The sequence below is a fragment of the Acinetobacter pittii ANC 4050 genome (genome assembly GCF_000399685.1).
Classification (GTDB): domain Bacteria; phylum Pseudomonadota; class Gammaproteobacteria; order Pseudomonadales; family Moraxellaceae; genus Acinetobacter; species Acinetobacter pittii_E.
On record NZ_KB976987.1, the window covers coordinates 2,247,954 to 2,363,296 of the forward strand.

Sequence of the window (115,343 nt, forward strand, 5' to 3'; positions counted from 1 at the left end):
TTAGGGGCGTCGCCAAGTGGTAAGGCACCGGGTTTTGATCTCGGCATCCGTTGGTTCGAATCCAGCCGCCCCTGCCATTCTCTTATTTTAAAGACAGACTTAATTGCTATGCTTTTTGTTGATTAATCTTGACATTGCATTGCAAAAATATTAAAGTTCTGCCGCATTAGGGGCGTCGCCAAGTGGTAAGGCACCGGGTTTTGATCTCGGCATCCGTTGGTTCGAATCCAGCCGCCCCTGCCATCTATTTCATTACATACCAACCGCCAAGGGTGCTTCATGCCCAATCTTGTCGTTTTTAGTGGAAATGCTCATCCACAGTTCGCTCAAAAAGTCGTAAGTCACTTACATATCCCTCTAGGTGCTGCATCAGTCGGTCACTTTTCTGATGGAGAAATTTCAGTAGAAATTACTGAAAATGTTCGTGGTAAAGACGTATTTATCGTTCAGCCTACTTGTGCCCCTACCAATGATAACCTTATGGAAATCTTGGTTATGGCAGATGCTTTGCGTCGTGCAAGTGCTGGTCGTATTACCGCTGTCATCCCTTATTTTGGTTATGCTCGCCAAGACCGTCGTCCACGTTCTGCACGTGTGCCGATTACAGCTAAAGTTGTCGCAGACATGCTTACCACTGTTGGTATTGACCGTGTCGTGATGATCGACTTACATGCTGACCAAATTCAAGGTTTCTTCGATATTCCAGTCGATAACATCTACGGTACTCCTGCTTTGCTTGCTGACTTACGTCAACAACAACATGACAACCTTATGGTGGTTTCTCCTGACGTTGGTGGTGTAGTACGTGCGCGTGCTGTTGCCAAACAGATGGGTGACATCGATTTAGCAATTATTGATAAACGTCGTCAGAAAGCCAATGAGTCGCAAGTTATGCACTTAATTGGTGACGTAAAAGATCGTGATTGCGTTATCGTAGACGATATGGTTGATACTGCTGGTACATTGTGTAAAGCAGCTGATGCGCTTAAGCAATTTGGTGCACGTCGTGTAGTTGCGTATGCAACTCACCCTGTACTATCAGGTAAGGCTATTGAAAACTTACGTAATTCAGTTATTGATGAACTGGTTGTGACTGATACCATTCCTCTTTCTGAAGAAGCATTGACCTTAGGCAAGATCCGTCAGGTTTCTGTTGCTAGCATGGTTGCTGAAACGATTCGTCGTATTAATAACGAAGAGTCTATCAGTGCAATGTTCGATAGTTTATAATATTGCAGCTTTTTCTAAACCCTAGCCTTGGCTGGGGTTTTCTATCACTAAACTGGTCGCAAGTTTAGTCTATTTAAACTTTAATGAGGATTTACTCATGGCAAACTTCGTATTAAACGCTCAAGCGCGTGCTGAAGACAAACAAGGGAAAGGTGCGAGCCGCCGCCTTCGTCGCGAAGCTTTAATTCCAGCTATCATTTATGGTGGCAATGCTGAGCCTGTAACTGTTACTTTAGAACTTCGTGAGCTTGTAAAAGCTTTAGAAAACAATGCTTTCTTTGAAGAAGTTGTAGAAATCAAAGTGGGCGACAAAGTTGAAAACGTTAAAATCCAAGCGTTACAACGTCACCCATCTAAAAACACTCCTATGCACGCTGACTTCAAACGCGCATAAGTGTTTAAAGGCGTAGATTAGTGTCAAATATTTCGCTAATTGTTGGTTTGGGCAATCCTGGTTCAGAATATGCCCAAACCCGCCATAATGCAGGCTTTTGGTTCATTGAACAGCTTGCTGATAAATATGGCATTACATTAAAAAATGATCCGAAATTTCACGGAATCAGTGGACGTGGTAACATAGAAGGACACGATGTCCGTCTACTTCTACCCACTACATTTATGAACCGTTCTGGCCAAAGTGTAGTTCCATTTGCAAAATTTTATCAAATTGCTCCCGAAGCAATTTTGATTGCTCATGATGAACTTGATATGAACCCTGGTGTGATTCGCCTTAAAACAGGCGGTGGTCATGGTGGTCATAATGGTTTACGTGACATTGTCCCTCATATTGGTCCAAATTTTCACCGTTTACGAATTGGGATCGGACATCCTGGCTCCAAAGAGAGAGTTTCAGGCCACGTACTTGGAAAAGCACCAAGTAGTGAACAAAGTCTGATGGATGCAGCAATTGATCATGCCCTTTCTAAAGTGAAGTTACTTGTTCAAGGACAAGTTCCTCAGGCCATGAATCAAATTAATGCATATAAACCCACTTAAATTGTTGAACAATCATGCTTGCTATCTTGCTTTTTTAGGAGCAAAATGCGCATCAGCCACTTTGCCAACCGCAAAAGCTAAAGATTTCACCATAAGATCTACATCTTAGGTCTACTCAGGAGACGCTAGCCATGCTATCTCGTTTATTAAAATGCAAAATTCACCGTGCAGTTGTAACCCATGCTGAGCTTCACTATGAAGGTTCTTGTGCAATTGATGGCGTATTGATGGATTTAGCTGGTATTCGTGAATATGAAGAAATTCATGTTTGGAATGTAACCAATGGCAAACGCTTCACGACTTATGCGATTCGTGGTGAAGATAACTCTGGCATTATTTCAGTAAACGGCGGTGCTGCACATCAAGCAGATGTTGGCGATTTAGTTATTATTGCTACGTTTGGTGATTTCACCGAAGTTGAAGCAAATGCTCACAAACCACGTTTGGTATATGCAAACCCAGATAATACAGTCAACCACACAGCGAATTGCATTCCTGTACAAGTTGCCTAATTAAAAATTTAAAAATAAAAAAGCCCGCATCGACGGGCTTTTTTATTTTTATAAATCCTAAATAGTTCCTTCCCACCAATTCTTTTGTTTTTCACAATTTAAAGGTTGAAGCCCTTCCCCTCGCAAATCAGATAGAATCGCTTCGCCTTTAGGATTTACCTTAAATTCAGCATATTTGGCTTTTTCATAACATTGAGCCAAGCCTTCTGCAAATAAGAAACTCCGCGAGGATGGATATAAAGCCTGTAAACGATTTTCAGGATTTTTTAAAATTAATCTTTGCCCAGTAAATGAATTGTTAGTATCTAGAACTGTACCAACTACACGATTTTGTGAATCCAATATAACTTTCGCTGGAATGGAAGAATGATTAAAAATCACCTGATCTATAGCCTCACTCTCACTTCCTGAAAGAGCTTTAAGAGATTGTAAATGTAATTCATAAGCGAGTGCCATATAGTCACCTTGTAAGATTGAACGAGGATCAACTGGTTTAAGCTCAATGAAAATACTTCTACTATGGTGCAGATGCCATTCATTTTTGACTACTAACGTTGCGAAAAATAACATCGTGGCTAATGCAAGAATTAGAGAAAAATACTTCTTCATTCTTTCTCTCCTCCAATAAGACCATTTTTATTTTCACGGTGAAGCAACCACGACAGTGCCAATAGAAAAACACCAGAAATAAAAATAGATAAACTCTTAGCTAGAAAAGTTATTTGTAGGTTGTAATAGAGCTGCCAGAACACTAAAACGAATACAGCTAAGCTAACTCCATAAACAATCCGATCTTTACTTTTTAATGCCCACGTTAAAATAGTAAACAATATGAAAATTTCGAAATATCCCAATGCAATAAGTAACACACCAAAAATTAAAAAAGCGAAAAAAGTGATTCCCTGAAGTTGTCTATATAAATGAAAAACACTAAAGCAAAGTAACCAAACACTAGGCAGAAAATATAGAACCCACCTATGTTGATCTATCGAATTTTCTGGAACGAGCCCCATAAAAGTATCGAAAAAAGAAGCGACTAGAATGACGACTAGCACACATAAAAAAATACTACGCTCATATAGAGCTAGTGACTTTCTCTTAGGTAAGAGCACCAAACTAAAAACAAAATAATTGAGCAAAGTTAAATTTAAATAGGTTTGAGTAGAATGTATTGACCATAATGAATGGTCCAGTTGTAGCAAATAGATAAAAGCTATGCCATACGTAGCAAGCATTTGAATTAAAATGAAGAACCAATGCGGTTTAAGGAAATAACTAATACATAGAATAAAAATCTGTGCAATTAAAACCCATAGCATCTGATCTGTTTCTGAACCAAGGTGAAATAAGAAAGCAGTCTGTCCACTGATAAATAAACAATAAGCAAATTGTCGAAAGAAATAACGTTGCGATTTTTTTAAAAGCACGATAGCGAATGCTACAAAAATAATTCCAATGACTAAAGAAATAGCCTTCCAAAACACGAGCGTAAAAGCTGCAAGCGCTAAACCCGCAAGCCAAGCACCAATTGCCATTGGAATGATATAAAAGCGGCTTTGACGAAAAATTTTTATTAAAAGATAGCTAATCAGCGCAAACCAAATAAAAATAATGCCCGCAATCAATAAAAAGATGAACTCATTAGAATCTTTAAACAGATGATTAATCCCATCTACAAGCCATATGGTGGCTGTTACACCAAGAACAGCAGCCATTAAACTGGCACATAATTGATCGTCTTTTTTGAAGAAATAGTAAAAAGCCATTATTCCTGAACAGAAAGCAGAGATCAGATAAGGAATATTCTCATTCGATAAATATTGAATCATTCCAATGATTGAAATAACTGCAAACCAAGCGATAAAGACAAATCTTAAAGCACGATATTTCTTTATACATATCCAAAATTCTATAAGGCTTAATAAATTTAAAATGAATAGGTATAAATACGGAAATTTTTCTAACCAAAAAGTCTGCTTAAAAAATAAAAAAAGTGTAAGTTGGCTGGTAATACAAATTAAAGCGAAGATGCCAATATTCGGGCGGTATAACCACGGTAATAAAAGCAATGTCCAAATTAAAAAAAGCAAATAACTGTCTGCCCCAGTTTGATAAACTTGTCCAATTACAGCCAGACTTAAGCCTATCATCAAACCACAAACGCTATGTAAGGTCTGTCTAACCCCATCACTTAAAGTATCTTTTACACTGAACCAAGCTGTGACAACTAATATAGCGGGCGGGATAGCGAGTTGAATACTGCCTGGAAGCATTAACCAGTTAGCAGCAATTAAATACAGAATACTTACCGCCATAAATACATAACTGAAAATATGGAGATGCTGAATAAATGAGCTACTGGTAAGAGGGTAATCGTCTCTTATCTGCATGAAACACCTATTTTATTTATAATTTTCTATAAAAAACATAGCATTCCATTTTCATATCAACAAGTAAGCTCTTGTTAAAAAGCCTAATTCTATTTATGCAAATACTTATTCATAAAGAAACTTAGCATTCTATAAAAGCATCTAGCCAATTTTATCAAGCGCGCTATAATAAAACCCATCGCTTCAGGGCGGGGTGTAATTCCCCACCGGTGGTAAAGTTAATTTTTATAATTAGATTAACAAGCCCACGAGCTTAAATTGTGTAATTTGAGCAGATTTGGTGAAATTCCAAAGCCGACGGTATAGTCCGGATGAAAGAAGACGACGAACTGGGATAAATCCGTTTTATTTCAGTGCCAGCCTGTTTTTACATCAGTCCTGAAATGTTCCACCGTATTTTTACGAGAGCGTTTCATTATGTCTAGCTTAATTCAACCAGAACTTTTTTTCTCAGCCCTCTCTCCTGCTGAACAACGTATTCAACAAGCATTAGAAGATATCCGTCAAGGCAAACCTGTCTTGGTTATGGATGACTTTGACCGCGAAAATGAAGCAGATTTAATTGTGGCAGCCGAAACTTTAACAGTAGAAACAATGGCACGTATGATCCGTGATGGCTCAGGGATTGTATGTTTATGCCTTACAGAAGAGCTAGCAGATCATCTAGAACTCCCTCCAATGGTTTCTCAAAACTCAAGTCAGTTTCATACTGCTTTTACAGTGACCATTGAAGCAGCTCAAGGTGTGACTACCGGTGTGTCAGCTAAAGACCGTGTTACTACCATTCAAACTGCAATTAAAGATGGTGCTGTCGCAAGTGATCTTAATCGTCCAGGCCACGTTTTTCCTTTACGTGCACGTAATGGTGGTGTGCTTACTCGTCGAGGTCACACTGAAGGAACAATTGATCTAGCAAGATTAGCAGGCCTAAAACCTGCTGGTGTGTTATGTGAATTAACTAACCCAGACGGTACTATGGCATCAGGCATTCAAGTTTTAGCATACGCTCAAACTCATCACTTAACTGTGATTACGATTGAAGAACTTGTTCAATACCGTCAACAACACGATATTTAAATAAAAAAGGTTTGGCTTTAGATCAAAGCCAAACCTTCAAATTAAAATTTAATAATATTTAAGATACTTTCTTTTGGGTTGCCTGCCCTTCAACATAGTCCAAAAGTTCAGAAAATTGCGTAATCATTGCTTTTGGTTGTGCTTGAGCGAGCTCTTCAGGTGTTCCATAACCATAAGTTACTGCTACCGCCTCAATACTATTATAGCGTGCACCTAAAACGTCATATTGACGGTCACCCACCATTAAGCATTCTTCAGGGTTTAGTTGCTCATGCTCAAGAATATAATGGATAAGCTCAGCTTTATTGGTCCGTTCACCTGTTAACTCACTACCGTAAATATGTACAAAGTATTGGCTTAATTCAAAATGATCCAAGATACGTTTTGCATAAATCGTTGGTTTAGCGGTTGCGACAAATAAGCGATATCCCTCTTCTTTTAATGTATTAAGTGTTTGCGCAACAGATGGATATACTTCATTTTCAAATAAACCCGTAACCGAAAAACGCTCACGATAAGCAAGTAAAGCTTGTTCAGCTAAAGCATCATCTTGTGTGTCTAGAAGTTTCGCTAATGAAGCTTTTAACGGGGGACCAATTGTCCAGTCAATATTTAAATCGGCAGCCAAGGGATAACCTAACTTATCCATTGCATAGCGAATTGAAGTATGGATTCCAACTTTTGGGTCTGTTAAGGTTCCATCTAAATCAATCAAAATATGTTTTATAGCCATTCAATCACTAACCCAGTAAAGTATTTAATTCAATTGGTCGAGAGTTTAATCAAACTCTCTTATACTAACGTAAATTTAAATTGAAAAGGAAATAACCGTGCGTCCAACCGTACTTTGTTTCTCGGGTTTAGACCCTTCAGGTGGTGCAGGTTTACAAGCCGATATCGAAGCAATTGGACAAAGTGGTGCCCATGCAGCAATTGCATGTACTGCCCTCACCATTCAAAACTCACAACAAGTATTTGGCTTCGAAGCAACCTCAAAAGAACTTTTATTAGCACAAGCAAATGCAGTGGTAGGTGACTTACCCATTAAATGCGTTAAATCTGGCATGCTTGGCACTACAGATAATATTGCTGCTCTAGCTGAATTTCTTCGTGCACATCCTGACTACCAATATGTACTTGATCCTGTTTTAGTCGCAAACAGTGGTGGTTCTTTAGGTGATCAGGCAACTCTGGTTAAAGCTTTCGTTGAGCTTATTCCTCTAGCAACGATTATTACTCCAAATACCGTTGAATTACGCGCTTTAACAGGTATTACTGATTTAGATCAAGCCACTCAAAAGTTATTTGAAATGGGTGCTAAAGCTGTTTTAGTCAAAGGTGGACACGAAGATACACCAGATCATATTAAAAATAGTTTATACATTAACGGTGAACTGGCAGCGACTAGTAGCTGTCCTCGCCTTGAAGGTGAATATCACGGATCAGGTTGTTCATTAGCTAGCTTTATCGCAGGGCGTTTAGCTTTAGGTGATTCGTTAAAAATTGCGGTACAACATGCTGAAACATGGTTATTCGGTGTTTTAAAAAATGCTGATACCCCTGTACCAAACGGACAAAAGATTCCAAAACGTTTTTAAAAAGCACAAAAAAGGCGCTTTAAGCGCCTTTTTATTAACCTCAATTATTGAGGAATACGTAAAACTTGTCCTGGGAAAATCTCATCAGGATCTTTTAACATTGGTTTATTTGCTTCAAAGATTTTTGGATACTGATTTGCATCACCGTAAACTTCTTTCGCAATTTTTGAAAGGTTGTCACCAGATTTTACTGTATAAAATTTACTTTCTGGTTCAGGCGTTGCAACAGTCATCTGGTCATCTACTTGTGCCACATGATCAATGTTCCCAACAATAAGAATAATTTTTTCTTTATCTGCTTGGCTTTTTACCTGTCCTTTAATAGTCGCGGTATCGGTAGTACCGTTATAGGTTACAGATAAGCCCTCTACCCCTAAGCCTAAACTTTTAATTAAACCTAATAATTTATTTGCAACTTCTTGTGCAGAAGGTTCTGCTGGTGTTGCCGGAGCTGGTTGTGGTTCTGCTGGAGCGGTATTTTTCTTACCAATACCTTTTACAAAATCAAAAAGACCCATCTTTTAGTCCTCATATTATTGTTTATAGTAAAGTCATTAAACTGACCTCTATTGTTATACTTCAAAAAAGTCATGCCTCTGCTATCAATTGAGGTTGATCTTGTAAAAATATGTATCTCTTAATTTTTTCTCTCATAAAAAAAGCCACCTTACGGTGGCCTTCTTTTTATTCAGCAATATGCGAATTAACCAAGTTTTTTAGTTACATAGTCAATTGCAGATTGAACTGTAGTGATTTCGTTAGAATCTTCATCAGGGATAGTGATGTCGAAGTCATTTTCGAAAGACATAACAAGTTCAACTAAATCTAAAGAGTCAGCACCTAAGTCATCCATAAAAGATGCTTCGTTTTTAATCTCTTCAGCTTTAAGACCAAGTTGTTCTGCAACCGCTTGTTTAACGCGTTGTTCGATATCGCTCACAGGAATTCTCCTCATTGCTTGTGGCGTTTAATTTGCCACTAGTTTAATTGAATATAAAAATTTTTAAAAGTTTATACATCGGCGTTAGGCCATGTATAAACCACCATTTACATGTAATACCGTACCGGTAATGTAACCTGCTTTATCACTTGCAAGGAAACTCACCGCATTTGCGATATCTTGTGGCTCACCTAAGCGATTTAAAGCCACTTGATCACTCATTTTTTTGCGAATGTCTTCACTAAGTGCATCTGTCATTTCTGTTGCAATAAAACCGGGTGCCACACTGTTTACAGTAATTTGGCGGCTGCCCATCTCTTTTGCAAGGCTACGGCTGAATGCTTCAATACCTGCTTTAGCAGCAGAATAGTTCGCTTGGCCTGGGTTTGCAAAGTGAGCTACAACAGAACTGATATTAATAATTCGACCAAAACGTGCCTTAGTCATCCCCTTAAGCACACGTTTAGATAAACGATAAACTGCTTTCAGGTGAATATTGAGAATGTCATCCCAATCATCTTCAGACATACGAAGCAACAAATTGTCTTTCGTAATACCTGCATTGTTAACTAGAACAAGTACAGGACCATAGTTCTGTTCAATATGAGAAACGACTGCTTCAATCTCATCGAGATTGCGCACATCGAGCGCCAAACCTGCACCTTGCTCACCAAAGCTATCACTTAACTTTTGTGCACCAGATTCAGAAGTCGCAGTACCTACAACAAAATAACCGTCTTGAATAAGTTGCTGGGCAATGGCAGCGCCAATACCCCGACTCGCGCCCGTTACTAATGCAACTTTGCGTTCTTGTGTCATGCAATTTTTCCTTCTGCCACTAAAACAGCATTTAGGGCATCTTCCATTTTGCTCTTACTATCAATAGAAAAAGCTTTTTCGATATTTGGTAAACGCTTTGCGAGATTACTCAATACTGTACCAGGACCACATTCAACAATGTAATGTATGCCTTGGTTTTGTAAAAACTGCATCGTATCTGTCCATTGTACAGACTGGTACAATTGAGCAGTTAACGCCTGACGCAATTGAGCAACATCGGTAGCTATTCCCGCGTTGACATTTTGTATTACAGGAATGGTAGGTAGCTCAATGGCAGTTTGTTCCAAAGCTTCTGCAAATTTCTCTGCAGCAGGTTTCATTAAAGAACAATGCGAAGGAACCGATACAGGTAAAGCAATTGCTTTAGCAGATTGTTCTTTTGCTAATGCCATAACTTGTTGTACAGATGCAGTACTACCCGCAATTACAACTTGGCCTTGTGAATTATAGTTTGCAGCTTCGACAGAACCCTCACCTGACGCACTCACAGTTTGACAAAGCTCAACCACTTTTTCATCAGCCAAACCAAGAATTGCAGCCATAGCCCCTTCCCCTTGAGGAACGGCACTTTGCATCAGTTTGCCACGCAAGTTAACTAATTTAACTGCATCTGCCAAGCTCATAGAGCCTGCAGCAACCAATGCACTGTATTCACCTAATGAATGTCCTGCAAGATACTTAGGGGCCAGACCACCTAAATCAAGCCATACACGCCATAAAGCGATACTGGCAGTTAATAACACAGGTTGGGTATTTTCTGTTTGGTCGAGACCTTCACCACTTTGCGCAATATGCCACAGATCAAATCCAAGAGCATCTGAAGCTTCCGCAAAGGTTTGCCCGACCCCACTAAACTGTTCAGCTAGTTCAGCAAGCATACCGACTTTTTGTGAACCTTGACCAGGAAACACAAACGCAGTTTTTGTGGCTAAAGCTACTTGTTCAAGACGTTTAGCAGACATAAGAAATCCTTTTTTGGGTTTTCACTCATTTCTGGAGCGGAAATTTAACATGTTATTTATATATTTATAATTGCGAAAAACAACAAAAAAAGGGAGCTTTCGCTCCCATTTTTTCTATACTTAAGCATCACGCTTAATGCATATCATGCAATTATTCAGCATCAGCTGCTTTAGCGAATAATTGACGACCACGGTAGAAACCGTCTTTAGTCACGTGGTGACGACGATGAGTTTCACCAGTTGCTTGGTCTACTGTTAATGCATTCTCGGTTAAAGCGTCATGTGAACGGCGCATGTCACGGCGAGAGCGACTTTTACGGTTTTGCTGAACGGCCATGATGGCTCCTTACAAAGATCGAAAAAATGGATCAGAACAAATTCAGTTGTCTTATCTCACAATTATAACATAAATTATGAGTTAAGTTTACCCTTCAAACCTGCCAAAACATCAAACGGGTTATCCCGTTTTTCTTCGACAACATTTTGAATGGTAGGCTGATGTTTATGTTCACAAGCATCATGCTTGGGAGATAAAGGCATCAACAATAACAGTTCATCTTCTAGTAATGCGAGTAAGTTAATCGAGGCAGGCGTATCATAATCACCTTTCGTCGAAGACTCACTTTCACCTAAAACGATGAAATCAGCATCCTCATCCAAGCGCTCTATCAGTGACTCATCATCCACTAATGCAATATGGAAGTCTAAGACAAGAGGCATTTCAACAGGTTCCAAACAACGTTGGCACTCCATTGGAACTTTCGTGTCCATATGACCGTCCATCCACACAATGCGATGATATGCATCTATTGATAGCTTACAGTCTATGTTGATCAATTGGTTATCAATTGATCCAACAGCTTCACGAGCGATACGAGCAAAGCGAGACAAGGGCAGTTGACCTGACCATGTAAAGCCTTGTTCAGCCCATTTAAACGGCTCAATCTGTGCCGGAAAGGTATTTGCTGACATAATTAAGGCGGCAATTCTACAAATTCATCGGTACTCTGTCAAAGATTAAGATACAATTTTGCACTTCTTTAGACAGAACTCGGGGTAAATTAAGCAATGCACCTGTTGCAGCCGCAACCTGAAGTTAACACTTCATTACTCGTTTGCACCCATTCAACCCATCAGAACACGCTTGTACCTGACCCAGTGCAACTCTCACCATGGTCAAGCTCAAAATCGGAGTCTGAGCAAGTTGATTGGCTTATTTTACACTTTAATCACTGGTTTTCCCACCATAATGTGACATTAGTTCGTGGAGATTTTGAACCAGAATATTTCCCTGCAACAAATAAAGACCCTGCCAAGATTCAATTTGCTCATGGTTTCTTTAATAGTGCCTTACATGAAATTAGTCATTGGTCTATTGCGGGTGAAAAGAGACGTCTATTACCAGATTTAGGATATTGGTATGCACCTGATGGTCGTACCCAAGAACAGCAAAGTTTATTTGAACAAGTAGAAATTAAGCCTCAAGCAATTGAATGGTTATTTGCACAATCTTTTGGCAGAAAATTTAGAGTATCTCTCGATAACCTGACAGGTGATAGCGGAGATGGCAAACTATTTAAAGATAATGTCTATGCTCAAGTGCAACGTTACTTTTCGGGTGAAGCCAAGCTACCCCGTGATGCAGCAGCATTTATTAGTTTTATTTGCCAATGTACACGTTCAGGTACACCTTTACAATTAAATGAATTTAAACGTGAACTCCTTGATTAATTGACAAAAAAACTACGTTAATTGCTTGCCTAGGATATTTAAAAAGCCTAATAATTATTTTTAACACTGGCGTGATGGAGTCTCTAAAATATGATGCATTTACATGTACATCCTGAAAATCCACAGCAACGCCTCATTTCCCAAGCGGTTGAACGTATCCGAGCAGGAGATGTTGTGGTCTACCCTACCGATGCAGCCTATGCAATTGGGTGTCAAATCGGTAATAAAAGTGCCATGGAACGTATTGCACAGATACGTGGTTTAGGACCTAAGCATCAATATGCCATTATGTGCTGCGACTTATCAGATATTGCAACTTATGCAAAAGTTGATAATGCGACATACCGTTTATTGAAAGCGAATACACCAGCGATTACTACGTTCATTTTACCTGCAACAAGTGAAGTTCCTCGTAGATTGATGCATCCTAAAAAGAAAACGATTGGTTTACGTATTCCAAGTAATCCGATTTGTCAGGCATTATTGCAAGAACTTGGTGAACCGCTACTTACCAGTACATTAATTTTACCGGGCCAAGAAGACCCTCTAGATGACCCTTACGATATTGAAAATCAGCTAGATAAACGAATTGATGTATTTATTGACGGTGGTTTTGGTACCTTAACAAGTACAAGTATTGTCGATTTATCGGGTGAACATCCTGAGATTATCCGTCGTGGTGTTGGCGATGTAAGTGCTTTTGAATAAGCACTTACATTTTTTACCAATAGTTTAAAAAAATATATTATCACTCAAAAAAATACTCTTTATTTATTTTGGATTTTTTTTACACTTTAGTCGTTAAGTAATTTATTAAAAGACATAATTCATTTAGAATGATTTTCACTATCTGCTGTTCTTCTACTTACAGCTGTCTTTGACTTGAATAACAAGTCTCATGCTTTTGAAAATTCGCGTGGCTTATAATCGTAATGAATCAATCACTTCATCAATCCATGGAAGACGCTCCACACATCCGTGTTTTAGATGAGTGGCATGACAAGATTCCTGAAGATCTCTATATACCTCCAGCTGCATTTGAGATTTTGCTCGAGCACTTTGAAGGTCCACTAGATTTTTTAATCTATCTGATTCAAAAAAACGGTTTCGATTTAATCCAACTCGATATTGCACCTATTGCGACTCAATATTTAGCCTATATGGATAGTATGAAGTCTTTAAATATCGAATTAACCGCAGATTATATGGTGATGGCTGCTCTATTAGCTGACCTAAAATCTCGCCTGCTTTTACCGAAACCTACAATTATAAGCATTGAAAAAGACCCTAAGCAGGAACTTATTGATCGTCTTGAAACTTATCTGCGTATTAAGCAAGCAGCTGAGCGTTTGGGACAAATGCCAATTCTCGAGCGTGACACGTTTAATGCCAATGTAAGTTTAGGTCATATCGCTCCTATTTATGAAGGCTACGATATTTCAGCGCTACATGATGCTCTGTTCTGTGTCTTTAATCGCCCAGAACCTGTTACACATGTCATTGCTCAAGAACCTGTTTTACTAGAAGAACGTATTGCATATATTGAAGAGAAATTAGAGTCTGGTGACGTGTTAAGTTTTAAAGAATTACTCAATCCCCAGCAAGGTCGTATGGGAATGGTTGTTACATTTATGGCGGTTTTAGAATTAACCCGCCAACAGAAAATTAAAATTATTGCCACTGGTATTGAAGCTCCCCTAGCAATTCAAGGGTCTTCACTATGAGTAGTTTTGAACAAAATAATAATGATTTGTCATTAGCTGACATTCATCACGAAGTTTTATTACAACTTGAAGCAATTATTTTTGCCAGTGACGCGCCGGTTTCAATTGCCCGCTTAAAAGAAGCATTTAATAATCAGTATAATAAACAACAGCTTCGTCAGCTTTTACAACAGCTCGCGTTATTACAGCATGGCCGCTCTATTGAGCTGATTGAAACAGCGCAAGGGTTTCGCTTTCAGGTAAGATCTAAATATCGTAGTATTATTGCGCAAATTTGGCCAGAGCGACCAACAAAACTGTCGCCTTCATTACTAGAAACCCTGGCTGTCATTGCTTATCATCAACCGGTTACCCGAGCTGATATTGAACAAATTCGTGGTGTATCTAATAATAGTCAGATTCTTAGAACACTATTTGACTGGAACTGGATTAAAGAAGCCGGTTTTAGAGATTTACCCGGAAGACCTGCGTTGCTAATTACAACGCCTCAGTTTCTGAATGCTTTTGGTCTAGCTTCTCTAGGCCAATTGCCTCCCCTACAGAACGCCAAGGAAGCCTTTATGGCTCTCGATGCAAATGCACCGAAATCATAAAGAGGTGGACTGTTGATCATTATGTCTAAGGTTGTGCTGTCATGAGTGAAAAATTGCAAAAAGTATTAGCGCGAATCGGATTAGGTTCCCGCCGATATATGGAAGAGGTTATTGCCGCAGGACGCGTGAGTGTAAACGGTCGTGTTGCCCAAGTGGGTGAGCGCATTGAACCAGGCGATGAATTACGCATTGATGGCCGTAAAGTTCAGTTTCAGATTGAAGACGAAATTCGTCGTCGTGTACTGATTTATTATAAGCCTGAGGGTGAAATCTGTTCACGTAATGACCCTGAAAAACGTCCAACCGTATTTGATCATTTACCGCAAATTGCGAATGACCGTTGGGTAATGGTAGGCCGCCTAGATATTAACAGTACTGGTTTATTACTTTTCACGAATGATGGTGAACTTGCTAACCGCTTAATGCACCCATCTAATGAAATTGAACGTGAATACGCAGTGCGAGTAATGGGTGAAGTAACACCAAAACTACGCCAAAACATGGTTAACGGAGTAGAGCTTGAAGATGGTCCAGCCAAATTCGAATCATTCTCTGAAATTGGTGGTGAAGGTATTAACCGCTGGTATCAAGTGGTAGTGAAAGAAGGCCGTAACCGCGAAGTACGTCGTATTTTCGAATCGCAAGATCTTAAAGTAAGCCGTTTATTACGTACACGCTACGGTACCGTTATTTTACCACGCGAATTACGTACTGGCCGTTGGATGGAACTCGACAAAACTGACATCGACAACTTAGCAAAATCAGTTGAGTTAAAACCACGTCAAGGTACAGGTTTATTTGGTATGGCAAAACGCCGTACTGATCGTATGACTGAAAAACCAATGGCAGCACGTCGTGGCGGTTACTTACGCCAACAACGTCGCGATGATGAAAAAGAAGCTCCTGTTAACACGGGCAACCAACGTAAAGCGACTGGTTTTAACCGTGGTTCAAAGAAATTCTAAACATTCATAAGATGCAAAAAAACCGCTCAAATTTGAGCGGTTTTTTATAGCCTGTTGAACTTAATTCATTTTTGCCAGTTCGATCCATTCAGCTTCAGGAAAATGAACAGCTAAATAATCTTTCAAATAATTTGAAGTATCTTGAGAAATTAATGGATCTTTTGATTCATCTTTTAGGTTATAAACCAAAGCCTTTAATTTCAGTCCACGAGTTTTAAGTGCTTCAAGACTAAGTAAAGTATGGTTAATACTTCCCAAACGCCCTGAGGTTACTAAAATAACCGGAAACTGGTGCTGAGCGACATAATCAATGGTCAGCAGACTGGTGGTTAATGGCACCATTAAGCCTCCTGCACCTTCTAACAATACGATTTCAAAACGCTCTGCTAATGTTTGGGTCGCATTTTCAATTTTTTGAAAATCAATTTCTCTGTTATCAAGACGTGTTGCTAAATGAGGTGAAGCTGGGTAACTAAAGATTTCAGGCATAGTGAGCTTGTCATGATCTTCTTGAAACCAGCCTTGTCCCATAATTTCACGGTGCTTTTCGATATCTTCAGAAATATCAGCATTACCTGTCTGAATGAGTTTTTGGGTAATCACTTTTTTACCCTGCTCAGTCCATAATTTTGCTAAAAATCCTGTTGCGTAAGTTTTACCAATTTCGGTATCAATCCCGCTCACAAAATAGATCTGGCCACTCATTTACTTCACTCTCCGGGCAATACAATAAATCGGATGATATGTTAGGGAATATCCTTCGGCATGCTTAAACCGATCATAATCTTGATAAAACTGTTGTAACGTTTGCTTAGTCCAACGATGTTGAGCAGTTGCCGTTACCCCAGTTGCCTTTAAATGCTGCAACACAGCCTTAGGCGAATCAAAATACAGTTGAGTTTCCGACTCTGACAAATGCAAAATCTCAAAACCAGCCTGAGTTAAGGCTCTATTCCAATTTTCAACTGACCAATAACTTAAGCCTTGTCCTGTTAGCTCTTTAATCTCTAATAAGTTTTTAGAGCCAAATGTTGAAAAGCATAACCAACCTTGATCGACTAAAGCCTCATCACAACGTTCGAGCAAGCGCGGTAAATCTTGCATCCACTGTAAAGCTGAACCTGAAACAATCATATCGAGCTGCTGAGGAAAATCTAACGCCTCAACATCTCCAATCAACCATTTCAAACTTTCGTGAGAATTAAAGTGCTGCTGCACATCTGCATACAGATCATTCAAAATTAATTCTTCGATTTGAAAAGATGCAGTAATAAGACGAGTTAAATTGCCAGAACCACAACCAATTTCAAAAACACGTGGTATTGTCCTTGGGCAAAACTGCTGAAGTAACCGTGTTAAATTTTGGCAAATTTGTTTTTGAACAATTGCTTGTTCTGAATAGCTTTGCCCTGCTTTAGCAAAACGCTGGGCAACCAAGTCTTTATTCAAACTCACAGAAAACTCACCAATTCTTCAAGTTCATGTTGCTGCACCATTGACGTTAAAGAAATACGCAAACGCGAACTGTTTTTAGGTACTGTGGGTGGACGTACAGGCATAGCATAAAAACCACTTTCCTGAACTTGCTTCGCTTTATCGATAGCAGCCTGACTTTCTCCAACAATGACAGGAATAATATGGCTGATCGATGGGCTTACATAACCCTTTTGCACGACAGCTTGTTGAAGATATTGGCTAATGCTTTTTAAATGTTCACGCTGAGATTGAGCGACTAATACTTTTTGAAAAATAAAGTTTGCCCATGCCATCACAATCGGGGACTGTGCAGTACTAAAAATAAGTGGGCGCATTTTATTAATGAGATAATCTTTAATAATTGGATCGCAAATAATGTAACCACCAACTGCTGCCAATGCTTTACCTAATGTACCAACTAAAAAATCAATTTCTTGAATGACATTGTATTGTTCAGCACACCCTAATCCTTGCTGACCACGCACACCGATTGAATGTGCTTCATCGACATACAACATGGTTTTAGCAAAACGTTTTTTGAGCTGGACTAAAGCGGCTAAATCCGTTTCATCCCCATCCATACTAAAAATACTTTCTGTGACCACAATGATACGTTCAATCTTTTCATCATCATGATATTTTTGGAGAAGTTGTTCCAAATGCTGTAAATCATTATGTCGATAACGTACATATTGGGCACCAGACAAACGTATACCGTCAATCATGCTTGCATGGACTAACTTATCTGCCAAGATTAAAGTTTTGCTATCAGCAACTGCAGGCAAAATACCAAGATTCATATGATAGCCACTATTAAATAATAGGGCCGCCCGATCACCAAATGCTTTACTTAGGCTATTTTCTAACTGTTCATATTCTTCAAAATTACCCGTTAATAAGCGTGAAGATGAAGAACTAAAATAGCTTCGTTCTAATGGATAGCTATCTAGAAACTCTTGACGAAGATTAATATCAGCTGCCAACCCAAGATAGTCATTTGAAGCCAAGTTAAGCATCGTTTTATTTTGAATCGTAATAAAACGGTCATGCTGCACATTTTGAGTAAAATGTCTAAAGTTACCTTGTTGTTTTAACTCCTCTAACTCGGCAGCAAAATGATTGAGCAATGACATCTTAATACGCTCCCTGCATCGTTTGAACAACCTCAACTAATTGTTCAAGCAAATCATTTAACTCTTGATGAGTGATGACATACGGTGGCATCACATAAACCAATTTTCCAAAAGGACGAATCCAGATTCCGCGGTCTACAAATTGTTGCTGCAAAGTCTTCATATCAACATTAAAGGTGAGTTCTACTACACCAATTGCACCGAGCACCCGTACATCGGCAACATAATCAAGCTGACTTAAAGGGGTTAAATATTGGCTAAGCTGTTGCTCAATTCGCTCAATATTGGCCTGCCAATCTTGTTCAATTAACAATTGCGTACTTTTTAAAGCGACCGCGCAAGCAAGTGGATTGGCCATAAAAGTTGGGCCGTGCATAAATACCCCAGCCTCACCGCGACTAATAGTTTCTGCAACATGCTTTGTGGTTAAGGTAGCAGATAAGGTCATATAGCCGCCTGTTAGGCCTTTACCTATACACATAATGTCTGGCTCAACTTGGGCATGCTCCCACGCAAAGAGCTTACCAGTACGGCCAAAACCAGTGGCAATTTCATCGAAAATTAAAAGCAGGTTATATTTTTCACAAAACACTTTAGCCTGACGTAAATATTCAGGATGATAAAAACGCATGCCCCCTGCACCCTGTACAATTGGCTCAATAATCAGTGCAGCAAGATTTTCATGATTTTGCTGAATAGCTTGTTCTAGCTCAGCAATATCTTCTTGGTTCCATTCTTCATGAAATTTGGTTTGCGGTGCTGCTACAAAAAGGCGATTTGGTAAACTTGTACCAAAAATCTGATGCATGCCTGTTACTGGATCACAAACAGACATCGCATTCCATGTATCACCGTGATAACCAGAACGTGTGGTAATAAAATTTGTTTTTTGTGGTTGGCCTTGTGCTGTCCAGAATTGCACAGCCATTTTCAAAGCAACTTCAACGGCAACCGACCCCGAATCTGCATAAAAAATTTTGTCGAGGCTTGGTGGCGTAATTTTTAAAAGAATTTTACCAAGTTCAATGGCAGGGTCATGGGTTAACCCACCGAACATAATATGTGACATGTTTTGTAATTGATCTGTCACTGCCTGATTGAGTTCAGGGTGGTTATAGCCGTGAATTGCACACCACCAAGATGACATACCATCAATTAAAGTCTTACCATCGTCGAGTTCAATCGTTGCCCCATAGGCACGTTTAACTTTAAAGGTCGGTAAAGGTTGGGTCATTGAAGTATAAGGATGCCAAATATGTTCCAAATCAAAATTATCGGTCATCCTATTTACCCTTTTACAGCAATTAAATCTCTCATTTAGCACATGTTAAACCTGTTAAGAATGAAAGAAAATTGCGAGATCAATCAAAGCTTATTAACTTTGCTGATGAATTGTTAAAAATTGGCAGATTTCTTCAATTGTTCGGTCTACTTCGAGGTATGGAAAAGCATGAGTAGCGCCTTTTAGCACTTTATAACTCATGTTTTCTGTCACGATCTCCTCAAATTTTTCGATAATTTTGCAAGGAATGACATTATCTTGCTCAGCAAAAAGGTGAAGTTGTCGGCCAGAATAGTTTTTTAAGTTATCTACCAAGTTTAATTGTTCAAGCATTTGCAAACCTTCTATTAAAAGTTCATTTGATGGCGGATTTGCTATATTTTGAATATTTATCCAATCTTGTTTAGCTTGGGTTGAGCCAAGTGTAATCAAATAATAAAAACGCTTTAACGTGGCTTGCGGGTTCTGTAAAAAAGAAGATTTAAATTGAGTGAATACATCTGTAGGCATTGCAGGTTGCCAATTATCGTTGGCAACGAAACAAGGATTTGAAGCAAGTGTAATTAATGTCTTAGTCTGCCCTGTTTGCTTATAAAAAATATCGACCAGTTGAGTTGCTAACTGTCCACCTAAAGACCAGCCTACGACTACATCAGCCCTAGCCACTAAGTCTAGCTGTGCTTGAAAGTTACTATCTAAAATATTAAAAATATTAATAAGTTGTGTCTCAAATCCTACTTTTTCCAAATGCAATTTAAGAGATTGCAAAGGTTCCACTCCTACTCCCCAACCTGTAATTAATAAAATTTTATTTTGTAACTTCATATGCCTATCCAAAACCGATTTTATAAAGATTATATAATAATATTGATTTAAAATAGCCTTTAAAATCAATATTAAAACAATTTCGAAATCATAAAATCAAGTATTTATAATACGATAATATTCTGAAATATATTGATAAATAAGACCTGCATTATTCATATTAAATATACAAAACTTTAATTATCTAAACATTGAAGCCAATCAAAAAACAACATACTCCACACTTCGCCTATAAATCCATTATGCAATGTAATTAATGTTAATACTTATGTTTTTTTATTAAAAGAAATGACTCATCAATTCATTTTAATGTTAGAAGAGTAATTATTGATCAAAAAATATTGGGAAGGCTAATATGAACAGTCAAAATACAATATCTGATGGGAGAGAAAAATATACATATTTTGTTACACCCAATCATATTATAAGTAATATATCTTTAGATAAAAATTATTGTTTATTTTTGGATATTGATGGGACATTAGCACCCTTTCAAATTAATCCTGAGCATAGTTTTATTCCAAACACCACATTAGAAATTATAAAAAAAATTATTCAATTAAATATACCTGTTATTGCCGTAACAGGTCGTGATGTCAATACAGCTAGTAAACTCTTATATCCTATTGAAGTTCCAATTGCGGGCTTGCATGGTTTAGATATTTGTCTTAATTCAGATTATTATATTCGGCCAGATTTAAGTCAGATTAATTTTAAACAATTAAAACAAGATATTCAAAAATCTTGCGAAAAATATCCCGAGTTATTAATTGAGGACAAAGGTTATTCTGTTGCTTTACATTATCGCAAGAACCCAGATTTAGAAAATCACGCTATTAATATTATGCAACAGATTAGCTCTGATTATCCTCAATTAAAATTAAATAAGGGAAAATTTGTTATTGAATTAATTCCTCATCAAGCTGATAAAGGTAAAGCAATTAAAACTATATTAAATCATCTTAATTTATCTTCTGTTTTACCTATTTTTATAGGCGATGATTTAACAGATGAATCTGGTTTTATATTTATTAATCAACAATCTGGTCTCACAATTAAAGTGGGTTCCGGTGAAACACAAGCTGAATATAGATTAAAAGATATTGATAGTGTCGCTAATTTTCTTTTTTTATTTCAAAACAGAATAAAAAGCTTATATGTCAAAAATAGCCAAAATCAGAATGGAGAAAAAATATGTCTAAATTAATCGTATTATCGAACCGGATAAGTATGCCCTCAGGTAAAGCTTCAGCTGGTGGCCTCGCCGTGGCTGTACAAGACGCTTTGAATGATAGTAATGGCATTTGGTTAGGCTGGAATGGCCAGCAAATTACCGATAGCGAAGCGCCAGAATTTGAACAAGCCTCTTCTCAAGGGATTGATTACATTACCTGCCCTCTTACCCATCAACAATATGCGCAATATTACTGTGGTTTTGCAAATAAGGTTCTCTGGCCAGCAATGCATAGTCGCGAAGATCTAATTGAATATGATGCGCAAGAATATAGCACCTACCAAAAGGTCAACCGTTTGTTTGCTGAAAAGTTAAAACAGCTTGCTCAACCTGAAGATCTTATTTGGATACACGATTATCACTTTTTTAGTGTAGCGCGTTACTGCCGTGAATTAGGCATGCAAAATAAAATTGGTTTCTTTTTACATATACCATTTGCTAGTCTCAATATCTGGCGCAAAATTCCAGTAGGCCGAGAATTAATTCAAGACTTGAGTCAATATGATGTTATTGGTTTACAAACCCAAATCGATCAAAATGCATGTATGCAGACTTGTCTAAACTTACTCGAAGCTCAGAAAATACAAAGTAACAGTATTAGCTACAAGAAACGTCAAATATTAATTAAGTCATACCCAATTGGTGTTCAGCCCGAAATTATACAAAAGCAAGCCCAACAAGAGCTGGCGACCTCTGCTGTGTTTAATTTTGAGGAAATACCACGTCAAAAAACAATTATTGGGGTTGATCGTATTGACTATTCGAAAGGTTTGCTCGAAAGATTTAATGCATTTGCAACCTTTTTGGAAACCAGTCCTGAATATCATGGTCTAGTTCGTCATCTTCAAGTTGCAATACCTTCTCGTACCGATATTCCAGCTTATCAGCGTTTATTCCAACGTTTTAAAACTAAGCTCGAGTTAATTAACGAAGAGTTTGCCCATGAAGACTGGCGACCTGTAGATTGCTGCTATGACACTGTTCAACACCATAATCTTATGCACATTTATCGCCATTCAGATATTTGCTGGATCAGTTCACTACGCGATGGTATGAACTTGGTCGCTAAAGAATATATTGCAGCTCAAGACCCAGAAAATCCGGGCGTACTCATTTTATCTAAATATGCTGGTGCTGCTGAGCAGATGTCTCAAGCCTTGATTGTTGATCCGCAAGATAGAGCAGCGATGATGGATGCTTTAAAAATGGCTTTAGAAATGTCTAAAACTGAGCGTGTTAATCGTTACCAGCAATTGATAGAAGGTTTAACATCATCTGATCTTACCCATTGGCGAAATAATTTCTTGGATGATTTAGAAAAGACACCAACTTTACTGATGAAGCCTCAGCGATTATTACAAGATAGTTATCAATCGATCTATCAGGTTTTATAAATCTAAATAAAAGAACATCGAGGAATTAAATTTCTCGATGTTCTTTGAGGATCTCTATTATTTATAAATTAATTTGTCTTTATTAATGTAAAACGGTTAAGTAAAGCAATGACAAATAGCAATACAGCTACGCCTGTTAAAACAGTACTTAAACCGGTCCATTCACCAATTAAACCAATTAAAGCCGGGCCGCTTAAAGAACCCGTATAAGCAATCGTTGATACTAAAGAAAGTGCAGCTGCTTTTGGCATATTGTTTTGTCGACCCACCCGAGAAAACATCACTGGTACAATATTAGAACAGCCTAGTCCTAACAGTGCATAACCTAATATAACTACTTGCCAGACTGGCGCAGTCACAATAATAGCCATACCAATCGCAGCCACAATTGCACTATAAGTTACAATATTCTTTTCGCCCCATTGCTTAAGCAAGACATGACCTGCAAAACGTCCAGTGGTCATGCTAAGCGCAAAGAAAGTATAAGCTAAGCCAGCAAAAGCAGGGTTAAGCTGATATTTACTTGTTAAATAAATACCACCCCAGTCCATTGCCGCACCTTCTGATAAGAAGGCGATAAAACACATCATACCAATAAGCAAAATAATGCCATCGGGACGATAAAATTTTTTCGGTGCTTGAGTTGTATCTTCATGTGGCTTTTCATCCTGTTCAAAAGACGTTAAACAAGATGGAATCGCAACACCACCAATAACAAGTAAAATCATAACAACTGATAACGTACTCATTAATGGAGAAAGACCCACTGCCAATAATGCAGTCACAAGCATAGCGCCTGTTAAACCACCCAAACTACACATTCCATGGAAGCTAGACATAAGAGCTCGCAAGCTATGCTTTTCTACAACCACTGCTTGTAAATTGATAGCTACTCCAAGACATCCTGCTGCCGATCCAAAAATAAACAATGCTACAGCCATGGTCACAATGCTGCTCCACATCGTAAGGCTAGGCAATAAAACCATTAACAGCATCAATGCCAAAGCAATTAATGGACGACATCCCCAGCGCTTGACTAAAGCTCCGGTCGCAGGCATAGCAATCATTGAACCAATCCCCATACAAAGCAAAAGTAAACCAAAATTGGCATGATTTAGGTTTAAACGTTGCTGTGCAAAAGGAATAAGAGGTGCCCAAGCTGCAGTCGCAAAACCTAAGCTAAAAAAGCTTAGTCGTGTTGCAAGACGTTGTGTGCTTAAGAGTGTAGCTGTATCTAAAACAGCAGGTTTGGTAAATAACATATTTCGCGAACTCACCATAAAATCATGGGCGATCCATACCAACCGATTTTCCATAGAAAAACCCTTGCCTCATTAAATTTCTAGGCAAGGGTTTTGTTGGCGAAATTATATCCAATTTCATAAAAAAAACAGGGGGTGTGATACAATTTTTCTGACTTTTTTGTAACTGCCAAAGCCTTATATAGTAAGGCTTTGAATATGTTCAATTTGACAAAACTAGCATTTAAGCGATGAGTTAATTTTATTTAAATAAGCCAATAAAAAACCCAGCCTGAGCTGGGTTCTTTTATTAAATTTGAGATTGAATATAATTTTGTAAGCCAATCAACTCAATTAAACGTAATTGCTTTTCTAACCAGTATGTATGATCTTCTTCAGTATCTGATAATTGTTGACGCAACATATCACGGCTAATGTAATCGCCCTTCTCTTCACAAAGTTTGATACCTGTCGCCAACTTTTCACGAACGTGATATTCAAGCGCCAAATCAGCTTTTAAACAAGATACAACGTCTGTACCAACGTTGATATCTTCACGGTGCATGTTTGGTTTAGCACCTAAAAATAATACACGGCGAATGATCGCATCAGCATGAGAAGCTTCTTCTTGCATCTCATGATCAATACGTTCATAAATTTTATTTAAGCCCCAATCTTCATACATGCGAGAATGGATTAGATATTGATCACGGGCAGCCAATTCTCCGCCAATGAGCATATTTAAATAGTCTATGACTTCTGGATTGCCACGCATAATAAATCTCCTATCGTATGAGAACTATTATGGGCAATCTTAAAAGTGATTGCAAAACAAAAAATAGTTAAGTTTATGATTTTTATCAAATTAAAATGAGAAACATACGCATTTGCAGTTTAAGTTATTTAAATTTTCTCTGCAAAAAGAAACGCTTGTCCGATTTATTAGCTCAGACAAGCGTTAAAATAAGGCACAAACCATCAATTTATAAATTTGTAACTAAAATCAATGGTTCTTATTTCGGTAGATCTATTCGCTTAAAGTCTGCCCATAGCTCGCCATAAGTGATAAGAAATCAGTCTCATTCATAACTGCAATACCAAGTTTTGCTGCTTTTTCTAATTTCGAACCAGCCTTCTCACCAGCAACAACACATTTGGTTTTACTCGATACACTACCGCTTACACGTGCACCTAACGCTTGAAGCATTTGAGTTGCCTGATCACGGGTCATTTGCTCTAATGTGCCTGTTAATACCCAGCTTTCGCCATTTAAAGGTTGACGTGTTGGTGCTGTTGGTGCATCCCAATGTATCCCTGCTGCTATTAGGCGATCCAGCACTTCAATGTTGTGTGGTGCCAAGAAAAAGTCAGCAATCCATTCTGCGGTAATATCACCGACATCTGGAGTTTTCTTTAATGCTTCAACATCGGCAGCTTTAAGCGCTTCCAAAGTTTGGAAAGTATTGGCTAGCATTCTAGCTGTTGTTTCACCTACCCCACGAATTCCTAAAGCATAAATAAAACGCGCAAGAGTTGTTTTCTTACTCGCTTCAATGGCATCAATCAGATTTTGTACCGATTTCTCGCCCATTTTTTCAATACCAAGTAAAGTTTCTCGGTGCTCATGCAAATGGTAAATATCGGCAACATCTTTGAGTAAATCGAGGTGTAATAAAGACTCTACCCAACGATCACCTAGACCTTCAATATCCAGAGCTTTACGTGATACGAAATGGCGAATCGCTTCAATTCGTTGGGCAGCGCAATAAAGCCCACCAGAACAACGTGCTAAAGCTTCTCCTTCAGGCATCACAACTGGTGAAGCACAAACAGGACAGCTTTCTGGTAAATGTACAATTTCAGCGTCAGGTGAACGAAATTCTGGCCAAACTTTTTCTACTTTAGGAATAACATCGCCTGTACGGTAAACACTGACAGTATCGCCAACACGTACATCAAGACGATGGATTTCACCAATGTTGTGTAAGGTTACATTAGAAACCGTAACACCACCCACAAATACAGGGTTTAAACGCGCTACAGGAGTCAAAGTACCTGTCCGCCCGACTTGCCAATCAATCTGATCAACTGTAGTTAATGCAGCTTGTGCAGGGAATTTATAAGCGGTTGCCCAACGTGGCTCACGACTTAAGAAACCAAGTTGTTGCTGCTGTCTTAAGTCATCAACCTTTACAACCATTCCGTCAATTTCAACTTGTAGATCTGGACGTTCTTGCTGAATTTGTTCGTAGCGCTGCTGTACTTCTTGAATTGAATCACACAGATATTGACGTTCCGCAATTTCGAATCCAAGTTTTGTGAGCCATTGTAGGCTGTCATGCATGGTAGTTAAGCCATGATTAGGTTCACATTGAGCGATACCGTAAGCATAAAATGCTAAAGGTCTACCAGCAGCAATATTAGGATCAAGTTGTCTTAAACTACCCGCTGCTGCGTTACGCGGGTTCGCAAATGTTTTATCACCTTTTGCTTCTTGGTCGGCATTGAGTTTTTCAAAGCCAGACTTTGGCATAAGTACTTCGCCGCGTACTTCTAACAAACGTGGAATTTCAAAATGATCTGAATGCAACACTTTAGGCAAATTACGAATCGTTTTAACATTCTGAGTAATGTCTTCTCCGGTTTCGCCATCACCACGTGTAACGCCACGTACTAAGACACCATTTTCATACCAGAGTGAAATCGCAAGACCGTCAAGTTTTAATTCGACTTCATATTGTACTTTTTGATTAGGCAAACGCTCTTCAACACGACGAGCAAATGCGAACAAGTCTTCCTGATTAAAAACATTCCCCAAAGAAAGCATCGGAACTACATGAGTCACACTTTGAAATTTAGAGAGTGCTTGTCCGCCTACTTTGGTTGTTGGTGAATCTGATTGAACAAGGTCAGGATATTGCTCTTCTAAAGCTTTTAACTGGTGAAATAAATGATCATATTCACTGTCCGAGATTGTCGGCTGATCCATGACATAGTAGGCATGGTTATGCTTTGCAATCAGTTGAATAAGCTGACGCATCTGTTCGATCACGGAAGTTGTTGCCATTATGTTATTCACCATAAAAAAGGGTGGAAATTTCTCCACCCTGAGCTGCGACTAGATATGTTGCAATTATCGCAACGAACGTAAAAAATTAAAACTAGGCAGTCGCCTGTGCCGGACGATAATCAATCACATGATGACGCCAGTGCTCTTTCAACTGTGGCGTAAATTCAAGATTATTTTCATCGTAAACTTTGCCATCGATTTCGCGAGCAATTAGACCCGCAATACTCGCCATCATATCAAAACCTGTCACGGCTTTACTGTTTGGAAGCGCAAGGAAAAATGCCAACCCTTGAACTTGTTCGGTAGATAAAGTTTCAAGATCAAACCCAGCTGGTCCATTGTCTGTCATACGCAATACAGAGAACATGAGTACACTCGGCTCATCCGTATTTTCATAACGATGGAAACATGACATTTCGCCGTAACGTAAACCATATTTTAACAGCACTTTAAGGGCTTTATCGCCAGACAAAGCACGACGAGGGTTTGGATACACATTTAACGCAATAATCTGTTCAGCCATCGCTAATGCACTTTCATCATCATAGCGTTGCTGTTCATGTAAATGTACATCCAGAATATTGCTCTCGCCTTCAAATTCAGCAATTTTGGCAGTTTCAATATTCGGGTTTAAACTCAACTCAGGCTCAGCTTTTTCGCTTTCAGCTTCCAGACTCTCTTGTGCTAAAGCTTCACCTTCCGGTTTCACAGAAACTGCATCGACCAACTCAACTGAACCATTTGTAGTAATAGCAGAGCTTGTTACTTCTTCTTCAGCTTTAATTTCTTCTACAGAAGCATTTTCAACAACTGCTGGGGTTTGTTCAGTTTGAATTGTTTTAGGGGGTTCTACAGACTCAATTTCTGACTGTTTTGTTTCAGGTACTTGTGACGGTGCAGCTCCGCTTAAAGTCGGTTCTACTCGCTCAGCACTCGTCACCGCTACAGATTCAGCTTCAGTTTTTTCAAGCTGATCTCTCACATGTCTAGGGATAACCGGTTGATTACTATCAGGATTAATATGTAAATCACTGTCTAATGAGGGTTCAGCATGGTTTGGCTTTTTTAAAATCATTTTTAAGCCAATTAGCATAATTATAATGGCAACAACGATGCCAATAATCGTATTGATTTCCATTCTATGACTCCGAAACTAACCCGTATTCTTTTGCCTGTTCTAAATCGACAGTGACTAATTTTGATGTACCCGGTTCAGGCATGGTCACACCCAACAAATCAGTTGCCATGGTCATCGCCAGCTTATTATGTGTAATGTAAATGAATTGTACATGTTCAGAAAGCTCTTTTACCAAATTACAATATCTCTGAACATTCGCATCGTCGAGTGGTGCATCCACTTCATCTAATACACAAAACGGTGCCGGATTTAATCTAAAAATTGCAAATACCAATGCTAACGCTGTTAAAGCCTTTTCTCCACCGGAAAGTAATGCTAGAGAACTATTTTTTTTACCCGGTGGTCTTGCCATTAGTTTAACACCAGATTGCCAGTCATCTTCAAGACTTAAACTTGCTTCTCCACCATTAAAGACCTTTGGAAACAGATTTTGCAACTCTTGATTAATTCGATCAAAAGTTGTCATAAACAACTTACGGGTTTCCTGATCAATGCTTTTCATCGCATCTTTTAGTTGAGTTACCGTATTTTCCAAATCTTGGATCTGGTGGCTCAGCTCATCAAAACGCTGAGAAACTTCCTCAAACTCTTGTGAAGCAGCAAGGTTAACCGCACCGATTTTTTCAAACTGTTTCTGTACTTTTTCCAGTTTTTGCTGATGCTCGGTTAAATCTATTTGTAAGCCCTTTTGTATCTCGGCATTTAGTTCTTTAAGCTGTTCTTGATAATGTTCACGGTCTGACTTAGCTGCTTGCCATGCTAACCGTTTCTGTTCAAGTTGTTCTCTAAGCTGCTCATCTTTTTGTTGATATTGATGACGCTGATCTGTCAGTGTTTGTTGCTTTTCCTGCACACTATTGAGTTCAAGCTGCCACTCATTCCAGTTCTTTTGCAACTTTTCAGTTTGAGCAAATTGCTGCTGAAATTCTGACTCAAGGTTTGGTAACTCTAACTGAATAGGGTCAACAAACTTTTTCGCTTGTTCCATTTGAGCTGCAATTTGCTGATATTGGCTCTGCAAGAACGAGATATCTTTTTCAAGCAACTCAATCTGTTGAGTAGTCTGCGTGCTATTACGGCGTAAAATTTCACGTTCTTGCTGCTGATGTTGTAGAGCTTGTTGCTGTTCTTCTAACTGCTCTGTTAACTCTTCTACCCGAAATTGCAAAGTTTTATAGTCAGGTAAGATGGTTTCGAGCTTGATTGCCAATGCATGCAAATCAATTTCAAGATCGTCTTTTTGCATGGCATCTTCTTCAAGCTGCATGTCTAACTGACCAAGTTGATCTTTCAATTGTTGTTTTTGCAATAAAAATGCTTGTGCTGCGGTTTGTTGTTTAGCAATTTGTACATCCAACTGTTGCAAGTCTTTTTGTTTTTGTTTCACAACTTGCTGTTTGTGCTGCATATCAGCCTGTAACTGCCCTAACTCATCCTTTTGATTTACTACAATTTGATCTAATGCTTGTAATTCAGGTTGTTGCTTTTCAAGAGTTTGTTCAATTTCATCTAAACGAATGCGATGGCTCAGCATACCTTGTGCACTTTGACTCTCGTCATCATACATAAGGGCAATCACCCAATCCTGCCCAACATGATAGCCATCTAAGGTCAAAATAGATTGACCATGTTCCAGCTGTTTTTGCTCATTCAAAGCATGAGCCAAATCTTGTGCAATCGCTACATTTGAAAATATTGATAGCTGTGGCGAAGCAATCCAGTTATTTAAACAGGCCAAATTCCTCTTAAATTTAGTTGTTTGTTCAGAAGGTTTTAACTGACGAGCAATTCCTTCCTGAAAGGCTTGTTCAGTTTCAACAATATGCGCCTGCAACCATTTTGCTAAAAACTTCTCAACAATCTGCGCATGCGCTTTACCTTGCTCACTTAACTGTAGAGCCTGCATTAAACGTAGCGCATCTTGATGTTGCTTTGGGCTTTGCTTTGCAACCAGCTGACTTAAATTTTTCTGCTCTGATAATAAAACCTGAATTTCGGTTTTCAGGGTTTGTTGTTGATTTTTACTTAACTGATGTTGCTGTTGAGATTGCTCTAAACTTAGCAATTGTTGCTCAATTTCAGTTTCAAGCGTCGCTATTTCGCCACATAACTGTTGTTGTAATTGCTCAAGCTCACCCTGCTCATCTTCATGAACGTGTGATTGAATTTGGCTTGCTTGATGTTGCAATGTTTCTTTTTGCTGCTCAAGTCGCTGAACATTTTTGCCCAACTGCTCAATTTGAGCTGACATCTGCATTTTTTGCTGCTGTTGTTTTTCAACCTGAGCTTTGATTTGGTCAAACTGTTGTTGTGCTTGTTTTTGCTGAGATTGTAAATTAGCAAAGTTTTGTTCAGCCTCCGTCGCTGTATGCTCAATTCCAGTTAAAGCTTCGGTTTGCTCTTCTAGCTGATTATTCAGTGTTTCGAGTTGCAATTCAGAAAGCTGTAAACGTTCTTTAGTTTGAAATTTTTGCTGCTCTAACTGAACGAGAGTCGTACTATTTTGCTGGTATAGACTCTGTTTTTGTTCAAGAGTCATTTTCAGTTCAGACAGTTTCTTTTCAGCTTGTTGCCATTCTTGTTGTAGCGGTGAAGATTGCTGAATAAGTCGCTGAAATAAAGCACTGGTTGATTCTAAATCATGTTCAATTGTACTTAATTCTGAGCGGACCAATTTAAAGGTTTCGCCCAGTTCATTCATTTGAACTGTATATTCTTCTTGTAGGCGTACACTTTTATCTGCCTGAAAAGACAAAATTTCAATTTTTAGAGTACGAATCTGGCTTTCTAACGTTTTATATTGAACTGCCGCTTCTGACTGGCGTTTAAGCGTTTTAAGCTGCGATTTTAACTCAAGCGCAATATCTTCTAAACGTGAAAGGTTTTGCTCGGTATGCTCAAGATGCTGCAAGGTTTCGCGTCGACGCGCTTGATAGCGTGAAACACCTGCCGCCTCTTCAATAAACACACGCATTTCTTCTGGCTTGGCGTCAACCAAACGGTTAATCATGCCTTGTTCAATCACCGCATAAGAACGCGGCCCTAAGCCTGTTCCCAAGAAAATATCGGTAATATCACGACGGCGGCAACGAGTACCATTTAAGAAATATTCAGACTTACCTTCACGAGTAACCTGACGGCGAACGGCTAATTCATTATAAGCATTATAAGAGCCGCCCAATTTACCATAAGTATTATCAAAGCGTAGCTCAACACTGGCCACACCAACGGGCTTGCGCTTGGATGTTCCTGTAAAAATAACATCTTGCATGCTACCACCACGTAGCTGACGGGCATTTGATTCACCCATCACCCAGCGGATCGCATCGATTACATTGGATTTGCCACAACCGTTTGGGCCAACCACTGCTGTGCGGTTCGCCTTAAAATTTAAAGTTGTACTATCTGCAAAAGATTTAAAGCCGGAAAGTTTTAAACTGCTTAAACGCATAATGCCCTAACTAGCGGCGTGAGCGTCTTGCCCAGGCCAATTCAATCTGTTTCATTCGTGTCAGCGATTCCAACACAAGGTTACGTAAGTGTCGACAAAAATCTTCCATAAATAAAGCGGCTTGTTGTGATTTTCGGATTAAAATTGCATCAGTCACGAGTTTAAATAATGCAAATGCTTCTTGCAGTTCACGCTTAGAGGTATTTAAGGTCAAAAAATAACTACGACGTAATGAAGGCAATAGCTCTTTATAAAACTTCATTAGATAAGGATTACCCACCATATCTTGCTGTTCAGCTAAATATTGGAAGACCCCATCATAAAATTTTTCGATATCCCCTGCTTTAACATGCTCAAGAAGTTGTTCTAACAATAGCTGCAATTGATCAGCTTCATGCGCACGCCATGTTTCACTCATACGTTGTACGATATGCCCCAATATCATCATATTTGTATCAAACAGTGCTTTAACTTGCTGTGCAGACATTTCTGAGACAATTGCCCCGCGGCGTGGAAATATCTCAATTAAATGAGTACGCTCTAATAATAATAGTGCTTCACGAACCGACCCTCGGCTGACGTCAAGTTCTTTGGCAATACGAAGTTCTTGAATACGTTCGCCTTCAACCAGTTCGCCACTAATAATCTGTTCGCTAATATATTTGACAATTTGCTCAGAAAGACTTTCTGTCTCTTCGAGATTCATAAATCACCCGCTACTTTTTATATGCATTAATCCATGCTTTTCTTTCGCATCCTTGTTTTTAACTGATCCCATCGATTAAAAACTATGTCATTGTCTGACAATTTCATTGCATTTTAAGCCAACTCATTTAAAAACAATACTAAAATCAGATGAATAAAAGCTTTGAATATTCTTATATTTTATTAATAAAAAAAGCTCAAATTTCTAAAAATTCAAGCTTTTACATAATCTTCTTACTAAATTTAATAAGTTAGTTTCTAGTGCATAATACCTTTATAAACAAAATAACTGCCGACCACGACTAACAAACAAGCAAAGCATTTTTTTAACATTTGCGGTGATAGTGCATGAGCAACCTTTGCTCCAAGCTTCGCTGTGACAAAACTCATGATACTAATGCCAATAAAAGCATAGATATGCACATAACCAATCGTATTAGGCACTGAAATTTGTTCTTTCGCACCAAACCACATAAATCCAATCGCTCCTGCAACTGCGATTGGTAAACCGCAAGCAGCAGAAGTCGCAACTGCTTTTTGCATCACCACGCCATGACAATTTAAATATGGCACGGTTAAGCTTCCGCCCCCAATTCCAAAAATTGCAGAGGCAATGCCAATGCCACCACCCGCCATAAATTGCATGGGTGTTGAAGGAAGCTGACGTGTTGGGTCAACAACGACATGTGCTCCTTTAAACATTCGATAAGCCATAAAAACTGCAAAAACACCAATAAGAAGTTGCAAATGCTGACCAGACATCAAGTCGGCGATGCCTGCCCCTAAAAATGAGCCGATCACTAACCCAGGCGCTAAATTACGAAAAACAGGCCAAAGTACCGCACCCTTTTTATGATGAGCAGAAACAGAACTAAAAGACGTCACGATAATCGTTGCAAGCGATGTTCCAACTGCAATATGCATGATTACCGCGGGGTCATAGTTTAGCTGGGTAAAAACCACATAGAGGATTGGTACAATAATTAGTCCACCGCCCACCCCAAACAATCCGGCAGTAAAACCAGCAATTGCGCCAATGAGTAAATATATGATTAACTCCATAAATGTTTTACCACTCTGCTCATATTCAACATGGATTTAGAGACTCGCCAACTACAACAACTTTTAAGCGCAAAAAACCAGCTTCCAGAAGTGGTTTTATTAAAAGCAACCACAACTTCGACCAATGATGATATTCGTGAAATTGCCCAAAAAGGCATTACAACAGGCTTGGTTTGCAGTGCTCAACAAACTCAAGGGCGAGGCCAACATCAACGGCAATGGATTTCACCTGAAGGAAACATTTATTTAAGCACATTGGTGCAAACTCGAACACCCTTAGATGGTCGCTTAGCACTTGAAGTTGCTCTAAATATTCTACAAATACCGCAGTTACAACCTTTAAACCTGCAAGTGAAATGGCCAAACGATTTATATAGTACGCATGGAAAATGGGGTGGAATTTTAGTTGAACCGCTTTCTCAGCATCAGGCTATTGTGGGTGTGGGCATTAATTTAAAAACACCACCAGTGACAGATAGCGATCAACCGATTACCTCTCTAAAAGATTTAGGCTTAGAGCAAATGAGTCGTCTTGAGTTAATTTCAGAGCTTTATGTTGCAATTCAAAATGCTGCTCGCTGGTTTGATCATGGCTGCTACAATTTGGCAGGACGTTTTAACCATCATGCGGCATGGATCAACCAGTTAGTTCAGTTCGAACATAGTCAAGGACTGCTACATGGTCGTTTTGTGGGGATTTCCAATGAAGGTGCGGTAATTATTGAAACACCAGAACCACAGCAGTTTTATCAAGGTCGTTTAAGACCACAGACCACTCAGTAAATAGGTGTTTTCTCCATGAAAAGTTTATGGCTTGATATCGGAAACACTCGTCTAAAATACTGGATTACTGAAAATCAGCAAACTATTGAGCATGCAGCCGAGCTACATTTACAGTCTCCTGCCGATTTATTACTGGGATTAATCCAACACTTTAAACATCAAGGTCTGCATCGAATTGGAATTTCATCGGTACTCGATACTGAAAACAACCAACGTATTCAGCAGATTTTAAAATGGCTTGAAATTCCCGTGATCTTTGCCAAAGTTCACTCGGAATATGCAGGCTTACAATGTGGTTATGAAGTACCAAGCCAACTCGGGATTGATCGCTGGTTACAAGTCTTAGCTGTAGCTCAAGCAGATGAAAATTATTGCATTATTGGTTGTGGTACAGCGCTCACAATTGACCTAACGCAAGGTAAACAACATTTAGGAGGTTACATTCTTCCTAATTTATATTTGCAGCGTGATGCTCTGATTCAAAATACCAAAGGCATTAAAATTCCAGACTCAGCTTTCGATAACCTAAACCCAGGCAATAACACCGTTGATGCAGTACACCACGGTATTTTATTAGGCCTCATTAGTACCATCGAAAATATTATGCAGCAATCTCCCAAAAAGCTGCTGCTGACTGGTGGCGATGCTCCACTTTTTGCCAAATTCTTACAAAAATATAATCCTGTTGTAGAAACCGATCTTTTGCTCAAAGGATTACAACAATATATTGCGCATTATCCTAAAGACTAAAATACAGAAAAAATAAAAGGCGCTATATGCGCCTTTTATTTTATGGATTTATTTCTTTTGGTCATTGTTACCAAAGAGTGGTCCCATTCCGCCGCCACCGCCGCCGAATTGCTTTTGCATATTGCCTAAAGAACGCATCATTTTGCTCATACCAGATGGATTCGCAAATTTCTTCATCATTTTAGCCATTTGCGCTTGTTGCTTAATAAGTTTGTTCACTTCAGCAACATCCATACCGCAACCTGCCGCAATACGTTTTTTACGACTTGGGTTCATTAAGTCCGGATTACGGCGCTCTTTAACAGTCATTGACTGGATAATAGCTTCCATCTTCTTAACTTGTTTTTCTGGGTTCGCTTGCTCAATCGCTTGCTGAATTCCTGCACCGCTCATGCCAGGCAACTTGTCTAAGAAGCCCATCATGCCGCCCATTTTTTTCATTTGCTCAAATTGCATCAGCATATCTTCAAAGTTGAAGCTACCGCCTTTTTGCAATTTTTTCGCCATTTTTTCGGCTTTTTCTTTGTCGATTTTGCGTTCAACTTCTTCGACTAAAGAAAGTACGTCACCCATACCTAAAATACGTTGAGCAACACGGTCCGGATGGAATGGTTCTAAAGCATCAAGCTTCTCACCCATACCTAGGAACTTGATTGGCTTACCAGTAATGGCACGCACAGAAAGCGCAGCACCACCACGTGCATCACCATCAGTTTTAGTAAGAATTACACCTGTAAGTGCTAAAGCATCATTGAATGCTTTGGCTGTATTGGCAGCATCCTGACCTGTCATGGCATCAACCACAAACAAAGTTTCAGTCGGTTTAACTGCTGCGTGTAATTCTTTAATTTCGTCCATCATATCTTCATCGACATGCAAACGACCCGCTGTATCGACAATCAACACATCAGCAAACTGGATTTTTGCCTGTTCAATTGCACGATTAACGATATCGATTGGCTTTTCAGAAGGATCTGAAGGAATAAAGCCTGCGCCAACTTCATTTGAAACAGTTTCTAACTGTTTAATTGCTGCCGGACGGTAAACGTCGGCAGAAACAGTCATTACTTTTTTCTTTTGACGTTCTTTTAAGAAACGTGCCAACTTGGCAGCAGTTGTTGTTTTACCTGCACCTTGTAAACCAGCAAGTAATACTACAACAGGAGGTTTCGCACTTAAATCAAGTGTTTCATTCGCCTCACCCATCATCTTGGTGAGTTCGTCATAAACAATTTTTACAAATGCCTGGCCTGGTGATAACTGAGTCATCACTTCTTGGCCCAATGCCTCTTCCTTAACTTTCGCGATAAATTCACGAGTTACAGGTAACGCGACATCGGCTTCAAGAAGTGCCATACGTACTTCACGTAAGGTATCTTTAATATTGTCTTCGGTCAGCTGCCCTGAGCCAGTAACATTTCTTAAACTCTGTGTGAGTCGTTCTGTTAAGGTATCAAACATTGCAAAATCCGCTTAAAATGGCTAGTTGCAAAAAAATCTTTCTCGAAATAGAAAATTTATGCATAGAATGCTATAGGATACTTTAGTTCGCAGCGAATTTATATCTTATATAGATGAATTAATCCTGAAAAAGGTTTGACATGATTAGCCTCCCCTTGGTTTACACAATTTTGGCACTCATCGCATATACCACTTCTTTCTGGTATCTGTTTATTCGTTTAATGTCAAAACGTGAACCAAACCCATGGTTATTTGCATTTGTCGTAACATTGGCACTGCTACTGCACGGTACAGTTTTATGCCATGGCATGCTGACTCCAGCCGGAATTAACTATGATGTCTTTAATTTAGTATCTTTTACATCATGGCTTATGTTGTTGTTAAGTTTAATTTTTAGTACTTTTCGTCCGATTGTACCGTTAAATTTATTAGGCATTCCTGTAGCGGCCATTGGTCTTATTTTAGGTTTTGCCTTTAGTCGACCAGATCAATTTATTGAGCAACATTCGCTAGGTCTTGATACTCATATTATTCTTTCACTTTCGGCCTATGCAGTTTTACTGATGGCAACCATACATGCGATTTTAATATGGTTCCAAAATCGTGAACTCAAAAAGAAACAAAAAAAACGTTTCTGGGTCAATTTACTCCCGCCGATTCAGGCGATGGAATCTTTACTATTTGATCTGATTATTACTGGTTTCATTTTATTAACGATTGCGCTTGCATTTGGTTTTTTAACAATTGATAGCTTCTTTGCTCAGCATCTCGCTCATAAAACCGTATTTAGTATTATTTCTTGGTTTATCTATGGCTCATTATTGATCGGCCATTACAAACTCGGATGGCGAGGTCAAAAAGCGATTCGCTTTACTTTAATCGGTTTCGTGCTTTTGGCGATTGGATTTATCGGTAGTAAATTTGTACTTGAGATGATCTTGGGTCGCTAGCTAAATTAAAATTTAATCGATACTAGACAGCGTTATACATATCCCGTATAACGCTGTTTTCGTTTTACTCAGGTGACACAGACTGTGAAACTCATACTCGCTCCAATGGAAGGTTTAACTGACCCGATCATGCGGGATACACTCACATCTGTTGGTGATTTCGACTGGTGTGTGACAGAGTTTATTCGAGTTACAGACAGCATTTTGCCAGACCATATTTACTATAGTTTTTGCCCAGAATTAAAAAATGATGGTAAAACAGCAGCTGGTACACCTGTTCATGTTCAGTTCCTAGGGAACAACCCAGATATGCTGGCAGCAAATGCTGCAAAAGTCGTTGAACTAGGTGCACCCGCAATCGACCTTAATTTCGGTTGTCCTGCAAAAACCGTTAATCGACATCGCGGTGGTTCAGTACTTCTTGATGAACCAGATGTGGTACATCTACTCATTAAAGCTGTTCGAGATGCAGTACCTGCGCACATCCCTGTTTCAGCAAAAATGCGTTTAGGTTATCTCGATGAAAACCACACCATGGAAAATGCTCATGCGGTTGAAGATGCCGGTGCAAGCTGGTTAACCGTACACGCTCGAACTAAAGCAGATGGTTATACGCCACCCGCTTATTGGGAAAAAATTCTGCCTATTAAAGAAGCTTTGAAAATTAATGTCATTGCTAACGGTGAAATTTGGACCAATGCTGATGCTAGGGCTTGCCAGCAACAATCTGGGTGTGAAGACCTCATGATTGGCCGTGGTGCGGTGACTACTCCAGATTTAACCCAATGTATTCGCCAAAATATGGATGAAGCACTATTTACTTGGGAACAACTCGTTGACTTACAAATTCGATTTTTAAACGGTCAGGCAAAAACAGAAATTGGAATGGTAGGTCGTTATAAGCAATGGTTAGGTATGATGACCAAAGCTTATCCACAAGCAAAAGAATTATGGGACCAAGTGAAACGTATTAAAGCTTTAGAGGAAATTGTTCAACAATTAGAACACACCAGATCAGACAATATTTAACTCGGTATAGCCATAAAAAAGAGGGCGATTATTTTCATAGTCGCCCTCTCGTATTTCAGGTTAAGCTATTTTTCTTTTTTAAAAGCCGCTTACTTTCATTTTAAAGTCAGTTACAGAAACGCCAGTGACACCAAAACTCCCCATTGAGCCATTAGGTAAATTATTAAACGTTGTTGTATTTTGGCTCCCTATATTTCCTAAAGTGACATTGTTAAGTGAAGCATCAAATTTACTAGATGCGCCTGTATTTCCAAAAGTTAATCCAGTCGAATCAACACCTGCATAAAAACCATCTAACACAAAACCGGTTGAGGTATTTGTTCCTGCAAATTTAAATCCAAATGTTGCACCTGTATTATCGGACACTAAAGTAATTGGACAACCCGCGGTAGCAGAACAAATAGATTGAATTGCCCCACCAAATTTAACCATGACGGACTGCGCAGCATGGCCAAGTTGAATATTTAAACGGGGTTTATTGGTTGATACAAAGTTAATATCCAGATTTCCACTAGAACGAATAATTTCTTTTACACCCGTATTCACTGTCGTTCCCGAACTAAAAATTGATTTGGGTGCATAGCTCGTTAGTGCGTAATCGGATGGACTAGATAAAGATGCGCTTGGAGCCAAATAAACTGAGAAAGGTAAAAGTCGAATACCGTTTACATCATTCCCCATCGATATAACTAAATTTAAAAACGGATTCCCACCACCCGCGTCGGCATCGATTGCAATATTAAAAGAAGGATTACCAGATACGGCAGCTTTAATAAACTCTATACCAGGAACCGGATTAGTAGAGTTTCCAGCAATGACAAAACCAGCCTTACTGTTATAAGACGTTGAAGCAATACCATTAGTATCAATGAGCGCGACTTGATTAAATTTAACACTATCAGCTTGAATACCTAAGGTTAAACCATTTTGGCCCGTCGCTGCTGCAAGGCTTTGGTCATCCAAAGGCTGCATTGCAAAAATATTTGAACTACTGGCAAGTAGCAGCCAGAACCCTATATTCTTATTCTTCATGTCGCTCTAATCCTTAAGAGACAAACGTTTATTATTTGTTCAGACTATCAGAATAATATTCAACTACAAAGCAATTATCCCTATAACCCGACGAATGCAAATCCAATCACACTAAAATAAAATTTATATAAAAAAGCAGCGATTAACGCTGCTTACTTTAATTAGTTAAAGGCGCCATTTCTAGGCACAATACTAAAGCTACTATTTAAACGTCCACCAGTAATTGCAAGCTCACCTAAACGCGCTCCAGCTCCTGTTGAAGGCGGATAGAAATTAATATCTTTAACACGTAATGCGCCGTCAATACTCTTATCAGGGTTAAAATAAACCGCCGTATTTACGCCAACTTTACCTAAACCACTTGTTGTATCTTTACCCACAACCAAAGCAGTATTAAACGCTAGCTTTCCGGTAATATTATCAAAGCCAATTGCAGAACCATCAATCGGATCACTAATTTGAACCGTATTTCCAGTTGCAGTCGCAGGCATTGTAAAATCGCCCAGTACAGTTAAAGCACTACCATCTGCAATTGAACTATTTGGCACAATCGATAAGTTAAGATCACCACCTAAGCGTAGTTTTAAACCAAATAAGACATCATTATTTTTGGCAAAATTATCAATAGGTGAAGTACAGGAACCTGTCGCTGGGCAAGTTTTATATTTAGCTCCCGGTAAATAACCTGCTGCAATTTCTGTTGATAAAGCAAGTAGCATCTCTTTTAAACTAATATTGAGACTGCCATTTTCCAAACCGATACTTCCATTGCCTTTAACGAACATATCGATATTACGTAACCCCATGTAATAATCAGTAGGGCTACCGCCATTATTGGCATTTGGAGAACCATCAATTAATAAAATTGAGGTTGTTTTGGTTCCAGTCGCATCACGTCCCGTAGTTCCAGCAGCTATACCGATACCTAAACGCGAAGTCATTCCAGAGGTCGCCACGACATTTCGAACAGGCTTACCATTTGCATCTTTGGTATAGTAATAAGCACTATTTGCAGGTGCATCTAAACCATATACAGCAGCATTAGCATTTAAGTTATAAAAAGGTAAGGCTAAGCCCCACTGGTTATTTGCACCATTGTCCGCAAACTGATTGGCAGCCGCGACATTCGCACTTGTCGTAAAACGACCGCGTCTTGAAAATGCCTGAAACTCTGCACCACGCATCGCAAGAATTAAACTAAATGGATTAGTCACCGTATCACGGTGAATATTATGCTGATAATCAGCAGCTGTCGTTAAAGTGCCTGATCCTAAACGAATTGCATTTAAAGTCGCGTTGTTTGGCATTAATAATGTTTTTGTATCAGCGAGATTTAAATAAATATTTCCGCTGTCGAAATAACCGCGAGTAGCTGAGTTAAGACCTGTTAAATTACCAAATTCGAAACCATAAGCATTCAGACCTGCTCCACCAATTTCTAACGTGGTTGCTTTACCATCTGAACCTAGCATTGAGTCATTATCTTTAGTGAACTCACCTTTCATACGAAAGGCAATTCCAGAATTACCTAAAATGCTATTACTTGAACTGGTACCTGAAGCGGTATTTGCCGTACCTAATATTGTTGTATCTGACGTACCATCCATACCACGGACTTGTAAATAACTATTTACCATACGTCCGCTAGCACCTAAACGAATCAAACCTTTCGCATTTTGTGGACTATTGGTTGCATCTAAAGCATAAGGATTAGTTTTATCGACATTGGAACTTAGCATGACCTCAATATTCAGGCCTGAATTAGTTACTTTCCCACTGCTATCTACATATGTACCTGCAGTTAAACCAGAAGCTGAATCTGCTACACGGTTAAAATCAACATAGCCATAGGTACTATTCGGCGTTTGCCCTACGCTAGCGACGTTAGTTCCAGTATTTGTTTGTAAAACTACGCCACGAGTTGGGTCAATCAACATTGCCCCTTTACCAACAAAATTAAAGTTAAAATTTCTTAAAATTAATTGATTTAACTGGCTGTGCGCATCCACTTGACCTAGATAAATATTGGCATTATTAATACCGAGCGTCATGCTGGACTGACTATTTGCATTAAATAGACCGTCTTGGGTGGTAAGTGCCAAATTTAGTGGAGAAGTTGTTTGAATAGCCAACTGCCCCATTGTCGGTGAGCAAGTAGCAGAGTTATTACATACTTTAAAACTATTTACAGTAATGAGTGATGGACTGCTTTGCATAGAAAAGTCGAGTCCAGTTTTACCCGTAGTTGGATTGCTCCCTACATCTAACCGATAATTTGTACTTAAAGGTTGACTAGATGCATTACTTTTTTGAACTTTAATCCCGCCTGCTTGTGCTCTTAAGACCTGATCAGCACTGCTAGATGTACCTGCATGATCATCCCAGTAAGCATTATCAATATTGATTTCATTGAACGTCGTTTGAATCGAAATTCCATCTTGTCCATTAACAGCACTCAAATCAGCATCTGTTAAAGCTTCTAAAGCAAAAACATGTCCGCTCACTAACAACATGCTGGTTGTTAATGCGTTTAAAATAAACTTTGAGCTGTGATTTTCTTTATTTTTTTTCATCACTTCAGTTCCTTTGAAATCTACATTAACCTTAACAACGAGGATGGCTGCCATCACAGCTAAAGACCATGACTTTTCCTTGAATAGCCAAGTTTCCATTCATCATCAGGCCCATAAAACCAGTTTCACGTCCATGGTCATATGCCGATGGTGTCGCTGTAGCAACTTGCTGATTCGCACTATTAGCAGTCGCTGCATAAGTTGGCTTTTTGAAATATGCATAATCATACATATTTGCGCTCGACCCTTGCGCTATTGTTGAGCTGGTAAAGTTATCTTGCTCAATTGATAAGGCATTAAAACCAAAGTTACGAATTAAAATTGGCTGTGATGCACTAAAACTCAGTTGAATCGCAGGCTTAATCATTTCAGTATTGTTTTTATCCAAATACTTTAAATCAGCGCCATCTAAACCCATTTTTTGAATATTTAAAGTACCTTGTACACCTTTAAATACAAGCCATAGTTTATTGCCACTATCACTATTTTCAGCCCAACCACTTGGTTTCGACGGATCTGCCTGTACAAAACGTTTGTTAATTGCCAACCCAATATGACAGAACTCTACATTCTCACAGACACCACCACTACCATTGTCAAATACACCGTTAGCCGTCTGGTTTAAATTAAGCATTAAAGATAAATCAGCACCTGCTTGGCCATTTATGGCCTGTAATGCGTCATTATCTAAAGTTTGTAGCTCTGCATGAGTAGCGGTTGCACAAAGAGCGAGGATTAAGGTACTTATTTTTTTCATATTACGCTCCTCCTCTTATAGGCCTTTAGTTGTTAATTTAAGGTGCTGAATTAATACACCATCAATAACAGCTGAACCTAAATTATTTATTGGGCTAGAATTTATAACAGGAGTTGGCGCCTGATTTAATGTTGGAAAAGTTGTACCTGTCATTCCATTATTAGCGCCAATTAAATTATTTACTTCGTTATTTGCTGCGGTTAACCAAACAGCTGAAGAGTTTGCCCAAACACGGTTTGCTATTGAACCATACATAGGCGTAGTTCCAGAAGTGCTACTACAACCAATAGTTGTAGAGCATGTAGCATCAGCAGGCTTTGTTGTTGGAGCTAAAATTGCCCAAGGTGTAGAACCATTATTATATTCCCACTGATATAAATATCCTGTTGTACCAGCACCACAAATAAATAGAGTACAACTATAAGACTGAACCCACGTCTGAGTATTTACTCCACGTTGTTTATAATGTACTTCAGTCATCTGATTTGAAGAAGTTGTTCTTGAAACCGTACCAGAATTTAACTTACCAAACGAAATACCCACTGCTCCTTCATCTGTTGAAGCTCTTAGAGTTTTTCCACCATCCTCACTAAAGGCAGTACCAATGGTAATACTACTGTGTGTCGCATTATAGCCTTGGTAATTTTTACCGCCTAAAGTTAGTTGGTCACCACATTGATAAACATTACAAGTTGAGCCTTTATAAGAGGTATCCGCACCGCTATAGTCTGTATAAATTTGTTTATAAATTTCTGGCTTATTCGCAATACGGGCAATTTCTAAACTAAAGTTTTTACCATCAGAACCTAAAATCAAAGGCTGATATAAAGTACCTAATACAAGATTAATATTTGGGTTATAAAGATAAACACCCTCGTTAGCATCAAAAGTAGGTGCTACGCCACCATTAATTGCAGGTGTAATAAGATTTCCACTATCGCTCGTTTCACGTGTACTCAAACGTAAAATTCCAGCATTCGATAAACCTGAAGCATCCCACGTTTTTGTGGCCGTTTTACTATCTGTACGTGTACGTTTTTCTACATAATACCGACATCCCGCTGAGGTACCAAAACTTCCTGTTCCGCCATTATTACAATCACCTGTTGTGCTTGTACTTAATGTTGAATTGGCACCTGCATGAATAAGAGTCCACGGAGAAGTAGTAGATCCCTCTGTTAGAGAACTTGTAGTAATAGCCTTAACATCCTTGCTATCCCCGCTATTCAAACGTATAACTCCAGCAATCCCCAAAGTATTATTATAAAAAGGGCTCATGCCTCCACTAGTTGTGGCTCCACCTAAAGTTTGAAATACCTGTAAACGACTACCATTTAGACTAAAATTATTCCAAATCCCCTGTAGACGAAGACGATTTGCCCGTGTTGCATCAGTACTTGTACCAATTAAACCATTTGAGTCGCCATAATTAAATTGATCTGCTGCCCCATTTATTTTATTCGGATTTCGAACGAAGATATCGGACCATAGACCTAGCTTCAACTTATAAGCATCTATACCCGCCGTATCTTTTGTTCCAATCTCATATAAAGGCGCTTCCAAAGCTAGATAGGTTAATTGACAAGTAGGATCAGTCGTACCTGTACAATTATTTGCACTAAAATTCGGCACTGAATTTTCAGTGGCAACTTTAAATATCCAAGGGTTAACAGCTGTACCCCAACTTGAAATTGCGGCAGCCGCATCAGTAGAGGCAATACGGGTGTTAGTATTATTATCAGATTTAGAAAGAGCTAAGCCATAAAGATAAATATCAGCTTTACCCACTGCACGGTCACCTGAATCAACCGAACCGTTTTTATTGGTGTCTGCCGAAGTCATACTTAATGGACCTACAGGTACGTAATTGATATAACCCGTATCTTTAGTGCGGTCGGTTAAAATTTGGTTTGTAGTTTCATTCGCTCCAGCTCCACGAAATACCATATAAGTATTTTGAGGCAAAATAGCGATACCTTCACCAGTGGTTTCACTTAAACCTGCATCAGAAAGTTCTTCGAGAGCAAAACTTGGCTGGCTTATACAAAAGCCAATTAAACTTGCCAAAACGGTTTTTTGAAACCTTACCGTATAATTAAGTGTAGTCATCTTGACCTTCCTGTTTATACGATGCCGCGCACCATATTTATTTTTCTTTAACAATCCTTGATGCTAGGTGAATTTTTCCTTTTCCCCCTAGACTAGAAGGCAAATCTAAATAGATATTGCCAACCCTTCCACATTTCCATTATGCGCAATATTTGCACGAATGCAAAAAAAAGAGCTTAAAAACTTACTTTTCCGATGAATGCAAAATTTAAACTACACATTCATACTTAGCAGAACTTTAAACTTCCGTAGCAGTTTGGAGCAAAAGACTGGTTAGCCAATTGTAAATTCTGTAATTCTAGTACTGCTGGTCTCGCGTTTGATAAATCCCTTGTCCCAACATTAAAATCACCACCAATACAATTTACAGCCAAGAAACCACAGTTTAATGGATTCTGGGTTAATTCTTTGCTCACCTCAGTAAGGGCATCTCTAATAGTATCTGTTTTAATAACGACACTATTAGTCGGGTCAATTCGACCAATATCTATTGGATTTGATAACTCTAGCCACCAACCACGCATTGCTGTTGATACTGTTCCAGGCCAACGTATATCCTGTCCCTGCATCGATAATGATAATGGACTACCACTCAAATTAATTTTATGGATATAACCTAAATTTTCTAACAACGGCACTGTTACAGGTAAATTATTAATGGTCCCGCGAAGATTACCATTTAACGTAATTCCCCCAAGGATATCAACATCAGCTGCCAATGTACCCGACAAGTCAATCCCATTGACTATAGCAGAGGCTAATAAATTTACACTGCTCATCCGTTGTCCGGATACGATTGATTGTGGTAATGATAACTGCGCTTTTTGTGTAGGAGACAGTGTTATATCATAAGATTTAGTCTGGAAATCAAGATTAAATCCTGCTCCCAATGCAATTTCACCTCTAGCTTTACCTGTAATTGCCTGATTAACACCACAACCCGCAGGAGATGGATAGACGCCACAAGCAGGACTACCTGTTTGGGTAATGCGTGCAGCCTCAACAGTCGCCGCACCAACTTGGGGTGCTACTACCATATAACCACTTAAACTATTAATACCATTTGGTGTAGCTGAGTTTTCTGAACCAATAGTTAAAAGCCCCTCAACTGCTTCAGCACTCAAGCGAATACCAGCTACTTCACGAGTTGATGCACTATTTGGGTTTTTTATTGCCAATTCGAAAAAAGGATTTGTCAGTTTAGCATCGCTTGCCACCCGGCCCTCGCGTGTATCTGCTATACCACTTAAACTAACATTATCAAAATCAATATCACAGCCGCCTGCACCATTTACCCCACCACAACCTAACTGTAGTTTACGAACATTGGCATTAATTTCTAACTCGGCCTCTAAACCTAATTTATAAAATCCTACATTACTATTGCTATCACGCAATTTTTCCAGATTTGCAGAATCATTAGGTGCAATATAAGACATACTCATCAAGGCTTGGCCCCGAGTTGCTGATAGTTCCGAATCTGACATAGGAACTAATGTCGAAGCAGCATAAGCTGAAGAAAAGCATAAGCTTCCGAGTGTTAAGAGTGCTACTCGAAGAGACGTAAACTGTCGCATGGCCGACCTCCGTATCCGTGGGGGCATAATCCTGTTTAATTTCTTTTTATTTGGCCTATCTACATTTGATTATGTATTTAACTAAACATTATCAAAGAGAGCCTATATCTACTCTATTTGCTTTTAAATTCTGTGATACAGAGCAAAAAACAAATCAATCATTGATCATTTTATATCATTTTTTACAAAAGAAAACTGTCGTTTATCATAATTCCGATAAACGCTTCTCGTAAAAATTTTATATATAAAATTGGGCCACCTCAGTGACCCATCATTATTAAAACTATTATTCAGCTAAGAAAATTATGTTTTAGGAAGAGTAACACCTGTTTGGCCTTGGTATTTACCACCACGGTCTTTATAAGAGGTTTCACATACTTCATCACTTTCAAAGAATAGCATTTGCGCTACGCCTTCCCCTGCATAAATACGTGCAGGTAAATTAGTCGTATTTGAGAATTCTAAAGTAACGTGACCTTCCCATTCAGGTTCTAAGGGAGTCACATTTACAATAATACCGCAGCGAGCATAGGTCGACTTGCCTAAACAAACGGTCAACACATTGCGAGGAATACGGAAATATTCAATTGTACGCGCTAGAGCAAATGAGTTTGGTGGAATAATACAAACGTCAGATTCAATATCGATAAAACTTTTGTCATCAAAATTCTTTGGATCAACAATTGCAGAATGTACGTTTGTAAAAACCTTAAATTCACGGGCACAGCGTACATCATAACCATAGCTAGAGACCCCGTAGGAAATCAACTTTTCACCATTTTCATCAAAACGGACTTGATTCTCTGCATAAGGTTCAATCATGCCGTGTTTTTCGCTCATCTCGCGAATCCAACGATCAGACTTAATAGCCATGTATTTTCTATCCAAAAGGTAATTTCATTGATTGCGACGTACTTTAACGTAAAAAAGCAATTATGAAAACAACGCTTGAGCTACTCTTCTCGATAAGAATAGCTCAGCTGTACATTTAAAGGTTCAGTAAAGCAGAATAACTAATTGGAATTGAAAAGCTGACCAAAACAAGAGAGGCCGTTCTTTGTAAATTAGTTTGATTTAACCAACCCACTTTCTTAGATGCTAAAACCGATCCCAAGAAGATCCAGAACAATGCAATTGGGGTAATAAGTGCTAAATAAGCCATCATATGAATTAAATAAATATGAAAATTACTCCATGCAGCTACCGGAAAAATAGCTGAAGCAAAGAGTAAGGCTTTGGGATTTAATAAAGTTGCACAGAATAATTCACGAGCACGAATCGTAGGCTGATTTAATTCAACTTCTTGATTTGCCGTATGCCATAACTTAATGGCTAAGAAAATAATATAACAAGCACTCAATAGCTTTAGAATAGGCGGCAGCATTGGTAGTGTGCTAGACACTTTTCCAATCAACATTCCCCATGCAGAAATAGAGATCACGTAACCCAAAACTTCTGCTGGAATAAGTTTTACTGACTTCCTTAAACCCACTTGCACGCCCGAAGAAGCGAGTAGTGTATTGGTTGGACCAGGAGTAAGTAAAATTGTGGCTACTAAGCCAATAAAAAGCCATGAAATCATTGAATGACCTCACAATATAGTCATCTCAGATTAATAGATATCCTGTTACAAGGCAAAAGGTAATTGTAAGACAAAATTTTTAAAATTATTTTTATCATCTCAATAAAATTCATAAAAACAAATATTTATAAAATTATTTCAAAAAGTAAAGAAGAAAACTTTACGGTCAGTTGTGATGCTTTTCAAATAGATTACGCATTAAGTAACATAAGTATTTTTATTTTAAGTCTATTTTTCCATCAAAAGTCTTTATAATAAAAAATATATAGTAATGGTAAGTTTAAATTTTAAGCTTTTAATAAGTTTCAATTCTTATATTATTTCTGATTTTTTATATAGAGCACCGCGCTCTACTACCTTAATGATTATGGCAAAGCACTTTTTTCAATCTTGGCTTCCCTCCCCCGAGAAAGTTTCGAATATGAAATTTCTAAGGATTTTTGGTCAAAAGACCCTTAATCCTGTGCTTTGGTATATCAATCGAAAATCGATTACCCGAGCTGTTTTTGTCGGAACTTTTTTTGGTTTACTCCCTATTCCTTTTCACAGTGTATTTATTGTGATGGCGGTCTTACTATTCGAAGTAAATTTACCCATTAGCTTAATGCTCGCTTGGTTAAGTAATCCTCTTACTCTAGTTCCGATTCTATATATTGGTTTTTGGTTTGGTGCGCATATTTTTCATGTGCATATGATCAACAAGGAAATGCTACTGGGTGTATTGCATCAAATTTCTCGCTGGATCACTCATTTCGGCCATGGTCATATTGATTTTAGTCTTGCGAAAATCTTGATGACAGGTCTAGTCGTAGAAGCTTTTGTATTTGCCGTTATTTTATATATATGCACAGAAATTTTCTGGCGTTGGATGGTCATAAAAAACTGGAAAAGTAGACATCGTCGTAAAAAGCAAGAAGAGGTTTTATAAAAACTCCTCTCTTCTTGCATAAGTTTAAATCATCATTTTGATAGTTTTGATTTCATATACTCTTCAGCCACATTAAGTACATACTCTTGGCAAGCCTCTCCCGTACCTGGGTCATAAGCTCCATTATTGGTAATATTATTAGATAAGATTCGAATACCGAGGAAAGGAACATTAAACTGGCTTGCGATTTGTGCAACAGAAGCTGCTTCCATTTCCTCAACAGAAGTGCCATAACGCTGATGGAAAAATTGAATACGGTCTAGCTCATTATTCCAAACATCTGCTGAACCAATCGTTCCTTCAACCACTTCGCCTTTATCATAACGAACTTTATGGGCCGCCATTAATAACTCTTGGTCACCTTCAAATTTGCGTATTGCAATAGGTTCTGGATCAGATTCATCTGTTGGCAAAACATCAAAAGCCTCATTCCATGTGAGTGAGTCTGAACCAGCACCTACTGGCTGTTTAGGCGTTCTAAATGCTCCAATATTGGTTGCATATTTTCCTAAAACAATATCGTAAACATGTAGATCTGGGTCGTGTCCACCTGCTGTTCCCTGATTAATAATCGCAATCGGTTTATAACGTTCAATAGCTAAAGCCGTCGCAGCAGCTGAGTTACTCATCCCCATACGGGTTTTAGATATAATCACTGGATATCCGTTATAGGTACCCTTCCAGAATTTCCACCCACCGATTTCTTCAACAGTCTTATTCTCCAATTTTGAAGCCATTCTTTCCGATTCTACTGGCAAAGCACCCTGAATAATGATCGGCTGTAATTTCTGTTTTTGTTCCTGAACGGTTGGTGTTTGTGAGACAGATGAGTTGTCATCATTACATCCCACTAAAAATAAAGCGCTACATAAACTGATTACGCCAAAAGCACATTTAAATTGCATTTTTCACCTGTTTCTTTGAAAAAGAAGCGTAAAGTAGCAATGTACATGCCAATTACAAGTTTAGCTTTGTTATTAGGTTTCAGTAATTTAAATTTTTCTTTTAATCAGATGATAAAAAACCCGACTTAAAGCCGGGTTTTAATAAATTAGAAAATACGCTTATCATCACGTGCACGCTGAGGAACTTTCTCAATCTGTTGCCACACCGCTTTAGCAATATCGATATAGCTATCAGCTGCGTCATCCATTACCACCACACTCGGTTTGCCCTGATCCGCATGTTCACGTATTTGAGCATTTAAAGGTAAACGGCCTAGCAATGGAATATGGTATTGATCGGAAAGCTTATCACCACCACCGATACCAAAAATTTGCTCTTCATGCCCACAGTTTGAGCAAATATGAGTCGACATGTTCTCAACAACACCTAATACCGGAATGCCAACTTTATTAAATAACTCAATTCCTTTGGTCGCATCTAACAAAGCAACATTTTGTGGTGTAGTCACAATGATTGAACCTGTAACCGGAATACGCTGTGCAAGCGTGAGTTGAATATCACCAGTACCCGGTGGCATATCAATCATGAGCACATCTAAATCTGGCCAAAGTGTTTGATTAAACAATTGCATTAGAGCGCCGGTTGCCTTTGGTCCACGCCATGCAACAGGTGTGTTGTTATCGCCAGTGAGATGCCCAATAGAAAGTACAGCCATACCATAAGCATCTAACGGTACAAAATTTTCACTTTCAATAAGTGGCGTTTTACCTGCGTTGCCTAGCATTGTCGGAATACTTGGACCATAAATATCAGCATCCAATACCCCAACCTTAAGTCCCATTTTTTGCAAGGCAAGTGCTAAATTGACAGTAGTTGTCGATTTACCAACACCGCCCTTTCCTGATGAAACTAAAATAACATTCTTAATGCGAGGATGAAGTGGGACATCTCTTTGTTGCGGAGCAGCTTTTTGAATCGGTGGATTATTTGGATCTGGTTCTGATTTAGGTGAAGCATCAAGTACAGGAGGTAAGTTCGAACTTTCTTGTGCAGGACGCTTTTGTTGAACTACGTGTAAGTTAAGTTCTTCTATACCGCACTTTTCTAATGCACCAGCTAAGTCATCATGGATTTGCTGCAAATGCTCTTTTTCATCAGGAAATGTATTAATCGTAAGTTGTAACACACGACCCTGAACTTGGAGCTGGCTAATGCGATCTTTTAAAGCATCTTTTGAATGCGGTAATAAATAATTCTGGAGTACGGTTTGGATTTCATCTTCTTTCACTTCTTGTGCGGGTGAAAAAACGGACTTTAATGAAGAAAGCCAAGACATATTGTTTACTCCAAAAACAGATCATTACAGCTTAATGGAGATAGTGTAACAGTATTGCTCCGCACTCGCTCACCTTGGGATGAATAATTACTAACTTCACATCTCATCTTTTAGGTAAGGAGTACGGATTTTAGTTTAAAACAACTTATTCAGCAGAATCATGATTCTTTAGCTTGTTTAATTTATCGGTTGCCGTTTTCTTTAACTCATCAAGTTTTGCCGTTGCTTGAGTTTTCAACTCATCCAATTTGGTAGTAGCTTCTTCCTTTAATTCCGCAGCTTTGGCTTTAGCATCGTCAAGTTTATGGGATGCCTCTGTACGTAAATGATCAAACTTGTCTTGTAGAGTATGCTGAGCATCCTCAAGTTTGCCTTTCAAGTTGTTTGCTTTATCTTCAAGAGCCTCTTTACCAGAAGCTTGCTTCTCTTTTACATTTTCCTTTAAATCGTCCAAAGCTTTTTCACCTTGTACTTTTGCATCGGCTGCTTTTGCCTTTAATTGGTCTACTTTATCTTCAACTGCTTCTTTACCAGCAGCTTGCTTCTCTTTTACATTTTCTTTTAAATCATCCAAAGCTTTTTCACCTTGTACTTTTGCATCAGCCGCTTTTGCCTTTAATTCGTCTAATTTATTTTCAGTAGTCATCGTTGTTATCCTCATAGTTAATTAAAAAAATTACTTGAATAAGTTATTAGTTATACATCGTTATGGCTTATTTTCTGACCGTAACTGCAATTTGAAACAAAGACAATACAGGAAGATTCAAATATTTTTTGATTTGTTTATCTGTTCTAAAGAGAAACATTTCTGAGCAAAAATCTATTTTAGTCGAAACCTCTTACGCCAAGCCCAAGATTATTAATCTTTGCTTATCTCTGTGCATCAGTTAAAATCTTCCACCTTATAAATACGAATGAGAGAATGAAATCCGTGCGTAAAATTTTAGTCACTAATGCCCTCCCTTATGCTAATGGTCCAATTCATATGGGTCATTTACTCGGTTACATCCAGGCAGATATCTGGGTTCGTGCCATGCGAGCAATGGGTCATGATGTGACTTATGTATGTGCGGATGATGCTCACGGTACTGCCATCATGCTACGTGCCGAAGCAAATGGTATTAGCCCAGAAGAACAAATTGCGAATGTTCAAAAAGAACACATCCGTGATTTTGACGGTTTTGGCGTACATTTCGATCATTACGATTCAACGCATAGCGATGCTAACAAAGCACGCTCAACAGATATTTATATTAAGAATCGTGAAGCTGGAAATATTGCAGTTCGTCCTGTAACTCAATTATTTGACCCAGAAAAAGGTATGTTCTTATCTGACCGTTTCATTAAGGGTACGTGCCCCAAATGTAAGTCAGAAGATCAATACGGCGACTCATGTGAAGTCTGCGGTACCACTTATAATGCGACCGAGTTACTTAACCCTCGTTCGACTTTAAGTGGTGCAACACCAGTTGAAAAATCATCAGATCACTACTTCTTCAAACTTCCTAACTTCGCTGAATATTTGCAGAAATGGACCCGTGATGAAGGACGTTTACCAGTTTCGATTGCAAACAAACTTGATGAATGGTTTGAAGCTGGTTTAGCAGACTGGGATATTTCTCGCGATGCCCCTTATTTTGGTTTTGAAATTCCAGATGCGCCAAACAAATATTTCTATGTTTGGGTAGATGCCCCAATCGGTTATATGTCTAGTTTTGAAAACTACATCAAAACTAAACGCCCAGATTTAAACTTTGATGATTTCTGGAAAAAAGATAGCCAAAACGATGTTTATCACTTTATTGGTAAAGACATTGTTTATTTCCATGCTTTATTCTGGCCTGCAATGCTTGAGGGCGCGAACTACCGCACTCCAACTGGCTTGTTTGTAAACGGTTTCTTGACTGTAAATGGCCAAAAAATGTCTAAGTCACGTGGTACTTTCATTAAGGCCGAGACTTACTTACAGCATTTAAACCCAGAATATTTACGCTATTACTTTGCATCTAAGCTTTCAGATAAAGTTGAAGACTCCGACTTGAATCTTGATGATTTTGTTCAAAAAGTAAATTCAGACTTAGTAGGTAAAGTTGTCAATATTGCTAGCCGCTGTGCGAAGTTCATCAATAGCAACTTTAACAATACTTTATCTGTTGACTGTGCAGAATCCGACTTAGTACAAAGTTTTATTGATGCAGGTGATTCAATCGCGGCTGCTTATGAAGCACGTGAATTCTCTACAGCTATTCGTGAAATTATGGCGTTAGCTGACCGCGCAAACCAATATATTGATGAGAAAAAGCCTTGGGCACTTGCTAAACAAGAAGGTCAAGAACAACAAGTTCTTGATGTATGTTCGGTTGGTATCAACTTATTCCGTCAATTAGCTGTGTACTTAGCTCCAGTTCTGCCAACTTTAGCTCAGCAAGTTCAAGATTTTTTAAAACTTGAAAGCTTCGATTTCGAGTCACGTAAACAAGTTCTTTTAAGCCATAAAATTGCGCAGTTCCAACCTCTTATGCAGCGTGTTGATCCAAAAGCTGTTGCAGCTATGGTTGATGCTTCTAAAGAGTCTTTAGGTGCTCCTGCTCCACAAGCAACTAAAGCAGCGAAAAAAGAGAAATCTGCCGAGAAAAAAGCAGCCCCTACTCCAGCAGTGGGTGAAGCTGAAATTATCGGTATTGAAGACTTCTTAAAAGTTGACTTACGTGTTGCTCAGGTTGTTGAAGCAGGTACAGTTGAAGGTTCAGATAAATTACTTCAACTTACTTTAGACGTTGGTGAAGCTGAACCACGCAATGTATTCAGTGGTATCCGTAGCCAATACGCACCAGAAGACCTCAAAGGCAAATTAGTCGTGATGGTTGCTAACCTCGCACCACGTAAAATGCGTTTTGGTATTTCAAACGGTATGGTACTTGCTGCTGGAAATGGTGAAGGTATTTTCATTATTTCTCCAGATAGCGGTGCAAAACCTGGCGATAAAGTTTCTTAATCTAGATTCATAAAAAAGCTCCCTAAATTGGGAGCTTTTTTATTTTGAATATCTAAGTTTTAAACAAGCACAAATAAACAAATTTAAATTACGACCATGGCCACCCTTCACAAGGATTATTAAACAAAACATGTATGTTTCCTAATTCCTCATTTGTTAAATAACCATTCTTATTTTCATCCAAATAATTAAATAACTCTGTTTGCTTGTTTTCACCTTGAAAGCGTTTATCGCTCGGCCAGTTGTACGGATAGAAATCTTCAACCCTTTGAAATTCTTTTAAACTATACATTCCATCATGATTTACATCGTACTTTTCCTGAAAAAGCTTCCAATCTAAAGAGGCAGGTTCGCAAGCACTTACCACATTAAAAATGCAATAAATGATACACCCTACCAATAACTTAATAATTGGATTGCTCACGATTATTGGCTTGTAAGTCGGAAATCTTATAGTCTTTTTCGTGCACAGGTGTACCAACAATACTCATGGTCCGTTCATTTGCTGGTTGCTGCTTGCTCATCGTTCTCATCTCACATCCTGTAGTTAAGATGAGAAAAACTACAGAAATGCTCACCATTAGTTTTTTCATAACGTGATCCTCATTTCTTTTTGTTTTATTTATTAAGTTACCACTTTTTAAATGCTTAAGTGCCGAAAAAGTTATTTTAATTTGTATATATTTTACGCAAAAATAAAGCCAGACTTTAATTGTCTGGCTTTTTATCTTTTAGATATTTTAATTAAACTTTATTTACTTGAAAAAGATAAGCTTTAAACCTAGTAGAGTAACAATACTCCCAGCAACTCGATCAACGCCGGTTTTTGCTTTCAAATACATTTTTCTAGGTTTTTCTGAAGATAACAGCATTGCCACACATGAGTACCAACCAGCATCAATCATAAAACAAATCACTGGTAATGCGACGTAGTAATAATTTGGAATTTCTTTTGGCAACAAGGCAGTAAATACACTGGCTAATACAACAGCGATTTTTGGATTACTTAACTGGGTAATTAAGCCATATCGATATGCTTGTTTATAAGTCATTTTCGATTTGCCGTCGTTTTCCATCGCAATAGGTTCTTTGGCATGTTTAATAATTTTAAAAGCTAGCCAAAGCAAATAAAGCCCCCCACCAATTTTTAAAATTAAATAAGCAGAAGGTACCGCCAACAAAACTGCTTGTAACCCCATAACTGCTAATAGACCAAAAAGAGCTGCGCCAGTCCCCGTTCCTAATGCTGTAAACAACCCATGTTTACGTGATTTAGAAATTGAATTTTGCGCTACATAAATAAAGCTTGGCCCAGGGCTTATTGCTCCAAGCATCAATGCCATAGCAATTGAAAAAAGAGGAATAAGGGACTCAAACATTGTATTGACCTAGCATCATGCAATTGCGCGGTATTCTAACAGCTTTTTATGACGCATATAAAAATAGCAAAGATATAAATGATGAAAATTGAATTTTCATGTTTTTACAATTTATATCTTCACAACGGACAAAAATGTCCGTTAAATATATAACCTTTAAAACTCTTCAACCAGTGACATGAGTAAACGTCAAAAAATTGCTGCCCAGAATCGGGATGAATTACTCAATGCAGCCGAAGAATGCTTTCGTATTCATGGTATTAACGTCCCTCTACAGGTTGTAATTGATCATGCTGGTGTCGGCAGAGCAACGTTCTATCGTAACTTTGGTGATCGTAAAGCTTTAATTAGCGCCCTTTTAGAACGTGCGATTACACAGTTAGAGCAAAAAGCAGCTTATTTTCAACAATTCGAAGATGGCTTATTTCGTTTAATTGAAGGACATATTGGACAACTTCCTAAGCTTGCAATTTTGCAAGATTTTTGGAGAGTGATTGATCGACAAGATCCAATTATGTTAAAAATTTATGAACGGCGGAATAATGCACTTAACCCACTGATTGAAAATGCGATAGAACAAAAATTGTGCCGAGCTGATCTAACTGCTGATGACTATGCAATGGTCACTGCAATGTTGGGTTCTTCATTTCAAGGACATGAAACAGAAGAACAGGCTCGCTTAGCAAAACGAGCAATTGAATTACTGTTTCAAGGTATTCAAATACAAAAAATTCGAGGGATAGAATGAGTAAAACGCCTCGTTATTTAGAAACACCACCCGACTGGACCCCAGAAGAGCAACCGACTCTACCAGGTTCACCGGCAGCTATTGCACATTCTGTACCTAAACGGTTTATTTATTTTTTTATCGGTTTATTTGTCGCTCTTTCAGCAAGCTTAAGTAATGGTTTTATTACGGCAAATTTACCTTTAATTCAAGGTGAGTATGGACTGACGCCTTCCGAGGCTGCTTGGCTACCTGCGGCCTATGTTATGGCAAACGTTAGCTCAAACCTGATTTTATTTAAAGCCAGACAACAGTATGGACTGAGAGTATTTTCAGAAATAGGACTCGTGATTTTTATTGCGGTTCTGGTCTTACATATTTTTGTGCATACCTATGAAATGGCGCTATTTGCTCGGGTTGTGGCCGGTTTAGCTGGCGCGCCACTGAGCTCATTAGGCATGTATTACACCATGCAAGCTTTTAAAAAAGCAGACATGGCAAAAGGAATATATATCGCCTTCGGCTTTCAGCAACTCGGCGTACCATTGGCTTGGATTATTTCTCCATTTCTTGTAAATACAGACAGTTGGTCTGTTCTATATACATTTGAGCTCGGCTTAGCACTTTGTTGTTTAGCCATGGTTGTTTCATTAAAGTTACCACGTAGCTTACGAATTTATGTTTTTGAGAAGCAAGATTTTTTTACCTTTGCTTTACTCGCTCCTGGCTTTGCCTGTTTATGTATTGTGCTCACACAAGGCCCAATTTTATGGTGGTTTAATAGCCAGTGGCTTGCTTATGTATTAATTGCAGGTTTTAGCTTAGTTGTTCTTGGGTTGCTCTATGAACACTATCGTGCCAATCCATTAATTATGACGCGTTGGTTAGGTGCTGCTTCAACCTTACGTTTCATTTTTGGTGCTTTTGCTATTCGGCTTTTAATGTCAGAACAAAGCTATGCAGCGGTTAACTTCTTAAAAACAATGGGGATGGGTCCAGACCAATTTGTTCCACTCTATGTTGTCATCTTGGTGGGAATTTTAAGTGGAACTCTTTTTAGTGCCCTGACTTTTTCACGCGAAAGAATTATCTTCCATTTACTTTTTGCAGAGTTTTTAATTTTAGTTGCCTGTGGACTAGATTATCACCTAACCAGTGATGTCCGACCTGTGAATTTCTTTGCAAGCCAATTTTTAGTCGGCTTTGCTGGTGGTCTATTTATTGGCCCATTACTGCTTATTGGCTTTGCACAGACACTTGCTAAAGGTCCATCTTATGTAGTCACCTTTATCGTATTATTTTCTGCAACCCAAACTTTCGGTGGTCTTGTCGGGTCTTCATTCTTTTCAACCTATCAACAACATCGTACGCAAAACTATCAAGCCGAGATAATTAAAGATTTAGAACAAGCAGACCCTCTAGTCGCTCAAAGACTCTCTACCTATCAACACAGTGCATCAGTTACTACGACTGACCCAGCATTACAAACAGCCCAATCCATGCGTTCGCTTAATCAAGTGGTCACTCGTGAAGCCCAAGTGCGTGCCTACAATGATGTAATTGCATTAAACGGTATTTTTGCTGTCGCACTACTCTTGTGGGGTGGTTTTAATATTGCACGAAGTAAATATTTACAACGTAGAGGAATTAGCCGTCCTTAATGGCTTTCATTATTGATGAAATAGAAATTGAGATTGATATATGTCAGATGATCAAAACAAACCGGAACATACCCCTGCTCAGGCACCTGCCAACGAGCCAACACCTGCATCTGCACCTGCACCTGCACCTGCAAGTAAACTGATTCCGACAAAACGCTCAACTTTATTATGGATGTTAGGTGTTCTTATTGTCGGTATTTTAGTGATTTTATGGGCATGGAGAATCGGACCTTTCGCAACGAGTGTTCAGCAAACTGACAATAGTTATGTAAAAGGTAAGACAACGATTTTATCGTCACAAATTAATGGCTACGTAAAGGATGTAGTTGTTAAGGACTTTGACCATGTCAAAAAGGGTCAAGTCCTCATGCATATCGATGCCACTACTTATGACCAAAAAGTAGCGCAAGCGGCCTCAGGTGTTGAACAAGCTAAAAATACTTTAGCCAATCAAACCCAGTCCATTGCTCAAAAACAAGCTGATATTGTGGCTGCACAAGCCAAAGTTGAACAAGTTAGAGCTCAATATGATCTCTCTTTAGCCCAACTTAGACGCTATCAACAGTTAGGAAATAGCGGAGCAGCCTCTAAATCTGAACAAGATAAAGCTGCTGCAGATGCTGAAAATAACCTTGCAGCACTTAAACAGGCAGAGGCTAATGTTTTAGTTGCCAAAGAAGCGCTTAAAACGGCACAAGTCGCAGAAGCAGGTTTAGAAGCGCAAGTTTCCAGCGCTAAAGCACAATTAGATCAGGCACAAACTACCAAAGACTACAGTGTCATTGTTGCTCCAATGGATGGTCAACTTGGTGAGGTGAACCCTCGTGTTGGGCAATATGTAGCAGCAGGCTCCCAATTACTCTACCTCATCCCACAGCAAACTTGGGTAATCGCTAACTTTAAAGAGACCCAAATTGCTAATATGCGAATTGGTCAAAAAGCATGGTTCACAGTCGACGCCATGAAACATAAAAAATTTACAGGACATGTTGAACAGATCTCACCTGCCGCGGGTTCTGAGTTCAGTGTGTTAAAGCCTGATAATGCAACAGGAAACTTTACCAAAGTGGTTCAACGAATTGCGGTACGTATTACCATTGATCCAAATCAGGAAGGAATGGAACATTTACGCCCTGGCATGTCAGTGGTTACTTCTGTCGATACAAGTTCGTAAACAGCTTTTTAAAGCTCTATTTAAAAAGCTACAATGTGATCAATCATTATTTTTCTCAATTTCTAATGTTTGATCACATTGCCCAGCCTATCTCCTGTCAACACATTGGACTCCCCTCATCTGTTCATCTCGACATTAAGCGATTAGATTTAGTTCATCCTCAAATTTCGGGCAATAAGTTTTTCAAATTGAAATACAATTTGCTTGCCGCAAAACAACAAAATTTATCAAGTATTTTGACTTTTGGTGGGGCTTATTCCAATCATATTGCCGCAACGGCCTATGCAGCTCATCTTTTTGGTTTAAAAAGTATAGGCATTATTCGTGGAGAAGAGTTAGCTGACAAACCTCTTAATCCAACCTTAGCAAGAGTCCAAAGCTTAGGAATGCAGCTACATTTTGTCTCACGCCATGAATATCGATTACGAGATGATGCCAACTATCTTCAACAATTACACCATCAATATCCTGAAACTTTCATTATTCCTGAAGGCGGTACCAATGAACTGGCAGTTCAAGGTTGTCAGGAAATTCTCAGTCAAAGCGATTTAGAGCAATATGATGTAATTTGCTGTGCAGTCGGTACTGGCGGAACGATTTCAGGGCTCATTGAGCGAAGTGCATCGCATCAAAAGGTTTTAGGATTTTCGGCTCTAAAAGGTGATTTTTTACAACAAGAAATTCGGCAATGGACCAAAAAACAAAATTGGTTGCTCACAGATGCATACTGCTGTGGCGGATATGCAAAAACCTCACCCGAGCTATTGGCATTTATAGAAAATTTTGAAGAGCAACATGCCGTACCACTTGAACCGATCTATACGGGAAAGATGGTGTTTGGTCTGCTTGATCTTATAAAAAATAATTACTTTGCTGAGGGAACTCGCATTCTGGCAATCCACTCAGGTGGTTTACAGGCAGATATAAGAAATAAATCACATCAATAACTTACTTATGTTCAGGTCGTATTATTACCCACAGCGGTAAATGTCTTTAGCACGACTAAGGCTCGGCATGATAGTATATGCCCCTTTTAAATTTTCACGATTAATCGAGAATCTCTTATGTCTAACAGTCATGTCGATGTCATTGTCTTAGGTGCAGGTGCTTCTGGACTCATGTTGGCTGCACATGCTGCTAAACGAGGGCGCTCGGTTTTAATTTTAGAAAAAGCCAATAAAATTGGTAAAAAGATTTTAATGTCAGGTGGCGGTAAGTGTAACTTTACTAACTTGTATGTAGAACCTGACAACTATATTTCTCACAATCCACACTTTGTTATTTCTGCCCTATCACGCTATAGCAACTGGGACTTTATTGGTTTGGTATGTGATTATAAAATTGCTTATGAAGAACGAAAACACGGACAGTTATTCACGCTAAATGGCGCTAAAGAAATTTTAGAAATGCTGGTGAGTGAATGCAATAAAACCAACAATGTTGATATTCAAACCCAATGTGAAGCTGTCCAGATTGACCCTTTAGAACAAGGCGGTTTTACTGTACACACTAACCAAGGTCGGTTTAGTTGTGAGTCATTGGTGGTGGCTACAGGCGGCTTATCTATTCCGACTCTTGGTGGTTCTGGGTTTGGCTATGAACTGGCACAAAAGTTTGGACATCAGGTTTACCCAACTCGTGCAGGTTTAGTTCCATTTACTTTTTCAGATCATATTAAAGAGGTCACTACACGTCTAAGTGGTAATGCTTTAGATGTGACACTCAGTAACTCGAAAAATAGCTTTACTGAAGCATTATTATTTACGCATCGTGGTTTAAGTGGACCAAGTTCTTTGCAGCTTTCAAACTATTGGAACTCGGGAGAAAGCTTCAAAATTGACTTTTTCCCAAGCCAAGATTTAACAACTTATTTAAAAGATAAAAAGAAAGCGCAACCCAAAGTTCTATTACGTACACTTCTTAGCGAGTTTACCGCGAAAAGTATTGTCCAAGAGTTACAGCAACTCATCTGGAGCGAGCAGAGTGAAACAGCGATTGGTAATATCAGTGATGCACTGTTAGATCATATTGCCGAACAGCTACATGGTTTTACTGTTAAACCATCAGGTACAGAAGGATATCGTACTGCTGAAGTTACTTTAGGGGGAGTGGATACAACTGAAGTATCTTCCAAAACCATGGAAAGTAAAAAGCAAAAAGGTCTGTTTTTTATTGGCGAAGTACTTGATGTGACTGGCCACTTAGGAGGTTATAACTTCCAATGGGCTTGGTCTTCCGCTTATGCAGCAGCACAATATGTTTAAATGACAAAGAAGCTAATTTGATGCTTTCGAATCATTTGACGAATTTTCAGAATTACGCGTATGAGTTGTTGTCTGTTTTGATGAATTAGATTTGTTAAAGACAAATTTATAAGCACTTGCTAAAAAACCTACGGTAATTCCCGCAATGACAATCGGTGCTAAAAAACGACCTGGTTTCTTCATCGTATTTTCCTCACTTATTTGTTTTTATAACGGCCCAAAAAAGGACGACCACTCAATATAGAGTGGTCGAACTTATCACAAAAATCAAAGATTTTTTGTACTGTTTATCTGAAAAATTAGTTTCATCTACTAAATTTCGTCATTTTCTCCAGTAGATCCAAACGGTTTATTTACTGGTGGTTGTGCTGGATTTACTTGCGCAGAATCAGCTGGTTTTGCATCAGATGACACGGTTGACGGTGAAGTTGTCGTCGGTGCAATTGTAGATGTTGACGAAGTAGTCGTTGCAGATGAATTACCGGCAGATGGAGTGCTCGTAGTGGTAGTAGAAGGTGGTTGATACAGAGGATTTGGTTCGTTAGCTTCTTTTTTAGCTTTATCTAACAAATCACTCAATAGTCTTTCAGCTGGTTGGCGACCACCTAAACCAAATGCAAGAGCGAAAGCAACTGCAACTGCGCCTAGAGTCAAACCAAATGCAAGATTAACGATTGAATCCGCAATACCCATCGCTCTTAAACCAAGCGCAAGTACTAGACCAATAATTAGCACACGAACTAAACTACCCAACCAACGCGAGCTATTATATTCACCACGTTGAACTACGTTTGCCACAACATTGGCAAGCCAGAAACCAATAACCAAGATTACTGCGCCCAATAGAATGTTTGCACCGAAATGGATAAACATTGCGATTAGACCACTAATCTGATCGAAACCAAGACGATCCGCAGCTTCAGAAACTGCAAACAGCATCGTAAAGAATACAATTAGCCAGCCAACTGCATTAGAAACTTTAGTTTCACCTAAAAAGCGTTGTACATCTAATTTTGCAGGAATTTCATCAACACCTGTACCTGCAATTAATTCAGCGACTAAGCGGCCAACAAAACGAGAAACAATATAAGCAACCAGTAGAATTAAACCAGCAGCAATAATATTTGGAATTGCCTGCAAGATTTCATTAAGCATTGCTGTCGCTGGCTGAGAAATTGTCTCAATGCCTAAAGCTTCAAATGCCACAATCAACGTGGTAATAATGATGATTGCAAAAACAAATGAACCTAAGAATTTGCCTACATTAGAGTTTTTGAAAAGACCAATTTTTTCAGCTTGGGCCTGAACACCTAAGCTATTTACCAAACCTTCAACAATACCGCGTACAATTTTTGCCAAGATATAACCAACAAAAACGATAACGCCAGCAATAAAGATATTTGGTAAGAACGCTACGGCGTCATTTACCATATTTTGAACTGGAATCAGTAAGCCTGTTAATCCTAGTATTGAAAGAACAATCGGAAGGAAAAGTAACAATACAAGCCAGTAAAGAATTTCACCAATGTTTTGGCTAATTCCACCTACACCCACTTCGCTGCTTAACTTATCATCGAGTTGAGTTCGCGATAAGACATTGGTCACCCCTGCTCGCACCAGTCGAGCAACGATCCAACCAATAAAACCTACCACAACAGCAGCAATAATATTTGGAATATAGACAAGTACCTGATTCACCATATTGCTGAACGGGCCACTTACTCCACTAATGTTAAGTACATTGAGAGCTGCGACAACAGCTAAGATTAAAATAAACCAGAATACGACTTTTGAAATAAGGCCTTCTATATTTGGAGTACGCCCAGTTGCTGAAGATAATTTTGCATTGGTATTTACCTTTTGCAGAAGTTTTTTAACACCTGCCGCAACCAATAAAGCAATTATCCAGCCTACCAGTAAGATGACGATTGCAGCTAAAATAGGATGAAACTGATCCCAGTAATACATCGCATCAAACTGAGCGCCGCGAGGCCCATCAAAAAATTCATTCATATTGTTATGTCCTCAATTGTTATGTTCTTTTCAGTGCTATCAATAATGAAAAACACTTTTCGTTGTTAAAAATGACGATGAATGCGGTCTATCTCACCTTATGTTTTGAATATTTTCTAATCAACACAGTTCTGCATAAATACAACAAATTGATGCAAAAGGTTGCAAAAAAAGCCTTCAGGTCACGTCCTAAAGGCTTTCTATAAAGATATACTGGTTAGCTTATTACCCTTTATAAATATTCAAATCTGAAGTGCTCTTAATGACATGTGGTGTGGCCTCATGTTGAAAAGCGGCTTCTTCTTTAGGTGTTTTGCTGTGATCAGCAACCATGTAGACGATCAATGCAATAAGAAAAAGCCCAACAATAATTAAAATGTAAACTGGCAATCTTCTTTTTTTCGCAGTTTCTTCAGGACTCGTCACATGAGGTGGTTTTGAAAAATCATGCATCTTCTTTCCCCTCTTCTTTTATCATTAACTTTATAATCATCATAGCAATTTGGTTTGTTGCATTGTGTGAAAAAGCATTATGCTAAGGTGTCTGTGGTTGCAAAACTCTACTATTAAAATCATAAAAACAGTATAAAATTTAGGCGAAATTATTTTACCCTTAAAAAATAATGATGAGTTATGCCCCAGCTTCTTCAATGTTCTATTTGTAATACAATATGTTTTAGCGCTCACTTTTTATAAAATAGGCTATAATAAGCCCCCTTGTTTTAAAGCTGCTCTATTTTATGATGTATCGTCAGCAAAACGTAACACTTGATCTCGACACTGACGTCACACATCAATGTTATTTACATCAGACGAGAGACGAACATCTCATTGGTATTATTGAATTTAATAAACCAAGTTATGAACTCAAATGGGGTGATTTAGAGTATTTTCGTCGCCGTACTGAAGAATTTTCCGTCATGCCGTTTCCTGACTGCATTAATGCCATGATTGTTGATATTCGTAATATCAATATTTTTTTGGACAATGAAGTTCCGATTTTACCTTGGCGTTTGCTTGAAGAAGACTGCCCTGTTCGCTTAGTTGTCCCTCAAGATCGTTTGGAACATTATGCAGGTCTTTTTGAACCAACTTGGCTTTCAACTGATGTAGATAGTGCAATCGCAGAAATTCGCGAATTTATGGATATGTTTGTCCACTAATAAACATATCCATAAAATTAATTTTTAAGTAATTCCAAAATAAGATTTATTACCAGTAATTTTCTACCGCAATATTTCCCTCACCTCGACGATTCATCGTCAAACCACGTCGTTTTAAAGCCTCTTTAGTGTCATCTACCATTTGCGGATTTCCGCAAAGCATGACATGGCTAGTGGCAGGGTTCAGTTCTATACCAGCAGATTTTTCTAGTTCACCATTTTCAATCAAAATTGGTAAACGCTCATGTAACGGTGCAGATGGATCACGGGTAATAATTGAAATAAATTTAAAACCATTGTGCCCTTCTCCAAAAGTTTCAGCAATCTCTTGAATACGATCGACATACGCTAATTCAGCTTCAGTACGGACACTGTAAACCAAATTAATCTTTTGATAATTAGACCAAGTTTCAAAGTCTTGTAGCATCGATAAAAATGGAGCTAAACCTGTACCTGTTGCCAGTAACCATAAATCATGTGGTAAAGGTTGTTGATAGCGAGCTAAGGTCAAATAGCCATAAGGTATTTTTTCTAAGTAAAGCTCATCACCTACTTTTAGATGTTGAAGATTTGATGTAAATGCGCCGTCGGGCACTACAATCGAAAAGAATTCAAGCGTTTCATCAAACGGTGAGGAGACAACCGAATAAGCACGAACAACAAGCTCCTCTCCAACTTTCAACCCAATACGTGCAAATTGCCCAGCCGTAAATTTAAAATGTGCAGGGCGAGTCATGGTGAAACTGAAAAGAGTTGGGGTCCAGCGGTGTACAGATAAAACTTTTTCTACGCTAAATTTTTCAATTGACATGATTTCAACGTGGCATGAAATAGTGCGCTCATGTTAGCATGACAGCCGAAATAATGAATACTTTTAAACGTTAAGGCTTTTTAAACATGCGCATGACATTACGCCAGTTGGCTGTTTTTGTAGCAGTCGCTCAAGAAGGAACTGTCACTAAAGCCAGTGATGCGGTCAGACTGACGCAAAGTGCAGCAAGTATGGCTTTAGCAGATTTAGAGGATGGGCTTGGTGCTCCTCTATTTGATCGTTTAGGTAAACGATTACAGCTTAATGATTTAGGTCGCTTTTTATTACCACAAGCCCTAGAAATATTAGGTCGCTGTGAAGCTTTTGAACAAGCTGCAAAAGGTGAATTACAAAGCATTGATTTACGTATTGGGGCCACTTTAACGATTAGTGATTACCTCATGCCAGATTTAATGGCAAACTTTTTACAGCATCATCCTAAAGCGCATTTACAATTACAGGTAGGCAATACACGCCAAATGATTGAAGCAGTTAATCAATTCCAACTTGATTTAGCTTTAATTGAAGGATCATGCCACTTACCTCAGCTCCAATGTATCCATTGGCGTGATGATGAGCTTGCAGTATGCTGTTCCCCAAATCATCCATTAGCACGCTTAAATAGACCTTTAACAGCTCATGATTTTCTTCAAGTCGAATGGATTTTACGTGAAGAAGGTTCAGGAACGCGTGAAGTATTTGATAACGCTATATTGCAAGATCTACCAGACGCGAATATTCGCCTCACCCTTGGTCACAATGAAGCAATCTTAAAAATTGTTGCTGGTGGTTTAGGTATGTCATGTATTTCTAAACTTGCTATTGAACCTCTAATTGAAAAGGGTCAATTAGTGATTTTAGATACGCCATTCTGGCAGCTTACCCGCCCACTTTATATGTTGGTACACCGTCAAAAGTATCAGGGTCCAGGCCTCAAAGCATTCTTACAATTTTGTGAAGATCAGGTTTAAAACCTGATCTTTTCATTCATTAACGTCGAAAATTTGACAACAATTCGCTTGTGATCGCTTTATTGTGATTCGCAATTTTATTTTTCTTGGTTTTCGCAGGATTTGGGTCAACACGCTCAATTTTGATCGCTTTAAATTTGCCCTGATTATCTGCGGCAAGAAATCTTACTTTTTCATTTCTTTTCGGTTCGCCCTCTGATGCAGGGAAATCAGAAATATGAAAGAAAATATCTCCTTCAGTAGTTTCAATAAAACCAAACCCTTTATCAGGGTTATATTGTTTTACCCATCCAGTATAAAACTCTTGCTTCATGATCTTTCCCCTACTTTTCCAATCCAGTTGTTGCGGTAAATAAAAAAGAGACTCACGATTCCGTTTTAAAATTATACGGTTTAATGAAGTCTCTTTTTATTACGATTTCAAAAAATTAATCTTTTTGTACACTACCAAAAATTTTATCGCCAGCATCGCCCAAGCCAGGAACAATATAACCTTGTTCATTTAAGCCATTATCAATAGATGCTGTATAAATTTGCACATCTGGATGAGCTGCTTCAACTTTAGCAACACCTTCTGGAGCGGCAACTAACACCATAACACGGATATCTTTACAACCACTCGCCTTTAACACATCAATAGCAGCAACTAAAGAATTACCTGTTGCCAACATTGGATCAATAATCATCGCAAGACGGTTAGCGACATCTGGAACTAGTTTTTTATAATAAGTACGAACTTCTAAAGTTTCCTCATTACGCTCAAGACCTAAAACACTCACTTTTGCGCTTGGAATCAGATTAAGTACACCATCCAACATACCAATTCCGGCACGTAAAATCGGTACAATCGTTATTTTCTTACCAGCAATACGCTGTGTAGTAACAGTTCCAGCCCATCCATCAATTTCGCAATCCACAACTGGTAAATCTTTTGTTGCTTCATACGTCAATAACATAGTCACTTCCTGAGCAAGCTCACGGAAATTCTTGGTACTGATATCAGCACGACGTAACAAACCTAATTTATGACGAATAAGTGGGTGACGAATTTCTTGAATGGCCACAGATGTTACCTAAAAATATAAAAACGTATTTATTATAATCTTTTTTTAATGCTCAATAAAAAAAAGCCTCCAGTTTTGGAGGCTTTTTTGTACACCAGACTTACTGTTGTGAAAGCATGAAATGTAATGGAGATAAAATTTCTGCTTTTAATGCCAAATTAATCATTGGATCTGGGTAAACACCCAGAATAATAACTAATGCAGCAGCAGCCAATACCATTAAACCACCCACTTTTTGTCCCCAATGAGCATCTGCATCAATACGAGGAGTTTCTGGTGGTGTCATATACATGACAACCATCACACGTAAGTAATAGTACAAACCAATACCACTACCCACAATAATCATTGCAGCTAAGAACCAGTGCTGAGTTGTTACAGCTGCCATTACCACCAAGAACTTACCAATGAAGCCTGCTGTTAATGGAATACCAGCCAAAGACAACATCATGACTGTTAAAGTTGCTGTAAGTACTGGACGGCGCCAGAACAAACCACGGTAGTCAGCAAGACTTTGCGCTTCATCTACGTTGTTATATGGGCTAGACATTAACGCTACCGCACCAAAGGCACCGATAGTTGTTAATACATAAGACACCACATATACAGTTACGCTGCCCAAGCTTGCATAAGTCATGCTAATTAAAGCAATTAACAAATAACCAAAATGAGCGATAGATGAATAACCAAGAATACGTTTTAAGTTAACTTGACGAACAGCGAGTAAGTTACCAACCAAAATCGACAATACAGCAATGATTGTCAAAATAGTTACTAACGAGTTCACCATCATTGCGCCTGAAGCAAGCATATAGCGCACGAATAAACCAATTGTTGCAACTTTAGCAGCAGTTGCTAAGAAAGTTGCCATTGGTGCTGGTGCACCTGCATATACATCCGGTGTCCATTTATGGAACGGCGCAAGCGACAATTTAAATGCAACAGCAAAGATAATAAGTGCTAAACCTAATAACACCATTGGCTGTTTGATTGCTTCAAATAATGCTTGTACAGAATCATAGAATGAAAGCGAACCAGTATATGCATAGATATATGCCATACCCATCAACAACATTGCAGAAGCTGTTGCTGAAAGTACAAGGTATTTAATACCCGCTTCAAGTGAATTACTACGTTGATACGTATAAGCAAGTAAGCCATATACAGGAATCGACATTAACTCAAGGCTAATGAAGAACGACGCGTAGTGAGAACTTGCAACCATCAACATTGCACCTGCTACTGAAGCAAGTAACAAAAGGTATAACTCTTCGCGGTTGTCTTTATAAGTTTCGATATAGGCGTGGGACAAAGTACAACAAGCCAATGCCGCAATCAAAATCATAAATTGATAGAACATGGTAAATGGATCAACCATAAACATGCCCATCACATTTGCCGGTACAAACTTACCGCCAAATACTGCAAATAAAATATAAAGTGCAGCGAGGTTTAAACCAACAACAGAAGTCGTTGCGATTAAATTATGATTACGCTTAATAGAAATTAACAACATGACGACGATTGTTGTCAAAGCAACAATCATCACCGGAGTTAAAGGCATAAGCGTAGAGTATGATACTGTGAAGTTCATGATTATTGGATCTCCACATGGTCAAGTTGAGTAGCTGTTTGCTGAACAGTTTCAACGACTTCTTGTACTGGCACATAACTATTGACCAACCACTGCATGCTTGAATGAGATACATCCAAGAATGTTTGTGGGTAGATACCAAGCCAAACGAGACCAATCGCACAAATCATCAAAATACCAACTTCACGAGCAGATAAGTCTTTCAATGGACTAGTGTAATGTTGCTTTTGTTCAGGATTTGGTTCACCAAACAAAGCACGGTGAATCAAGATCAAGCCATATAAACCTGCGAATACAAGGCTGATAGAAGCAAGAATCGTGAAGACAGGATATTTATTAAATGAACCCATCAAAATCAGGAATTCACCAATAAAGTTACCTAGACCCGGCACACCTACAAGAGCAGCAACGAAGAACATTAAGAAAAATGGCAAGTACTGAAGCTGGCCACGAAGACCACCCATTAAACGTAAATCACGTGTATGTAAACGTTCGTAGATTTGACCAGACATAATGAACAATGCAGCTGATGACAAACCATGTGCCAACATCATGATCATTAGGCCTTGGAAGGTCAAAATGTTACCTGCGTAGATCGCAAGTAAAATAAAGCCCATGTGTGAAATCGACGTATACGCAAGTAAACGTTTCATGTCAGTTTGCTGATAAGCACACCATGCGCCGTAGAAAATACCAATCAAACCGAAAATAATCGCAATGTCTGCAAATTGTGCAGAAGCTGTCGGGAAGAATGGAATAACAAAACGAAGCAAGCCATACGCAGCTGTTTTAATCAAGATACCCGCTAAGTCTACAGAACCTGCTGTAGGTGCTTGAGCATGCGCATCTGGTAACCAACCGTGTAATGGGAATACTGGTAACTTCACCGCAAAACCGATGAAGAAACAGATCATGAAACCGTATGCTAAGCCTGCAGGTAAGTGGTTAGCTACAGCTAATAAATAGTTGTAATCGAAACCGATCATGCCTGTCATCATGTAGCCATAAACCACAAGACCAAGGATACCGATTAACATCACTAGACCAGCAATCTGAGTGTAAAGGAAGAACTTAGTCGCAGCATAAACACGTGAACGACCGTTTGAACCTTTATGACCCCATAACGCAATCAAGAAGTAGATTGGTACAAGCATCATCTCCCAGAAGAAGAAGAACAAGAACAAGTCAATCGCTAAGAATACACCGATAACGCCACCTAAACTCCATAAGAGGTTTAAATGGAAGAAACCAACGTTCTTTTGAATCTCGCCCCATGAACAACCAACAGCAAGTACACCAAGTAACGCTGTTAATAACACCATGAGTAGAGATAAACCATCCACAGCTAAGTGAATGCCAATACCGAGTGATTGAATCCACGGTAAATAGAACTCAGCAGACCAAGTTGGGATTTTAGAACCCAACTCGTAGCTATAAGTTCCGCTTTGCCAAAGCGCAAGACCTAAGCCCAAAGTAATGAGCATACCAATTAAGGCAATCCAACGTGGCAAAGTTTTGTCGAGTTTATCGACTAACCAACAAATAAAACCGGCAATGAACGGAACAAGGATCAGCGCGGGTAAAATTAAATTGTTTTCCATTTTATTTCCCCACTACCTGAATAACGATCAAGATCATCAATAACACCACTACACCGAGTGACATGCTTGATGCGTATTCACGCAATGAACCTGTTTGACGTGAGCTTGTAAAACTGTTTCCGCCTTTCACGAGTGCAGGAAGAACCAACCACAAACCGTCAATCGGATCACGGCCAAAGATTTTGGCGAAGAATAAATAAGGTTTAACAAAAACGATGTCATACAACGCATCAAAACCAAAAGCGGTACGGCAAATATGTGCCAAACCTGAACCCAAACTTGTTTGAGCAAATGATTTCACTGCACCGTAAGCAAATGTAAATAATGCTATACCAACAACTAGACCAACTAGTGCAATTCCTACTGCTAAATGCTCTGCCCCATGCATGCCTTCAACAAATTGTTCAGCCACATGGAATTCAGGGATTTTTGCAGTATTCAGAATACCAGTTACAGGCGCTTTTAATACGGCACCAACAAAAGTAGACAGTACAGCTAAAATGCCCAATGGAGCCCAGTAAGTTGCACCTTTAATTTCATGGTAAGGCGTGTTTTCTTGACCAAAGAATACAACCCAGATTAAACGGAATGTATAGATTGAAGTCAGGAATGCACCTGCTACACCCACCCAATATAAGGTGTGATATAGGGCAACTGATTGACCTTGTACCCAAACTTCACCAAGAATCGCATCTTTAGAGAAGAAGCCGATAGTCAAGAATGGAATCGCTGCTAATGCACCGCCACCAATCGCGAAACAAGCAAACAGGAATTTGTTACGTTTGAACAAACCACCCATTTTGAAAATGTTTTGCTCATGATGGTAAGCCAGAATAACCGCACCAGAAGACAAGAATAATAATGCCTTAAAGAATGCGTGAGCCAACATGTGGAACAAGCCAGCTTGATAAGCTTCCGCACCTACAGCCATAAACATATAACCCAACTGACTCATTGTTGAGTAAGCCAAGATACGTTTGATATCTGTTTGAACGAGTGCAGCAAAACCTGCAACTAACAAAGTTACTGCGCCTGTTACTGAAATGAATTGCATCACTTCAGGAGCAAGTTCAAATACGCTGAATAGACGACAGCATAAGTACACACCAGCTGTTACCATTGTTGCAGCGTGGATCAATGCAGAAACAGGTGTTGGGCCTGCCATCGCATCTGCCAACCATGTTTGCAATGGAATCTGAGCAGATTTACCAGCAGCACCTAAGAACAACATTAATGCAGTCCAGATGGTAAGTGACGAGCTCTTCGTCATTACTTCTGCTGCGTGTTCAACGATGTACTGAGTATTTAGCGTACCAAGTTGTTGATAAAGCAAGAATAAAGCAATAAGCAAGAATACGTCACCAACACGAGTCACTGTAAACGCTTTGATCGCTGCCCAACCATTTGCAGGGTTTGCATAATAGAAACCGATCAGCAAGTAAGAGCAAAGACCTACGCCTTCCCAACCCAAGAATAACAACGCCAAGTTGTCACCCAATACAAGCACAAGCATGCTGGCAACGAACAGGTTGAAATAAGAGAAGAAACGCGCATAGCCTTCTTCACCACGCATGTACCATGACGCAAAGATGTGGATTAAGAAACCAACACCCGTAATCATGCCCATCATGAGTAAAGATAAGCCATCTAGATGTAAGCTAATGCCAGGGGCAAAACCGCCAACATTGAACCATGTCCACAAGTTTTGAACAAAAACTTGCTGACCACTCGTGGTAAATGCCATTCCAGCAATGAGTGCAAATAATGCAGATAAACCTACAGAACCTACACCAATAACTGCTGCAACGTTTTCAGAGAGTTTGTCTCGTCCCGCCGCCAATAAAATAAAACCGATTAGCGGAAATAATACTGTTAGATATAAATAACTCATCCGCGCATCTCACTAGCAGCATCCACATCCAAATGATGGAAGCGATGATAGAACTGAAGGACAATCGCAAGACCGATACATGCCTCTGCTGCTGCAAGGGTCAAAATCAGGATGAACATTACTTGTCCATCTGGTTGTGCCCATACGCTACCCGCAAGAACAAATGCCAATGCTGCAGCATTCATCATGATCTCAAGGCTCATTAACATAAATAATAGGTTGCGTCGCACCATTACACCGTAAAAACCGAGTGCAAAAAGGATGGTTGCAACAATCAAACCATGTTCTAAAGGAATCTGGCCCATTATTCTTTTTCCTCTTCTGCACCTGGTTCACGTTTACCTAAGTGGTATGCTGCAACAAGGGCTGCTAGCAATAACATCGCGGCAACTTCAACCAATAATAAATAGTGAGTAAAGAGTGCTTGACCAACGACTTTTGGTCCAATCACTTGTGCCCCAAGCGGTGCTGAAATAGTAGTGTATTCACCACCAAGCATCCAAACTAAAAGCAAGCCGAGCAAGAAACTCATGAGTGCTGGATATGCCCAAGCATCTGAAGAAAGCCATTTACGTTCTTGTTCAACGGTGTGTTGACCCAAATTCAACATCATTACCACGAAGACAAACAGAACCATAATCGCTCCGGCATAGACAATGATTTCAAGAGCACCAGCAAAAGGTGCTCCCACGATCATGAAAATGCCAGCAACAGCAAGCAATGAAACAATTAGACTAAGTAAAGCGTGTACAGGGTTCGTGTTAGTCACTACACGAACCGTAGAAACGATGGCCACGAGTGCCATCAAATAAAACGGCCACATCATGGTAATAGACTCCGTACATCGATTGGTGCACTTTCTTTTTGTGCTTGACCTTTCTCTTTACCGTTAATCGCCATACCCGTTACACGGTAGAAGTTGTAGTCTGGGTATTTGCCCGGACCTGAAATGAGTAAGTTTTCTTTCTCATAAACAAGATCTTGACGTACGTATTCGCCTAACTCGAAGTCTGGTGTGAGCTGAATCGCAGTTGTTGGACATGCTTCTTCACACATACCGCAGAAAATACAACGTGAGAAGTTGATACGGAAAAACTCCGGATACCAACGACCATCTTCTGTTTCTGCTTTTTGTAATGAAATACAGCCAACTGGACATGCAACCGCACATAGGTTACATGCTACGCAACGCTCTTCCCCATCAGGGTCACGCGTTAATACGATACGACCACGAAAGCGTGGCGGCACAATCTGTTCAGCCGGAACTTCTGGATATAAAATCGTGTCACGTTTACGTGTTGCATGGCTAAATACCATGAGTAACGTACGTACAATTGATCCGAATCCAGCTAGAAATTTATACATTTTGTACTCCCTGCTGTCCTAGGCCTGATTCATCAGAATCACAGCACCAGTCACTAACAAGTTGACCAACGCCAATGGCAAACAAATTTTCCAACCAAAGTTCATGACTTGGTCATAACGTGGACGCATTAAAGAACCACGTGCCAATACAAACATCATTACAAAGAATGCTGTTTTAATCACAAACCAGAATACTGGCGGAACAAATGGAATTTCTAAATTGAATGGTGCTAACCAGCCACCGAAGAATAAAGTCACGATCAATGCAGAGATCAGTACTACGTTGACATATTCAGCAACGAAGAACATACCCCATTTCATACCACCATATTCAACATGGTAACCTTCAGCCAATTCTTGTTCTGCTTCTGGTTGGTCAAATGGATGACGGTGAGTTACCGCAACACCAGCAACCACAAAAATCAAGAAACCTAAGAATTGTGGAATAACAAACCAAACATCACGTTGTGCTTCAACAATTTCACGAAGATTAAATGAGCCTGCAATTGCAACCACACCCATCAATGAAATACCCAAGAACACTTCATAAGAAATGGTTTGAGCAGCCGAACGTAAACCACCAAGCAATGAGTATTTGTTATTTGAAGCCCAGCCACCAAACAATACTGCATAGACAGCAATACCAGCCATTGCCATAAAGAACAGCAAACCGATACTCATGTCGGCAACCCCCAGTGAAGGACTCACCGGGATTACCATGAATGAAAGAACCGCTGTTGCCATTGCAACAGCTGGTGCTAAACGGAATGTAAGTTTGTCAGCAAATTTTGGTGTCCAGTCTTCTTTGAACATGATCTTGAGCATGTCGGCAACGATCTGGAACATACCACCAGGACCAACACGGTTTGGACCATAACGGTCTTGCCACCAAGCAAGTAAACGACGCTCAATAAAAGACATCAACGCTGCAACTAAAACTACAACAAGCAAAATCACAACTGCTTGAACTACAGCGTAGGCGATTGGCCAGTTCTCAGCCCAAAGTGGCGTTTGACGTATAATTTCTTGATTCATGAATTACACTCCTAAAGCCACTGAAACAGGCTCAGCTAGTGACACCATTGGTGCTAAACCAACTGGGTAACCAATATAACCTGTAGGTAAATATTCAATTACTTGTACCGGCAAGCTCACAGTCGTTTCGCCTGCTTTTACCGTAATGCGTTGACCTTCTTGAAGGTTCAAACGAGTTGCATCTTGTTCGCCCACTGCAAACACAGCTTCAGGAATACGAGTTTCCATTGCAGGTGTTTTAATCGTGAATTCACCAGAACCAAAAATATGATGCATTGGTACTAAGCGGAAACTTTCAGGGTTTGCAACAACCGGCACTGGAGCAACATAGCTACGTGCAGGGCGTTTTGCCAAGCGATCGAATAAACGAACACCCGAATCACCACCTTTTAAGTGACCACCGACTTCATCTTGGTATTTGTTCCAAGATTGTGGAGAGTTCCAACCCGGAGCCCATGCAAATGGTACTAATGATGATGCTTTTTGCGGACCAACATAACCTTCCATTGAGAATGTTAATGCTGAATCTGGATCGGTAGGCTGTTTAGGCTCATGAACCGATAACGGCGCACGCATCGCTGTACGACCCGAATAACGACGTGGTTCACGCGCGATTTTCAAGCCATGTACACGGTAACCTGCATCAGGTGCTACATCTTGGATAGCTTCGAGTACTGGTACATTTTTCACGATGCTTTCAATTACATCGTCAAGCAATGTCCAATCTACAGCTTTACCTTTAATGCCAGTTTCAATGGCATGTAGCCAACGCCATGATTCTTTAATTGCGTATTCAGGTTTGTAGTAACTTGGATCGTAAACTTGATAGAAGCGCTGTGCACGACCTTCTTGGCTTACAACAGTACCATCACCCTCTGCAAAGCTTGCTGCTGAAAGAACGATATCAGCCTGTTTCACAGTTTCAGTTTCACTGTGATCAAGCACAATTACTGTTTCAGCTTTATCTAATGCAGCTTTTACTTGTGCAGCAGGTAAACGACGGAACAAGTCATTTTCAACAATAACCAGTGTGTCGTAGTCTTGAGCAAATGCTTGTTCAAGGCTTAAACCACCAAACAATGCCAAGCCCATAGAGTTCACTTCAGGAACTACAAGACTTAAACCAGCTTTAGAACCTAAGTTCTGAGTTAACTGTGCAGCAGCTTCCATAATAGAAGCATCTTGCAAGCTTGTACCCGCAATAATTAATGGTTTGTTTGCTGCTTTTAGAGTGTCAGCAATGGTTTGAGCAAATGCTTTTGCATCTTCATCTAAACCACTTACAACTTCACCACTCACTGCCGCAGCAACTGCAAAGCCTAAACGCGCGATGTCATTTGGAGAAGCAACCACTTCACCAGTTGCAATGTCAGCAAGACGAGTTTGAGTTGCAGCTAAAATGTAAACCGGAGATTTTGCTTCTTGACCAATACGTTGTACCGGCTCAGCCAACCAATCTGGTGTACGTGTTTTTGCAGCCATTTCGCGTGCTTTGTTTTTCGCAGCTTGGCGAACAGACAATGCCATGCGAGGTGCAGTTTGAGTTAAGTCTTCACCTAAGATCAGAACAGCATCATAGCTTTCAATTTCACGCATGTTCGGGTTGTAAATACCCTCGGTTTGCATGATAGATGCAGCAAGTTCAACAAGCTTTTGCTCTTTTTGTGCAATACCAGTTGAGTAATTTGCCTGACCTACAAGCTCACGTAATGCGTAGTTTGATTCCAAGCTTGCGCGAGGAGAACCAATACCCAAAACTTTTTTGCCTTGAAGCTTCGCAATCGCTTGATCGAGAGCTTGATCGACAGAAACAGTTGCAACAGTTTCGCCATTACGGAACTGAGGCTGACGTGGACGGTCTGCACGGTTGACATAACCTGTGCCAAAACGACCTTTGTCACAAAGGAAGTATTGGTTAACCGAACCATTAAAACGGTTTTCTACACGACGAATTTCACCATAGCGTTCACCCGGAGAAATGTTACAGCCAGAAGAACAGCCTTGACACACGCTTGGTGCATACTGCATGTCCCACTTACGGTTATAACGCTCTGAATGAGTCTTATCAGTGAATACACCTGTTGGACATACTTCAGTCAAGTTACCAGAGAATTCAGACTCTAAAGTACCTGATTCTGGACGGCCAAAGTAAACACGAGATGCATTGGCATAGACACCAAAATCTGTACCGCCTGCATAGTCTTTGTAGTAACGAACACAACGGTAACAAGCAATACAGCGGTTCATTTCATGCGCAATGAATGAGCCGAGTTCTTGGTTGTAATGCGTACGTTTTGTAAAACGATAGCGACGACGGTCATGACCTGTCATTACAGTCATATCTTGTAAATGACAGTGACCACCCTCTTCACAAACTGGACAGTCGTGCGGGTGGTTGGTCATCAAAAATTCAACAATAGATGCACGGAAATCCGTTGCTTCTTTGTCTTCAATTGAGATATAGGTATTGTCAGATGCTGGTGTCATACAAGACATGACCAAACGACCACGCGTATCTTCTGGATTCGCATATTGCGTAACAGCACATTGACGGCAAGAACCAACCGAACCTAAGGATGGATGCCAACAAAAATATGGGATGTCGATGCCCAGACTCAAACATGCTTGTAGCAAGTTTTCCGAGCCGTTGACTTCATACGATTTTCCATCGACATGAATTGTAGCCATAGTCGAATTCCTTAAGCTTGTTCTACGTTGCTGGTTTGCACGACAGGACGATTCGTCACTTTCGCTTCAAACTCACCACGGAAATGTTTGAGTGCGCCCATAAGCGGCTCCATCGCACCTGGTGCGTGAGCACAGAAAGTTTTACCAATCCATAATTTACGAGTTAGTTCTTGTAAATGGTCGATATCTTCTTTCTTACCTTCGCCTGCTTCAAGTGCTTTAAGCGCTTTAACAGCCCATGGCAAACCATCACGGCACGGTGTACAGAAACCACATGATTCACGCGCAAAGAACTCTTCTAAGTTACGAGTGAGCGATACCATACATTGAGTTTCGTCTACCACCATTAACAAACATGTTCCCAAACGAGAACCTGCTTTCATAATCGTGTCCGCATCCATTGGTAAATCAATGGTATCTGCTGGTAAAAAGTCAGTTGAAGCACCACCTGGCAACCATGCTTTGAGCTTTAAGCCCTCACGCATACCACCTGCATGATCTTCAATGACTTCACGTGCAGTTGTACCAAACGGCAATTCCCAAAGACCTGGGAATTTAACTTTACCCGATGCACCATAAATTTTAGTGCCTGGATCTTTTGATTTACCAGCTGATAAACCGATATACCACTCTGGTCCACGAAGCATAATTGCTGGCAAGTTGTTATAAGTTTCAACGTTGTTCACAATCGTCGGACGGCCCCATGCCCCTGCAACTTGCGGGAATGGTGGCTTAGTACGAGGGTTAGCACGACGGCCTTCAAGCGAGTTAATCAATGCAGTTTCTTCACCACAGATATAACGCCCTGCACCCGTATGTACATGCAGATCAAAATTCCAGCCAGAACCTAAGATGTTTTCGCCTAAATAACCTTTAGCACGAATCTGTTCTAACGCTTCATTTAGATATTGAGCAGCCTCGATGTATTCACCACGGATAAAGATATAACCTTGTGTTGCTTCTAAGGTATAACCCGCAATTAACATGCCTTCGATCAATTGATGTGGAAGTTTTTCCATCAACAAACGGTCTTTAAAGGTACCCGGTTCCATTTCGTCGGCATTACAGATCAAGTAACGTGGACCACCATCATTTGGTGCCATCAATGACCATTTAATACCCGCTGGGAAACCCGCACCACCACGACCTTTTACAGTTGCAGCTTTAATGACGTCTAACACTTCAGCAGGTTTCATGCCTAATGCTTTTTTAAAGCCTGCATAACCTTCAAGTGCTTCGTAATCATCAGCACTACGTACCGCTTCTTGTTTGCTTAAACGCCAAGTGAGCGGATGAGTTTCCGGATTACCGTCGCCATAAATTGGTTTTGGTTCAGTATTCATACATACTTCTCCAATAACTGTTTAATTGATGTCACTTCGACTAAACCGTGAGTATCTTCATCAATCATTAAAGTTGGGCCTTTGTCGCAGTTGCCTAGGCAGCAAATCGGAAGCAGCGTAAAACGACCATCTGGCGTCGTTTGACCATACTGAATTCCTAATTCGCGCTGGAATGCTTCAGCAAGTGTTTCTGCACCCATCAAGAAGCAAGCAATTGAGTCACAAAGCAAAATCACGTGACGACCTACCGGATGGCGATAGATACGGTTGTAAAATGTTGCAACACCTTCCAGATCAGCAACGCTCATCGACAACAACTGTGCGATAGCATTCATCTGAGCGTCATCTACCCAACCATTACGGCGCTGTACGCATTTCAATGCATCCAAAGAGGCTGCACGAGGGTATGGATAGTGACCAATGTGATGTTCGATATCGTGGATTTCTTCTGCAGTCAAAATCCCTTCAACATTCACACGTGGTTTTTTATCAGTCAAAATCATCATTATGTGTTACCTCTTAGCGATCCACGTCAGCCATAACCACGTCAATGGTCGCCAGATAAATGATTAAGTCAGATACTAAACTTCCGTTAATCACAGACGGCATTTGCTGTAAGTGAGTAAACGTCGGTGTACGAATACGAGTACGATAACTCATGGTCGCTTTATCTGAAGTCAAGTAGTAAGTACTTGCACCTTTAACCACTTCAGTCATAAATGATGACTCGCCCGCTGGCATGACAGGACCCCATGAAACGCTCAAGAAGTGCGTAATCAAGGTTTCAATATCTTGTAATGTCTTATCTTTCGGTGGTGGAACAGCCAATGGATGATCCGCTTTGTATGGACCAGAAGGCATGTTATCCAAGCACTGTTGAATAATTTTTAGCGACTCGGTAATTTCACGGAAGTGAACAAGCACACGTGCATAAGCATCGCCTTCATACTCAACCGGCACATCAAAATCGAAGTTTTCATAGCCGCTGTATGGACGATATTTACGTACGTCAAAATCGATACCTGTTGCGCGTAAACCAGTACCAGTTACACCCCATGCGAGTGCAGATTTGGCATCGTATTGTGCAACATTACGCGTACGACCAATAAACACAGAGTTTTTCAATGCTGCTGTGTAGTATTCGTTTAAGCGTTTAGGCATCCACTCTAGCAATTCTTTAACAAGCTTTTGCCAGTTGTTTGGAAGATCGTGTGCTGTACCGCCAATACGGAACCATGCTGGATGCATACGGTAACCCGTGATTGCTTCAACAATGTCGTAAACTTTTTGACGGTCTGCGAACATATAGAATACTGGTGTCATACCACCGGCATCCTGAATTGCCGTACCACAGAATAATAAGTGGTTATTGATACGGAACAATTCGTTCAACATAACACGAATCACTTGCGCACGTTCAGGAACTTTAATACCAGCCATTTGCTCGACAGCCATCACATACGGCATGTTTTGAGCACAACCACCTAAGTAGTCAACACGGTCAGTATAAGGAATGAAAGAATGCCATGTTTGACGTTCAGCCATCTTTTCCACACCACGGTGGTGATAACCGATATCAGGTACACAGTCCTTCACTTCTTCGCCATCTAACTGCAATACAACACGGAACGCACCATGTGCAGATGGATGGTTAGGACCCAAGTTCAAGAACATAAAGTCTTCATCAGCGTTACCACGCTTAAGACCCCAGTCTTCCGGCACAAAACGTAAGTGCTCTTGTTCAAAGTCTTGTTTCGCTTTGTCTTGCATGTACGGCGTATATTCTGTCGCACGTGCTGAGTATTCTTTGCGAAGCGGATGACCTTCCCAATACGTTGGCAACAAAATACGACGGAGCATTGGATGCCCTTCGAAATTGATACCAAACATATCGTAAGCTTCACGTTCATACCAGTTGGCATTTGGCCAGATATTTGTCGCTGTCGGAATGTTAAGATCATTTTCGTTCAAGGCAACCTTGATACGAATGTCACTATTACGCTCAAGCGATAATAAATGATAGAACACAGTGAAGTCAGATGCTGGTAAACCATCACGATGAACACGTAAACGTTCATCCATCGCAGATAAGTCAAATAGCATTACATACGGACGTTCCACTTTACGTAGGAACATAAGGACTTCTTGCACGCGTGCGCGCTCAACCCAGACTGTTGGAAACTCTTCAAAAGTCGCCTGCACGTAAAAGTTCTCACCAAATTTGGTTTTGAGCTCTTCTACGATTGCAAATGCTGGGCGTGAATCAACTGCTGTTGACTCTGGCATAGCAATGTCAGTTTCAGCCATTGGCTTGGCTTCCTATTTAATACAAATTCTGTCAATTTTCTCGATGAACATATCAGTTAGATATGTCAAAGCACCGTCAAAAAATTATTTAATCTCATCCATAGAGCGTAAGTTTTTAACGGCAATACGCTGTGCATTCTTACGGTCACGTTCTGGCATCATCTTTGGCTTATACACTGGCTGAAGATCATCACCGATCACGGCAGAAAGCGGGCGTCGCTCTAATTGAATCTGGTCTTGTAAAAGCATTAAAGCTTGAATTAATGCTTCAGGACGAGGCGGACAACCTGGGACGTACACGTCAACAGGAATAATTTTGTCTACACCTTGTACTACTGAATAGATGTCGTACATACCTCCAGAGTTTGCACAAGCACCCATCGAAATGACCCATTTAGGCTCTAACATCTGTTCATAAAGACGCTGAATAACTGGAGCCATTTTTACGAAACAGGTCCCTGCAACAATCATCAAGTCAGCCTGACGAGGTGAAGCACGGATAACCTCTGCACCGAAACGTGACAAGTCATGCACACCTGTTAAGGTCGTTGCATATTCGACGTAACAACATGAGGTACCAAAGTTAAATGGCCACAAGGAGTTTTTACGTCCCCAGTTTACTGCTGTATGCAAGACATCCTCTAAACGAGTCATGAATACGTTTTTATTCACTTCCTCTTCAAGCGGATCCGTCACAATTTGACGTTCTTGCAATGGGTATTGATCAGCATCCGGATTCGCGCGGGTCAGAGTATATTTCATCCCGACTTACTCCTTTTCAGATGACAATGCAGGTGTAGTTTTTGACTTAACACGACCTGATGATTGAGCTGGAATCTGGCCTGTAGGGTCAGTTACGAGCTCTTCAATAGAATTAAAGCGTGTAATTTCAGCAATGTTCATTGTTGGTGAACCGATTTTAATCGCCTCACCTGCTGATTTACGGCGATCTGCTGGCGACCAACTTAGAGCACCTACAGAGAAGGCATAAACAAGCGCAATCAATAAATCAACGACAAAGATCACAACAGTGGTATATCCCAACCACCCTACTTCACGCACAGAAGTAGACCATGCATAGAGGTAAAGAGCCTCTAAGTCGAAGACAACAAAGAAAATTGCGACTAAATAAAACTTTGCAGACAGGCGAATGCGAGCGCCACCAGCACTCACGACACCTGATTCAAACTGCTCTTGCTTAGCACGTCCCCACGATTTTCCCCCGAGAAGTAAGGGAACTGTGAGCATAAAGACGCAAAGAAATGTAACGCCGATCACGAAGGCGATAATCGCCCAGTCGTATGGAGTAATGGCACTCATGCGGGGATAACTCCTGGCAGGCCTATTTATTTAACAAAGAATGTATGTATTGGCCTTCAAATACACCAAACACAAAATTAATCCCGCCAATTGTACCTGATTTCTAATTTCCCATGCTAGTTGAAGCGTCTTAGTCTTTCGGATGATTTTCCCAACAAAACTATTCATCTATGTGTTGTAAGGGGGGTTTCACCGCACATAATCGGTTTATTTAATAGTTTCTTTATTTATGATGATTTTTTTCATTTTTTAATTTTAGAATATTTACACAGTTCATCGACTATTAAGTTTTAATAACTTACTTTTTTATAATATTAGTTTGTTTTTTATTGTATTCAACTTCTCCTCTGAATTATGATGAATGTTTAATCATGCATAATATTTTATTACTCTTAGATAAGAGTATTTATCATTAAGGGCAGCTGATGCCATACTCACTTCGTGAATTTTCACCTTTCTCCTTTTTTAAATATTTTCTCCTGTTTAGCATCATTATTGCAGTATGTTGTTTCATTGGCATCGCATCTCGCCCTTTAAGTTTTCTCGCGTTTTTTTGGCCTGCCAACTCGGTTTTACTTGGCTTGCTCATTCGCTTCCCGAACACACGTCGACTAAGCGCATTTTTAGGTGCATATAGCGGCTATGTTATTGCCGATCTATTTCAAGGCACGCCCTTTGCTCTCACACTCGTTTTAACAACTTCAAATTTTCTTTATGTTGTTACTACGTTTGCGCTCTATATGTTTTTTAATCAGCATATTAAAGCAGCCTACCGAGGCTATTCTTACCTCTTTTTATTTGCTCTATGCGGAGTCGGTAGCGTAGTAGGTGGATTATTCGCAGCAACTTTCGTGCCTATGTTTAATACTAAATTTATGCTGGGAGGCTTGTTGGATGAATTCGGTTATTGGTTCACTTCTGAATTGCAAAATGCCTTGCTTCTTTTACCCATCATATTGAACCTACCTCAATATAGTCAGGTAAAGCATTACTTTTCGAGAAGTCGTGGGTTACAGGCAACCGACCTTTTACCTTTTGGGGCTGTTCTGATTTCCATCGCAGCCAGTTATTATGACTCTGGTCCCGGTTCGCTACTCTACCCCATTGCTGCGCTCATCTGGTGCGCTATTCGATATAAACCTATTGTTGTCGCACTCATTACGAGCCTCACCAGCGCCTATATTATTTATCATGTTTCCGGACATTACCTTTTGCTCTACCCGAATGAGTATTTCAGCAATACGATCTCAATTCGTATAGGGTTAATCATGATGACGATTGCCCCTCTGACAGTTTCAAGTATCAGTGTTTTACATTCAGAATTAATTCAGAAGCTTCAACATGCAATTGCACATGACGAGCTGACCTCTAGTCTTACACGACGCCAGTTTTTACAGTCGGTCAGATTACTTCAAGAAAAGGTACAAAAAGAAAATAAAACCTCAGCTTTTTTCATGTTGGATGTCGACCATTTCAAACAAGTCAACGACAACTACGGTCATCAAATCGGTGATCGGGCGCTACAGACTTGTGTCACCACAATTCAAAATATTTTGCATCCTCATGATTTGTTGGGCCGCTTGGGCGGTGAAGAATTTGCCATTTTTATTGCAGATACAAGCAAGGAAAGTGCTTTTGAACTGGCAGAACAAATCCGAATTAAAATTAGCCAGCAACCTATTTATATTTATGGCAAATTACCCATTTTCATACAGGTGAGTATTGGTATAAGTTTATATTCCCCATCGTCCCATAGAGCGATTGAGAGTTTGTTTAAAGAAGCAGATGACGCTTTATATCAAGCAAAACACCAAGGACGTAATCGGGTGTTTATCTCTTTATAATTTTTTCATTTCATCATCTAGTGTAATGAATTTTATACAATAAGCTGTGTTTTGCCATGTATGCTAATAACAGATAATAAGGAGAAAAATGCATGACTCTAGAATATACGCACAAACCAAATTACTACTTGTTTGCACAGCTACTTGTGCGACATATAGAAAGCTATATTCACAAACATCCAGATGCTAATAATGCAATTTTTGACTTGCGGGATGTCTATGAAATATTTAGACAGGATTTTGCATCAACTACAACAAACCTAGAAGGTATTTTGCATATTGCCGATGAATATAAAATAGAAACAATTAATGGAGACCAACCTCTTATTCAAAAATACCAGATTGATGCAAAGAATAATTCGTTACTGATCGACTTTAATTCCGATGCGTTAACCAGCTTAAGAAGCGGAAAACCTATTTTGGAACCAGATGCAACTCGACTATAAATAGCTCAATAAAAAAGCACCTTATGAAGGTGCTTTTTTATTGGCTTTTAAAGGAGGCTGTTTAAAGCGTTTTGCTGGCCATGTCATAATAAAGCGAGCGCCACCCAAGCTTGGGCTTTCATCGACTTTAATTTCACCACCAAACCAATACGCAATACGACTTACAATAGACAATCCCAAACCATAACCACCCGACGCACGCGTACGGCTATCATCTAGACGGGCAAAAGCTTCAAATACTCTTTGACGGTCTTGTTCAGGAATACCGGCACCATCATCTTCAACACACACAAAGGCCATGCCATCGCTATGAATGCCACCAGTAATTCGAACTTTATTATCGCAATAACGAACCGCGTTACCTACCAAGTTTTGAACAACACGATGTAAATAACGACGCTCTGCATCTACTTTTACATAAAGAGGAGGAGCAACCAGTTCAATTTCTTTTTGCGTTTTTAAAGCTTCAGTTTCGACAGCAACCTGATCCAACACATCAAATAAAGTAATTTCATCGAAATCTAGTGAAGGTGTACCCTGCTCTAGTTTTGCATAAGTCATGATTTCATCAATTAAAGTATTGAGTGCTTCAATATCTTTATCAATCATATCGACCTGATGCATACGATGATTGTAATCATCTTCTTCAGCCAACATTTCTGTACCAAAGCGAATACGAGCCACAGGCGTTCTAAGCTCATGAGATACTGCCCTCATTAACTCACGCTGAGCTTCAATTAAACGCTGAATATGATCAGACATGTTGTTATAACTTGATGCCAAGTTTGCCATTTCGTCACTTCCTTCAATAGGAACACGCAATGACAAATCACCAGACTTCATCCGGTTTAATGCATAACGCACTTGGCGAATTTTACGCTCTAGCGGCAAGATCAACCCATAAACGCCTAGACTCAACAAGAATAAGCTAAATAAGGTAATCCCTGCTGAAAGCTGCAAAGGCATCCAGTTAAACATCGGCACCGGTCCAAGCACGAGAACCTGTGTAGGATGATTCGGAATTGGAGATACGATTGAAATGGTTGTACCGCGAACTGTTGCACTGTCTTTATACAACATGACGCTTTGATCTTGGCGTAAACGACCAATTTGCTCAGAGTCCAAATTAACGTCTTGAATATTGTAGATATTAATTGGATAAGAGAAATGTTTTTGAATCTTGGCAAGATATTCTTGTTCTTGCCCCGGATAAAACATTAAATAATCAAGTACAAAAATAGGGAGAGCCTTCATTTGGCGCTCACTAATCTTGTCGACTTTTATAGATAGATAATGTTGTGGGTCGTCACGCAAGCCAATAATGATATACGCAATACTATTACTGGCATCGTAACGAACAACAGACTTTTGAGCTTCAATTCGTTTTTTCTCGGTACGAGATAACTCAACTTTGCTTGCATCAGTATAGTAAATTGGAAGTTCCAATAAATCTGATGCGTCTGAAACCCAGTCTATTTTCTGTTGCTTCCCCGGTTGTCGAGCCACCCCTTCACTAATGACATAAGAAATACCATCAGTTAAAGATTCTCGGTATTCTTGTGCCCGTTGATAATTGATGATTTGTACAAGCAAATAACCAAATACAGCAACCAAAACAACAAGAATTACCAGTCCCGCATAAATTCGCAGGAATATACTGTGTTTAAACACTCGATCAACCTTATAGGAAGTTTATTCCGACCTTATAACCCGTTGGTTTCTTTAACGAACAAGTAACCTTTACTACGTACTGTTTTAATACGCTTTGGATTTTCAGGATCATCGCCAATTTTTGGACGAATACGTGAAATACGGACATCGATTGAACGGTCCTGACCATCGTATTCGATACCACGTAAACGTTCGAAGATATCTTCACGCGATAAGATACGACCAGCATTTGATGCAAGCAACCATAATAGGTCATATTCTGCGCTAGTGAAGTCAACAAGTTCACCATTTAGCGTTACAGAACGACCGCCATTGTCGATGACAAGGTCATCAAACTCGATACGCTGTGCAACTTCATCTTCTACAGTTTTGTCGGTGCGACGTAAGAGTGCACGGATACGCGCTAAAAGAACACGTGGTTGAACCGGTTTAGCAACATAGTCATCTGCGCCCATTTCTAAACCAAGTACCTGATCCATATCTTCTGTACGTGCAGTCAACATAAGAATCGGTTGATGGTAATGTGGACGAACTTCACGGCAAACAGTTAAGCCATCGGCACCGGGCAACATGACATCCAAGACCACTAGGTCTGGTTGTTCACTGATAATACGACGAATTGCACGGTTACCATCAGTTTCTACACCAACTTCTAAACCGTTGCGAATTAAATATTCTTGAGTTAAACGCGCTAAGCGCTCATCATCTTCAACGATCAGAATCTTTGGTAACTTTTCTTCTTGGCTCATATCATTGCCCCTATAAATCTCGTTTCATGCATCTTAAAAATCTTGCAGATACATTCGTTTATCATTTGCAATATACACACGTTTACATTGTAAACAAGTAGGCGTTCACCAAACTGATACATGACAATCGTATTTTGTTGCATTTTATTAGCCTTTGAATTTTCACGTGTTTTTAAGATTTATTTATTGTTATTAAATTTCATATTCTATTCATATTCCCAATGTATGAATATTAAACAAATTATTTCTCTGTTTAGTTTAAATTTATTTAAGTGTTTGTTTTTTGAGTTATCCACAAACTTATCTATAAGTGTTTTTTAACAGCTTTGCTATGCTATCTCCCATCAAATCATACAGATAAAAAATTACTAAAAAGTCAAGATTGATCTGCTATGAAAAATCCCGTATCTTGTGTTGAAAATAAACTTTAACTACTAAGTCTTGTGTTTATCCCTCAAATATCGTGGCATGTTTTTTGCTCGGTTCAAACGGTCTATGAACATAACAAAAGTGACAATGGAGCTATGCTGGCATGAGCGTAATTACTTCGACTCCCGGTCAAATTCAGGTGATTAAACGCACTGGAGATGTTGCTGCATTTGATGCAGAGAAAATTTCAGTTGCGATTGGTAAAGCTTTTCTTGCTGTGGAAGGTCAACAGAGTTCGGATTCTAGCCGTATTCACGACCGTATTACCCAGTTGACGGAAATGGTCTTAAATACTTTTACTCGCCGTTTACCATCGGGCGGTACGATCCATATTGAAGAAATTCAAGATCAAGTAGAACTTGCTTTAATGCGTACTGGGGAACAAAAGGTTGCCCGCGCTTATGTGATTTACCGTGAACAACGTGCTAGCGCTCGTCAGCAAACGAACTCAAACCACCACCCTACTTTACAAGTTACCGACAAAAACGGTCAGCTTCAGCCACTTGATTTAAGTGCATTGCAAGCAACTGTTTCTAAGGCAGCTGAAGGTTTGGAAGGTATTGACGTTCAAGCCATTGTGGATGAAACCGTTAAAAACTTATATAACGGCGTAAAAGAAAGTGATATTGCCACAACAATGATGATGGCAACACGTACCCGTATTGAACAAGAACCAAACTACACTTACGTCACTGCACGTTTGCTTTGTAACGAATTAGTGAGCACTGGTTTAACGTTCTTAGGCTTATCAACAGATACACCTGAAAACAATGCACTTGAAGCATTCTTGAAAAAAGGTGTTGAGCTTGATTTGCTTTCACCTGACTTGCTTGACTTTGACTTAGAAAAATTATCAGCAGCAATTCAGCCAGAACGTTCTAATCAGTTTACCTACCTAGGTTTACAGACTTTATTTGACCGTTACTTCATTCACTCAAACGGCGTTCGCTTCGAATTACCACAATTATTCTTCATGCGTGTGTCGATGGGTCTTGCACTCAATGAGCAAGATAAAGAAGAACGTGCAATTGAGTTCTATAACTTATTGTCTAGCTTCGACTACATGGCTTCTACGCCTACCCTGTTTAACTCAGGTACATTACGTCCACAGCTTTCAAGTTGTTACTTAACAACAATTGGCGATGACCTTTATGACATTTATGGCGCAATGCGTGATAACGCGATGCTTTCTAAATGGGCTGGTGGTTTAGGTAATGACTGGACACCTGTACGTGCCTTGAACTCTTATATTAAAGGTACAAACGGTAAGTCTCAGGGTGTTGTTCCATTCTTGAAAGTTGCGAACGATACAGCTGTTGCAGTAAACCAAGGTGGTAAGCGTAAAGGTGCTGTGTGTGCATATTTAGAAACTTGGCACTTAGACATCGAAGAGTTCTTAGAGCTTCGTAAAAACACGGGTGATGACCGTCGCCGTACTCACGACATGAACACTGCAAACTGGGTTCCAGATTTGTTTATGCAACGTGTATTTGAAGATGGTGAATGGACATTATTTACTCCTTCTGAAACACCAGACTTGCATGACTTAACTGGTGCTGAATTTGCTGAGCGTTATGCTTACTATGAGTCTGTAGCGAAAGAAACGAACATGCTACATAAGAAAGTACGTGCTAAAGATTTATGGCGCAAAATGCTTTCTATGTTGTTTGAAACTGGTCACCCGTGGATCACATTCAAAGATGTATGTAACTTACGTTCACCACAACAACATGTTGGCGTAGTTCACTCATCTAACTTATGTACTGAAATTACCTTGAACACAAATCAAGACGAAATTGCAGTATGTAACTTAGGTTCGATCAACCTTGTACAACACGTTCAAGGTGGTGTGTTAGACCGTGAGAAATTAGCTCGCACAATTAAAACAGCAGTACGTATGCTCGATAACGTGATCGACATTAACTACTACGCTGTACCACAAGCGAAAAACTCGAACTTGAAACACCGCCCTGTGGGTATGGGTATCATGGGCTTCCAAGATGCTCTATATGAAATGGGTATTGCTTATGGTTCAGACGCTGCTGTTGATTTTGCTGATGAATCAATGGAAGTAATTAGCTACTACGCGATTGAAACTTCAAGCAACTTGGCTGTTGAACGTGGTGCTTACTCAACATTCAAAGGTTCATTGTGGGATCAAGGTATCCTTCCAATTGACTCTTTAGAAATTGTTGCGAAGTCTCGTCCAGAGCGCATGTTCGAAGTTGACCGTACTCAACGTTTAGACTGGGACACTTTACGTGCCAAAGTTCAAAAAGACGGTATGCGTAACTCAAACGTGATGGCAATTGCTCCAACTGCAACCATCTCTAATATTTGTGGTGTTTCTCAGTCTATTGAGCCAACATTCCAAAACTTATATGTGAAATCTAACTTGTCTGGTGAGTTCACTGTTATTAACCCATACCTTGTTCGTGCATTAAAAGAACGTGGTCTTTGGGACACAGTAATGGTTAACGACCTTAAACACTTTGAAGGTTCAGTACAAAAAATTGCTCGTATTCCTGAAGAATTAAAAGCAATCTTTGCTACTGCGTTTGAAGTGGATACACGTTGGATCGTTGATGCTGCATCACGCCGTCAAAAATGGATTGATCAAGCTCAGTCGCTTAACCTTTACATCTCTGGTGCAAACGGTAAGAAACTTGACATCACTTACAAGATGGCATGGTTACGTGGTCTTAAGACGACTTATTACCTCCGAGCTTTAGGTGCAACTTCTGCTGAAAAATCTACAATCAACACAGGTGCTTTAAACGCAGTTAAACCTGCGACTGTTGAAGCAGCGGCGGTTGCTGCCCCTGTGGTAGAAGCGAAGAAACCAGAAGCAGCGGTTGAAGAAGAAGGCTTTACTCAAGCAGCTCCAGTACCAATGGCTTGTTCAATCGATAACCCTGATTGTGAAGCTTGCCAATAACATTCAATAAAATTGCTCTTTTTCACTAAAGAGCAATTTTAAAAGAGGTAAAGATTATGCTTTCTCATCTCAGCCATAACTATATGCTTGGTGTTGGAGTTTTAATCTTTGCCTTTATTTTCTTTTATATGCCGATGGTTTACGCATTTATCACAATACGTAAGCAGCAGCGTAAACAAAATAAGTTGTAGTGAGTAGAGACCAAAGGCCCCAAATTTGGTCATGCATCAATAAAACTTAATTTTGTTTACACATTAAAAGCGTATAGTAGGGACATCTTCGTTTAAGAGATGTCAAATATAGATATATACAACGAAGAGAGAACAAAAATGTCTATCCTTAGTTGGGACGATTTTGAAGATGATTCGCAAAAACCGACTGCACCTGAACACAAGTCTGCGCCCGTCCAATCGGAAAAAGCGTCAGATTCGCAGAATGTATCTACTGCGCAGCCATCATCGCCGAGCGTGGCAGCTCCACAATCCGCTGGAACCCATTCCGTGCGACCAACAGTTGCCTCCGATACAGTGGCTAGAGCCGCTCAAGCCTTAGAACATTTAGACGTTGCCCCTGGCCTTGAAGAGCTAGAAATGGGTGCTCAACGTGTTCAAGTTGACGACAAAGCAATGATTAACTGTCGTGCGGACTTGAACCAACTTGTTCCATTTAAATATGAGTGGGCTTGGCAGAAATATCTTGACGGGTGTGCAAACCACTGGATGCCTCAAGAAGTTAACATGAACCACGACATCGCGCTTTGGAAGTCTGAAAATGGCTTGACCGAAGATGAGCGTACTATTGTTATGCGTTCTTTAGGTTTCTTCTCGACTGCGGACTCTTTGGTTGCAAACAACTTGGTATTGGCGATTTACCGTCACATTACTAACCCTGAATGCCGTCAATACATCTTGCGTCAAGCGTTTGAAGAAGCAATTCACACTCACGCTTACCAATACTGTATCGAATCTTTAGGTATGGACGAAGGCGAAGTCTTCAACATGTACCGCGAGATTCCATCTGTTGCACGTAAAGCAGCTTGGGGCTTGAAATACACGCAATCTTTAACTGACCCTAATTTCCACACAGGCACACCTGAAAACGACCAGCGTTTACTTCGTAACCTGATCGCATTCTACTGTGTACTTGAAGGGATCTTCTTCTACTGTGGCTTTACTCAAATTTTGAGTATGGGTCGTCGTAACAAGATGAATGGTGTTGCTGAGCAGTTCCAATACATCTTGCGTGATGAATCGATGCACTTGAACTTTGGTATCGACATGATTAACCAAATCAAGATTGAGAACCCACACCTTTGGACTGCTGAGTTCCAACAAGAAGTGGTTCAAATGATTGTTGAAGGTACAATGCTTGAAATCGAATATGCACGTGACACAATGCCACGCGGTGTATTGGGTATGAACGCAAGCATGATGGAAGAATACTTGAAATTCATCTGTAACCGTCGTTTATCTCAGTTAGGTTTACCAGAGCAATTTGCTGGTGTAACGAACCCATTTGCGTGGATGTCTGAGATGATGGACTTACGTAAAGAGAAGAACTTCTTCGAAACTCGTGTAACAGACTACCAAACTGGTGGTGCGTTAAGCTGGTAAGTCTAACTTATCAAATCAAAAGAGCCGCTCTATTCGAGTGGCTTTTTTATTATTAAAATTATTTAATTTCAATAAATTCAGATTAATATTCAAACCATTAAAATATATTTTATGATTTTAAAAACAAATAATATAAATATAAGAATAATTTATAAATATAGAAATTCTCTTGTTTAAAAAAAGATTTTTTTAATTCTTTAAATTAGGGTGTCGGCTGACCCAATTTAGCTTTTAAACGAAGGAAATCTCAGCCGACGGCGTACATATACCAAATTATTATTACAACGGCTCCTATCAATACGTTTATTTTACAATTTAAAAAAGATAATTAATTAAAAATATTATAAAGCCCAGCCCTATTATTTAAGTCATTAAAATTATTTAAATTAATATTATTAAATTAAATACTCAATATAAAACCAATATAAAAAACAATAATTTATAAAAAATTAGAATTTCCACATTTAATAAAAATATTTTATTTCAATAAGATAAATCATATTTATTCTATATTTTAAAAATAAATATATTATTTTATTCTTAAAATATTTTTATTAACTCACCTCTTTTTTGTGTTTAAAAATGTTATCAAAAATAATCGTATTTTTTATTTAGTTGATTTTGAATATATTTAAAAATTTTCGGTAATAGCAGTGACCCATTACACAACTTGACACCAAATAGTAAAAAATTAAATACTCTTTCTCAATTATGTGGTTTAACGCACATAATAAAACAATAGTAATAAAAACGTCTCAAACAAATCACATGGAAATAGATTATGTTTATTAAAAGTATTTTATCTTCGATTACTAATATTATCCCACTTCCTGAAAACAGTAACACAAGCAATAATTTAGGTAATGGCTCTGGCGATGGCCTATTAAATGGTGCAGCCTCAGGTAATGGAGAACATAACTACGGTATTGGAAATGGAATTGGTGATGACGCCAGTATTACTGCCCCAATTACCATTCCCCTCAACCTCTCTGGTAATTCAATTACACTCATAGGCAACTCATCTTCTAGTTCAGTCAATACTTCTCCAACAACCACTTCAAATAATGTTAACGACAACGACACTACTATTAACGGTAATGGTTCTACAGTTGGTGGCGGTGCAGGCAATGGCTCTGGCGATGGCCTATTAAATGGCATCGCTTCAGGTAACGGCGAACAAAATTTTGGGATTGGTAATGGCATTGCTGATGACGCAAGCATTACTGCCCCACTTTCAATTCCAATTAATCTTGCGGGTAACTCAATCACTTTAATTGGTGATTCATCTTCAAACTCGGTCAACAACTCTTCGACCAATACATCGAACACAGTCAATGACAACGACACCACCGATAATGGTAATGGCTCGGGTGCAGGCAATGGTTCTGGTGATGGCTTGCTCAATGGAATTGCTTCTGGAAACGGAGAACATAATTACGGAATCGGAAATGGTATTGCTGATGATGCAAGTATTACCGCGCCAATTACTATTCCCCTCAACCTTTCTGGTAATTCAATTACCTTAATTGGCAACTCATCTGCGAGTTCAGTAAATACCTCACCAACCACTACTTCAAATACGGTTAATGACAATGACACCACCGATAACGGCAATGGTGATAGTGGCGTGAGTGCACTTGGCAGCTCCGGCAATGGTTCTGGTGATGGTGCAGGCAATGGCCCAGCTTCAGGTAATGGTGAACACAACTATGGTATTGGCAATGGTAACGGCGACGATGTTGATATTACTGCCCCAATTACCGGTGTTCTGAACTTATCTGGGAATTCATTTACTTTAATTGGTGATTCTTCATCAAGTTCAGTCAACACAGCCCCAACAACGACTTCAAACACGGTTAATGACAACGACACTATTGATAATGGCAACAGTGGCGGAATTGGCGGTGGTTCAGGAAATGGCTCTGGAGATGGACTATTAAACGGTGCGGCTTCTGGCAACGGCGAACAAAACTTCGGTATTGGTAATGGCAACGGTGATGATGCTGATATCACTGCCCCAATTACTGGTGTTTTGAATTTCTCTGGTAACTCTTTCTCGCTCATTGGAAATTCATCTTCTAGTTCGATTAATACCGCCCCAACCACAAGCACCAACACGGTTAATGACAATGACGTGACTGATAATGGCAATGATGGTGGTGCACTTGTAGGCGGAAGTTCTGGAAACGGTTCTGGTGACGGTCTACTCAATGGCGCTGCTTCTGGCAATGGCGAACATAACTATGGCATTGGTAACGGAAATGGTGACGATGCAGACTTCACATTCCCACTGACTGGCGTACTCAACTTTTCTGGAAACTCGATTTCAGGCTTTGGTAGCTCATCTAGTGACTCAGTAAATATTGCACCAACCACAACGACTAACACAGTCAATGATAATGACACTATTGATAATGCTAATTCGGGCCGCCTCATTGGTGATTCTGGTAATGGCTCTGGCGATGGTTTACTTAATGGTGCAGCGTCTGGTAATGGCGAACATAACTATGGCATTGGTAACGGAAATGGTGACGATGCAGACTTTACGCTTCCATTTACTGGTGGCTTGAACATTTTAGGTAATGCTTTATCAGGGATCGGCGGCTCTTCGACTGACTCTATCAATATTTCACCGACAACTACTTCAAATACAGTCAATGACAACGACACAACCAATAACGGCAACACTTCAGGTGGTGTGATTGGTTCTGGTGACTCAGGCAATGGCTCTGGTGATGGCTTATTAAATGGCATTTCATCAGGTAACGGTGAACATAATTACGGTATTGGCAACGGTAATGGCGATGATGTTGATGTTACTGCTCCTATCACCACACCAATTAATGTATTAGGCAACTCTTTCTCATTTATTGGTGGTGAAGGTACAGGCGATATCTTAGGTCCGATTACTGGCGTTATTGGTGGTATTGGCGGTGATGGAGATATCTTAAGCCCAATTACTGGCATCATCGGTGGCATTGGTGGTGATGGAGATATCTTAAGCCCAATTACTGGCATTATCGGTGGAATTGGTGGTATTGGTGGTGATCTAGGCGATAATCCAATTACAGGTATTATTCAAAGCGGTATCGACGTTCTACAAAATTTAGAGAGTCTAAAAACAGGTTTGATTAACACAGGTATTGATACGATTGCCGACACAATTATTGGGGTATTCCCAGATGCAGAGCATCCTGTAGGTGATTTTGCTGATCTTGGAAAACTACTTTTTGAGACTTCACGCGATAGTGTTAACGGTACGCTTGAGGCTATTTCCGACCTTGCAGGCGTTGACCTTGATGGTGCGAGCGGCTCGTTCACTGGTGTAATTAATACACTGCTTACTAATGGTTCAACGGCTTCGACTATTATTCAGCATATTGTAGGTGATGACCTTGTGACTGAAAACGGTGGTCTCTTGGGTTCAATCACCACGATTATTGGTGGCGTTGACAGTGGCGACGGTGGATTCTTAGGTGGTCTAGATGGCTTAATTAGTATTAACTATGGCGACTCAGACAATAATAACTCTGGGAATGTAGAAGATATTTTAGGAAATATCCTCGGCTCGGTAGGCTCGAATGAAGGTATTGCTGTTGGTGAACCTGACCCAACGGGCGGCAGTTTGATTAACACGATTTCTTTCACATCGGTAAATCAGTTAACTGACCAACTATTGCATGCTTTGCCGACTGTCTAATTCGTTGGTAAAGATATAAACCTTATAAAAGCACCTTTCAAATTTTGTATTTGGAAGGTGCTTTTCATTAAAGAGCTTTTGACAGCAATATGCTCATACTTATAGAGCATTAATCCAGACCTAAATAACCAAATACAGCTTTTTCAACTCGCTGCTGTAAATCATTTAAATCACTTTCCCCTGCTATACCTGCCGCGTTGATCATTCCTTTACTTAAAGCAATTACATCTTGCGCGGCTGTCTGCGCATGTGGAATACCAGAACGTATAAACAGATCAGAAATTATGATTTCAAGTTCGTGTTGATGCTCCCTTTCCTCAATGTCTTTTCCAATAAGTTCGGAAGCAAATTCTAAAGTTCGTGCTAACTGTGGACGGCTTAATTGATACTGCACAGCGGCTTGTATGATGGGTTTTAATTTTTCTTTTAAATCTACGGCATCATTTTGCTCGATGGCTTCAACTATACGTTTTGAAAGCTCAGCTCGCTCACGTCGAATTAACTCGACAATTAAGGCATCTTTAGAAGGAAAATATTGATATAGACTGCCGATGCTTACGCCAGCAAGTTCAGCCACGGCATTTGTGTTAAAGCCAGCAAAGCCTAAAGACTCCAAAATGCGAGCAGCCGCCTCTAAAATAGCTTCAAATGTAGCCACTGAGCGTGCTTGACGCGGGCGTTTGCGTGGGTCTGGAAGTGTTTCTGACATGGCCCGAAATGCGAGTATTTAATGTGAGTAATCACTCATATACTGACTGAGTCATGTGGATATGACAAGCAAATGCTGTCTTTTCAGTTGAACTACAACTCGCCTCAGTCATGGAGTGGTTATGTCTAGAACCTATACTTTTTTTATTCATTTAAGAGCATTACCTACTTGGTTGGCTTTAGCTCGTGAAAAGCGGGCTGAGCTTAGTACACAGAAGCTTGAACCTATTTTTGAGAAGTACCCGACTGTAAAAGTTCGGTGGTATGACGTTGAAGCGTTTAGTACTAAAGCCAGTGATATTGCGGTGTTTGAGACGACATCTTTGCAAGATTATTATTTTGTGATTGATGCGATTCGAGACTCTGAGTTTTGTACAGTGCCCTACTTTGAGTTTGTAGAGATTATTCCTGCAATTGAAGATGGGTATGTTGAGTATGAAAGTTCTTTATAGAAGTTATAAACTTTTTTAGCTTTCAAAAGCTCTGTACAACCTAAACATGCATAGTTAAATTATTTTATAGTTACTAAACTAAAGATAGTCCAATTTAAATTATAGAATTTCATGAGAAAAGCACTAGTTTATTTAGCCTGTATTTGTTTAAATATAAATAATTAACCTTAAAATAATCTATATATTTTTAAGAAAACTGAATAATGTTTAAACTAAAAATACATTATTCTAAATTAGATACAACCAGCTATTAAATAGTATTTAACTAGTTTTTTATGAATATATATCGTTTAATTGGATAAATTTTTATGAATAAAGAGATAAATATTGATCTTACATCTACAGCGACAGATGTTACAAATATGAATAGTGAACCTATTCCAGAAGATCTCTTTTTAACACTAGAAACTAGTATACTGCTATCACAGCAAGAAACAATTAACTCATCTAAATTATCTAGGCTATTACAAGACACCGATGGTGAATACCAATTAACAGCGTCAGGTGGACAAGTAGACCTTAAAAATTTAATTTTTGTTAAAACTTTAGGCTTTAAACCTGAACGAGAAGGTAATTTTGAACTAATTTACAATAATATTTTGGGTCAAGAAAAAAGAATCTTTAATTCTACATTAAATAAAGATGGACGCATTGTATTTTCAATTAACGATGTTGTAAGCAGATTCCAATTAAAATATGAAAGAAAACGTCTATCTATTTATAAAAGAACTATTATAGAAGATCTCAAAATTTTTGGTCATGAGTTTGAAACTATAGTAGCTGAACTAGACTATTTTCGACAGGTAAAAGATGATAGAGAACAATATGAAGAAAAAATTTCTATATTAAAGAACTCTATAACAGAAAAATTAACACAACTCACAACAAAAAAAGATGAGTATGATAAATATCTTGAAGATAATAGCAACTTTGAAGCCGAGCTATTAGAAAATATAGAAACTCTAAAAGAACAAAAGAGCAATTTACAAAACAATATAAATCAACAGAATATTGAGATAGAGTCGCTTAGCTCACAAATAACAGCAAAAGATAACCAATTATCGAAACTAAATGAAGAGATTGCATACCAGAAAACGCGTGAGACATATTTATATGAAACTAATGAGCGCCTAGAAAAACGGAGAAAAGAGTTAGAAAAATCAGTAAATTTATTTCCAGATAATCTAGAAGGTTTCATTACAAGAGCAACTAAAACTAAATGGACGTATGGTTTTTTAGCATTCATTCCTTTAATTATTTTAGGATTTATTGTTAATCTTTCTTGGGGTACACTAAAAGAATTTACAGCAATTTCAACAGTAGAAACTTTTGAAAAAGCATGGATTATATTAATTCAAAGGTTACCTTTCACCTTACTTATAATTACCTTAGCTTCAATGTGCTTAGCATTTTTATATAAAATGGTTCGACATTTAACTGAAATTCAACAACAAGAACTAAATTTATCAAAAATCAGTATGCTTGCCCGTGATGTTTCAGATAGCGAACATAGCTCCCTAGAAGAAAAAGTAATACAAAAACTACGTATTGATAGAAAAATGAAGTTAATTAGAGAATTTCTAAATTCTGAGTTTAATAGATATCAAACATTTATTGATAAAGAGGAACAAATCAAAGCTAATAAATTTAGTAAAATAAGCTTACCTTTTAAAGTCCCATTCACAATCAGTAAAAATGAATAACAATTATTAGTTGAATATCAAAAATTATATTTATACATAAAATTAAGTTAGCCTTATTTTATCTTTCAATATAGGCTAACTTATTTAAAATAGAGTTTAAAGTTATAAAATTATCCTTCACTTAAATATTTAAAATTTTATGTAAATATTCCCCCAAAACCTCTCCAACACCACATCCCGTTCATCCACACGATTTGAGCTTAAAACCTGAAGCATCAAGCCATCAATTAAGTTTAAAACCATGTTGGCATCAGGATTAAATGTATTGGTTTCCAGACTAAAGACCAGATCAAAAAGCTCTCGAAGCAGCCATTTCCGATATTCAACTGCCATGCGGTAAGCTGTGGGATAAAGCTGTTTTATTTCAAAAATAGCTTTAAACAAAAGATGGTAAAGGCTATTTACATCGACATGTAAACGGACAATCTCTTTGAGTTTATCGGCTGCGGTTGGGTAACGGTGTGAATAGACAATTGCCAGAACTTCTTCTTTGAGTCGGCTTTTTTGAAAGATTAGACACATTTCAACAAGACGTTCTTTTGAGTGAAAGTAGTTATAAAACGTGGCTTTTTGAATTTTGGATTTTTTGATGATTAGGTCTACGCCTGCATTATGAAACCCATGCGTCGTAAAGAGTTGGATGGCAGTTTGAACAACCTGTAATTTTTTGGAAGATATTTCTAAAGTTGGCATCGTTTTACCGTTATAAATTCTTATTGTTTCTAAATGAGATAAAAAGCCTGTGCCCTTTTTGGGAGAAAAAAAGGCACAGCAAAGCCGCAAGACAGTGCTTGGCCCATCTCAAATTTTGTTGTTGATATGATTTTTTAGTCGTGACGAGCTAATACGTTAAAACTTTTATTTAATTAAAAAGTTCTAAAGATTTGCTAAACGATATAGGAATAAAAGATTTGGCAATGGTTGCCAACAAAATAGAAATGTTGCGCATGAGCGACTCCTTAGGTAAAAGAAGTCCTACCGCATTACTGTCAAATAATGGTGGTAGAACGAAAGAGGGTTGACAGACTGAACCTAAGAATCAGCACACCCGAGGGTGTCCCCCTTCCGTCCTACCGCAACAAAAAAGGGGGACGAACGAGTCTACATTAAAAAAATAAATTTTTTCAATGTACTTAGGTTCTGGCCTGTCAAAGCCAGCTGGCAATGTAGGCCAGCACGCAAAGGATAATCTGAGAGTTTAGAAGTGTCAATGTAGCTTTTATGCCAAGTTATTAAATTTCTTATTATTTTTCATTAGATTAACTTAATTATTATTTAAGATATTATATGTAATTGTATTTTCAAAACTAAGCAGAAGCGATCCGTGCTTATTGATTTCTATCTTTTAACTTTTAATGTAAAACAACAAAACTAGAGAGATTAGACAATCTCGGTCTGCCCCACTTGGTGATAAGCACGGTTAAAATAAACCAAACTTTGGTCATGTTGGCTTTGTTTAATCGCCACAATCGGACATATAAAAATCGTATGTGTGCCGACTTGTTGAATTTGCTCAATCTCGCAATCGAAACTTACCAAAGCATCGTCCAAAACAGGTGAACCCGTTTCTAACTCTATCCATGCGCCATGTTTAAAGCGCTCTTCTGGCGTGAGCTTAGATGAAAATGCTTTTGAAATATGTTCGTGCTGTGCGCCTAAAACATTCACAGTTAAGATTTTGTTATCTAGGAAATGTGCATGTGAACTCGCAGATTGATTCATACACACCAATAATGTCGGAGGTGTGTCAGTCACACTACAAACAGCAGAGGCAGTAAATCCAAAACGGCCAGACATGCCTGCCGTAGTCACAACACTAACCGCACTTGTGAGTAAAGACATTGCATTTCTAAAGTCTGTTGCTTGAACCATGACATTATTCCTAAATTGAACCGTACCTTGTCCTGTGTGTTTGCTATACCGCCCAACTCCATCAGGAAGGTACTATCGACATGCGATCTAATTAGAGCGACATGTAGTAAGTAAAATGAGGGTTACTTGTTTGATTATCAACTGCCATCAAAAAAGTAACCCTTTATACCACTTATTGGTAAATATTAAGCAGTAAGATCATAACCAGTCAGTTCTCGACGAACGATTTCTGCACCTGCACTTAAAGCATTTAACTTGCCACGTGCCACTTCACGTGAAAGAGGCGCCATACCGCAGTTTGTGCAAGGGTAAAGCTTGTCAGAGTCTACAAACTGAAGCGCTTTACGCAATGTGTTAGCCACTTCTTCTGGTGTTTCGATCTGGTTAGATGCAACATCAATTGCGCCGACCATGACTTTTTTACCGCGAATAAGTTCGAGTAAATCGATAGGCACATGTGAGTTGTGACATTCTAACGAGATGATATCAATGTTAGACGTTTGAAGTTTCGGGAAAGCTTCTTCGTATTGGCGCCATTCTGAACCGAGTGTTTTTTTCCAGTCAGTGTTGGCTTTAATGCCGTAACCGTAGCAAATGTGGACCGCAGTTTCACATTTTAGACCTTCAATTGCACGCTCTAAAGTCGCGATGCCCCAGTCATTTACTTCGTCAAAGAAGACGTTAAATGCAGGTTCGTCAAACTGAATAATATCTACACCAGCAGCTTCTAGCTCACGCGCTTCTTGGTTCAAGATTTTGGCAAATTCCCAAGCAAGTTTTTCACGGCTCTTGTAGTGACCATCGTAAAGCGTATCAATCATGGTCATTGGGCCAGGTAATGCCCACTTAATTGGTTGATTGGTTTGCTGACGTAAAAACTTCGCATCTTCAACAAACACAGGCTTTTGACGAGACACTGCACCTACCACAGACGGTACGCTTGCATCGTAACGGTCACGAATACGAACAGTTTCGCGCTTCTCAAAATCTACGCCATTTAAGTGTTCAATAAACGTAGTCACAAAGTGTTGGCGAGTTTGTTCGCCATCGCTAACAATGTCGATGCCAGCAAGTTGTTGTTCGTGCAATGCCAAACGTAACGCGTCTTTTTTACCTTCAACTAAGCCTTCGTTTTCAAGTTTCCAAGGCGACCAAAGCTTTTCAGGTTCTGCAAGCCAAGACGGTTTTGGTAAGCTGCCAGCAGTTGAAGTTGGTAATAATTTTTTCATGATCAATGACCCGTATGTTGATTAATTAGGAGCGTAATTAGCAGACCACTGCTCAAGAATCGCTTGGTATGGTTTGATAAATTGCTCTTCAACAAACTTCCCCTGCTCAATAGCCAGACGGCTACGTTCTTCACGGTCATACACAATTCGAGTAAGTGAATAATCTTCGTGTTTCAAGCTTGGTTGATAAGATTTTCCAGCCACTGAATTTGCATTGTAAATTTCAGGACGGTAAATCTTTTGGAAGGTTTCCATCGTACTAATGGTACTAATCAACTCAAGGTTGGTGTAATCGCTAAGCAAATCACCAGTAAAATAGAACGCTAATGGCGCAACGCTATTTGGCGGCATGAAGTAGCGAACTTTTAAGCCCATTTTTTGGAAATATTCATCAGTTAATGAATAGTCTTCTTGCTTGTATTCAACACCTAAAACAGGATGTTCGTTTTCAGTACGGTGGTACTCTTTAGTCGTCGAAACGCTTAAGCAAATCACTGGTGCCTTTTTAAAGTTAGCTTTGTAAGTTTCAGAGTTAATAAAGCTCTTAAACAAGTTACCGTGCAATTCACCAAACTTTTCTGGCGTGCTAAAAGTCGACTTGTTTTTGTTGTGATCTAACAAAAGCACACTAAAGTCATAGTCACGTACATAAGACGAGAAGTTATTGCCTACAATACCTTCGATGCGTTCATTGGTTTTCTTATCAACAATATTGGTTTTCAATATTTCGATGAGAGGAAGTCCGCTTGCACGGTTTTCGGCATCAATGTTCATTTCAACTGAAATGATTTCAAGTTCAACGCCATAGCGGTCGCCTTTAGGGTTGTCCCAATGAGCTAAGGCATTGAAACGATTGTCGATCATCTGCAATGTATTGCGCAAATTTTCTTCGCGGCTCATCCCTCTTGCCAAGTTAGCAAAGTTGGTTGTAATACGTGTATTGTCTGCTGGACGATAGTTCTCATCGAAACAAATACTCTTAATCGTAAATGTAAATTCTTTACTCATTGTGATCAGTACCCTAATTTCTGAGATAAACCTAAAAAAATCTTTTGCTCTTTTTAAACTCTCCAGACTTGTCAGATTTGTGCCTTATGGTCTTATCAAAGTGAATAACTGGAGCGCTTCAGAGCATGGATAGATTTATACCGCAATCACAACATGAATAAAAATGATTTAGTCTCATTCAAAACTGAGTGAAATTCATGTTTAGGGTTTAATAAATAAGTATGAAGTTAAATATTTTTCATCTTTGGGAATTTTAGATAGCAGAAATTCAATATAAGGCGCTCGCTTTGCACTGCCTAAAATTTTATAATTTATGATTATTTTCAATTAATTAAATAATTTTACTTTAAATAAAACAGCTAAACCTAAAGTAATTTATGCTGACTCTCATTCATCTCTGCTTTTAGCCATTCTAAGAATATAAATAATTTCTTCAAAATTTTAAATTGAATTGTAAAATATACATAAATTGGAAAAATATTGTTTTTACACTATAAATATTAAATATATAAGCTATATTTCAGGTGATTTTAATTTTATAACTAGATGAATTAACTAATTAAATTATACTATCTAATAGTAATTTGAATTCAATAATACAATATTTTTTAACTAATTCTTAATAATATAATTTATTGTTTAAAATAAATTTTCAATCTATTTTATGACAAAAGAATTTTAAGCTTATTAATTAATATACAGACCTTTCTTTATAAAATAATTATATTATAACTCAATAACTTACATTAAATTTTTCCAAAATTAAATCTTTAGTATTGTTAAATGAGAGTCATTTAAATAAAATTCCATTTGAAATAACCTAACAATGAGTTATGAAACTTTAATAAAACTAATTTTCATCGAGGGATAATATGCGTGAGCTTTTAATTTCTGAATATAATGTAATCAGTGGTGGGATGACTGAAAGTCAATGTGTAGGTACCGCTACAATAGTTGGTGGTGTTATAGGTGGTGTTGCAACAGGAAGTGCAGCTGGAGTAGGTATAGGAGCCACTATAGGAAATATTGTAGGAGGTGTTATTTGTGCACCTATTACTGATAATCAGAATAGTGAAGATGGAGATGGATAAATAAAATCTAAGTCTCTTTCTTAATAGAATTATTTCATAATTATTTTATTAAGATGACATTGTTAAAAATTAATTAAAGTATATTTTTAAAATTAAAAGGATGAGCAAATGAGAGAGCTTACAATCGATGATATGCAACTAATCAGCGGTGGGGAATATACAGAGACTCAGTGCGTTTCTGGATTAACTGGAGCAGGTGCTGCAATCGGTGCAGTATTAGGTGGAGTGGTAGGGTTTGGTATAGGTGCAGCGGCAGGTCAAGCAGCAGGTCAAATTATATGCCCTATGACAAATAATGGAAATTCATCAGAAGATGGTGATGGGTAAATAGGATATAAAAATGATAACTATTCCATCAGCTTTTCTTGCACCTATAGTTATAATACTTAGCCTAATTTTGATATTTAGTTCAAAGTTTATTACTGATAGAAAAATAGCTAAGACTATTTCTATAATAGTCTCTATTATACTGTTAGCAGTATGTTTGATGGCAGTATTAGGTTACTTTACTTAATTTAAAATTTATACCCTAAAATTTCTACAATGAGTCTTATTATTTAAATAAGACTTTATTTTTATTTATAAAGAGATGTTATGAAGTTCTTAACGTTATCTAGAGACCTATTTTTTTCTCAATATTTTGAAAAAGATTTTTATTTTGAGAAAAAGGCGATTGGCCTTAATGAACTAACTTGGGATGACGTTGATGAAATGTTATTTGGTTGGAGTCCTAATGATGGATCTATACATCTATTTAAAGATGGGAAAATAGATCCAATATCCTATACAGAAGATTTTTATGACGTAGGTATGCTTAGAAAAAGAATTATAAAAGATTCGTTTAATAATTTAATGTTAAATGGAGCAACTTTAGTATTAAATAGAATAGATACTAAATCAACAAAAATTAATAAATTAACAAAAGCTATTTCTCACTTTGTAAAAGAAAAAGCCGTTGCAAATGGTTATATTGCTTTTGGCGGGAATGGAACCTTTGCGAAACATTGGGATACACATGATGTTTTCGCAATTCAACTTATTGGTCGTAAACAATGGAAGTTATTTGCACCAACATTCAATCTCCCATTACAAAATCAAACAAGTAAAGAGCGTAAACACGAATGCCCTGAAACTCCTGTTTTTGATGAGATATTGGAAGCAGGCGATATATTGTATATTCCACGTGGATGGTGGCATGAGGCACTTCCGATTGAACAAGAAGAAACTTTTCATATAGCTGTTGGGGTTCACACAGCTCATATTACAGATTATTTGACATGGTGTTCTGGGAATTGTTTTGTAAATGATTTAAATTTTAGGAAAAGTATTACAACTCAACCTATAGAAAAATTTACAGAGACTAATGTTTTGGATGTCTTGAATAATATACAAAATATTAATAGATTTAAAGCTGCACAAGGTGAGCAAGATAAAGTAATATCCCCTTTTATCTTATCGCATATTAGCAAAAAAATTAAGAAAACTAAGGATGAAAAGAATGGAATATTATTCTTAAACACATCTTATTCAACATCAATCTTTGAAAATAATTTATTAATCAATGGCGTAAAGATTAATATAGATAAGAAATCAAAAATAATATTTGATTTAATTGAAGATAATTTGCTAACAAAAGATGAGTTAGTCAAAATAGTTTGTAAAGATAATACTAATGAGGATAAATTACGAGAATTTATTAATGTTTTAATATTTAATGATGTGATTTGTGAAATATAAGTAGATGATATTTAAAGTTCTAATTATTCTAGGATTGAAAACAAATTGTATTTTCAGTTTGATTAACAATATTATTTTTCTACTTTACATTAATATTTTCTAAATGAACTCTCCTGTTAATAATTTGTTTCGTAAAGAAGTTTTTGATGCTAAAAAAACAAAATGGATGGGAGATATTATTCTTACTCGTCCATTTAGCTTTACCTTTTTGACGATTTGTGCATTATGTATTGCTTTGCTTATTGTTGCTTTTACAATATGGGGGAGTTATACCAAACGTAGTACAGTTCAGGGCCAATTAATTCCTAAATCAGGACTGATACAAATTTATACAACACAATCCGGAACGATTCTAAAGAAGAATGTATACGAAGGACAAACTGTCCACAAAGGTGATATTCTTTATATCATTTCAACAGCAAGTTATGGCGAACAAGGTAGTATCGCTGATGCTTTAGCAAAGCAAACACAATTAAAAGAACAATCTATACGAAACGAAATAACTCGGATGCATTTTATTCATCAAGATGAAAAAAGAACAATCAATAATCAGATTAGTTTACTTAATGGAACCTTAGTTAAGATTAAAAATTTAATTGCCAATCAACAGGAACGCGTTAATCTGGCAAAAAAAAATCAACAACGTTATGGCAATATTCTCCATGAGAATGCAATTTCTCATGAAGAATTTGAAGCAAGAAAAATAGACTATCTGGATCAGTTAGCTCAATATGAATCATTACAACGTGAAAAAGTATCATTAGAAAAACAGCTAACAGAGCAGCAAATTAGCTTATCAGGACTAGAAAATAGGCAAAATAATGAGATTGAGCAGTTAGAACGTTTATTATCGAGCAATACGCAAGAATTAATCGAAATGCAATCTAGACAGCATATTACCATACAGGCGAACTCATCTGGCGTTATAGGTACAATTAATGCCGAAGTTGGACAGTTTGTTGACTTATCTAAGCCCTTATTGACAGTGCTTCCTGAAAATACACCATTAATTGCACAACTCTATGTGCCTAGTAGAGCAATTGGATTTGTCAAAGAGGGTGATCAGGTCTTACTACGTTATCAAGCATACCCTTATCAAAAATTTGGTCATGCAAAAGCACAGGTCTTATCTGTAGCAAAAACGGCATTAGCTAGTCAGGATTTACAAACAATCGGAATTATTTCACCACAAGAACAGCTTAATAATGAACCTGTGTATTTGGTAAGAGCGAAACTCGATAAACAAATGGTGAAAGCTTATGGTCAGGATATGCCATTACAGGTAGGAATGACTCTTGAAGGCGATATTATGCATGAAAAGCGTAAATTGTATGAGTGGGCTCTAGAACCATTATTTAGTATTACAGGAAAACTATAGTCCATGAGTTATCTTGATCGTTTATCTTTAGGTCTTGGTCGAAAAGTTCCTGTAATATTACAAACAGAATCATCAGAATGTGGACTCGCCTGTCTCGCAATGGTTGCAGGCTATTACGGTCATGAATCAGATCTTTTAACTTTAAGACAAAAGCACCCGATATCGCAAAAAGGGGCAACTCTTGCAACTTTAGTTAAGATAGCCAATAAGCTGCACCTTACTACTCGGCCTCTAAAACTTGAGCTTGAAGAACTAAATAAATTAAGACTGCCATGTATTTTGCATTGGGATTTAAACCATTTTGTGGTACTCAAAAATATATCATCAACAAAAATAACGATTGTTGACCCAGCTTTTGGGGAGAAAGTATTCACCCATGATCAAGCTTCAGTACACTTTACTGGTATTGGTTTAGAATTATGGCCTGATTCTAATTTTGAAGAAAAAAAAGATAAAACAAGTATTCGTATTTTTAAATTATTTGGTGAAATTAGAGGATTATGGAAGTCTTTAGGACAAATTCTTATACTTGCTTTAGTACTAGAAGTATTTTCACTTATCAGTCCATTCTTTATGCAATGGGTGATTGATCATGCTATTGTTTCTGCTGATTTAAACTTACTCACGACCTTGGCAATAGGTTTTGGGCTCTTGATGATTTTAAGCAGCCTCATAAGCTTGTTACAGGCTTGGGTAGTTATGCATATGGCAACTACATTGAATGTACAATGGAAAGCCAATATTTTTCATCATCTTGTTAATTTACCAACCAATTTTTTCCAGAAACGTCATTTGGGAGATATTATATCTAGATTTGGTTCAATTGATACAATCCAAAGAACACTAACAACCTCATTTATTACAGCTATTCTTGATGGTTTAATGACTATATTTACATTAGTTTTAATGTTTGTATATAGCGCACAATTAGCATGGATCGTTGTATTCACAATGTTATTGTATGCTGCTATACGATGGATTTGGTATTATCCCTTAAGACGGGCTACAGAAGATCAAATCGTCCATGCTGCAAAACAAAACACGTATTTTATGGAAACAATGCGTGGTATAAAAACCATAAAACAATTTGAAAAACAAGACTATAGACAAGCAACCTGGTTAACCTTATTTATTAACCAAATTAATAAGGAATTAACTACTCAAAAACTCAATCTGATGTTTGAGTTTTTGAATAAATTATTATTTGGGTTACAGAATATTGTCATTGTATGGTTAGGTGCAAATTTAGCTATTAATGGAGAATTTACTGTTGGAATATTAATGGCTTTTATCGCGTACAAAAATCAGTTCGGTGGTCGAGTAAGTTCACTTATTGATAAGTTCGTTGAAGTAAAAATGCTCAATTTACATGGTGAACGTTTAGCAGATATTGTTCTAACAGATCAAGAAATATCCGACAGCTATTTACCTACTCTAAAATTGCCAGAACAACAAAAAACAGAGGTTGATGTCAGATCGTTAAAGTTTAGATATTCAGAAGACGAACCATGGATTATTCATGGTGTTAACTTTAATATTCCAGAAGGACAATCTGTAGCGATAGTAGGTTCCACAGGCTGTGGTAAATCGACGCTTATGAATTTATTATTAGGTAATTTGAAACCTGAGCGAGGTGAAATAAAAATTGGTGGAGAAAGTATAACTAAAATTGGTTCTAATAAACTAAAAAATTTTATTGCCTATGTTGCCCAAGATGATATGTTGTTTGCTGGCTCCATTTTAGAAAATATTAGTTTCTTTGATGATCTTATTCAGCAAGATTGGGTTGAAGAATGTGCAAGAATGGCATCGGTGCATGATGAAATTATGGCAATGCCTATGGGATATCAAACATTAGTAGGTGATATGGGTAATATTCTATCTGGTGGGCAGAAACAAAGAATATTATTGGCAAGAGCATTGTATAAAAAACCTAAGATTCTGTTTCTAGATGAAGCAACAAGTCATTTGGATATTGTTAAAGAAAAAGAAATTAATGAAATGATTAAGTCACTTAAAATTACCAGAATAATTATTGCTCATCGCCCTGAGACGATCTCTTCTGTAGATCGTATTATTGCTTTCAACAATGGGCGTATTGTTACTGATCAAATGCTTAATTCTTTATAATTAATATTAAAATCTATTGAGAAATTATGATAAATGGACTAATGCCTTCATAGAGAACTTAGTCCATTTGAGCGAGATAAAAATCTATTTCTTAACTTTTTGACTCTGATAAGTCATTTACATTCCAGCGGTTTGCTCTTTTAAAAGTACCGACATCATTAAACCGTACACCCATATCACGCATGACTTTATGGGCAACTGGCGCAGTCATTTGGCGAATGTAGAATGGTTCTTTCACTACAAAATGATGGATGGCATGCGTTGAGCCAAAGTTAAAGCAAAACAATTGGAACGGCATCATCCACCACGGTGTTAATACTTGAGTTTGTTGAATGACATTGCCCAATTCGACGTCTCCGTAGTAATGCATATTGCTGGTCACAAAATGCAAGCAGAAGGTACGCAGTACATTTGGTGCAATCCAAATCACAGTCAAAATATTAATCACATGCATGATATTTAAAGTGGTCGCCGACCAAGCAATTGGTGCATTTGCCCACCCCGAAACTGCGTCAATTGCGTGAAATCCTAAAAAGATATACCACAGTAACCAGTGAATAATACCAAGCGGAAAATAAGCTAAAAAAGCACGTTTAAAAATGACTTTTCTAACCGCCCAATTGTTTGAGGCAATAATGCGTAGTAAAACTGCAAAACCATTATCACCAATCGCGATAAGTCGACGTATGTTCCACTTTTCACCATTGGTTAAAGCTCTTTCTTCTAAATCGACTTCAGTACCCGAGTTTTTATGATGGTTAAAATGCAGCTCACGACGTTTCCATGGGTTAATGGTACTTGGTCGAGCTAACCAGACTAAGCCCATCATTAAATGATGTGCCCATGGTTTCTTTCTAAAATACATCCAGTGAATTAAATCGTGCTCTAACTCATGGGTGAGCGATGCAAAAAAAGCAATGATGGGAATTGCGAACCAAGCTGAAAGTTGATGATTGATATAGAGCATGGCAGCCGTGATCATGCCCACCAAAGATATCAATAAAATCATCGCACCAATGGCATTTTGATGGTTCAAAATAGGATGGCGTTTGCGTAAAGCCACACCTTCTGCGGTTACTACTTTTTTAATATGCTCTGTTTTTTCGCTATCGGTCATTCCGGCAGGATTTTTATAAATGTAGGTCATCCGTTATTCCTCAGTTTTTTCATGTCCCTACTTTATTTAGATCGCTTGAGGTGTGCTTAGCTCGAAACGCCAATCTATTGGCTATGGATGCCAAAATAGAAAGATTCAAAACAAACAAAAGATTTTTTAGTTTTGAAATCTTTTATACTGTTCACAGGAATATGAGTCACAAGTTATAGGACATAACATGCCACAGACAGCAACGGCACTGGCTAGCTGGGTGAAAGCGATTCAAAAAGCGCTCGAAAAAGCCGGTGTTGATAGTCAACCTTTATTAGAACAAGCGGGTTTAGATATTCAGGCTCTCGGTAATCCTGATGCACGTTATTCATTAAAACAAACAGCAAATTTATGGAAATTAGCAGTTCAGAAAACTCAAGATTCATGTTTTGGACTTAAAGTTGCCAACCAAGCAAATCAAAATACTTTTCATGTGTTAGGGCATTCACTGATTACCAGCACCACCTTAAAAGAAATGTTCTTAAGAATTATTCGCTATTTTCGTGTGGTAACGGATATTCCTGAACTCGAATTTTATGGAGATGGCAAAAATCATTATTTCGTTATTCATGTTCCGGACGAAGTTCAACCCGAATCGATAGATGCTTTTATTTCCGTTTTTATTCGCTCAAGCCGTGCATTACAGGGATCTGTTTTTTCACCGTTACGCATTGAGTTAAGGCGTTCGGAACCTGAAGATCTGGAAACGTTTACAAGTATTTTAAAAGCCCCGATCGTATTTAATGCACCCAAAGACATGATTGTGTTTGATACAGCTACCATTGAACAGCCACTAGAAGGTGCAAATCCAACCCTCACTCAAGAATATGATGAGATTATTAATCGTTATCTGGCCCGATTCGATAAAGAAAATATATTGGCACGGGTGAAAGTGAAACTTATTGAAAAATTATCGACGGGTGATTTTCAACAGCAAGAAATTGCGAAAAGCTTAGGTTTAAGTATTCGTAGCTTGCAAAGGAAACTCTCCGCAGAAAACACGTCTTATAGTGAGCTACTTGATCAAACTCGGCATGAACTGGCTTTGTCGTATATTAAAAACTCAAGCCATAATATTACTGAAATTGCTTATATTCTTGGCTTTACCGACGTGAGTAGCTTTACACGTGCGTTCCGTCGTTGGACTAATTTATCACCCGTCCACTATCGAGAAAAACATCTGGCTTGCTCTTAGTTTTTTAAACCTTTAAGCAAAAAAAAGATGCATATGAATGCATCTTTTTTATGGTCAATTTACTTTCTAGTGAGCAGCTCTAACATGGAAACAGTTGTGACTTTGGCCCCCACTGGTAAGGCCTTTAAGTCCACAATGTAGTTAGGACTATGTGGAATATAAGGCACTGGTTTGCCTTGTTTTACTGCATTGGCAAATACAACTGGGTCCGCCACACCAATAAACATAAAGTTAAAAGGAATATCTTTTTGGTCACCTAACAAATGGTGCACATCTTCTGAACCCATAAATGGAGGAAAATCGGTTAAAACTTGCTTATCACCTAACAATGCTTTTAACGGCCCATTTAAACGTGCAGAAAACTCTTTGTTATTAATGACTGGATTGGTCGAACCTTTGAGCGTTAAAGTAGGTAATTGATCTTTACCCATCCCCTGCATTTCGGCCGCGCCTTCACTCATGAGCTTAATATTATTTAACATTGTTTCACGCACTTTCGGGTCAAACCAGCGCATATTCATTTTGACTAACGCGGTTGAAGGAATCACGTTATTTGAATTTCCAGCTTGAACTGAACCAATAGATAAAGCAGCAGGTTGCTGAGTATTTACTGCGTTACCCATAATGGTTTGATATTGGGTAATGGCATTGGCTGCCATGCTAATCGGGTTCTTGGTTAAATATGGAAGTGACCCATGTCCACCCACTCCTTTAAATAGAATATCAAGTTGATCGGTTCCTGCCATTCGTGGACCCGGTGCATTAATTATCGTTCCCACAGGTGCAGGGGTAGTGTGAACTGCAAAGAAATAATCAGGTTTTGGTAAGTTATATTTGGTCCATAAACCATCGCTCACCATAGCTTTTGCACCTGTTACGGGTTCTTCAGCAGGTTGCGCGACTAAAATAATAGTTCCGCTCCATTCCTTTTTTAAAGAAACTAGGGTTTTTGCCATACTCAGCATCCATGTCACATGGGCATCATGACCACACATATGTGCCACAGGTGTTTCGGTTCCATCATCGAGTTTTACCCTTACTTTACTTGCGTAGGGTAATCCCGTGGTTTCTTGAACTGTGTTGGCATCCATATCTGCACGGTACATGACTGTTGGCCCGTCACCGTTTTTTAAAATGCCGACCACGCCTGTTTTGGCTATTCCCGTTTTAACGTCAAAACCTAATGACTTAAGCTCTTTGGCAACAATCGCAGAGGTTCGCGTTTCCATAAACCCAAGTTCAGGGTGTTCATGAATGTCTTTATAGATCTTATTTAACCACTCTGTTTGCCCATCAATAATCGTTAACGCTTTTTGTGAAACTGCGGGTAAAGTTGTTGGACTTGCTTCTGCATGCAGAACCGTTCCATAACCTGCAATAAAAGTCGACAAACCTAAAAGTAGACTGTTTTTGAATATTTTATTCATGTAGTAAAAACCTTATAAATGTATGATTTAATTTTAAAATTTATATCCAATTTTTAAGCCATAGCTGACTGAGTGATTTTCCTTAAACTCACCCACATAATAGTCACTACCCGCCTGTGCGCCAAGCTGAGCTTTTGCATCGCCTAACCAGTAATACTTCACGCCACCTGAAATAAAATATTGCGATGTCGGGCTATATTGAGCACCCACGCCTAAGTTGTAATACCCTTTGCTTGGCCCACCCGTCGAGACCTTATCACCTGCTCCCGAGTCCCAACCGACTGACACCGAGCCTAACCATTTAGGTGAAAAGCGTTGCCCTAACCCTAAATTAAGAGACCATTGGTCATCGTAATAACGAACCAAGTTGAAACCTTCTGGGCGGCTTGGAGTCGATAATCCACCAACAACTTTTGAGATTTCACCAAAGCGGTAAGGCTGTAGAGCAAGATCACTCCAATTTACCCAGCGTACACTCCCGAAAAATAAAGTCCCCTGACGAAGGCCTGTTTGAAACTCTAAATTGACTGAATCTGGAGATTTAAACTTGGTTGTGCCTGACTCTTCTACATTTGGTAACTCGGCAACAATACGATTTAAATAAGCTTTTTTCTGCTCCGTCATTTGTCCAATAGAAATCATATAATCCAGGTGCTGATTTACTAAATCACGACCTTGCTGCGTGCTTAGCATCTCAATGAGTGGAGCATTTTCGGTGGCATTTACTTTATGAGTAATAGCTGAACGGTAAGTTAATGAAACTTTTATAGCTTTTTCAGGAATCTGATAGGCAAGCCCTGCTAGCCACCCCAAGTCACCTACAGTTTTGGTATGAAAGTCATAGCCGTTGTAAAGACTAAATACATTGCCTCTTAATTCAACCTGACTTTTAAAGGTCTGATAGACTGGCCCCGCATAAAGATTCCAGTTTTTTGTGGGTTGATATCCCAAGATAAAGCTTAAATTTTGTATATCAAATTCTGATTTTGCATTTCCTGTAGGCACTTGACCAGAAGTAGCATTGGCAAGCCCTGCGGTGGTAATGCCGGGTAACATCACCGTGTCTTTTGGCGTTGCGACAAAACCATTCAGACCTGAATATTCCGTGTCGGCGCCAAAAGGCTGATCATAAAGTAGACCAAATGAATACTGCGGTGCCAACTGAAGTTTTAAGGCCGCTGTAGGTCGATAATCGGTGTTGGCGATATCTGAAATGGAATGATGTGAAGGGTTGGTGCCCGACTCTACACCACTTAAATCGGTATCTGTAATTCCTAAATTTGCTTCAAAATAATTGCCCGGTTGTAAAAAAGCCGATATGGATTGTCCTGTTTTATCAAATGCGGCGGCATTTAAGGTGCTTGTGCAAATTGAAGTTATTCCTAAAATAAATATTTTTTTATTCACAACAAAATTCATAAATCCATCCTGGATATTTCTTATTTTGATTTCTCACTTTAGGTAGATTTTTAAAGTTCTGCTTAGCTCCAAACGCCAAATCTTTGACTATGGATGCCATATTGAAAAATTAGAGTTTGTGTAGCTGCAACCCGAGTATTATCTTTTTAATCACAATAAAAAGTACTCAAGTTTTTAAAATGCAGAGCAATTTTTTTAAGAAACATTTGTGTTTATTGCTGTTAATATTAAAGTGCATGATAGATTTCCCAATCCTTCATACCTCTACAAATCAAGGATGATGAGCGAATACATTTATTATGGAAATCAAGCAAATAAAGTATTTTTTGACGGTCGTTGAATCAGGCAGTATTGGTAAAGCTGCTCAAAAACTCGATGTGGGTGCTTCGGCCATTAGTCAGCAGATTAGTAAACTCGAACAAGAGTTAAGTATTCGCTTATTGCAGCGTAATGCTTTTGGTGTGACCCCAACACCTGCAGGTCTGGCCTTTTTAAAGCACTCTCAGCTTATTTTACGTCAAGTTAACTTTGCTATAGACGCTGCGCATTCAGCACGGCTTTCAGGCCATGTCAGCCTTGGTTTTCCGCCGACCATTACCGCTTTAATTGGCATCCCTTTAATGAAACTAATGTCTGAGCGCTATCCAGACATTCGTCTAGAAATTGTGGAAACCTTGCCGGGAAATCTAATTCAGTCGATTAATTCGCGTCAGCTTGATATTGCCATTATTTTTACTAATGAAATTGAT

General features: G+C 38.8%; 106 protein-coding genes, 2 tRNA genes and 1 riboswitch (1 of these 109 only partly in view). Of the genes, 43 read left to right on the forward strand and 65 right to left on the reverse strand.

Annotated elements, in window-relative coordinates:
- Nucleotides 1–2: 2 nt before the first annotated feature.
- The 6 genes from F931_RS14350 to panD all read left to right on the forward strand — a co-directional run bounded on the left by F931_RS14350 (nt 3) and on the right by panD (nt 2,738).
- Nucleotides 3–77, forward strand: a tRNA-Gln gene (locus F931_RS14350).
- Nucleotides 78–168: 91 nt separating this feature from the next.
- A tRNA-Gln gene (locus F931_RS14355) sits at nt 169–243 on the forward strand.
- A 36-nt stretch (nt 244–279) separates the two neighbouring features.
- Nucleotides 280–1,230: a ribose-phosphate pyrophosphokinase gene (prs, locus tag F931_RS14360; protein ID WP_002120445.1), complete on the forward strand. Its 951-nt coding sequence runs from the start codon at nt 280–282 to the stop codon at nt 1,228–1,230.
- A 97-nt stretch (nt 1,231–1,327) separates the two neighbouring features.
- Complete coding sequence (gene rplY / locus F931_RS14365) at nt 1,328–1,624, forward strand: 50S ribosomal protein L25 (protein ID WP_016142033.1); 297 nt, start codon at nt 1,328–1,330, stop codon at nt 1,622–1,624.
- Between the two features lie 20 nt (nt 1,625–1,644).
- The gene (gene pth / locus F931_RS14370) at nt 1,645–2,226 is read left to right on the forward strand and encodes an aminoacyl-tRNA hydrolase (RefSeq protein WP_016142034.1); all 582 of its coding nucleotides are present in this window, start codon (nt 1,645–1,647) and stop codon (nt 2,224–2,226) included.
- Between the two features lie 131 nt (nt 2,227–2,357).
- Entirely contained in the window at nt 2,358–2,738 is a 381-nt protein-coding gene (gene panD / locus F931_RS14375) for an aspartate 1-decarboxylase (RefSeq protein ID WP_016142035.1), read from the forward strand.
- Between the two features lie 57 nt (nt 2,739–2,795).
- On the opposite strand, the gene F931_RS14380 is transcribed toward panD, so the two are convergent.
- Both F931_RS14380 and F931_RS14385 read right to left on the reverse strand, forming a co-directional pair.
- Complete coding sequence (locus F931_RS14380) at nt 2,796–3,347, reverse strand: GDYXXLXY domain-containing protein (protein WP_016142036.1); 552 nt, start codon at nt 3,345–3,347, stop codon at nt 2,796–2,798.
- Nucleotides 3,344–5,128: a DUF2157 domain-containing protein gene (locus tag F931_RS14385; protein ID WP_016142037.1), complete on the reverse strand. Its 1,785-nt coding sequence runs from the start codon at nt 5,126–5,128 to the stop codon at nt 3,344–3,346. The genes F931_RS14380 and F931_RS14385 overlap by 4 nt, the downstream gene beginning before the upstream one ends.
- Before the next feature lie 176 nt (nt 5,129–5,304).
- A riboswitch (FMN riboswitch) is annotated at nt 5,305–5,455 on the forward strand.
- 90 nt (nt 5,456–5,545) lie between these two features.
- Here F931_RS14385 and ribB point away from each other — a divergent pair.
- A complete protein-coding gene (gene ribB / locus F931_RS14390; protein WP_016142038.1) occupies nt 5,546–6,205 on the forward strand; it encodes a 3,4-dihydroxy-2-butanone-4-phosphate synthase in 660 nt (219 codons plus the stop codon).
- Nucleotides 6,206–6,263: 58 nt separating this feature from the next.
- Here the strand turns inward: ribB and F931_RS14395 are convergent, their stop codons facing one another.
- Nucleotides 6,264–6,938 (reverse strand): HAD-IA family hydrolase, encoded by a 675-nt coding sequence (locus F931_RS14395; protein ID WP_016142039.1) that lies wholly within the window; start codon nt 6,936–6,938, stop codon nt 6,264–6,266.
- A gap of 97 nt (nt 6,939–7,035) precedes the next feature.
- On the opposite strand from F931_RS14395, the gene thiED reads away from it, so the two are divergent.
- Nucleotides 7,036–7,803 (forward strand): hydroxymethylpyrimidine/phosphomethylpyrimidine kinase, encoded by a 768-nt coding sequence (thiED, locus tag F931_RS14400; RefSeq protein ID WP_016142040.1) that lies wholly within the window; start codon nt 7,036–7,038, stop codon nt 7,801–7,803.
- 44 nt (nt 7,804–7,847) lie between these two features.
- Here thiED and lysM read toward each other — a convergent pair whose 3' ends face one another.
- The 6 genes from lysM to F931_RS14430 form a co-directional block, all read right to left on the reverse strand.
- Complete coding sequence (lysM, locus tag F931_RS14405; protein ID WP_016142041.1) at nt 7,848–8,321, reverse strand: peptidoglycan-binding protein LysM; 474 nt, start codon at nt 8,319–8,321, stop codon at nt 7,848–7,850.
- Between the two features lie 185 nt (nt 8,322–8,506).
- On the reverse strand, nt 8,507–8,743 hold the full coding sequence (gene acpP, locus F931_RS14410; protein WP_001279871.1) for an acyl carrier protein: 237 nt from the start codon (nt 8,741–8,743) through the stop codon (nt 8,507–8,509).
- A gap of 84 nt (nt 8,744–8,827) precedes the next feature.
- The gene (fabG, locus tag F931_RS14415) at nt 8,828–9,562 is read right to left on the reverse strand and encodes a 3-oxoacyl-ACP reductase FabG (protein WP_002120395.1); all 735 of its coding nucleotides are present in this window, start codon (nt 9,560–9,562) and stop codon (nt 8,828–8,830) included.
- Nucleotides 9,559–10,545 carry an ACP S-malonyltransferase gene (gene fabD, locus F931_RS14420; RefSeq protein WP_016142042.1) on the reverse strand — a complete coding sequence of 329 codons (987 nt, stop codon included), beginning with the start codon at nt 10,543–10,545 and terminating at the stop codon, nt 9,559–9,561. The genes fabG and fabD overlap by 4 nt, the downstream gene beginning before the upstream one ends.
- A gap of 151 nt (nt 10,546–10,696) precedes the next feature.
- Nucleotides 10,697–10,882 carry a 50S ribosomal protein L32 gene (gene rpmF / locus F931_RS14425; RefSeq protein ID WP_000290730.1) on the reverse strand — a complete coding sequence of 62 codons (186 nt, stop codon included), beginning with the start codon at nt 10,880–10,882 and terminating at the stop codon, nt 10,697–10,699.
- A gap of 74 nt (nt 10,883–10,956) precedes the next feature.
- Nucleotides 10,957–11,517 (reverse strand): YceD family protein, encoded by a 561-nt coding sequence (locus F931_RS14430; RefSeq protein ID WP_016142043.1) that lies wholly within the window; start codon nt 11,515–11,517, stop codon nt 10,957–10,959.
- Nucleotides 11,518–11,613: 96 nt separating this feature from the next.
- Between F931_RS14430 and F931_RS14435 the strand changes: the two genes are divergently transcribed.
- The 5 genes from F931_RS14435 (at nt 11,614) to rluB (ending at nt 15,558) form a co-directional block, all read left to right on the forward strand.
- Complete coding sequence (locus tag F931_RS14435) at nt 11,614–12,276, forward strand: elongation factor P hydroxylase (RefSeq protein ID WP_016142044.1); 663 nt, start codon at nt 11,614–11,616, stop codon at nt 12,274–12,276.
- A 90-nt stretch (nt 12,277–12,366) separates the two neighbouring features.
- Nucleotides 12,367–12,984 (forward strand): L-threonylcarbamoyladenylate synthase, encoded by a 618-nt coding sequence (locus F931_RS14440; protein ID WP_016142045.1) that lies wholly within the window; start codon nt 12,367–12,369, stop codon nt 12,982–12,984.
- A 224-nt stretch (nt 12,985–13,208) separates the two neighbouring features.
- Nucleotides 13,209–14,000 carry a segregation and condensation protein A gene (locus tag F931_RS14445; protein ID WP_031945544.1) on the forward strand — a complete coding sequence of 264 codons (792 nt, stop codon included), beginning with the start codon at nt 13,209–13,211 and terminating at the stop codon, nt 13,998–14,000.
- Nucleotides 13,997–14,593, forward strand: a complete 597-nt coding sequence (gene scpB, locus F931_RS14450) for an SMC-Scp complex subunit ScpB (RefSeq protein ID WP_016142047.1) — start codon at nt 13,997–13,999, stop codon at nt 14,591–14,593. Before F931_RS14445 ends, scpB begins: the two co-directional genes overlap by 4 nt.
- Nucleotides 14,594–14,634: 41 nt before the next feature.
- Nucleotides 14,635–15,558, forward strand: a complete 924-nt coding sequence (gene rluB, locus F931_RS14455; RefSeq protein ID WP_016142048.1) for a 23S rRNA pseudouridine(2605) synthase RluB — start codon at nt 14,635–14,637, stop codon at nt 15,556–15,558.
- A gap of 60 nt (nt 15,559–15,618) precedes the next feature.
- On the opposite strand, the gene bioD is transcribed toward rluB, so the two are convergent.
- From bioD to F931_RS14480, 5 genes are all read right to left on the reverse strand, one after another.
- Nucleotides 15,619–16,263, reverse strand: coding sequence for a dethiobiotin synthase (bioD, locus tag F931_RS14460; RefSeq protein WP_016142049.1), 645 nt, complete (start codon nt 16,261–16,263; stop codon nt 15,619–15,621).
- Nucleotides 16,264–17,013 carry a malonyl-ACP O-methyltransferase BioC gene (bioC, locus tag F931_RS14465; RefSeq protein WP_016142050.1) on the reverse strand — a complete coding sequence of 250 codons (750 nt, stop codon included), beginning with the start codon at nt 17,011–17,013 and terminating at the stop codon, nt 16,264–16,266.
- Nucleotides 17,010–18,167: an 8-amino-7-oxononanoate synthase gene (bioF, locus tag F931_RS14470; protein WP_016142051.1), complete on the reverse strand. Its 1,158-nt coding sequence runs from the start codon at nt 18,165–18,167 to the stop codon at nt 17,010–17,012. The genes bioC and bioF overlap by 4 nt, the downstream gene beginning before the upstream one ends.
- Before the next feature lies 1 nt (nt 18,168).
- Complete coding sequence (bioA, locus tag F931_RS14475) at nt 18,169–19,449, reverse strand: adenosylmethionine--8-amino-7-oxononanoate transaminase (protein WP_016142052.1); 1,281 nt, start codon at nt 19,447–19,449, stop codon at nt 18,169–18,171.
- A 93-nt stretch (nt 19,450–19,542) separates the two neighbouring features.
- Nucleotides 19,543–20,274 (reverse strand): alpha/beta hydrolase family protein, encoded by a 732-nt coding sequence (locus tag F931_RS14480; protein ID WP_016142053.1) that lies wholly within the window; start codon nt 20,272–20,274, stop codon nt 19,543–19,545.
- 355 nt (nt 20,275–20,629) lie between these two features.
- On the opposite strand from F931_RS14480, the gene otsB reads away from it, so the two are divergent.
- Both otsB and otsA read left to right on the forward strand, forming a co-directional pair.
- Entirely contained in the window at nt 20,630–21,481 is an 852-nt protein-coding gene (otsB, locus tag F931_RS14485) for a trehalose-phosphatase (protein WP_016142054.1), read from the forward strand.
- Nucleotides 21,469–22,902: an alpha,alpha-trehalose-phosphate synthase (UDP-forming) gene (gene otsA, locus F931_RS14490; RefSeq protein ID WP_016142055.1), complete on the forward strand. Its 1,434-nt coding sequence runs from the start codon at nt 21,469–21,471 to the stop codon at nt 22,900–22,902. The genes otsB and otsA overlap by 13 nt, the downstream gene beginning before the upstream one ends.
- Before the next feature lie 68 nt (nt 22,903–22,970).
- Here otsA and F931_RS14495 read toward each other — a convergent pair whose 3' ends face one another.
- From F931_RS14495 to F931_RS14525, 7 genes are all read right to left on the reverse strand, one after another.
- Nucleotides 22,971–24,164 (reverse strand): MFS transporter, encoded by a 1,194-nt coding sequence (locus F931_RS14495; protein WP_080649719.1) that lies wholly within the window; start codon nt 24,162–24,164, stop codon nt 22,971–22,973.
- 289 nt (nt 24,165–24,453) lie between these two features.
- Nucleotides 24,454–24,918: a heteropolymeric bacterioferritin subunit Ftn gene (ftn, locus tag F931_RS14500; protein WP_001214863.1), complete on the reverse strand. Its 465-nt coding sequence runs from the start codon at nt 24,916–24,918 to the stop codon at nt 24,454–24,456.
- A gap of 252 nt (nt 24,919–25,170) precedes the next feature.
- Nucleotides 25,171–27,210, reverse strand: a complete 2,040-nt coding sequence (ligA, locus tag F931_RS14505; RefSeq protein WP_016142057.1) for an NAD-dependent DNA ligase LigA — start codon at nt 27,208–27,210, stop codon at nt 25,171–25,173.
- A 94-nt stretch (nt 27,211–27,304) separates the two neighbouring features.
- Nucleotides 27,305–28,351, reverse strand: a complete 1,047-nt coding sequence (gene zipA / locus F931_RS14510; protein ID WP_016142058.1) for a cell division protein ZipA C-terminal FtsZ-binding domain-containing protein — start codon at nt 28,349–28,351, stop codon at nt 27,305–27,307.
- Nucleotide 28,352: 1 nt separating this feature from the next.
- On the reverse strand, nt 28,353–31,802 hold the full coding sequence (gene smc / locus F931_RS14515) for a chromosome segregation protein SMC (RefSeq protein ID WP_016142059.1): 3,450 nt from the start codon (nt 31,800–31,802) through the stop codon (nt 28,353–28,355).
- A gap of 10 nt (nt 31,803–31,812) precedes the next feature.
- Nucleotides 31,813–32,508, reverse strand: coding sequence for a GntR family transcriptional regulator (locus F931_RS14520; RefSeq protein ID WP_016142060.1), 696 nt, complete (start codon nt 32,506–32,508; stop codon nt 31,813–31,815).
- A gap of 257 nt (nt 32,509–32,765) precedes the next feature.
- Nucleotides 32,766–33,569 (reverse strand): sulfite exporter TauE/SafE family protein, encoded by an 804-nt coding sequence (locus F931_RS14525; protein WP_016142061.1) that lies wholly within the window; start codon nt 33,567–33,569, stop codon nt 32,766–32,768.
- Nucleotides 33,570–33,599: 30 nt separating this feature from the next.
- Between F931_RS14525 and birA the strand changes: the two genes are divergently transcribed.
- Nucleotides 33,600–34,352, forward strand: coding sequence for a biotin--[acetyl-CoA-carboxylase] ligase (birA, locus tag F931_RS14530; RefSeq protein WP_016142062.1), 753 nt, complete (start codon nt 33,600–33,602; stop codon nt 34,350–34,352).
- Nucleotides 34,353–34,367: 15 nt separating this feature from the next.
- Nucleotides 34,368–35,102, forward strand: a complete 735-nt coding sequence (gene coaX, locus F931_RS14535) for a pantothenate kinase (RefSeq protein WP_016142063.1) — start codon at nt 34,368–34,370, stop codon at nt 35,100–35,102.
- 48 nt (nt 35,103–35,150) lie between these two features.
- Here the strand turns inward: coaX and ffh are convergent, their stop codons facing one another.
- Nucleotides 35,151–36,563 (reverse strand): signal recognition particle protein, encoded by a 1,413-nt coding sequence (gene ffh / locus F931_RS14540; protein ID WP_016142064.1) that lies wholly within the window; start codon nt 36,561–36,563, stop codon nt 35,151–35,153.
- 140 nt (nt 36,564–36,703) lie between these two features.
- Between ffh and F931_RS14545 the strand changes: the two genes are divergently transcribed.
- Nucleotides 36,704–37,513 carry a cytochrome C assembly family protein gene (locus tag F931_RS14545; RefSeq protein ID WP_016142065.1) on the forward strand — a complete coding sequence of 270 codons (810 nt, stop codon included), beginning with the start codon at nt 36,704–36,706 and terminating at the stop codon, nt 37,511–37,513.
- A gap of 84 nt (nt 37,514–37,597) precedes the next feature.
- Entirely contained in the window at nt 37,598–38,542 is a 945-nt protein-coding gene (gene dusC / locus F931_RS14550) for a tRNA dihydrouridine synthase (protein WP_016142066.1), read from the forward strand.
- Between the two features lie 78 nt (nt 38,543–38,620).
- Here dusC and F931_RS14555 read toward each other — a convergent pair whose 3' ends face one another.
- The 7 genes from F931_RS14555 to F931_RS14585 all read right to left on the reverse strand — a co-directional run bounded on the left by F931_RS14555 (nt 38,621) and on the right by F931_RS14585 (nt 48,172).
- The gene (locus F931_RS14555; RefSeq protein ID WP_016142067.1) at nt 38,621–39,574 is read right to left on the reverse strand and encodes a DUF6160 family protein; all 954 of its coding nucleotides are present in this window, start codon (nt 39,572–39,574) and stop codon (nt 38,621–38,623) included.
- 161 nt (nt 39,575–39,735) lie between these two features.
- On the reverse strand, nt 39,736–42,147 hold the full coding sequence (locus F931_RS14560) for a DUF6160 family protein (protein ID WP_016142068.1): 2,412 nt from the start codon (nt 42,145–42,147) through the stop codon (nt 39,736–39,738).
- 31 nt (nt 42,148–42,178) lie between these two features.
- Complete coding sequence (locus F931_RS14565; protein ID WP_016142069.1) at nt 42,179–42,904, reverse strand: DUF6160 family protein; 726 nt, start codon at nt 42,902–42,904, stop codon at nt 42,179–42,181.
- 15 nt (nt 42,905–42,919) lie between these two features.
- Entirely contained in the window at nt 42,920–45,013 is a 2,094-nt protein-coding gene (locus F931_RS14570; protein WP_016142070.1) for a hypothetical protein, read from the reverse strand.
- A gap of 227 nt (nt 45,014–45,240) precedes the next feature.
- Nucleotides 45,241–46,590 (reverse strand): hypothetical protein, encoded by a 1,350-nt coding sequence (locus F931_RS14575; RefSeq protein ID WP_016142071.1) that lies wholly within the window; start codon nt 46,588–46,590, stop codon nt 45,241–45,243.
- A 303-nt stretch (nt 46,591–46,893) separates the two neighbouring features.
- Nucleotides 46,894–47,463, reverse strand: a complete 570-nt coding sequence (gene dcd / locus F931_RS14580) for a dCTP deaminase (RefSeq protein WP_003653416.1) — start codon at nt 47,461–47,463, stop codon at nt 46,894–46,896.
- Nucleotides 47,464–47,578: 115 nt separating this feature from the next.
- Nucleotides 47,579–48,172 carry a LysE family translocator gene (locus F931_RS14585; RefSeq protein WP_016142072.1) on the reverse strand — a complete coding sequence of 198 codons (594 nt, stop codon included), beginning with the start codon at nt 48,170–48,172 and terminating at the stop codon, nt 47,579–47,581.
- Nucleotides 48,173–48,533: 361 nt separating this feature from the next.
- Between F931_RS14585 and F931_RS14590 the strand changes: the two genes are divergently transcribed.
- Nucleotides 48,534–49,100, forward strand: coding sequence for a DUF2062 domain-containing protein (locus F931_RS14590; protein WP_025470372.1), 567 nt, complete (start codon nt 48,534–48,536; stop codon nt 49,098–49,100).
- A gap of 32 nt (nt 49,101–49,132) precedes the next feature.
- Here F931_RS14590 and F931_RS14595 read toward each other — a convergent pair whose 3' ends face one another.
- From F931_RS14595 to F931_RS14605, 3 genes are all read right to left on the reverse strand, one after another.
- Nucleotides 49,133–50,005 carry a 5'-methylthioadenosine/S-adenosylhomocysteine nucleosidase gene (locus F931_RS14595; protein WP_016142074.1) on the reverse strand — a complete coding sequence of 291 codons (873 nt, stop codon included), beginning with the start codon at nt 50,003–50,005 and terminating at the stop codon, nt 49,133–49,135.
- Between the two features lie 146 nt (nt 50,006–50,151).
- Nucleotides 50,152–51,342, reverse strand: a complete 1,191-nt coding sequence (apbC, locus tag F931_RS14600) for an iron-sulfur cluster carrier protein ApbC (RefSeq protein WP_016142075.1) — start codon at nt 51,340–51,342, stop codon at nt 50,152–50,154.
- Nucleotides 51,343–51,487: 145 nt separating this feature from the next.
- Nucleotides 51,488–51,988 carry a hypothetical protein gene (locus F931_RS14605; protein WP_016142076.1) on the reverse strand — a complete coding sequence of 167 codons (501 nt, stop codon included), beginning with the start codon at nt 51,986–51,988 and terminating at the stop codon, nt 51,488–51,490.
- Nucleotides 51,989–52,273: 285 nt separating this feature from the next.
- Between F931_RS14605 and metG the strand changes: the two genes are divergently transcribed.
- Nucleotides 52,274–54,337, forward strand: coding sequence for a methionine--tRNA ligase (metG, locus tag F931_RS14610; protein WP_016142077.1), 2,064 nt, complete (start codon nt 52,274–52,276; stop codon nt 54,335–54,337).
- Nucleotides 54,338–54,425: 88 nt separating this feature from the next.
- Here metG and F931_RS14615 read toward each other — a convergent pair whose 3' ends face one another.
- From F931_RS14615 to F931_RS14625, 3 genes are all read right to left on the reverse strand, one after another.
- Nucleotides 54,426–54,761: an EF-hand domain-containing protein gene (locus F931_RS14615; RefSeq protein WP_025470373.1), complete on the reverse strand. Its 336-nt coding sequence runs from the start codon at nt 54,759–54,761 to the stop codon at nt 54,426–54,428.
- The gene (locus F931_RS22525) at nt 54,742–54,930 is read right to left on the reverse strand and encodes an NF038215 family lipoprotein (protein WP_016142079.1); all 189 of its coding nucleotides are present in this window, start codon (nt 54,928–54,930) and stop codon (nt 54,742–54,744) included. Before F931_RS22525 ends, F931_RS14615 begins: the two co-directional genes overlap by 20 nt.
- 162 nt (nt 54,931–55,092) lie before the next feature.
- Nucleotides 55,093–55,716 (reverse strand): LysE family translocator, encoded by a 624-nt coding sequence (locus tag F931_RS14625; protein WP_002120398.1) that lies wholly within the window; start codon nt 55,714–55,716, stop codon nt 55,093–55,095.
- A 178-nt stretch (nt 55,717–55,894) separates the two neighbouring features.
- Between F931_RS14625 and F931_RS14630 the strand changes: the two genes are divergently transcribed.
- The 5 genes from F931_RS14630 to F931_RS14650 all read left to right on the forward strand — a co-directional run bounded on the left by F931_RS14630 (nt 55,895) and on the right by F931_RS14650 (nt 61,542).
- The gene (locus F931_RS14630) at nt 55,895–56,464 is read left to right on the forward strand and encodes a TetR/AcrR family transcriptional regulator (RefSeq protein WP_016142080.1); all 570 of its coding nucleotides are present in this window, start codon (nt 55,895–55,897) and stop codon (nt 56,462–56,464) included.
- The gene (gene emrB / locus F931_RS14635; protein WP_016142081.1) at nt 56,461–58,104 is read left to right on the forward strand and encodes an MFS transporter; all 1,644 of its coding nucleotides are present in this window, start codon (nt 56,461–56,463) and stop codon (nt 58,102–58,104) included. The genes F931_RS14630 and emrB overlap by 4 nt, the downstream gene beginning before the upstream one ends.
- A 40-nt stretch (nt 58,105–58,144) precedes the next feature.
- Nucleotides 58,145–59,278, forward strand: a complete 1,134-nt coding sequence (gene hlyD, locus F931_RS14640; protein WP_016142082.1) for an HlyD family secretion protein — start codon at nt 58,145–58,147, stop codon at nt 59,276–59,278.
- Between the two features lie 65 nt (nt 59,279–59,343).
- Nucleotides 59,344–60,225 (forward strand): 1-aminocyclopropane-1-carboxylate deaminase/D-cysteine desulfhydrase, encoded by an 882-nt coding sequence (gene dcyD / locus F931_RS14645; protein WP_016142083.1) that lies wholly within the window; start codon nt 59,344–59,346, stop codon nt 60,223–60,225.
- A 117-nt stretch (nt 60,226–60,342) separates the two neighbouring features.
- Nucleotides 60,343–61,542, forward strand: coding sequence for a BaiN/RdsA family NAD(P)/FAD-dependent oxidoreductase (locus F931_RS14650; RefSeq protein ID WP_016142084.1), 1,200 nt, complete (start codon nt 60,343–60,345; stop codon nt 61,540–61,542).
- Between the two features lie 12 nt (nt 61,543–61,554).
- Here the strand turns inward: F931_RS14650 and F931_RS14655 are convergent, their stop codons facing one another.
- The 3 genes from F931_RS14655 to F931_RS14665 all read right to left on the reverse strand — a co-directional run bounded on the left by F931_RS14655 (nt 61,555) and on the right by F931_RS14665 (nt 64,008).
- A complete protein-coding gene (locus tag F931_RS14655; RefSeq protein WP_016142085.1) occupies nt 61,555–61,725 on the reverse strand; it encodes a hypothetical protein in 171 nt (56 codons plus the stop codon).
- A gap of 129 nt (nt 61,726–61,854) precedes the next feature.
- Nucleotides 61,855–63,555 carry a mechanosensitive ion channel gene (locus F931_RS14660; RefSeq protein WP_016142086.1) on the reverse strand — a complete coding sequence of 567 codons (1,701 nt, stop codon included), beginning with the start codon at nt 63,553–63,555 and terminating at the stop codon, nt 61,855–61,857.
- A gap of 225 nt (nt 63,556–63,780) precedes the next feature.
- Nucleotides 63,781–64,008 carry a hypothetical protein gene (locus F931_RS14665; protein WP_005803268.1) on the reverse strand — a complete coding sequence of 76 codons (228 nt, stop codon included), beginning with the start codon at nt 64,006–64,008 and terminating at the stop codon, nt 63,781–63,783.
- Nucleotides 64,009–64,298: 290 nt separating this feature from the next.
- Here F931_RS14665 and F931_RS14670 point away from each other — a divergent pair, with 290 nt between their 5' ends.
- Entirely contained in the window at nt 64,299–64,718 is a 420-nt protein-coding gene (locus F931_RS14670; protein ID WP_171067949.1) for a hypothetical protein, read from the forward strand.
- Nucleotides 64,719–64,767: 49 nt separating this feature from the next.
- Here F931_RS14670 and fpr read toward each other — a convergent pair whose 3' ends face one another.
- On the reverse strand, nt 64,768–65,529 hold the full coding sequence (gene fpr / locus F931_RS14675; protein WP_016142088.1) for a ferredoxin--NADP reductase: 762 nt from the start codon (nt 65,527–65,529) through the stop codon (nt 64,768–64,770).
- A gap of 86 nt (nt 65,530–65,615) precedes the next feature.
- Here fpr and gigC point away from each other — a divergent pair, with 86 nt between their 5' ends.
- On the forward strand, nt 65,616–66,500 hold the full coding sequence (gigC, locus tag F931_RS14680) for a LysR family transcriptional regulator GigC (protein WP_009393857.1): 885 nt from the start codon (nt 65,616–65,618) through the stop codon (nt 66,498–66,500).
- Nucleotides 66,501–66,519: 19 nt separating this feature from the next.
- Here the strand turns inward: gigC and F931_RS14685 are convergent, their stop codons facing one another.
- The 15 genes from F931_RS14685 to ndhC all read right to left on the reverse strand — a co-directional run bounded on the left by F931_RS14685 (nt 66,520) and on the right by ndhC (nt 82,708).
- Nucleotides 66,520–66,813: a cold shock domain-containing protein gene (locus tag F931_RS14685; RefSeq protein ID WP_016142089.1), complete on the reverse strand. Its 294-nt coding sequence runs from the start codon at nt 66,811–66,813 to the stop codon at nt 66,520–66,522.
- Nucleotides 66,814–66,928: 115 nt separating this feature from the next.
- Entirely contained in the window at nt 66,929–67,564 is a 636-nt protein-coding gene (gene upp, locus F931_RS14690; RefSeq protein ID WP_002120045.1) for a uracil phosphoribosyltransferase, read from the reverse strand.
- A 100-nt stretch (nt 67,565–67,664) separates the two neighbouring features.
- Nucleotides 67,665–69,158, reverse strand: a complete 1,494-nt coding sequence (gene nuoN, locus F931_RS14695; RefSeq protein ID WP_016142090.1) for an NADH-quinone oxidoreductase subunit NuoN — start codon at nt 69,156–69,158, stop codon at nt 67,665–67,667.
- Between the two features lie 2 nt (nt 69,159–69,160).
- Nucleotides 69,161–70,759 carry an NADH-quinone oxidoreductase subunit M gene (nuoM, locus tag F931_RS14700; protein WP_002120006.1) on the reverse strand — a complete coding sequence of 533 codons (1,599 nt, stop codon included), beginning with the start codon at nt 70,757–70,759 and terminating at the stop codon, nt 69,161–69,163.
- A gap of 1 nt (nt 70,760) precedes the next feature.
- The gene (nuoL, locus tag F931_RS14705) at nt 70,761–72,650 is read right to left on the reverse strand and encodes an NADH-quinone oxidoreductase subunit L (protein ID WP_016142091.1); all 1,890 of its coding nucleotides are present in this window, start codon (nt 72,648–72,650) and stop codon (nt 70,761–70,763) included.
- Entirely contained in the window at nt 72,647–72,955 is a 309-nt protein-coding gene (nuoK, locus tag F931_RS14710) for an NADH-quinone oxidoreductase subunit NuoK (protein WP_000529822.1), read from the reverse strand. Before nuoK ends, nuoL begins: the two co-directional genes overlap by 4 nt.
- Nucleotides 72,955–73,473 (reverse strand): NADH-quinone oxidoreductase subunit J, encoded by a 519-nt coding sequence (gene nuoJ, locus F931_RS14715; protein WP_014205902.1) that lies wholly within the window; start codon nt 73,471–73,473, stop codon nt 72,955–72,957. The genes nuoK and nuoJ overlap by 1 nt, the downstream gene beginning before the upstream one ends.
- Nucleotides 73,473–74,015, reverse strand: coding sequence for an NADH-quinone oxidoreductase subunit NuoI (gene nuoI / locus F931_RS14720; protein ID WP_002120012.1), 543 nt, complete (start codon nt 74,013–74,015; stop codon nt 73,473–73,475). The genes nuoJ and nuoI overlap by 1 nt, the downstream gene beginning before the upstream one ends.
- A gap of 18 nt (nt 74,016–74,033) precedes the next feature.
- Complete coding sequence (nuoH, locus tag F931_RS14725) at nt 74,034–75,050, reverse strand: NADH-quinone oxidoreductase subunit NuoH (protein ID WP_004703499.1); 1,017 nt, start codon at nt 75,048–75,050, stop codon at nt 74,034–74,036.
- Between the two features lie 3 nt (nt 75,051–75,053).
- On the reverse strand, nt 75,054–77,738 hold the full coding sequence (gene nuoG / locus F931_RS14730; RefSeq protein WP_016142092.1) for an NADH-quinone oxidoreductase subunit NuoG: 2,685 nt from the start codon (nt 77,736–77,738) through the stop codon (nt 75,054–75,056).
- A gap of 11 nt (nt 77,739–77,749) precedes the next feature.
- Nucleotides 77,750–79,081, reverse strand: a complete 1,332-nt coding sequence (gene nuoF / locus F931_RS14735) for an NADH-quinone oxidoreductase subunit NuoF (RefSeq protein WP_002120030.1) — start codon at nt 79,079–79,081, stop codon at nt 77,750–77,752.
- The gene (gene nuoE / locus F931_RS14740) at nt 79,078–79,587 is read right to left on the reverse strand and encodes an NADH-quinone oxidoreductase subunit NuoE (protein WP_003653477.1); all 510 of its coding nucleotides are present in this window, start codon (nt 79,585–79,587) and stop codon (nt 79,078–79,080) included. The genes nuoF and nuoE overlap by 4 nt, the downstream gene beginning before the upstream one ends.
- Nucleotides 79,588–79,600: 13 nt before the next feature.
- Nucleotides 79,601–81,388 (reverse strand): NADH-quinone oxidoreductase subunit C/D, encoded by a 1,788-nt coding sequence (gene nuoC, locus F931_RS14745; protein ID WP_002120052.1) that lies wholly within the window; start codon nt 81,386–81,388, stop codon nt 79,601–79,603.
- 84 nt (nt 81,389–81,472) lie between these two features.
- Complete coding sequence (gene nuoB / locus F931_RS14750; RefSeq protein ID WP_002050353.1) at nt 81,473–82,150, reverse strand: NuoB/complex I 20 kDa subunit family protein; 678 nt, start codon at nt 82,148–82,150, stop codon at nt 81,473–81,475.
- A gap of 6 nt (nt 82,151–82,156) precedes the next feature.
- Nucleotides 82,157–82,708, reverse strand: a complete 552-nt coding sequence (gene ndhC, locus F931_RS14755; RefSeq protein ID WP_003653481.1) for an NADH-quinone oxidoreductase subunit A — start codon at nt 82,706–82,708, stop codon at nt 82,157–82,159.
- Between the two features lie 425 nt (nt 82,709–83,133).
- On the opposite strand from ndhC, the gene F931_RS14760 reads away from it, so the two are divergent.
- Both F931_RS14760 and F931_RS14765 read left to right on the forward strand, forming a co-directional pair.
- Nucleotides 83,134–84,552: a sensor domain-containing diguanylate cyclase gene (locus tag F931_RS14760; protein WP_016142093.1), complete on the forward strand. Its 1,419-nt coding sequence runs from the start codon at nt 83,134–83,136 to the stop codon at nt 84,550–84,552.
- Between the two features lie 92 nt (nt 84,553–84,644).
- Nucleotides 84,645–84,998: a hypothetical protein gene (locus F931_RS14765; protein ID WP_016142094.1), complete on the forward strand. Its 354-nt coding sequence runs from the start codon at nt 84,645–84,647 to the stop codon at nt 84,996–84,998.
- Nucleotides 84,999–85,019: 21 nt separating this feature from the next.
- Here F931_RS14765 and bfmS read toward each other — a convergent pair whose 3' ends face one another.
- The 3 genes from bfmS to F931_RS22620 are packed head-to-tail and all read right to left on the reverse strand — an operon-like array spanning nt 85,020 to nt 87,597.
- On the reverse strand, nt 85,020–86,669 hold the full coding sequence (gene bfmS, locus F931_RS14770; RefSeq protein ID WP_016142095.1) for a sensor histidine kinase BfmS: 1,650 nt from the start codon (nt 86,667–86,669) through the stop codon (nt 85,020–85,022).
- Between the two features lie 32 nt (nt 86,670–86,701).
- Nucleotides 86,702–87,418: a response regulator transcription factor BfmR gene (gene bfmR / locus F931_RS14775; RefSeq protein ID WP_000076440.1), complete on the reverse strand. Its 717-nt coding sequence runs from the start codon at nt 87,416–87,418 to the stop codon at nt 86,702–86,704.
- Nucleotides 87,415–87,597, reverse strand: coding sequence for a hypothetical protein (locus tag F931_RS22620; RefSeq protein ID WP_031945548.1), 183 nt, complete (start codon nt 87,595–87,597; stop codon nt 87,415–87,417). The genes bfmR and F931_RS22620 overlap by 4 nt, the downstream gene beginning before the upstream one ends.
- A 353-nt stretch (nt 87,598–87,950) precedes the next feature.
- Between F931_RS22620 and nrdA the strand changes: the two genes are divergently transcribed.
- The 4 genes from nrdA (at nt 87,951) to F931_RS14795 (ending at nt 96,098) form a co-directional block, all read left to right on the forward strand.
- On the forward strand, nt 87,951–90,785 hold the full coding sequence (gene nrdA / locus F931_RS14780) for a ribonucleoside-diphosphate reductase subunit alpha (protein ID WP_002120003.1): 2,835 nt from the start codon (nt 87,951–87,953) through the stop codon (nt 90,783–90,785).
- A gap of 56 nt (nt 90,786–90,841) precedes the next feature.
- Complete coding sequence (locus tag F931_RS14785) at nt 90,842–90,976, forward strand: hypothetical protein (RefSeq protein WP_002120013.1); 135 nt, start codon at nt 90,842–90,844, stop codon at nt 90,974–90,976.
- A gap of 138 nt (nt 90,977–91,114) precedes the next feature.
- Nucleotides 91,115–92,398 (forward strand): ribonucleotide-diphosphate reductase subunit beta, encoded by a 1,284-nt coding sequence (locus F931_RS14790; RefSeq protein ID WP_016142096.1) that lies wholly within the window; start codon nt 91,115–91,117, stop codon nt 92,396–92,398.
- Between the two features lie 781 nt (nt 92,399–93,179).
- The gene (locus tag F931_RS14795; protein ID WP_016142097.1) at nt 93,180–96,098 is read left to right on the forward strand and encodes a beta strand repeat-containing protein; all 2,919 of its coding nucleotides are present in this window, start codon (nt 93,180–93,182) and stop codon (nt 96,096–96,098) included.
- A gap of 109 nt (nt 96,099–96,207) precedes the next feature.
- On the opposite strand, the gene F931_RS14800 is transcribed toward F931_RS14795, so the two are convergent.
- Nucleotides 96,208–96,807, reverse strand: coding sequence for a TetR/AcrR family transcriptional regulator (locus F931_RS14800; protein WP_016142098.1), 600 nt, complete (start codon nt 96,805–96,807; stop codon nt 96,208–96,210).
- Nucleotides 96,808–96,928: 121 nt separating this feature from the next.
- On the opposite strand from F931_RS14800, the gene F931_RS14805 reads away from it, so the two are divergent.
- Entirely contained in the window at nt 96,929–97,258 is a 330-nt protein-coding gene (locus F931_RS14805; RefSeq protein WP_016142099.1) for a darcynin family protein, read from the forward strand.
- Between the two features lie 308 nt (nt 97,259–97,566).
- Nucleotides 97,567–98,961, forward strand: a complete 1,395-nt coding sequence (locus F931_RS14810) for a hypothetical protein (protein WP_016142100.1) — start codon at nt 97,567–97,569, stop codon at nt 98,959–98,961.
- Between the two features lie 129 nt (nt 98,962–99,090).
- Here the strand turns inward: F931_RS14810 and F931_RS14815 are convergent, their stop codons facing one another.
- The 4 genes from F931_RS14815 to F931_RS14830 form a co-directional block, all read right to left on the reverse strand.
- The gene (locus tag F931_RS14815; protein ID WP_016142101.1) at nt 99,091–99,654 is read right to left on the reverse strand and encodes a TetR/AcrR family transcriptional regulator; all 564 of its coding nucleotides are present in this window, start codon (nt 99,652–99,654) and stop codon (nt 99,091–99,093) included.
- Between the two features lie 687 nt (nt 99,655–100,341).
- Entirely contained in the window at nt 100,342–100,833 is a 492-nt protein-coding gene (gene rutF, locus F931_RS14820) for a flavin reductase (RefSeq protein WP_016142102.1), read from the reverse strand.
- Nucleotides 100,834–101,018: 185 nt separating this feature from the next.
- Nucleotides 101,019–102,062 (reverse strand): methionine synthase, encoded by a 1,044-nt coding sequence (gene metE, locus F931_RS14825; protein ID WP_000735359.1) that lies wholly within the window; start codon nt 102,060–102,062, stop codon nt 101,019–101,021.
- Nucleotides 102,063–102,083: 21 nt separating this feature from the next.
- Nucleotides 102,084–103,070, reverse strand: coding sequence for a DUF1852 domain-containing protein (locus F931_RS14830; protein WP_016142103.1), 987 nt, complete (start codon nt 103,068–103,070; stop codon nt 102,084–102,086).
- Between the two features lie 872 nt (nt 103,071–103,942).
- On the opposite strand from F931_RS14830, the gene F931_RS14835 reads away from it, so the two are divergent.
- The 5 genes from F931_RS14835 (at nt 103,943) to F931_RS14855 (ending at nt 109,406) form a co-directional block, all read left to right on the forward strand.
- A complete protein-coding gene (locus F931_RS14835; RefSeq protein ID WP_016142104.1) occupies nt 103,943–104,161 on the forward strand; it encodes a hypothetical protein in 219 nt (72 codons plus the stop codon).
- 108 nt (nt 104,162–104,269) lie between these two features.
- Nucleotides 104,270–104,488, forward strand: coding sequence for a hypothetical protein (locus tag F931_RS14840; protein WP_016142105.1), 219 nt, complete (start codon nt 104,270–104,272; stop codon nt 104,486–104,488).
- Between the two features lie 267 nt (nt 104,489–104,755).
- Nucleotides 104,756–105,898 carry a JmjC domain-containing protein gene (locus F931_RS14845; RefSeq protein WP_016142106.1) on the forward strand — a complete coding sequence of 381 codons (1,143 nt, stop codon included), beginning with the start codon at nt 104,756–104,758 and terminating at the stop codon, nt 105,896–105,898.
- Between the two features lie 103 nt (nt 105,899–106,001).
- Entirely contained in the window at nt 106,002–107,276 is a 1,275-nt protein-coding gene (locus F931_RS14850) for an HlyD family secretion protein (protein WP_016142107.1), read from the forward strand.
- A 3-nt stretch (nt 107,277–107,279) separates the two neighbouring features.
- Entirely contained in the window at nt 107,280–109,406 is a 2,127-nt protein-coding gene (locus tag F931_RS14855) for a peptidase domain-containing ABC transporter (protein WP_016142108.1), read from the forward strand.
- A 91-nt stretch (nt 109,407–109,497) separates the two neighbouring features.
- Here the strand turns inward: F931_RS14855 and F931_RS14860 are convergent, their stop codons facing one another.
- On the reverse strand, nt 109,498–110,523 hold the full coding sequence (locus F931_RS14860) for a fatty acid desaturase (protein ID WP_080649723.1): 1,026 nt from the start codon (nt 110,521–110,523) through the stop codon (nt 109,498–109,500).
- A 217-nt stretch (nt 110,524–110,740) separates the two neighbouring features.
- Between F931_RS14860 and adiY the strand changes: the two genes are divergently transcribed.
- Complete coding sequence (gene adiY, locus F931_RS14865; protein ID WP_016142110.1) at nt 110,741–111,748, forward strand: AraC family transcriptional regulator; 1,008 nt, start codon at nt 110,741–110,743, stop codon at nt 111,746–111,748.
- 59 nt (nt 111,749–111,807) lie between these two features.
- Here the strand turns inward: adiY and hipO are convergent, their stop codons facing one another.
- Complete coding sequence (gene hipO, locus F931_RS14870) at nt 111,808–113,175, reverse strand: amidohydrolase (protein ID WP_016142111.1); 1,368 nt, start codon at nt 113,173–113,175, stop codon at nt 111,808–111,810.
- A 33-nt stretch (nt 113,176–113,208) separates the two neighbouring features.
- Nucleotides 113,209–114,594, reverse strand: coding sequence for an outer membrane protein transport protein (locus tag F931_RS14875; RefSeq protein ID WP_016142112.1), 1,386 nt, complete (start codon nt 114,592–114,594; stop codon nt 113,209–113,211).
- A 299-nt stretch (nt 114,595–114,893) separates the two neighbouring features.
- Here F931_RS14875 and F931_RS14880 point away from each other — a divergent pair, with 299 nt between their 5' ends.
- Nucleotides 114,894–115,343, forward strand: partial view of a LysR family transcriptional regulator gene (locus F931_RS14880; protein WP_016142113.1) — the start only. 480 nt of this gene lie beyond the right edge of the window; only the first 450 of its 930 coding nucleotides appear in the window; it begins with the start codon at nt 114,894–114,896; its stop codon lies beyond the right edge, outside the window.

Excerpts from the sequence above, each read along its gene's own strand:
- prs (WP_002120445.1), top strand. The coding sequence starts at position 280 with ATGCCCAATCTTGTCGTTTTTAGTGGAAATGCTCATCCACAGTTCGCT.
- rplY (WP_016142033.1), top strand. The coding sequence starts at position 1,328 with ATGGCAAACTTCGTATTAAACGCTCAAGCGCGTGCTGAAGACAAACAA.
- panD (WP_016142035.1), top strand. The coding sequence starts at position 2,358 with ATGCTATCTCGTTTATTAAAATGCAAAATTCACCGTGCAGTTGTAACC.
- F931_RS14380 (WP_016142036.1), bottom strand. The coding sequence starts at position 3,347 with ATGAAGAAGTATTTTTCTCTAATTCTTGCATTAGCCACGATGTTATTT.
- F931_RS14385 (WP_016142037.1), bottom strand. The coding sequence starts at position 5,128 with ATGCAGATAAGAGACGATTACCCTCTTACCAGTAGCTCATTTATTCAG.
- ribB (WP_016142038.1), top strand. The coding sequence starts at position 5,546 with ATGTCTAGCTTAATTCAACCAGAACTTTTTTTCTCAGCCCTCTCTCCT.
- F931_RS14395 (WP_016142039.1), bottom strand. The coding sequence starts at position 6,938 with ATGGCTATAAAACATATTTTGATTGATTTAGATGGAACCTTAACAGAC.
- lysM (WP_016142041.1), bottom strand. The coding sequence starts at position 8,321 with ATGGGTCTTTTTGATTTTGTAAAAGGTATTGGTAAGAAAAATACCGCT.
- fabG (WP_002120395.1), bottom strand. The coding sequence starts at position 9,562 with ATGACACAAGAACGCAAAGTTGCATTAGTAACGGGCGCGAGTCGGGGT.
- fabD (WP_016142042.1), bottom strand. The coding sequence starts at position 10,545 with ATGTCTGCTAAACGTCTTGAACAAGTAGCTTTAGCCACAAAAACTGCG.
- rpmF (WP_000290730.1), bottom strand. The coding sequence starts at position 10,882 with ATGGCCGTTCAGCAAAACCGTAAAAGTCGCTCTCGCCGTGACATGCGC.
- F931_RS14430 (WP_016142043.1), bottom strand. The coding sequence starts at position 11,517 with ATGTCAGCAAATACCTTTCCGGCACAGATTGAGCCGTTTAAATGGGCT.
- F931_RS14435 (WP_016142044.1), top strand. The coding sequence starts at position 11,614 with ATGCACCTGTTGCAGCCGCAACCTGAAGTTAACACTTCATTACTCGTT.
- F931_RS14440 (WP_016142045.1), top strand. The coding sequence starts at position 12,367 with ATGATGCATTTACATGTACATCCTGAAAATCCACAGCAACGCCTCATT.
- F931_RS14445 (WP_031945544.1), top strand. The coding sequence starts at position 13,209 with ATGAATCAATCACTTCATCAATCCATGGAAGACGCTCCACACATCCGT.
- scpB (WP_016142047.1), top strand. The coding sequence starts at position 13,997 with ATGAGTAGTTTTGAACAAAATAATAATGATTTGTCATTAGCTGACATT.
- rluB (WP_016142048.1), top strand. The coding sequence starts at position 14,635 with ATGAGTGAAAAATTGCAAAAAGTATTAGCGCGAATCGGATTAGGTTCC.
- bioD (WP_016142049.1), bottom strand. The coding sequence starts at position 16,263 with ATGAGTGGCCAGATCTATTTTGTGAGCGGGATTGATACCGAAATTGGT.
- bioF (WP_016142051.1), bottom strand. The coding sequence starts at position 18,167 with ATGTCATTGCTCAATCATTTTGCTGCCGAGTTAGAGGAGTTAAAACAA.
- bioA (WP_016142052.1), bottom strand. The coding sequence starts at position 19,449 with ATGACCGATAATTTTGATTTGGAACATATTTGGCATCCTTATACTTCA.
- F931_RS14480 (WP_016142053.1), bottom strand. The coding sequence starts at position 20,274 with ATGAAGTTACAAAATAAAATTTTATTAATTACAGGTTGGGGAGTAGGA.
- otsB (WP_016142054.1), top strand. The coding sequence starts at position 20,630 with ATGAACAGTCAAAATACAATATCTGATGGGAGAGAAAAATATACATAT.
- otsA (WP_016142055.1), top strand. The coding sequence starts at position 21,469 with ATGTCTAAATTAATCGTATTATCGAACCGGATAAGTATGCCCTCAGGT.
- F931_RS14495 (WP_080649719.1), bottom strand. The coding sequence starts at position 24,164 with ATGTTATTTACCAAACCTGCTGTTTTAGATACAGCTACACTCTTAAGC.
- ftn (WP_001214863.1), bottom strand. The coding sequence starts at position 24,918 with ATGCGTGGCAATCCAGAAGTCATAGACTATTTAAATATGCTCATTGGC.
- ligA (WP_016142057.1), bottom strand. The coding sequence starts at position 27,210 with ATGGCAACAACTTCCGTGATCGAACAGATGCGTCAGCTTATTCAACTG.
- zipA (WP_016142058.1), bottom strand. The coding sequence starts at position 28,351 with ATGGAAATCAATACGATTATTGGCATCGTTGTTGCCATTATAATTATG.
- smc (WP_016142059.1), bottom strand. The coding sequence starts at position 31,802 with ATGCGTTTAAGCAGTTTAAAACTTTCCGGCTTTAAATCTTTTGCAGAT.
- F931_RS14520 (WP_016142060.1), bottom strand. The coding sequence starts at position 32,508 with ATGAATCTCGAAGAGACAGAAAGTCTTTCTGAGCAAATTGTCAAATAT.
- F931_RS14525 (WP_016142061.1), bottom strand. The coding sequence starts at position 33,569 with ATGGAGTTAATCATATATTTACTCATTGGCGCAATTGCTGGTTTTACT.
- birA (WP_016142062.1), top strand. The coding sequence starts at position 33,600 with ATGGATTTAGAGACTCGCCAACTACAACAACTTTTAAGCGCAAAAAAC.
- coaX (WP_016142063.1), top strand. The coding sequence starts at position 34,368 with ATGAAAAGTTTATGGCTTGATATCGGAAACACTCGTCTAAAATACTGG.
- ffh (WP_016142064.1), bottom strand. The coding sequence starts at position 36,563 with ATGTTTGATACCTTAACAGAACGACTCACACAGAGTTTAAGAAATGTT.
- F931_RS14545 (WP_016142065.1), top strand. The coding sequence starts at position 36,704 with ATGATTAGCCTCCCCTTGGTTTACACAATTTTGGCACTCATCGCATAT.
- F931_RS14555 (WP_016142067.1), bottom strand. The coding sequence starts at position 39,574 with ATGAAGAATAAGAATATAGGGTTCTGGCTGCTACTTGCCAGTAGTTCA.
- F931_RS14560 (WP_016142068.1), bottom strand. The coding sequence starts at position 42,147 with ATGAAAAAAAATAAAGAAAATCACAGCTCAAAGTTTATTTTAAACGCA.
- F931_RS14565 (WP_016142069.1), bottom strand. The coding sequence starts at position 42,904 with ATGAAAAAAATAAGTACCTTAATCCTCGCTCTTTGTGCAACCGCTACT.
- F931_RS14570 (WP_016142070.1), bottom strand. The coding sequence starts at position 45,013 with ATGACTACACTTAATTATACGGTAAGGTTTCAAAAAACCGTTTTGGCA.
- F931_RS14575 (WP_016142071.1), bottom strand. The coding sequence starts at position 46,590 with ATGCGACAGTTTACGTCTCTTCGAGTAGCACTCTTAACACTCGGAAGC.
- dcd (WP_003653416.1), bottom strand. The coding sequence starts at position 47,463 with ATGGCTATTAAGTCTGATCGTTGGATTCGCGAGATGAGCGAAAAACAC.
- F931_RS14585 (WP_016142072.1), bottom strand. The coding sequence starts at position 48,172 with ATGATTTCATGGCTTTTTATTGGCTTAGTAGCCACAATTTTACTTACT.
- F931_RS14590 (WP_025470372.1), top strand. The coding sequence starts at position 48,534 with ATGATTATGGCAAAGCACTTTTTTCAATCTTGGCTTCCCTCCCCCGAG.
- F931_RS14595 (WP_016142074.1), bottom strand. The coding sequence starts at position 50,005 with ATGCAATTTAAATGTGCTTTTGGCGTAATCAGTTTATGTAGCGCTTTA.
- apbC (WP_016142075.1), bottom strand. The coding sequence starts at position 51,342 with ATGTCTTGGCTTTCTTCATTAAAGTCCGTTTTTTCACCCGCACAAGAA.
- F931_RS14605 (WP_016142076.1), bottom strand. The coding sequence starts at position 51,988 with ATGACTACTGAAAATAAATTAGACGAATTAAAGGCAAAAGCGGCTGAT.
- F931_RS22525 (WP_016142079.1), bottom strand. The coding sequence starts at position 54,930 with ATGAAAAAACTAATGGTGAGCATTTCTGTAGTTTTTCTCATCTTAACT.
- F931_RS14625 (WP_002120398.1), bottom strand. The coding sequence starts at position 55,716 with ATGTTTGAGTCCCTTATTCCTCTTTTTTCAATTGCTATGGCATTGATG.
- F931_RS14630 (WP_016142080.1), top strand. The coding sequence starts at position 55,895 with ATGAGTAAACGTCAAAAAATTGCTGCCCAGAATCGGGATGAATTACTC.
- emrB (WP_016142081.1), top strand. The coding sequence starts at position 56,461 with ATGAGTAAAACGCCTCGTTATTTAGAAACACCACCCGACTGGACCCCA.
- hlyD (WP_016142082.1), top strand. The coding sequence starts at position 58,145 with ATGTCAGATGATCAAAACAAACCGGAACATACCCCTGCTCAGGCACCT.
- dcyD (WP_016142083.1), top strand. The coding sequence starts at position 59,344 with ATGTTTGATCACATTGCCCAGCCTATCTCCTGTCAACACATTGGACTC.
- F931_RS14650 (WP_016142084.1), top strand. The coding sequence starts at position 60,343 with ATGTCTAACAGTCATGTCGATGTCATTGTCTTAGGTGCAGGTGCTTCT.
- F931_RS14655 (WP_016142085.1), bottom strand. The coding sequence starts at position 61,725 with ATGAAGAAACCAGGTCGTTTTTTAGCACCGATTGTCATTGCGGGAATT.
- F931_RS14660 (WP_016142086.1), bottom strand. The coding sequence starts at position 63,555 with ATGAATGAATTTTTTGATGGGCCTCGCGGCGCTCAGTTTGATGCGATG.
- F931_RS14665 (WP_005803268.1), bottom strand. The coding sequence starts at position 64,008 with ATGCATGATTTTTCAAAACCACCTCATGTGACGAGTCCTGAAGAAACT.
- F931_RS14670 (WP_171067949.1), top strand. The coding sequence starts at position 64,299 with ATGTATCGTCAGCAAAACGTAACACTTGATCTCGACACTGACGTCACA.
- fpr (WP_016142088.1), bottom strand. The coding sequence starts at position 65,529 with ATGTCAATTGAAAAATTTAGCGTAGAAAAAGTTTTATCTGTACACCGC.
- gigC (WP_009393857.1), top strand. The coding sequence starts at position 65,616 with ATGCGCATGACATTACGCCAGTTGGCTGTTTTTGTAGCAGTCGCTCAA.
- F931_RS14685 (WP_016142089.1), bottom strand. The coding sequence starts at position 66,813 with ATGAAGCAAGAGTTTTATACTGGATGGGTAAAACAATATAACCCTGAT.
- nuoN (WP_016142090.1), bottom strand. The coding sequence starts at position 69,158 with ATGAACTTCACAGTATCATACTCTACGCTTATGCCTTTAACTCCGGTG.
- nuoM (WP_002120006.1), bottom strand. The coding sequence starts at position 70,759 with ATGGAAAACAATTTAATTTTACCCGCGCTGATCCTTGTTCCGTTCATT.
- nuoL (WP_016142091.1), bottom strand. The coding sequence starts at position 72,650 with ATGAGTTATTTATATCTAACAGTATTATTTCCGCTAATCGGTTTTATT.
- nuoK (WP_000529822.1), bottom strand. The coding sequence starts at position 72,955 with ATGGGCCAGATTCCTTTAGAACATGGTTTGATTGTTGCAACCATCCTT.
- nuoJ (WP_014205902.1), bottom strand. The coding sequence starts at position 73,473 with ATGTGGCCGTTTTATTTGATGGCACTCGTGGCCATCGTTTCTACGGTT.
- nuoI (WP_002120012.1), bottom strand. The coding sequence starts at position 74,015 with ATGTATAAATTTCTAGCTGGATTCGGATCAATTGTACGTACGTTACTC.
- nuoH (WP_004703499.1), bottom strand. The coding sequence starts at position 75,050 with ATGAATCAAGAAATTATACGTCAAACGCCACTTTGGGCTGAGAACTGG.
- nuoG (WP_016142092.1), bottom strand. The coding sequence starts at position 77,738 with ATGGCTACAATTCATGTCGATGGAAAATCGTATGAAGTCAACGGCTCG.
- nuoF (WP_002120030.1), bottom strand. The coding sequence starts at position 79,081 with ATGAATACTGAACCAAAACCAATTTATGGCGACGGTAATCCGGAAACT.
- nuoE (WP_003653477.1), bottom strand. The coding sequence starts at position 79,587 with ATGATGATTTTGACTGATAAAAAACCACGTGTGAATGTTGAAGGGATT.
- nuoC (WP_002120052.1), bottom strand. The coding sequence starts at position 81,388 with ATGGCTGAAACTGACATTGCTATGCCAGAGTCAACAGCAGTTGATTCA.
- nuoB (WP_002050353.1), bottom strand. The coding sequence starts at position 82,150 with ATGAAATATACTCTGACCCGCGCGAATCCGGATGCTGATCAATACCCA.
- ndhC (WP_003653481.1), bottom strand. The coding sequence starts at position 82,708 with ATGAGTGCCATTACTCCATACGACTGGGCGATTATCGCCTTCGTGATC.
- F931_RS14760 (WP_016142093.1), top strand. The coding sequence starts at position 83,134 with ATGCCATACTCACTTCGTGAATTTTCACCTTTCTCCTTTTTTAAATAT.
- F931_RS14765 (WP_016142094.1), top strand. The coding sequence starts at position 84,645 with ATGACTCTAGAATATACGCACAAACCAAATTACTACTTGTTTGCACAG.
- bfmR (WP_000076440.1), bottom strand. The coding sequence starts at position 87,418 with ATGAGCCAAGAAGAAAAGTTACCAAAGATTCTGATCGTTGAAGATGAT.
- nrdA (WP_002120003.1), top strand. The coding sequence starts at position 87,951 with ATGAGCGTAATTACTTCGACTCCCGGTCAAATTCAGGTGATTAAACGC.
- F931_RS14785 (WP_002120013.1), top strand. The coding sequence starts at position 90,842 with ATGCTTTCTCATCTCAGCCATAACTATATGCTTGGTGTTGGAGTTTTA.
- F931_RS14790 (WP_016142096.1), top strand. The coding sequence starts at position 91,115 with ATGTCTATCCTTAGTTGGGACGATTTTGAAGATGATTCGCAAAAACCG.
- F931_RS14795 (WP_016142097.1), top strand. The coding sequence starts at position 93,180 with ATGTTTATTAAAAGTATTTTATCTTCGATTACTAATATTATCCCACTT.
- F931_RS14800 (WP_016142098.1), bottom strand. The coding sequence starts at position 96,807 with ATGTCAGAAACACTTCCAGACCCACGCAAACGCCCGCGTCAAGCACGC.
- F931_RS14805 (WP_016142099.1), top strand. The coding sequence starts at position 96,929 with ATGTCTAGAACCTATACTTTTTTTATTCATTTAAGAGCATTACCTACT.
- F931_RS14810 (WP_016142100.1), top strand. The coding sequence starts at position 97,567 with ATGAATAAAGAGATAAATATTGATCTTACATCTACAGCGACAGATGTT.
- F931_RS14815 (WP_016142101.1), bottom strand. The coding sequence starts at position 99,654 with ATGCCAACTTTAGAAATATCTTCCAAAAAATTACAGGTTGTTCAAACT.
- rutF (WP_016142102.1), bottom strand. The coding sequence starts at position 100,833 with ATGGTTCAAGCAACAGACTTTAGAAATGCAATGTCTTTACTCACAAGT.
- metE (WP_000735359.1), bottom strand. The coding sequence starts at position 102,062 with ATGAAAAAATTATTACCAACTTCAACTGCTGGCAGCTTACCAAAACCG.
- F931_RS14830 (WP_016142103.1), bottom strand. The coding sequence starts at position 103,070 with ATGAGTAAAGAATTTACATTTACGATTAAGAGTATTTGTTTCGATGAG.
- F931_RS14835 (WP_016142104.1), top strand. The coding sequence starts at position 103,943 with ATGCGTGAGCTTTTAATTTCTGAATATAATGTAATCAGTGGTGGGATG.
- F931_RS14840 (WP_016142105.1), top strand. The coding sequence starts at position 104,270 with ATGAGAGAGCTTACAATCGATGATATGCAACTAATCAGCGGTGGGGAA.
- F931_RS14845 (WP_016142106.1), top strand. The coding sequence starts at position 104,756 with ATGAAGTTCTTAACGTTATCTAGAGACCTATTTTTTTCTCAATATTTT.
- F931_RS14850 (WP_016142107.1), top strand. The coding sequence starts at position 106,002 with ATGAACTCTCCTGTTAATAATTTGTTTCGTAAAGAAGTTTTTGATGCT.
- F931_RS14855 (WP_016142108.1), top strand. The coding sequence starts at position 107,280 with ATGAGTTATCTTGATCGTTTATCTTTAGGTCTTGGTCGAAAAGTTCCT.
- F931_RS14860 (WP_080649723.1), bottom strand. The coding sequence starts at position 110,523 with ATGACCGATAGCGAAAAAACAGAGCATATTAAAAAAGTAGTAACCGCA.
- adiY (WP_016142110.1), top strand. The coding sequence starts at position 110,741 with ATGCCACAGACAGCAACGGCACTGGCTAGCTGGGTGAAAGCGATTCAA.
- hipO (WP_016142111.1), bottom strand. The coding sequence starts at position 113,175 with ATGAATAAAATATTCAAAAACAGTCTACTTTTAGGTTTGTCGACTTTT.
- F931_RS14875 (WP_016142112.1), bottom strand. The coding sequence starts at position 114,594 with ATGAATTTTGTTGTGAATAAAAAAATATTTATTTTAGGAATAACTTCA.